We start from the raw sequence: 110,946 nt of genomic DNA on the forward strand, positions 1-110,946 counted from the left end.
GGCCCGGCCGAAGGGATGCAGGCGGGCCCCGAGCTGGAGGCGCTGCGCGTGCCCGGCGGGTTCAAGGGCGCCGAAAGTGAAGACGAAGCCGCCGGCCGCGGCCTCGCAGCGCTGGAAGCCCTGGCCGAGGAGTTCCGCGGCCAGCGGCTCCTGGTGGTCACGCATGGCACGCTGCTGCGCGTCAGCCTCAGCCGCGCCATCGGCCAGACCCTGGCGAGCGTGGACAATGCGGCCCTCAACCTGGCGCACCACCACGCGATCGATGGCTGGAAGCTGGAGTACTTCAACGGTGAGCCGGTCCTGGCCGCCACCGGGAGCTAAAGCCCGGAAAAGCCCCTGCGGCAATTGACGACGGCGGGACCCGGCTCAGGCGGCCAGCCCACCAGCGCTCAACCCAGCAGCAGCCAACCCACCAGCAGTCAGCGCACCTCAAGGATCAGCGCCAGCAGTCTCGCGGCAGCGGGCCGGGCGGCGTGTTCCTCATTCCACTGTGCCCGGGCCACCGCTTTGCTGACGGCCTGGGTGGTGATGCCCAGCTCCTGCGCCACCGCTTTCTGCTGGCCGCGGACCCCGGGGGTCAGCAGGTCCAGCACGCGCCATTCCGCGCCTGACCGGTCGCGCACGATATGGCCCAGCAGCCGCAGGATTGCTTCGGCGTCGTGGGCAACGTCGGCCAGTGGCCCCTCCACCGCAACCGGCACCCGCTCCTTGCTGGTGCGGAGCCGGTCCACGGCCCGGCGCGCATAGACCAGGCCGTGCCCGGACGCGTCCTTGACCTGGTTGGGCAGCGGCTCGTTCACGGGCCCCGCTCCGATACCCACGTACCAGTGCCCGCTCCGCAGCGCGATCAGCGCGGCGTCCACGGCCTGGTGCGGGCAGTCGACGATCCCCTGGACTTCGTCCTCGACCGACCTGTCAAAATCCAGGCGCGCGGGAATGTGCCGCAGCGCCTTGAGCAGCTGCGGCACTTGGTCGCCGTCGCGGCGGCTGTCCGTCTGGTTGATGGTCAGGGTGAACATTCTGGGTCCACACTACCCGGAAGTAGGAATTGCGAAACGGCCGGTTTCGCCTTGGGCGGCCCGCCGGTCCCCACCCCGGCAAACGGCTGGGAGTCCGCATCGCATGGACGCGGACCCCCAGCCACAGGCCGGCAGGCCAACAGGCCCGGGTCAGTTTCCCTGCTCCGCAGCGGCGCCCGCTGCCGGGAAACGGTCCCAGGCGCGGTGGGCGGCGATGAGCCCCGAAAGTTCGGTGGTTACCGAGGCAGCATCGTTCCCGCCAACCACCCCTGCGGCCCCCTGCGGGATGCCGGCTGCCTCCAGCACCGCAGACCCGGAGCCCCAGGCCCCAACGGCCTTGGCGTGGCGGTAAGCCTCGGACAGCATGAGAGCCACCCGCGGATCCAGTCCGTCAGCCGGCTCTCCCGCCTTAGCATCACGCCCCGCGGACGCATCGGGCGCGGGCTGCTTGCCCCCGGCCACGATGAGGGCGTCAAACTCGGTGGACCGTGCCGTGAGGAAGGTCCGCTGCACCGTCACCGACAACCCGTCAGAGGACAGCGTGCCCCCGGCCGGTGCGATGACCAGCGGGACCATGCCCTCGCCGTCGAGCGCCTTGCGGGCCGCCTCCACCTGGGACAGCTCGCTGGAGGGATCGGCGATGATGCCCACAATGCGCCCGGCAACCGGCCACGTTCCGCCCACCTGGGACACGGAAGGGCTGGGATCGCGGTCCGGGACCTGCTCCGTGGCCTTCGGCGCGGGCATGCCCAGGCCGGCGGCCACCGCGGCGCAGAGCACGGAGTCAATGTTGGCCAGGGCCTGCAGTTGGCGTTCGCGGACGGCGCTCTCGTAGCACTTGCCGAGCTCGAACGTGTAGGCCTGGATCACGTGGTCCTGCTCCACAGCGCTCAAACTGCGGAAGAACAGCCGGGCCTGGCTGTAATGGTCATCGAAGGATGCCGGGTTGCGCCGCTCCTTGATGGATTCCGCCACCGCTTCCGGTACGTCCACGAACGCCCCCATGTCCTGGCCGGCCAGGAACGGGCAGCCGCCATCCAGCGAATTGGGCCGGTAGGGGGCAACCCCGGAGTGGACCGCCGTCTGGTGCATGCCGTCGCGGAGCATGTCGTTGACCGGGGCCTGCGGCCGGTTGATGGGGATCTGCGCGAAGTTGGGGCCGCCCAGGCGTGAAATCTGGGTGTCCAGGTAGGAGAACAGGCGCACCTGCAGCAGGGGATCGTTGGTGACGTCGATGCCCGGAACCAGGTGCCCCGGGTGGAAGGCCACCTGCTCGGTTTCCGCGAAGTAGTTGGTGGGGTTTGCGTTAAGGGTCATGAGCCCGATGGGCTGCACCGGCGCCAGTTCCTCGGGGACGAACTTGGTGGGGTCCAGAAGGTCGATTCCCTGGAACATCTGGTCTTCCGTGTCCGGGAAGGTCTGGATTCCCAGTTCCCACTCCGGGTAGGCGCCGGCGTCGATGGCATCAGCCAGATCGCGCCGGTGGAAGTCCGGGTCCATGCCGTTGATGATCTGGGCTTCTTCCCAGACCAGCGAGTGCACGCCCTGCTTGGGCTTCCAGTGGAACTTCACCAGGGTGGTGTCGCCGGCGGCGTTGACGAGCCGGAAGGTGTGGACGCCGAAGCCCTCCATGGTCCGGTATGACCGGGGGATGCCGCGGTCCGACATGTTCCACAGGGTGTGGGCCTGCGCCTCGGTGTGGAGCGATACGAAGTCCCAGAACGTGTCGTGCGCGCTCTGGGCCTGCGGAATCTCGCGGTCCGGGTGGGGCTTGGCCGCGTGCACCACATCCGGGAACTTCATGCCGTCCTGGATGAAGAAGACGGGAATGTTGTTCCCTACGAGGTCGTAGGTGCCCTCATCGGTATAGAACTTCGTGGAGAACCCCCGGGTGTCCCGCACGGCGTCGGCTGACCCACGGGAGCCAAGCACCGTGGAAAACCGAACGAACACGGGCGTTTCGACGTCCGCGGCAAGGAAACCGGCGCGCGTTACCTTCGACGCCGTGCCGTATGACCGGAACACCCCGTGCGCGCCCGCGCCGCGTGCGTGGACAACGCGCTCCGGGATCCGTTCGTGGTCAAAGTGGGTGATCTTCTCGCGCAGGTGGTGGTCCTGCAGCAGGATGGGGCCGCGGGCGCCGGCCTTCAGGGAATGGTCCGTATCCTGCAGCCGCAGGCCCTGGACCGTGGTCAGGTACTGGCCGGACTGGGCGCGGGCGGTGGCCGGCGCGCCGGTAGGGCTGCCCGTGGGGGACACGGCCTCGGGGCCGCGCTGGTCCGGTTTGGGCGGCAACGGCTCCCGCGGGCTGGTGGGCTCCTCGAACGCCGGCGGCTCGCTGGACGGAACCCCGGGAATTACAACTTCGTCTTCGGCTGGCATGTCTCGATCTCCCCACGTTTTGATGTTCCCAGCCTCCGCCTCAGCGAAAGCTAAGCTTGCTTAGTACCCTACAGGTGCCCACGGTCCAAAAGGCAAGGTACAACGGCGGGGGTTGCCTCCGTACCCCTCCATCTGTTGCGATGGGGGAACTGCCGCCTGCAGCGGCACACCCGACGTAAGGATGGTTATGGCCAGCAGCGCAGGGCAGGACGAGATGCAGGGCGAGATGCAGCAGGACGGCATCGAGCAGGGGGAACTGGAACTCGTCGACCGCTGGTGGCGTGCCGCCAACTATCTCTCGGTGGGCCAGATCTACCTGCGGTCCAACCCGCTGCTGCGCGAACCACTGCAGGCTGAGGACACCAAGTCCCGCCTGCTGGGCCACTGGGGCACCACGCCCGGGCTCAACTTCGTGTACGCCCACCTGAACCGCGTCATCCGCCGCGACTCACTGGAGATGCTCTTCGTGGCAGGTCCCGGCCATGGCGGCCCCGCCGTCGTCGCCAATGCCTGGCTGGAGGGAACCTACTCCGAAATCTATGCCCACGTGGGCAATGACGAGGCCGGCCTGGCGGAACTGTTCCGGCAGTTCTCCTACCCGGGCGGCATCCCCAGCCACGCCGCACCGGAAAGCCCGGGCTCCATCAGCGAGGGCGGCGAACTGGGATACTGCCTGGCCCACGCCTACGGATCGGTCTTCGACAACCCGCAGCTGGTGACCGCCGTCGTGATCGGTGACGGCGAGGCGGAGACCGGACCGCTGGCCGCCAGCTGGCACTCCCACAACTTCCTGGACCCGGCCACTGACGGTGCCGTGCTGCCCATCCTGCACCTGAACGGCTACAAGATCGCCAACCCCACGGTCCTGGCCCGGATGCCGCAGGACCAGCTGGAGCAGCTGCTGCGCGGCTACGGCCATGAGCCGTATTTCGTGACGGTGGCGGATCCGGACAACACGGAGCAGGCGCACCGGGATTTCGCGGCCGTGCTGGACCGCTGCCTGGCCGATATCAAGGCCATCCAGGACGTCCACCGGCAGGATCCGGATGCAGAAGAGGCGGGGGAGGGCGGCCACCGCTGGCCCATGATCGTCCTGCGCTCGCCCAAGGGCTGGACCGGGCCGCGCACCGTGGACGGGCTGCAGGTGGAAGGCACGTGGCGGGCGCACCAGGTGCCGCTGTCCGAGGTCCGCACCAACGGGGAGCACCTGAAGCAGTTGGAGGAGTGGCTGCAGTCCTACCGCCCGGACGAACTGTTCGACGGCGACGGCAGGCTCCGGCCCGACGTCGCACGGGGTGCGCCCGCCGGTGACTTCCGCATGAGTGCCACACCGCACGCCAACGGCGGACTGCTCCGGCGCGCGCTGAAACTGCCCGCGTACCAGGACCACGCCGTGGAGGTGCCCAACCCGGGAACCGACCGGGTCAGCCCGATGATCACCCTCGGCTCCTGGATGCGGGACGTCATCGCACAGAACATGGACAACTTCCGGCTGTTCGGCCCGGACGAGACGGCGTCCAACAGGCTGCAGAACGTTTACGAGGTCACCGACAAGGTGTGGCAGTACCGGATTGACGACGTCGACGAGCACCTGGCACGGTCCGGTCGGGTGATGGAGGTACTGAGCGAGCACCTGTGCCAGGGCTGGCTGGAAGGCTACCTCCTCACCGGCCGCCACGGTGTGTTCAACTGCTACGAAGCCTTCGTCCACATCGTCGATTCGATGTTCAACCAGCAGGCAAAGTGGCTGAAGGTATCCCGCAAACTGCACTGGCGCCAGCCGGTCCCATCGCTGAACTACCTGCTGTCCTCCCACGTGTGGCAGCAGGACCACAACGGTTTCTCGCACCAGGACCCGGGCTTCATCGACCACGCGGTCAACAAAAAGGCCGAGGTCATCCGGGTGTACCTGCCGCCGGACGCCAACACCCTCCTGTCCGTCATGGAGCACTGCCTGGCGTCGACGGACTACGTGAACATCGTGGTCAGCGGCAAGCAGCCCTCGCCCACCTGGCTTGGCCCGGCCGATGCCGCCAACCACTGCCACCGCGGCCTGGGCATCTGGACGTTCGCCGGCTCCGAGGTGCCCGGCGAGGAGCCCGACGTCGTACTGGCCTGCGCGGGCGACGTCCCCACCGTGGAGACCGTTGCCGCCGCGGAACTGCTCCGCAACGGCGCCCCCGGCCTCAAGGTGCGGGTGGTCAACGTAGTGGACCTGATGCGGCTGCAGGACGAAAGCGAGCACCCGCACGGCCTCCCCGCCCATGACTTCGACGGCATCTTCACCGCTGACAAACCCGTCATCTTCGCGTACCACGGCTACCCGGCGCTGATCCACCGGCTGGCGTACCGGCGCACCAACCAGCAGGGGCTTCACGTGCACGGCTACAAGGAAGAGGGGACCACCACCACCCCGTTCGATATGGCCATGCTCAACGGCATCGACCGCTTCACCCTGGCCATCGACGCGATCGATCGCGTACCGGGCCTTGCCGAGAAGCACTCACTCCTGCGCCAGGACCTGCAGGACCGGCGCAACCGGGCGCGCGAACACACCCGCACGCACGGCGAGGACCCGGAAGAAATCCGGAACTGGAAACTGGGCGGCTGACGCACTAAAGCGGGAGGTCGTCCAGCGTGCAGGAGGGCAGGTGGATCCAGCCTTCGCTGCGGGCGGCTTCCACGTGGGCGGCATCGGGCAGGAGCGTCCGACGGCGGGCCACGGCCCGGGCGGTCAGCGAGGCGATGACGGCGTCGAACAGGTCGTCCGAAGCGGTTAGCCTGTCCCGGTGCCCGGCCAGGTCCAGCCAGGGCGCCTGCTCCTCGAGGGCCGCCAGCAGGAGGCCCAGGCGTTCGGCTTCGGGGATGCCACGGCCTTTGTAGCCGCGCCCGTTGAGGCCCCAGATCTTCAGCGACGCCGCCGGGTACACCTCGGCAAAACGGCCCGAGCCGTCCCGGAGCTGCGGGCCATGCAGTGCCGCGATCTTGGCCTGGATCACTGCGCAGCGCATGGCAGGGTGGGCCAGCCGGTCGGCGGAAACGCTCAGGGGGATCAGGCCGGTCCGGGCGGTGCAGAACCGGTCCGTGTCCCGGTACGCAAGCAACCGCCGGCCCGCGATGCCATCGTGCTCCAGGACCGGTGCCGCGTTGAAGGCCAGGTGGCCGGTGAGGAACGGGATCAGCGCGTCAGGCCAGCCCACCGGGCAGTCGACGCCGGTCATGCCACAGGTGCCGAACAGGTCCACGATCTCCTGGTCGTCAACGTCCAGGGCCAGGTGGGCCAGCCGGGCCCGGTCATCGCTCCACTCGATGACCGCCACGGCAGTCTTCTTGGCCGCCGCCGCCAGATCCACGCCAAGGGTCCTCATGGGCTGCCCATCAACACTGCTGTCAGACGGCATTGCGTCAGACCGCGCGGTAGCGCAGGACGCCGGGGATGCTCCCGGATCCGCCAAGGTCAGTGCCCCGCGCGAAGCCGGCCCACAGGGCGCGCATCCTGCGGCCCGCGGCGTCCACGTCCGCCCAGTCCGCGCCGGCAATGAGCCCAACGCCGTCCCAGGTCTTCCGGTTGCCGAGCAGCAGGGGCAAATCCACCGTGTGGGCGGCGCCGAAGATGTTGCCGGGCGCGTGCCAGTCCAGGATGTAGCGGTGCGCCCGCCCGCCCGCCTTGGCATGCCGGCGCGCGAACCTGCGGCTTGCCCGGCCGTACACGGTTTCGGTGACCACCCAGTCGATGGCCCGCACGGCGGCAGGACCCACCAGGGGGATGCCTGCCAGGCGCATCAGGCGGGGGCTGCGGGGGAGGAACAGGCGGGCCTCCTCGGAGGTATGGCCGATCAGCACCTCGATCGACGGCGCTGTCCTGTTCCAGGCAGCCTCGATCACGGACTCCTCCGGAAGCGGATCATGGCCGTACTGGGTGCCAAACGGCATGGCCGCCAGCATGCCGAACTTCCGGGCCACCTGCGTGACCTGGGCTTCGAGAGCCACCACGTCCATGGCGGGCGTCTGCTCGGAGACCCCGTCCGCAGCAATGCCCATGGCATGGTTCATTTTCGCCCGGCCGCGGGTAATGCCCAGCGGGGCGCTTTGGATGATGGCGCGCTGGAAAAGGGATGGTGCCTCGGGCGTGGCCATCAGGTGGGCGATCGCGTCGCCCCCGGCGGACTGGCCGAAGGCGGTGACCCTGCCGGGATCGCCCCCGAACGCGGCAATGTTCCGCTGCACCCACCGGAAAGCCTCGAGCTGGTCCAGGAGTCCCAGGTTGCCGGGCCGGCCTGCCGGTGTGGCGAGGAACCCGAACAGCCCGAGCCGGTACGTCACGGAGACCACGATCACCCGGTTTTCGGCCACCAGCCGTGCGGGGTCGAAGATGGCCAGGTCCCCGGAGCCGGTGGTGTAGGAGCCGCCGTGGATCCAGACCATGACGGGCAGCTTCTCGTCCGGCTTCAGGTCGCCGGGCAGTGTGATGGAAAGGTTCTGGCAGTCCTCGCTGCCCGGCAGCTCGCCGTATTTGGTGCCCAGGACGTCGTCCAGGAACGGCACCGGAGCCTGGGGGCAGGCGGGTGCGGGAGAGGTGGCGGCATATTCGGCGGTCCAGTCCGGAACCGGGGCCGGCACCTGGAACCGGTGGGCGGTGGCGTAGGGAATGCCGGTGGCACGAATGACGCCGCCGTCGCGCCGGCCGCTGACGCGCCCGCACGGGGGATGGAACAGAAGCTGGGACGTCACGGCTGGCTCGGAACTCACAGCCCCACCATGCCATAACTTCCTGAAACAAAGACGGCGGGTGCCCGGCTTCGAAAAGCCGGGCACCCGCCGTCGGACCGTAAAGCAGTTATTGGGGCAAGCCCAACCTGGAAATCAGTGTCCGGTGGGCACGTAGCGCTTGATGGAAGCTTCCAGCTCGGCTTCGGCGGCGGCGCGGTCGCCCCAGCCCTCGGCCTTGACCCACTTGCCCGGCTCCAGGTCCTTGTAGCGGGTGAAGAAGTGCTCGATTTCCTTGATCAGGTACTCGTTGACGTCGCTGACTTCCTGGATGTGGTCAAAGCGGGCGTCCACCGGCACGCACAGGATCTTGGCGTCTCCGCCGCCGTCGTCGGTCATGTTGAAGACGCCGATGGGGCGGGACTCGACGATGACGCCGGGGTGCAGGTCGAAGTCCTGCAGGAGCACCAGTGCGTCCAGCGGGTCGCCGTCCTCGCCGAGGGTGTTCTCGAAGTACCCGTAGTGCGTGGGGTACTGCATGGAGGTGAAGAGGACGCGGTCCAGGCGGACGCGGCCGGTCTCGTGGTCAACTTCGTACTTGACGCGTGATCCCTTGGGGATCTCGATGGTCACGTCGTGCTTCATGGGAATGCTCCTCGGCAATTGCAGGGGGTGCGCGGCACACTTGACGGGCCCACAAAAAAGCGTGTCGGTGCCGCCGACTACAATTGAGGATATAGCGAGAGGCCCTGGAATCAGGAACTTGTGGGGAAATTTCAGGACTTGAGGACCGGCACCAGCATGACCAAACCAACCGGCGGGGAACCGTTGCGCGCCCGGCGTTCCCGGCGCTCCGGCGGCATGGCACAGGAGGCGGGGAAGTCCTGGCACCTGGTCCTGGCCACCCTGGTCCTGCTCGCGCTGGCCATCCCGGCGGCGCTGCTCGTGGCTCCCGGATTCCGCGGACCGGAGGCCCCGGCGCCGGCCCCCGCTGCGCCCGCCTGGCAACAGGCCCCCGCCGCACTTTCCGCCCCGCAGGTGCTTGCGCCCCTCCAGCCTTCCGCCCCCGTGCCCGCGCCGTCGGCCGTGGCGGCGCAGGTGGAACCGGTATTGACGGCCGACGGCGGCGGTACTTTCACGGGCATGGTGCAGGACGCGCTCACGGGCCAGGTCCTCTTTGACCGGGGTGGCGCGGAAGGCCGGGTGCCGGCGTCGAACCTCAAGCTGCTGACCGCCGTGGCCGCGCTGCGCACCCTGGGGCCGGAGCACCGTTTCACCACGAAGGTGGTGCAGGGCCCTGCTCCCGGGCAGGTGGTCCTGGTGGGCGGCGGCGACGTCCTCCTGGGCGCGGGGGAGTCGCGGCCCGGACAGGCCATGGGCCATGCCGGCCTGGCCACGCTCGCAGCCCTCACCGTGCAGGCCCTGCAGGCCGCCGGTACCACCGGTGACATCAAGGTCCTGCTGGACGACTCCGTCTTCACCGGCCCTGCACTGAATCCCAACTGGCAGTCCGGCGACGTGGAAGCCGGCGAAATCGCTCCGCTGTACCCGCTGGCGCTCAACTCCGCACGCTTTGATCCCGCCGTCACCACCGGTCCCCGCCCCCAGGACGCGGCCACGGCTGCCGCGGAAGCGTTCGCGGCCCAGTTCCGTGCGGCAGGCGCCGGGGCGGGACTGACGGTGGCGGCCGGCGTCGACCGTTCACCCGGCGCGGCCAAGGCCGGCGCTGCAGCCCTGGCCGGTGTTGACTCGGCCACCGTGGCGGAGCAGGTTGACCTGATGCTGCAGGTCTCGGACAACTACCTTGCCGAAACCATGGGCCGGATGGCGGCCGTGGCCACGGGACGGCCCGGAAGCAATGACGGCGCCACTGCCGCGGTCACTGCCGAGCTTGCGGCCGCCGGGATCACAGTGGACGCCGTGAAGCTGGTGGATGTGTGCGGCCTGGCCATGGGCAACCAGGTCACGGCCCGCCAGTTCACGGACGTGGTGCGCGCCATGACCACGGGAACGGATGCCAGGCTTCGCGCCGCACTGGACGGATTCCCGGTTGGCGGATTGACGGGCACGTTGGACACTCGTTACGGGGATGCCACCACCTCGGGCGGCGCCGGGCTGGTCCGCGCAAAGACCGGGACCCTGAATACCGTGCTGGCGCTGAGCGGCTATGTGGTTGACGCCGACGGCCGGCTCCTGGTGTTCTCCTTCATCGGCAACGGCCTGACGCCCGGAGCCGCCGGCAACAAGGTGGCGCTGGACCGGGCAGCTACCGCGCTGGCGGGCTGCGGCTGCCGCTAATGCGGGCTTGCGGTAGTCCCCAGCAGCGCGGCCATCACGACGGCGGCCAGCACCGACTTCCAGCCCGTGCGCGGGCCGATGGTCAGGGGAGCGATGGGACGGTAGGGGATCATGGTGTCCTCCTTCGATGGTTATGGCCGTGGACCCATGGGCGGCCATGCCCCGCATAAACGGTGCGGGGCAGCAACGGTTGTGCGGGGGCGGGCCGCTCCTGGACAGGCAGGTTGCCCTGCGGTTTCCAGCCTGCCCGGCGGGTCTGGGACAGCGCTTTCGCCTCCCTGTGCAGGGGCTGTGGAAGTTTCGCCGGTCAGCGAACTTAAGGACGATCCCTGGCCCGCTGTGTTCTGATGGGAACCATGGAGTCCACTGCGCGCGAGTCCGCACCGACGTTGTCCCCGGAAGCCCAGTCCAACCAGGCAGCCCAGTCCAACCAGGCGCAGGCCCTGATCAACTGGGACCTCGCTGCCTCTGCCGCGGCGAGGCTGGCTCCGGCCGGACCCGTGCTCGACGGAAAAGCCATTGGGGAGGCGGTGGACAGCCTGCGCCGGCTGGCGGACGCATCCGTGCCGCACGTCCACGAGATCACCGGGCTGGAAGCGGCGCGAGACCTTCGCGATTCCTCCGTGCTGGTGGTGGACCGGGCGTCCTGGGCCAAGGCCAACACCCAAAGCTTCGCGGTGATGCTCAAGCCCGCCATGCAGAAGATGCTGGACACCCGGCGCGGAAACCTCAGCCCCGCGGCCGCCCAGGTCAGCGGCGCCATTACCGGCAGCCAGTTGGGCGCCGTCCTGGCCTTCCTGTCCAGCAAGGTCCTGGGCCAGTACGATCCCTTTGCGGCGCTGGCGGAGAACTCCACGGCCCCTGCTGCCGGCCGGCTCCTGCTGGTGGCACCGAACATCGTCTCGGTGGAGCGCGAACTGAACGTCGCCCCGGAGGACTTCCGGCTCTGGGTGTGCCTGCACGAGCAGACGCACCGGGTGCAGTTCGCGGCGGCACCATGGCTGCGCCACCACATGCTGGAGCAAATCGACGAACTCAGCGGGCATCTGCTGGGCAACGTCGATTCCCTGATGGAGCGTGCCTCAGCTGCCGCGCGTTCACTGAAGGACCGCTCTGCCAGCGGAGACACGCCGGGCCGCGGCGCCATCCTGGACCTGCTGCAGGATCCGGAGGAAAAGGCCGCCATCTCGCACCTCACCGCCGTGATGAGCCTGCTCGAAGGGCACGCCAACGTGGTGATGGACGCCGTCGACGCCAGCATTGTCCCGTCCGTGAAGACCATCCGGCAGCGGTTCAACGACCGCGGCAAGGACCGGGGCGTCATCGAGAAGTTCATCCGCAGCCTCCTGGGCCTGGACGCCAAAATGCGCCAGTACTCCGACGGTGCCCGCTTTGTCCGCGCCGTTGTGGACGTGGCCGGCATGGAGGGCTTCAACAAGGTATGGGACTCGGTGGACCACCTTCCCACCGAGCCCGAGATCCACGACGCCAAGCTGTGGCTCGACCGGATGGGCCTCTAGTTGCCTTCAGAGGTACCGGTGGGCGCCCCGGCGGCTGAAGGACAGGGCGCGCGGAGCGGCCGACGCCGGCCGGGCAGGTTGGCGCCCGTCGTCGGCACTGCGCGCAAACTGCTGCAAAACGCCCTGGCCGGGGCTGGCTATCCCCGCCACGTCCTCGTAGCCTGCAGCGGCGGCCCGGACTCCCTGGCGCTCGCCGCCGTCGCCGCGTACTTTGGCCGCCGCGGCCACGTGGACGGCCGCCCGCTGACCGTCGGCGCCGTGGTGGTGGACCACCAGCTGCAGGAGGGGTCGGCCGATATTGCCGCCCGCACCGTGGAAGCACTGCAGGACCTGGGCCTGCACCCGGTGGAAATCCGGACCGTTACGGTGGCCGGTGCCGGCATGGGCCCCGAAGCCGCCGCCCGTGAAGCCCGGCATGCCGCGCTTGAGGCCGCAGCCGCAGATCAGGACGCGGAGGCAATCCTGCTGGGTCACACCCTGGACGACCAGGCCGAACAAGTACTGCTGGGCCTGGCCCGCGGCTCCGGCACGCGGTCCCTCGCAGGGATGCGGCCGGCCCGTCCTGGAACCGGAAATGCCGTCCTCCTGCGCCCCTTCCTGGAACTCCGCCGGGCGGACACCGAGGAAATCTGTGCCGTGGAGGAGCTGGATCCCTGGCACGATCCCACCAACTCCGATCCCGCCTTCGCCCGGTCGCGGACCCGGGTGGAAGTCCTCCCGCACCTTGAGGAAAAACTTGGTCCCGGCGTCGCCGAATCCCTGGCCCGGACAGCCGCCATCCTGCAGCTGGACGCCGACTACCTGGAGGATGTGGCGGAAAGCACCTACGCCTCCTTGGTGGAACGGGACGGCAGCGGACTGGGCCTGCCGGAGGAGGCGCTGCGGGCGCTTGCACCGGCCATCAGGTTCCGTGTCATCGCCAAGGCAGCGGCCGACGCCGGCGGGCAGCAGCCCAGCTACCGGCGCCTTTTGGCGGCAGAAGCGCTGCTCCGGCGGCATGGCTCGGCCGGACCGGTTGAGCTTCCCGGCGGCGTGAGTGTGTACCGGTTGTCACTGGCGCAGCTGGAGGAATCGAAGGACGCGGCGGCTGCAGGGGCCCCGGGCGGCGCCCGTTCCGTTCCCCGCGAACCCGCGCGCTGTGGGAAGCTAGTATTCCGGCCTCAAAAACCGCCCGCAAAATAGTCGCACCCCGCATCTAAACAGGAGCCATTGGTGGATTCAAACGACGTCCAGGCAGATCTCAAGCACGTTCTCTACACCAAGGAACAGATCCAGCAGCGGATCACCGAACTCGCCGCGCAGATCGACAAAGACTACGAAGGACGCGAAATCCTCATCGTTGGCGTCCTCAAGGGCGCCGTCATGGTCATGGCTGACCTGGCCCGGGCACTGCACAGCCACATCTCCATGGACTGGATGGCCGTGTCCTCCTACGGCTCGGGTACGCAGTCCTCCGGCGTGGTGCGGATCCTCAAGGACCTGGACACCGACCTGATGGGCAAGGACGTGCTGATTGTCGAGGACATCATCGACTCCGGCCTGACCCTGTCCTGGCTCAAGACCAACCTGGAATCCCGCGGCACCGCGTCCGTGGAAATCTGCACCGCGTTCCGCAAGCCCACTGCAGCCAAGGTGGAGATCGACGTCAAGTACGTGGGCTACGACATCCCCAACGAATTCGTGGTGGGCTACGGCCTGGACTACGCGGAAAAGTACCGCAACCTGGACTTCGTGGGCACCCTGGCGCCGCACGTCTACGAGTAACCCCTTCCCTCGGCATGGCGGTTCACGGCAATGGTGCCGCCGCCCGGGACTGCCGGGACTGCCGTGACATCCCCTCCCGCACTGGCCTTGCTGAGTGGGGGAAGCGTGAGTAGCGGCAGCGTGGGCATCCGGGACGTGGCGCGGGAAGCCGGCGTCTCGGTCACCACGGTCTCGCACGTCCTCAACGACGTGCCTTTCGCCCGGGTCAGCCCGGAAACCCGCGAGAAAGTACGGACGACGGCGGCCCGGCTGGGCTACGGCCCCAACCGCCTGGCGCGCGCCCTCCGCAGCCGAAGGTCCGGTGTGGTGGGCCTGGCCATTGAGGATGTGGCCACCACTTCGCACGCTGGCTGCATCATCCTGGGCGCGGAGCAGGCGGCCCGTGCCCGCGGCTACGCCCTGATGGTCGTCAACATCCCGGGGCAGGCGCAAGCGGAAGCCGGCACGCAGCCCGGCTTGAAGTCCTGCCGGGAACCCAGCCAGCGTGCAACCGACCCCATACACGCTGGCGTGGAGTCCCTCCTGGCACGGCAGGTGGACGGAATCCTCTACGCGGCCGGCCACCGGCGCGTCCTGCAGCATTCCGCCACCCCGGGCAAGGTCCCCGCGGTCCTGCTGGATGCCGTCGCCGCGGACCGGAGCCTTCCCGCCGTCGTGGCCGACGAATACGGTGGGGCTGCAGCCGCGGTGGAAGCACTGCTCGCTGCCGGCCACACCCGGATCGGACTGCTCACCACCGCTGAAGAGAACCACTCCACCCGCCAGCGCATCCGGGGCTTCCGGGACGCACTTCAGCGTGCGGGACTGGACGGTGCCTCCGCCACTGGCGAGGCGGCGTCGCCCGATGCATCTGGCGGGTACGCGGCTGCCCGCAGAATCCTGGCAGCCGCCAACCCGCCGTCGGCCCTCTTTTGCTGCAGTGACTCCCTGGCCATGGGCGCCTACCGCGCCGCCGCGGAACTGGGCCTGTCCATCCCCGGCAACCTGTCCGTCGTCGGGTTCGGCGATGAGGAACTGCTGGCCGCCAACCTCCATCCGGGGCTGACGACGGTCGCCGTGCCGCACTCCGAAATGGGGGCCTGGGCCGCCAACCGGCTGATCGATGAACTCGAAAGCGCCGCAGCGGAGGCCGGCCCCACCCCACCCACAGGCGGACCGGACCCAGTGCTGCTCGGGTGCCGGCTGGTCACGCGTGGGTCCGTGGGGCTGCCGGATACCGGGAAGCGGCAGCCCTGACGCGGTATTCTGCGGACTGCCGCACCATCTACGCCCACAGGGAACTTTTGCTTTTCGCTATGCGTGATTTACTCCGGACGGTGTATAGCTAGAAGCTGACGCAGCACCATCACGCGCGCAGACTACTCGCCGTGAAGCACTACCGGAAGGGACGGGGCCAGCCCCGAACAGATGAAAGCTAAGAACTTCTTCAAAGGCCCGGGCATCTGGATCGTCGTTGTGGTCGGTCTGCTCCTTGTGGCTTTTGCAACGCTCGCCCCCGGCGGTGCGGCCCGGATCGACACGGACAAGGGCCTGGAACTGCTCTCCAGCAACAAGGTGGAGCAGGCCAAGATCTTCGACGGCGAGAACCGCGTTGACCTCACGCTGAAGGACAACCTGCAGGTGGACGGGCAGGACAAAGGCAAGAGCGTCCAGTTCTTCTTCGTGGATGCCCGCGCACAGGACGTGGTGAAGGCTGTCACCGACGCCAAGCCGGCCCAGGGGTTCACCGACCAGCCGATTGAAAGCAACTGGTTCTCCGGCCTGCTTTCCCTCCTGATCCCCGTGATCCTGCTGGGCGCACTCTTCTGGTTCCTGATGACCCGCATGCAGGGCGGCGGCTCCAAGATCATGCAGTTCGGCAAGTCCAAGGCCAAGATGGTCAGCAAGGACATGCCGCAGGTCACCTTCGCTGACGTTGCAGGTGCCGATGAGGCCGTGGAGGAACTCCAGGAGATCAAGGAATTCCTGCAGGAACCAGCCAAGTTCCAGGCCGTCGGCGCCAAGATCCCCAAGGGCGTGCTGCTCTACGGCCCGCCAGGTACCGGTAAGACCCTGCTGGCCCGCGCGGTTGCCGGTGAGGCCGGCGTACCCTTCTTCTCCATTTCCGGCTCTGACTTCGTGGAAATGTTCGTCGGCGTCGGTGCATCCCGTGTCCGCGACCTCTTCGAACAGGCCAAGGCCAACTCGCCCGCCATCATCTTCGTGGATGAGATCGACGCCGTCGGCCGGCACCGCGGCGCCGGCATCGGCGGCGGCAACGACGAACGCGAGCAGACCCTCAACCAGCTGCTGGTGGAGATGGACGGCTTCGACGTCAAGACCAACGTGATCCTCATTGCGGCCACCAACCGGCCAGACGTCCTGGACCCGGCCCTGCTGCGCCCCGGCCGCTTCGACCGCCAGGTGTCCGTGGAAGCGCCGGACCTGATCGGCCGCGACCAGATCCTGCAGGTGCACGCCAAGGGCAAGCCGATGGCTCCCGGGGTGGACCTGAAGGGTGTGGCGAAGAAGACGCCCGGGTACACCGGTGCCGACCTCGCCAACGTCCTCAACGAGGCCGCTCTGCTCACCGCGCGTTCCAACGCCAACCTGATTGACGACCGCGCCCTGGATGAGGCCATTGACCGTGTCATGGCCGGCCCGCAGAAGCGCAGCCGCGTCATGAAGGAACACGAGCGCAAGATCACCGCCTACCACGAAGGCGGCCACGCCCTGGTGGCGGCGGCCCTTCGGAACTCCGCTCCGGTCACCAAGATCACCATCCTTCCCCGCGGCCGCGCCCTTGGTTACACCATGGTGGTCCCGGAAAACGACAAGTACTCCGTGACCCGCAACGAACTCCTGGACCAGATGGCCTACGCCATGGGTGGACGCGTCGCCGAGGAGATCGTGTTCCATGATCCCTCCACCGGTGCTTCCAATGACATCGAAAAGGCCACCGGCACCGCACGCAAGATGGTCACTGAATACGGCATGAGCGAACGCGTCGGTGCCGTCCGCCTGGGCCAGGGCGGCGGTGAACCGTTCCTGGGCCGCGACGCAGGGCACGAGCGGAACTACTCTGACCAGATTGCCTATGTCGTGGACGAGGAAGTGCGCCGCCTGATCGAGCAGGCACATGACGAGGCCTACGAAATCCTCACCGAGAACCGCGACATCCTGGACTACCTCGCCTTGGAGCTGCTGGAGCGGGAGACCCTCAACCAGGCCGAGATTGCCGACATCTTCCGTGACGTCCGCAAGCGGGACTTCCGCGAGGTGTGGCTGTCCAAGGAAACCCGTCCCGTCCAGTTGACCGGACCGGTGGAGAGCCGCCAGGAGCGGGCTGAACGGGAAGCGCAGGAGGAAGCGAAGAAGGCGCGCCTTGACGAGCCGCTGGACGCCCAGCCCCCGCACCCGCAGGGCGTGTCGGAGGATGCTCCGTTTCACGGAGGCACACCCGACTCGGGGCCTGACACCCTTCGCGGCTAAGCTTTCCTTGTGACTTCCTTCGACGACGACGACGTTTCCGCCTCCGCCGCCTACCCGGCGGAGGACGGTTCCCACCACTCCAAGAGCGAAAAGGTGGACCGGCCACGGATTGAGGCGGCCGTCCGCGAGATCCTCCTTGCCATCGGCGAGGACCCGGACCGCGGCGGCCTCGTGGACACCCCGAAAAGGGTTGCGAAGGCGTACGCCGAGGTGTTCGCCGGACTGCACCATGATCCTGCGGACGTCCTGTCCACCACCTTCGACCTGGACCACGAGGAACTGGTCCTGGTCAAGGACATCCCCTTCTACTCCACGTGCGAGCACCACCTGGTGCCGTTCCACGGGGTGGCCCACGTTGGCTACATCCCCTCGCACGACGGCAAGGTGACCGGGCTGAGCAAGCTGGCCCGGCTGGTGGACATCTACGCCCGCCGCCCCCAGGTACAGGAGCGGCTGACTACCGAAATTGTCGAAGCGATGGTGCAGCACCTCAAACCCCGCGGTGCGATCGTCGTCGTCGAATGCGAGCACATGTGCATGTCCATGCGCGGCATCCGCAAGCCCGGAGCGAAGACCGTCACCAGTGCGGTCCGCGGGCAGCTTCATGACCCGGCCACCCGTGCCGAAGCCATGAGCCTCATCCTCGGAAGGTAACCACACACCATGGATTCACTCGCTGCAGCCCCTGGAACGGGGCCCGCTACGTCCCCGCTGCCCATCCTGCGCAAGCCCCGCCCGGCTGCCCGCTTTGAGGACCTCCCCACCGGCCGCACCCTGGTCATGGGCATCCTGAACGTCACCCCGGATTCATTCAGCGACGGCGGCAAGCACGCGACGGCGGACACCGCCATCGCGGCAGGCCTGCGGATGTTCTACGCGGGTGCGGACATCATCGACGTCGGGGGCGAGTCCACCCGGCCCGGAGCCGACGACGTCACGCCGGACGAAGAGCAGCGCCGCGTCCTGCCCGTGATCGAAGCACTGGTGAAGGCCGGCGCGCTGGTCAGCATCGACACCACGCACGCCTCCACCGCAGCCGCTGCCTTGAAGGCGGGCGCGGCCATCATCAATGACGTCTCCGGGCTGACCATCGAACCGGAGATGGTGGAGCTTGTGGCGGCCTCCAAGGCACCCTATGTCCTCACGCACCGCCGCGGCGACGCCCGGACCATGAACTCGCTCGCCGAATACACGGATGTGGCCGGGGAAGTGGTGGCGGAACTGGCAGGAGTACGGGACAAGCTCTACGCAGCCGGTGTCAGCAGGGAACAGATCATCATCGATCCGGGCCTGGGGTTCGCGAAGAACGACGCCCAGAACTGGGAACTGCTGCAGAACCTGGACCAGCTGGACAGCCTGGGCCATAGGGTCCTGGTGGCTGCTTCCCGCAAGCGCTTCCTCGGCACCCTGCTCACCGTGGCCGGGAAGTCCGCCGCTCCTGACGAGCGGGACAGTGCCACGGCCGCAATCACAGCGATCAGCGCCTACCGCGGGGCCTGGGCCGTCCGCGTACATGACGTCGGTTCCAGCCTTGACGCGGTCAAGGTGGCTGCGCGCATGGCGGCACCCACAACACAAGCCGTACACAAAACGCAATAGGGCCGGGGGACCCATGGACAGGATTACGCTGACCGGAGTGACCGCCGTCGGCCACCACGGTGTCTTCGATTTTGAACGCCGGGAGGGCCAGCCCTTTGTTGTGGACGCCGTGCTCTACCTGGACTTCACCGAAGCGGCGCAGTCCGACGACGTCCGGGACACCGCCCACTACGGTGAGGTGGCGCAGCGTATTACCGAGTGGATCACCGGGGAGCCCCTGAACCTCATTGAGGCACTCGCCGTGCGGATCGCCGACAGCCTCCTGGCCGAATTCGCGCTCCAGGCCGTGGACATCACCGTCCATAAGCCGCAGGCCCCCATCGAGGTCCCCTTCGGAGACGTGGCCGTCACGGTCCACCGCGAGCGGGTTCCCGCCGCCCCTGCGCTGTCCGGTGCGCAGGCATGAACGGGATCTACACCAAGGCCGTGCTGGCCCTGGGCAGCAACCTTGGTGAACGGAACGAGACCCTGACCGAGGCTGTGGCGGACCTGGTGGATCCGCCCGAAGTACGGCTGCTTGCCGTCTCGCCCATAGTCCAGACCAAAGCCGTGGGCGGCCCTGCCGGCCAGCCGGACTTCCTGAACATGGTCATCACGGTGGAAACCAGCCTCACCCCTGCCGAACTGCTGGAACATTGCCAGGCCGTGGAAAACAAGCACCTCCGCGTCCGTGAGGTCCGCTGGGGGCCGCGGACGCTCGACGTCGACATCATCACCTACGGCGAGCTCCGCAGTGACGACCCCGCCCTGACCATCCCCCACCCCCGGGCGGCCTCACGCGCTTTCGTCCTCTACCCGTGGTCGCTCATCGAACCCGCCGCCACGCTGAACGGCGAACGGATCAGCACCCTGGCAGTCCAGGCGGGAGATTTCAAGGATCTTGCCCCGTTCGACGGGTTCGGGGACTTTGACGGGATGCCGACGGCGGGAGCGGTGGAGGAGAGATGAAGCCCATCAACCCGCTGCGCCTGCTGCTGATCTGCGTCATCCTTGCCATCGCGGGCTGGTCGGCCACGGTTGTCACCAGCCGGTACAGCATGGCCACGCCTGTCCTGCCTGCCACCGCGCTGGCCACGATGGGCGTCATCGTCATCATCACCCTGATCCTGGGTATCCGGATCCTGAGGTGGCGGAACAGCCACCAGCCCAACAGCAAGGCGAAGAAGACGCAGCTGGATCCCCTCCTGGCCGCCCGGACCCTGATCCTGGCGCAGGCGTGCGCCTACGCCGGAACGGTGCTCTTGGGATGGCATGTGGGAATCTTCCTGGACCAGCTGCGCATCTGGAGCCTGCGCAGCGACCAAGGCATCACCTGGCTTGCCCTGGCCATGGCGGGCGGCGGCCTGGTGATGATCGTGGTGGGGCTCGTCGTGGAGCGGTTCTGCAGGATCCCGCCGGAAGACGGCGACACCAACAGCGTTGACGGGAAGAAGGGCCGGCCTGCCCGCGGGGAAGCCGCAGGGGAAGGCGAATATGCGTACCGAGGCGATTGACCCGCCGGGGATCGACTGGCAGCGGGTGTCACCGAAATACGTCACCGTCCGCCTGGTGGAATGGGCGCTGGCCAACATCGCCGCCATACTGGTCCTGTCCGCGCCGCTGGTGTTCGTCCTCCTGGGATGGTGGCGGTGGCCGCCGCTGTGGCTGGCCATCACCGTTCCGGCCGCCACCCTCCTGCTTGCCTTATGGCGGCTGGTCCTCATCCCGCGGCAGGTCCGGGCCATCGGCTACGCCGAGCGCGACGAGGACCTCCTGGTCAGGAGCGGCATCTTCTTCCAGCGCACCATGGCCGTCCCGTACGGACGCATGCAGTATGTGGACATCGCCGTGGGGCCTGTGGAGCGGGGCATGGGCCTGTGTACCGTCAAGCTCCACACAGCGTCCCCCGGCACCAATGCGCGCATCCCCGGCCTCCCGGCGGCTGAAGGCGCCCGGCTCCGTGAACAGCTGGCCGCCCGCGGCGAAGCCAGGCTGGCAGGACTGTGACCACTGACGGCCAGCTGCCCGGTCCGGCGCTGCCGCCTGCCGGCACCGGCCCGGAAGCCACGGGAACGCCCGACGGCGAATGGCTGCGTGTGCATCCCGCCTCACCTTTTGTCCGTGGCTGGGTTGCACTGGCCGCCATCACGTTCTTCTTCGGCCGCGACCTGTTTGAGCGGACACTCCAGGGCCAGCCCGTGTTCGAGGACGGGTTCGCCCGCCGTGCACCGTGGCTCCTGGGCGGCGGTGCCGCGGTGCTGGCCGTGGCAGTCCTGGGGTTCGTCCTGACCTGGTATTTCACCAAGTACCAGGTCTTCGGCGGCTATGTCCGGGTCAACACCGGCCTCCTCTTCCGCCAGCACCGGCAGGCACGCCTGGACCGGGTGCAGGCCATTGACATCGTGCAGCCACTGCTGGCCCGCATCTTTGGCCTGGCCGAACTCAAGTTCGAAGTTGCCGACGCCGGCGAATCCGCCGTGCGCCTGGCGTACCTCAGGATCGACGACGCCCGCCAACTGCGCGCCACCATCCTGGCCCGGGCCTCCGGGGCTGAGGCAGGTTTCGGTGCGGGCCCGGCGGCCGGCGCCGCGGCGCTTCCAGGTCCCGGCAGCCCGTCGGCGGCGTCCTTTGCCCCGCCCGCACCTGAGGCGCCCGAAATCCACGTACTCAGCGTGCCGCCGTCGCGCCTTGTCGGATCGCTCCTGTTGAGCGAGCAAAGTTTCTTCATTGTGGTGGGCGGTTTCGCTTCCGTGGTCCTGTCGGCGCTGACGGACAACCGCGCTTTCTACTTCTACCTGGTTCCCGCAGCGCTGGGCCTTGCCGCCAGCTACTGGAACTTCTTCAACAAGGGCTACAACTTCACCGCCGCCGTCTCACCGGACGGCATCCGGCTGCGGTACGGGCTGCTGGACACCCAGGCGCAGACACTTCCGCCGGGCCGGATCCAGGCCGTGAAGATTGCCCAGCCTCCGCTGTGGCGTCCGTTCGGCTGGTACCGGATGCAGGTGAACGTTGCGGGCTACGGGACGTCCGGCAACGCCGTCGAAGGCAACACCAGGACCATCCTCCTGCCGGTGGGCAAGTTCGCCGACGTCCTTGCCATGCTCTCGCTCGTCCTGCCGGACCCGGGAACGGATCGCCCTGCGGAGGTGTTCGCCGCGGGGCTTACCGGCAGGGATTCCGACGGCGGGTTCACCACCACGCCCCGGCGGGCCCGGCTGCTGGCGCCCCTGGGCTGGCGGCGGAACGGGTTTGCCGCCACGGACACGGCACTGCTGATCCGCTCCGGGCGCTGGTGGCGGGACCTTGTGCTGGTGCCCCATCAACGCACGCAGTCGCTGGCGATCCATCAGGGGCCCGTGGCGCGCCGGTTCCGGGTGGCCGACCTGGTCCTGCATACGACGGCCGGTCCCGTTGCCCCGCGGCTTACCCAGGCGGGGCTGGACGAGGCCAGGCAACTCTTCGACGAGCAGTCTGCGCGGGCCCGGCTGGCCAGGAAGCGGCAAACCACCGAACAATGGTTGCGGCAGGTTGTTCCGGCAGTGGAACCTGCGCCCGTGCCGGGCACACCGGTTCCCGGAGCGCCGTACCCTGGGGCTCCAGCCAGTGAAGCCCGCACCCATTACCAACAGGAAGGCCAGACGCATGGCTAAGCCCGGACGCCTCGGCGTCGGAATCATCGGCGCCGGCAAGGTGGGCGCCGTGCTCGGCGCGGCCCTGCGCGCAGCGGAGCACGCCGTCGTGGGAGTGTCAGCCGTCTCCGACGCCAGCCGGGACCGGGCCGAGGCGCTGCTTCCCGGGGTGCCCATCCTTGAGGTGCAGGACATCGTGGAGCGTGCGGAACTGGTGCTGCTGGCGGTGCCCGACGACGCGCTGCCGGATTTGGTGGAGGGGCTGGCGAAGCTCGGCGCCTGGCAGCCGGGGCAGCTCGTGGCACACACCTCGGGCCGGTTCGGCGTGGGCGTGCTGCATCCGGTCCGTGCCGCCGGCGCCGTGCCGCTGGCGCTGCACCCGGCCATGACGTTCACGGGCATGAGCCTGGACCTCACCCGGCTGCTGGACTGCACCTTCGGCGTGACGGCCGATGCCGCCATGCTCCCCATCGCGCAGGCGCTGGTGGTGGAGATGGGGGCGGAGCCTGTGGCCATTGCCGAGGCGGACCGGACGCTTTACCACGCGGCCCTGGCCCATGGTTCCAACCACCTGGTCACCTTGGTGGCACAGGCGTCGCAGCTCCTGCGCGAGGTGGGAGTGGAATCGCCCGAACGCATGCTGGGGCCGCTGCTGCGCGCCACCCTGGAAAACGCGCTGGCCTCGGGAGAGTCTGCGCTGACCGGGCCGGTGGCCCGCGGTGACGTGGGCACCGTGCGTGCGCACGCCGAGGCGTTGCGGGAGTTCGACGGCGGCGGGCATGGGGACGTGCTTGAGGCCTACCTTGCGATGGCACGCGCCACTGCCCTGCGCGCTGAAGGGCGCGGCCTGCTGAAACCCGACCAGCTGAAGGGGCTGCGCGAGGCCCTCGATCCGAAGGAAGACTGAATGCCCATTCAACTCGTCACCACAGTGGCCGGCCTGAAAGCCGAAAGCGCCCGTTTGCTCGGCGCGAAACAGGGTGTCTCCCAGGGGCTTGTGCCCACCATGGGCGCCCTGCACGAAGGCCATGCAACGCTGGCGCGCACCGCCGTCGAGCAGAACGATGTGGTGGTGGCCAGTATCTTCGTCAACCCCCTGCAGTTCGGCGATATCGTTGACCTGGACCGCTACCCGCGGACACTCGACGCGGACCTCGCCCTGCTCGAGGAGCAGGGCGTTGACCTCGCGTTCGCGCCCTCCGTGGACGAGATCTATCCCGGCGGCGAACCCCTGGTGCGGATCACTTCGGGCCGCCTGGGGGATAAGTGGGAGGGCGCCTCGCGGCCCGGCCACTTTGACGGGGCACTCACTGTGGTGGCCAAACTGCTGCACTACGGCATGCCCGCGGCCGGTCTTCCCGCCGGCCCCGCGGGTTCTGCCGGCGGCAGCCTGCCTGCGTACCGGGCCTACTTCGGGCAAAAGGACGCCCAGCAGCTGGCCCTGGTCCGGCGGATGGTTTCCGACCTGAACTTCCCGGTGGACATCGTGGGCGTGCCAACGGTGCGCGCAACGGACGGGCTGGCGCTGTCCAGCCGGAACCGCTTCCTGTCCGATGCCGAGCGGGACGCCGCGCTGGTCCTGTCCAGGGCCCTGCGGCTGCTGGAGGAAAGGGCGAACGCCCATGAGGCGCTGGACCTCGACTCCGCGCTGGCGATGGTGGAATCCCAGCCCCTCGTCTCGCTGGACTACTTTGACGTAGTGGACCCGGGCACCCTTGAACCGCTGGCCGAGAACTGCCGGGAAACACCCTTCCGCGGCGAGGCCCTGGCGCTCATCGCGGCCAAGGTGGGCCCGGTGCGCCTGATCGACAACATTCCGCTGAGTTCGTAGCTGCCGTTCACAGCTGCCACGCCGGCCCGGCGCATACCGTGCCCGTTACAGCCCTGAGTGGTCCCGGTTGATCATGAGCTGTTCGAGCAGCGCGCGTTCAGGCCGGCCCGGGTTCCTGGCGACGCAGCGGCGAAGGCGGGCCCGGACGAGTTCTTCACTGGGATCCTGGCCGCCAAGCAGTTCATCGATGATTTCCTGCGCCTGCCACCGGAGCGACTCGATGGCGAACTGCCTGACCTCTTCGGGCGTATCACTGGACATCCAGGGATCGGGATCCGACGGGACACTTTGGAACATCCGCTCTGCTGACATTGGGGCCTCCTTGCTCCAAACCGGCGGACCCTTGGGGGCGCCTTGCGGTGTTCTAAAGAACTGCGTAGGAGAAACACTACAGCGGGAAAGACCAGTCTGTCTCCCCTGCAGTAGACTCCAAGTCTCATGAGCACAGAGGCGAAGGTCCCGATATCCGATGCGTCTTCCCCGGCCCCGGCGGCGGAGGGCACCACCAATTCCGTGGAGCGGATCCTCACGGTGGCATACGAGCTGTTTTCGCGCAGGGGAATCCGGGACGTGGGTGTCAATGAGCTCATCGAGCGGTCAGGGGTGGCCAAGGCCACCTTCTACCGGCATTTCCCGTCAAAGGATTCGTTGGTCCTGGCCTTCCTGGAGCAGCGGGACAAACTGTGGACTGTTGAAGCAATAGTGGCCCAGGCCCGCGGCCGGGGACAGACACCGGAGGAGCGTCTGCTGGCGATCTTCGATGTCCTGGGGGAATGGTTCCGCCGCGATGACTTCGAAGGGAGCACCTTCACCCAGGTCCTGCTGGAGATGGGACCGTCCCACCCCTTGGGGCAGGCCAGCATCAACTACCTGGCAAAACTTCGGAGCCACGTGCAGGCACTGGCCGAAGAAGCCGGACTTGTGGACCCTGACGGGTTCGCGCGTTCCTGGCAGATCCTGATGAAGGGCTCCATCATCTCGGCCACCGGCGGTGACCTGGACGCCGGGAAGCGCGCCCAGCAGATGGCTGCCTGGCTGATCGAGCACCACAGGGCATAGCGGCGGGCGCTGCAGGACGGGCTTCAGAAGTGGCCTCGGAACTGTCCATGGCCGCCTACGGCCGGGCACCAATGGCCTCCGGGAAAAGGGCGAATGGCGTGGCGAGGAATTCGGCCCAGAGGGGATCGTCGGCCTGCAGGTCGTTGAGGTCCACGTATCTGTCGTCGTCTGGTTCCCACTGCGGAAGGTTTTCGAGGCTGGCCTCCAGGCAGTGGCATTCCCCGAGCACGGCCCCCTGCGGCCACTGCGACCCCTGCGGCCAGCTTTCCGGTGGCCAGTGAATTGGTTCGGCATCCTGGTGTTCTGGGTTGTAGTGCCTGCCCGTTGGTGAGGTCCAGCCGGGAGGTTCCTTGCTCGTGGCCGGGTCCGGTGTCCATTGGCTGTGATGTTTGAGCCGGTGGTGTTTGGGGCAGAGTTGGGCCAGGTTGCTGACGTTGGTGGTGCCGCCGTGTTGCCACGCTTGTAGGTGGTCGGTTTCGTTGTCGGGGGTGCGGTTGGTGCAGCCGGGGAAGGTGCATTTGGCATCGCGCAGCCTTATCCAGCGTTTGATGGCTTCGGTGAGCCGGTAGTTTTTCCGGCCGATCTCCAGTGGTGCCCCGTCGCGGGGGTCGATCAGGACCCGGTAGAACGAGTCCGCCCCGTCGGCGACGAGTTTGCGGGCCATGGACGCCGGGATCGGGCCGAAACCATCCAGTACGGCGGGTTCATCGGTGGCTCCGAGGAGGGCGAACACGGGCACGGTGACCAGGACGTCGGCCCGCGGGGTGGGGACCTTCCCGACCTTCGTGGATTTCCCGGTCTGTGTGGTGTTCCCAGCCCCCAGCAGCAGCGATGCGGCGATGTCGGGGCGGAGTTGGGTGAGGGTGCGGGGTTCGTCTGGTCCCTGGAGTCCGCGCGCGGTGGCCGTGGTGCGGTTCCAGATGGCGCAGGCGGTGTCCCCGGGGAGGTAGAGGGAGACCCAGGCCATGCCGTCCTTGTCGGGGGTGTATTCCATCCGCCGGTCAGCGGTACTTTTGGCGTGGCGCTTCTGGATCGATTCCGGATGGTGGCGTTCCCGCCACCCACGGACCTTGGCCCGGAACCGGGACGGAACGAGGTCACCCGGGGCCGCGCCGCGGGCGGGCTGGGGTGCGTCAGGGTCGAAGAAATGCGCAACCAACGCAACAGCACCAGCCCCATCGAGGCCTTCGGTTTCGTCCGCGACGATGCGGGCGTGCTGCCAGGGCATGTCCCCGGTGGCCAAGGCTTCGAACACCAGCGGCAGGGAGCAGATCCGGCGTGAGTGCTCCACCAACGCCCCTGCTGCCGCGGAGCTGATGGTCAGCACCCCGGCGATCTCCTCCACGGCCGACATCTCCGCATAGGTACGCTCATGCACTGGGGCGTCCGGGGCCAGCAGTGCGTGCTGGATCTCGACGGCGTCGGCAACGTCGCGGGCCTTGACCGCGGCGAGCTGGCCTTCCAGCCGCTTCACGACCTCCAGCCGTTTCAGGCGGAGTTCGTACCGCCGCTGCAGCACATCCACGTCAGTGCCAACGCAGGCACCGGATGCAAGGGCGGTGTCTTCCTGAATCAGCCTGCGGAAGGCAGCCATGGAGGATTCAAGTCCCTCCACAACCGCTGCCCCGCCTGTCCCGATTCCCATACCCATATCATCCAGCGACCCACTGACATTCTGACGTGGCATCGCCCATCACTGGCCACCGGTCGGGAGCCGCCGGAGGCCCAACCGTCACGTCCAAACGCCACCGGCCGTCCAACGTGCCTCGGCCGCGCAAGCTGCCTGCCGCCGTCGTACGCAATTCCAGGGCGCAAAATCCCCGGCGCACCCCAAATACCCGCCGCGTAAAGGAGCTTGCGCGGCGCACTCGTGAGAGCACGCAAGATGGATAGTCAGCTTGCTTATTACTTTTCTCTTTCCTAGGCTGGAATGCGTCAGGCAATCAACTCTCGAGCGGGACCCGGCGCGCCCAAAGGCCGGCCGGCCCGTTCCAGCGAGGAGGAACAATGTCAGAGCACAGCATCGCAGGCAAGAAGGTCGCATTCCTGCTGACTGACGGAGTGGAGCAGGTAGAGCTCACCAGTCCCTGGCAGGCAGTGAAGGACGCCGGCGGCGAGCCCACCCTGGTGGCGCCGAAGAGCGGCAAGCTGCAGGGCTACAACGGCACGGAGAAGGGCGATACCTTCGACGTCGACCTGACGGTTGCGGAGGCGAACGCCTCGGACTTCGACGCGCTGGTACTCCCGGGTGGCGTGGTGAACGCAGACCACCTCCGCGTCGACAAGGACGCCCAGAGCTTCACGCGGAACTTCTTCGAACAGCACAAGCCCGTGGCATCGATCTGCCATGGACCGTGGCTGCTCATCGAGGCCGGAGTCATCCGGGGCCGGAATGTCACGTCCTACTTCACGCTGGAAACCGACCTGAAGAACGCGGGCGCCAACTGGACGGACCAGGAAGTGGTGGTTGACCAGGGCCTGGTGACCAGCCGGAACCCTGATGACCTCCCGGCGTTCAACAACAAGCTGGTGGAAGAAATCTCCGAAGGCCAGCACGCAGGGCAGACCGCCTAAAGCAAAGCCCTAATGTTCCCTCAGGGGTAAAAAGTACCCATGCGGAGGAATTACTCCAGCGGGTAGAGTGTTGGAATCTGCAGCGGCGCCGACCGCGCATCACTCTTAAAACACCCCTGAGGGAACACCCATGTCTACCGAAGTCTCTCCGAACGCCAGCGGACAGCCCGCCCCTGACCAAGGACCCGGCGAAGGAATCCGCCAAGGAACCCTGCCCGCTGCCCCGGAGAAGATGTCCCGGGAGTCCGTGACCATCATCAGCACGCTGCTGGTGGCGACGTTCGTGGTGATCCTCAACGAGACCATCATGAATGTTGCCCTGCAGCGGCTCATGGTGGACCTCCGGGTGGACGCCCCCACTGTTCAATGGCTGTCCACCGGATTCATGCTCACCATGGCCGTGGTCATCCCCACCACCGGCTTCATCCTCCAGCGCCTCTCCACGCGTGCCGTCTTCATGCTGGCCATGGGCCTGTTCGCGGGCGGAACAGCACTGGCCGCGGTGGCCCCGGGGTTCGAGGTCCTGCTCCTGGCACGGATCGTCCAGGCCGGCGGCACCGCCATCATGCTGCCGCTGCTGATGACCACCATCCTCACCCTGGTCCCGCTGGCAAAGCGTGGCGCCGTCATGGGCAACGTGAGCATTGCCATCTCGGTGGCACCGGCCATGGGCCCCACCGTCTCCGGGCTGATCCTTGAGCATTTCACCTGGCGCTTCATGTTCGTCTTCGTCCTGCCCGTGGCCCTCGCAGCGCTGGCCATCGGCGCCAAATACCTCACCAACGTGGGCGAGGTGGAGAAGGGCAAGCTCGACGTCCTGTCCGTTGTCCTCACCGTTCCCGCTTTCGGCGGCCTGGTCTACGGGCTCAGCCAGATCGGCGGCGGCCACGGCGGCCAGTCAGGCCCGGGTGCCGGTGCCATCGCGGCCCTTGTCATCGGCGTCGCAGCGCTCACGGTATTCGTCCTGCGCCAGGTCCGGCTCCAGACGGCCGCCGCGCCGCTGCTGGATCTTCGCGCGTTCAACTTCCGGATGTTCACCGTCTCGGTCCTGCTGATGGTGGTGGCCATGATGGCGCTGTTCGGCGGCGTCATCCTGCTCCCGCTCTACCTGCAGGAAGTCCGCGGCCTGGGGTCGCTCGAGACCGGCCTGGCGCTGCTTCCCGGCGGCCTGGCCATGGGACTGCTGGGCCCTGTCATCGGCCGCGCGTTCGACAAGGTGGGCCCGCTGCCGCTTACCGTCACCGGCTCCATCCTGATGGTGGTGGCCCTTTGGCAATTTTCAATGCTCGACGCCGGCACAGCGGTGTGGTGGATCATCACCCTGCACGTGGCCCTGAGCTTCGGCCTGGCGCTGCTGTTCACCCCAGCCTTCACCACGGGCTTGAACCCGCTGCCGCCGCACCTCTACTCCCACGGCTCAGCGATCATGAGCACCACGCAGCAGGTGGCCGGTGCGGCGGGCACGGCCCTGCTGGTGTCCATCTTCGCTGTGGTGAGTGCGGCGTCGGGACTCGTAGCAGGGATGAGTGCCGCCTTCATGACGGCAACCGTCATAGCCTTTGCCGCCGTCGTACTGTCCGCGATGATGCGCAAGACCGAAGGTGCCGCCGCGGGCCACGGCGCAGGACACTAGCCGGCGAAGAAGTCGCTCAGTTCCTTGATCAGTTTGTCCGGGGCCTTGATGGCGCCGTCGTGGCCGAAGCCGGGCAGGATGGTGTAGCTGGAGCCGGAGAGTACGTCGTGGATCTGGCCGCAGGCGATGCCGAAGTACGCAGGGCTCTTCTCGCCCACCACGATCAGCGTCTCCAGGGGGAGTGCCTGGAACGGTTCGGCCGGCATGTCGGCGGCGATGATGGCTTTGATTTCCCGGACGCCGGTGCGCATCAGTTCGCGCTGCTGCTTGCCTTCGGTGGTGCCCGCGGTCAGCTTGTTGGCCAGGGTCAGCATGGACAGCGGCATGCGCGAAGAAAATGCCCCGCCGGCTTCCAGGCCGCGCTGGATCACGGCGAGGGCACGGTCGTCATCCTTGGCGGCGATGGCACGCTCATATTCCACGATCCAGTCGGCAGTGACGCTGCCGTTCACGGAGACTGCGGGATCGTAGACGGCGAGCCGTTCCACGGGCAGGGTTCGCGCGGCGTGCAGGGCAACTGCTCCGCCGAAGCTGTGTCCAAAGACGTCCGTGCTGGAGGTGTGCTTCATGACGGTGTCCAGGTCGCGGATGTCCACGTCCAGCGTGTAGTCCTCGGGCTGTGGCGACGACGAGCCGCGGCCACGCCGGTTGAACGTGTGGACCGGCCGGCCCAGGGCAGCGCTCAGCTTTTGGGCGAACTTGGTGTAGTCCGCGGCCGTCACCATGGAGGGCGGCACCACCACCACGCCGGACCCGGCCGACGCCAGTTCCGCGCCGGTGGAGAAGAGCTCAATCGTTCCGCCGTCGGGGGTCCTGATGTTCTCTCGCGTCATGCTCTGAGCCTAGCCGAGCAAGTGGTTGCGGGCATCCCGGAGATCGTCGGCTCAGGCCAGCCGGTCAATGAGGGACCGGCTCGCCGCGCGGATGGCCGGCAGCTCCCCGCCCAGCCCGCACAGGATCAGGCCGGCGTCGGCCGCCTGCAGGGGCGAGTCCGGCCCCACTGCCCCGTCCGCCCGGAGGTAGATCAGGGACTCCACCAGGCGGAAGGTGAAGTCGCCGCCGTCGGGTCCCGCCGCGGTGGCTGACAGGCCGCCGCCCAGCTCTCCGTACAGGTGCCGGAGCTCCTGCCGGTCGTTCAGGAACCGGGCAAAGCGCGTGCTCCGCACCTCCGGCAGGTGGTAGAGGACGCCAAGGTTCCACCGGGCATTGCACAGCTGGGTGCCGTCATAAAGTGCGACGGCGTGCAGCCGGCTCCCGGCCGGGCCTTCGGTTTCCGGGGTCCCGGCAGGGAGCGCCGCCACTGCGCGCGCGAACGTCAGGCCGCCGGACACCGTCCCCTCCAGCAGGTCCTCAAGGATGTCGTCCTTGGTTTTGAAGTGGTGGTAGAGGGACGACTGCCGGATTCCCACGGCGTCCGCAATGGACCGGGTGGAGGTGCTGGCGAAGCCTTGCGTGGTGAAGAGCTCTGCCGCGGCGTCGAGTATTTCCTCGCGGGCGGTGGCACCTGGCCGGGAGGGTTGCTGGTGGCGGGGGCGTCCCGGTCCGGCTGAAGTCACTGCTTCATTCTTGCACCACCGGGCGCTGCACCGGTCAGGGCTGAGATGCCAAATGGAGCCGGTGAGGGGACGGAAATCTGGCCGAAACAAGATGTCTATCCGCCTTTTACAGAGGCGAAACTGTTTGGGGACATCCCGCTGGAAAACTATCAAGTGACCGGTAATCAGCAGCCTTCGGCCGAGCGCTGCGGTGCCGGGAGGCTTTGCCCCCCCAGATTCCTTTCCAGCCCCGGAGATTCCCGATGACATCAACCGTCCTCCCCACCGTCCACCAGGACGATGCAGACCTGACGTCCCTTGGCTACCAGCCCACCCTCCACCGAAAGCTCGGCCGCTACGCTTCCTTTGCCGCCGGCTTTTCCTTCGTCTCCATCCTCACCACCATCTTCCAGCTCTTCGCCTTCGGCTACTCCTTTGCCGGCCCGGCGTTCTTCTGGACCTGGCCGGTCGTCCTGGTGGGCCAGTTGCTGGTGGCGCTGAATTTCGCCGAACTTGCCGCCCGCTACCCACTGTCCGGCGCCGTCTACCAGTGGGCGCGGCGCGTCGGGGGAGAAGGCGTTGGCTGGTTCGCCGGCTGGTTCATGTCCATCGCGCAGGTGGTCACCGCCGCCGCGGCCGCGATCGCCCTGCAGGTAGTGCTGCCCCAGCTGTGGGACGGCTTCCAGGTGGTGGGCGGGGACCCGGCACTCAACACCGTGACCGGGGCTTCGAACGCCGTGGTCCTGGGCGCGGTCCTCCTGGTGGCCACCACCATCATCAACTCCCTGGGCGTGAAGCTCATGGCCCATGTGAACTCCGTTGGCGTCACCTGCGAGATCGTCGGCGTCGCGGCCGTAATCCTGGCCCTCATCAGTGCCGCCCAGCGCGGACCGGACGTGGTTGCGGACACCAGCGTGCTGCAGGGATCCGACCTGGGCGCGGTGGGAGCCTTCCTGGTTTCAGGACTCATGGCCGCCTACGTCATGGTGGGCTTCAACTCCGCCGGCGAGCTCTCAGAAGAAACCAAGGACCCGCGCCGCACCGCCCCACGGACCATCCTCTCCGCCCTTCTCATCTCCGGCGTCGGGGGTGCACTGATGATCATCACCGCACTGATGGCAGCCCCCAGCCTGGACGATGGCCGCCTCGCCACCGAAGGCCTGCCCTACGTGCTCACCGCCGTCCTGGGCACCTTCTGGGGCAAGGTCCTGCTGGTGGATGTGGCCATCGCCATCTTCGTCTGCACCCTGGCGATCCAGACTGCGGGTTCCCGCCTGGTGTTCTCCATGGCCCGCGACGGCAAGCTCCCGGCGTCGCGACTCCTTTCCTCCGTGCACCCCACCCGCGGCACCCCCATGTGGCCCTCGATCGTGATCGGTGCCCTGGCCGTCGCGGTGCTGGCCATCAACGTAGGCAACGCGGCGCTGTTCACCACCCTCTGCAGCGTCTGCATCGTGATGGTCTACCTCGCTTACCTCCTGGTCACCGTCCCGCAGCTGGCCAACCGCCTCCGCGGCGACTGGGACCGGGTGGGACAGGCCATGCCCGCGGGCCTCTTCTCACTGGGCCGCTGGGGCCTGCCGGTCAACATCCTCGCAGTGCTCTACGGCGCAGTCATGGTGGTCAACCTCGCCTGGCCGCGGCCCGAGGTGTACGACCCCTCCGGCGAAAACGGGATCCTCCTCTGGTCCGCGCCGCTGATGGTCACGGCCGTCCTGCTCCTGGGCCTCTGGGTCCGGCGCCGGAATGCGGCAATCAAGGCCTGACGGGCCACCCCGCCCTTCCCAAAAACTTCCACGACATCAAGGACTGACATGACACAGACCATTGAAACGCCAACAACCGGTACCGCCACCACCGCCGGCGTCCGCACCCACGCGAGGGAACAGCACGGCAAGACCGTGGACACCATGCGCTTCGTCCCGGCAGCCTCCGCGCCGCAGCACCTGCTGGCAGGAATGCCCGACGGCGAGTCCCCCACGTGGGCAGAGTCCCTCGCCTTTGGCCGCTACACCACCATGGCGCTGGCCAGGGGTACCCGGATCCGGATCACGGACACCGCCGGCGACGCGTGCGTCCACACCCTGCTCTACCGGACCGGCGCCCTGCACGAACGCCTCAACCTTGCCGACACCGTCAAGGTCCCGTGGCAGGCCTACCCCGCCACCGGCCACCCGCTGCTGTCCGACGCAGGCCGCTTGATGGCCACCATCGTGGCGGACACCTCCAGCCGGCACGACGCATTGACCGGCGCCACCACCCTGGCAGGCAACACTGCCAGGTACGGTGCCGGGACTGTCCACAGCGCCTCACCGGCCGCCCGCGAACTGCTCACCCTGGGCGCCCTCAAGAACGGCCTGGGCACCCGCGACGTGGCGCCGTCGCTCTCGCTCTTCAAGGGCATCACCGTTGACCCGGCCGGAAGCATCACCTTCACCGGGAGCGCCGGCCCGGGCGCCGCCGTCGAGCTTCTCCTCCAGATGGACGCCGTGCTGGTCCTCGCCAACACCGCGCACCCGCTGGATCCCCGCAATGACTTCACCGGAACCGCCGTGGACATCACCGCCTGGCACGCCCCGCAGGACCTCGCGGAACTCGAAGCGGGACGCCTCGCCGGACCGCTCAGCCCGGAACACCTGCAGGCCCTCCGCAACACCGAACACGACCTCACCGCAAGGGACGCCCGATGAACACCGTTACAAGCACCCGCCCCGACGCCGCGGAAACCGCGCTCGCTGCCGGCACCGTGATCCTGGATGAATTCGTCGAAGCCCGCGGACCCTGGTCCGCCGTGGTGGCCGCCGGTGACGTCCTCACCATCGTGGACCTGGAAGGCAACCAGGCCGTGGACTGCCTCCTGTACGCCGCCGCCGACACCACCGTCCGCTACTCGGCTCCGGCAACCATCGCCGCGCAGCAGTCGATCGTCCTCACCACCGGTTCCGTCCTGAGGGCGGACACCGGTGCGCCCCTGATGACCGTCGTGGCGGACGAAGTGGGCGTGCACGACACCATCGGCGGTGCCTGCTCGCAGGAATCCAACACCCTCCGGTACGGCCAGCACACCCGCGAACAGCACGCCTGCGTGGAGAACTTCCTGATCGAGGGTTCCCGCTGGAGCCTCGGCAAACGCGACCTCGTCTCCAACATCAACTGGTTCATGAACGTCCCGGTGGACCCGGACGGCGCCCTGGGCATTGTGGACGGCCTGTCCGCCCCCGGCAAGCGCGTGGCGCTGCGGGCGGAAGTGGACACCCTGGTGCTGGTCTCCAACTGCCCGCAGGTCAACAACCCCTGCAACGGCTTCAACCCCACCCCTGTCCGCATGATCGTCACCCGGCCGGAGGCTGCACTGTGAACAACCACCTGAACACCTTCGACACCCTGCTGGTTGCCAACCGCGGCGAAATCGCCTGCCGCATCATCGAATCCGCGAAGAAGCTGGGACTGCGCACCGTGGCCGTCTTCTCCGAGGCGGACCGCGGCGCCAAGCACGTCCGGCTCGCCGACGAAGCCGTGCTCCTGGGGCCCGCCCCGGCCAAGGAGTCCTACCTCCGGGTCGATGCCATCCTGGACGCCGCCAAGGCCACCGGTGCCGGCGCCATCCACCCCGGCTACGGCTTCCTGTCTGAGGACGCAGCCTTCGCCGAAGCGGTGGAAGCCGCGGGCCTGGTCTTTGTTGGCCCCACCCCGGAGCAGCTGCGCATCTTCGGCACCAAGCACACCGCGCGCGACGCCGCCCGGGCGGCCGGGGTGCCGATGATCGCCGGTTCCGGGCTGCTGGAGGACGTGGATGCCGCCGTCGAAGCCGGCAGGACGATCGGGTTCCCGCTGATGCTCAAGGCCACCGGCGGTGGCGGCGGCATCGGCATGACGGTGTGCCGCTCCGAGGCGGAACTCGCCGAAAGCTTTCCCCGCGTGGCCCGCCTGGCCGGCGCCAGCTTCGGAACCGCCGGGGTCTTCGCCGAGCGGTACGTGGAGAACGCACGGCACATCGAGGTCCAGGTCTTTGGCGACGGCGAAGGCCGGGTGGTGAGCCTGGGCGACCGTGACTGCTCGCTGCAGCGCCGCCACCAGAAGGTCCTTGAGGAAGCTCCGGCCCCGGACCTGCCCGAAGACCTCCGCGCGGAACTGCACCGCACCTCACGGGCGCTCTGCGCCTCCCTTAAGTACCGCTCCGCGGGCACAGTCGAGTTCGTCTACGACTCCGCCCGCCGGGAAGCCTCCTTCCTGGAAGTCAACGCCCGCCTCCAGGTGGAGCACCCCGTGACCGAGGCCGTCACCGGCGTTGACCTGGTGGAGTGGATGCTCCGCCTGGCGCAGGGCGGGAGCGCAGGGCACGCGGTGCTGGAGAACGTGCCGGAGGCACTGCCCGTCACCGGCCACGCCGTGGAAGCCCGCCTCTACGCCGAGGACCCGGCCCGTGGGTTCCAGCCCAGCGCCGGAACCGTTACCAACGCCGCCTACCCCGCGGCGGGGGAAGCCCGGGTGGACGCCTGGGTGGAAACCGGCACGGAAGTCTCCACCAACTACGATCCCCTCCTGGGCAAGATCATCACCTCCGGTGCCAGCCGCACGGAGGCCTTTGACCGCCTGGCCGCAGCCCTGGAAAACACCCGGATCGACGGCATCGAGACCAATCTGGGCATGCTCCGTGCCGTGGGCGGCCTGGATGTGGTCCGCAGCGTGCAGCACTCCACCAGCACCCTGGACTCCGTGGGGGATCCGGAACCGCGCATCACCGTGAACCGCCCCGGCCTGCAGACCAGCGTGCAGGACTGGCCCGGCCGCACCGGCCTTTGGCAGATCGGTGTCCCGCCCAGCGGCCCCATGGATGACCTGTCCTTCCGCCTGGGCAACACCGCCCTGGGCAACCCGGAGGGCGCGCCGGGCCTGGAGTTCACCATGACCGGTCCCAGCCTGACCTTCACGCACTCCACCACCGTCTGCGTTACCGGGGCGGACGTCACGGTGACGGTTGACGGCGCGGAGGTGGCCGCCTGGACGCCCGTCGTCGTTCCGGCAGGTGGAACGCTCGACGCCGGCACGGCCACCGGGAACGGCCTGCGGGGCTACATCCTGTTCCAGGGCGGCCTGGATATCCCGCAGTACCTGGGCAGCGCCTCCACCTTTACGCTCGGGCAGTTCGGCGGCCACGCCGGGCGGGTCCTGCGCGCCGGCGACGTCCTCCGCGCGGTGAAGTCCGCCGTCGAACAAGCCCCCGGCAGTGCGGTGCCCCTGGACAGCCGCCCTGCCCTTACCTCCACCTGGGAACTGGCCGTGGCCGAAGGCCCGCACGGCGCCCCCGAGTTCTTCCAGCGCGAAGATATCGAAGAACTGTACGCCGCGGAGTACGAGGTGCACTTCAACTCCGCCCGCACCGGCGTGCGGCTCATTGGCCCCAAGCCCCGCTGGGCCCGGACCGATGGCGGCGAGGCAGGCCTGCACCCGTCCAACATCCACGACACCGCCTACTCCGTGGGGGCCCTGGACTTCACCGGCGACACCCCGATCCTGCTCGGCCCGGACGGCCCGAGCCTTGGCGGTTTCGTCTGCCCCGTGACCGTGGTGACGGCCGAACGCTGGAAGCTCGGCCAGCTCCGGCCCGGAGACAAGGTCCGGTTCGTGCCCATCACAGCCGGCCAGGCGCCGTCGGCCAAGGACCTGGGTCCGGGCCGCCAGCTGGTCCTCCCGGGGGATGCTGACTGGTCAGCGAACCCGTCCCCGGCAGCTCAGGCGGCTGGCCGCCCCGGCCGCCCCGTCCGCGGGGATGGCGACGACGGCGTGCTGGGCAGGGTGCCGGAAGGTTCCGGCCGGCCCGCGGTCACCTACCGCCGGTCAGGAGACGACAACCTGCTGGTCGAATACGGCGAGATGGTGCTGGACCTTGGCCTGCGCGCCCGGGTCCACGCCCTGCACCAGCACATTGAGGCGCTCCGCGTACCCGGCATCGTGGACCTAACCCCGGGCATCCGCTCCCTGCAGATCAAGGTGGACCCATCCGTCCTGTCCACCACGCGGCTGCTGGACCTGGTCCAGGACATCGAGGCCGCCCTGCCGGCGAGCTCCGAACTGGTGGTTCCCAGCCGTACGGTCCGGCTGCCGCTGTCCTGGGATGATCCCGCTACCCGCGAGGCTATAGAGCGGTATATGGCAGGCGTCCGGGACGACGCCCCGTGGTGCCCGTGGAACATCGAGTTCATTCGCCGCATCAACGGCCTGGATTCGGTCAACGACGTTTTCGACACCGTCTTCAACGCCGAGTACCTGGTCCTCGGCCTCGGAGACGTGTACCTGGGCGCGCCGGTGGCCACCCCGCTGGACCCGCGGCACCGCCTGGTCACCACCAAGTACAACCCGGCCCGGACCTGGACGCCGGAAAACGCCGTGGGCATCGGCGGGGCGTACATGTGCATTTACGGCATGGAAGGCCCCGGCGGTTACCAGTTCGTGGGGCGCACCACCCAGGTGTGGTCGCGCTACGCGGATTCCGCCCCGTTCGAGCCGGGATCCCCGTGGCTGCTCCGCTTCTTTGACCGGATCTCCTGGTACCCCGTCAGCCCGGAGGAACTCCTGGACCTGCGCGCCGACATGGCAGCCGGACGCGGCCGTGGCGTGGAGATCGAGGAGGGAACCTTCTCCCTGGCCGAGCATGAGGCGTTCCTGGCCGAAAACCGTGACTCGATCGGGCTGTTCCGGGAAGAGCAGGGTGCCGCCTTCGCGGTGGAACGCCAGGCGTGGGCCGACGCCGGCGAGTTCGACCGCGCGGAGGCTCTGGCCGCCGTCGTGGCCCCTTCAACGGATGACGTGGTGGTTCCCGACGACGGCGCACTGGTCTCCGCACCCTTCGCCGCCAGCGTCTGGAAGGTGGACGTTGCGGCCGGGGACCACGTGGTCAAAGGCCAGCCGCTGGTGTCCCTGGAGGCCATGAAGATGGAAACCGTCCTGGCGGTGCCCTGCGACGGTGTGGTGCTCCGCGTCCTGCCCGCCGCAGGTTCGCAGGTGGTGGCCGGCGAGGCAGTGGTGGTCCTGGGCGCCCCCGCTGAGCCTGCAGGGCTGGAAACTCTGGAACTGGAAGAGGCAGCAGTATGAGCACCACAGCCACCGGCAACACCACCCGGCGCGTCAAGGCAGCGCTCGCCGCCATCGAAGCAGCGGACCGGCCCGAAATCTGGATCACGATCCGCGGCGGGGACGATCTCCTGGCCGAGGCAGCATCCATCGACGCCGCAGTGGCCGGCGGCGCAGACCTCCCGTTGGCCGGGCTCCTGCTCGGCGTGAAGAACAACGTGGACGTGGCAGGCATCCCCACCACGGCAGCGTGCCCCGGCTTTGCGTACATCCCGGACAAGGACGCCGAAGCCGTGGCCCGCCTCCGCTCCGCGGGGGCGCTGGTCCTGGGGGCCACCAACCTGGACCAGTTCGCCACCGGGCTGGTCGGCACGCGGAGCCCTCACGGCGCCGTGCGCGATTCCCGCCGCACGGACCACATCTCCGGCGGGTCCAGTTCCGGGTCCGCGGTGGCCGTGGCACTGGGACTGGTGGACATCGCCATCGGTACTGACACCGCCGGCTCCGGCCGCGTCCCTGCCGGGCTGCAGGGCATTGTGGGGATCAAAGCCACCCTGGACGTCGTTTCCACGGCCGGCGTGGTTCCCGCCTGCCGGTCCTGGGACGCCGTCACCATCTTCGCCCGGGACCTGTCCACCGCTGAACTCGCCATGGGCGTCATGGCCGGCAACTCCCGCGCCTGGCCCACGGACGTCCGGCTGGCCGCGCCGTCACGGCCCCGCGTCGCGTATCCGGCCACCCTGCCGGCCCTTCCGCCGGCCTGGGCAGCCGAGTTTGGGCGGCACATCGACCGGCTCACGGCCTCCGGTGTGGAAACAGCACCCATCGAATTCGACGACTTCCTCCAGGCGGCACGGCTGCTGTACGACGGCGGCCTGGTTGCCGAACGCCACGCCGCCGTGGGCAGCTTCCTTGAGGAGCACGACGCCGGCGCGGAAAGCCATGCGGGGATCGATCCCACGGTGGGGCGCATCATCCGGGCGGCCGGCACAGTGCCCGCCCACCAGTACGTGGCCGACACCGCCCGGCTGCAGGAACTGAAATCCAGGGCCATGGCGCGGCTGAAGGGCTTCGACGCCCTGCTCATCCCGACGGCGCCGTTCCACCCGACGCTTGCCGAAGTGGCAGCGGATCCGGTGGGCGTGAACTCCCTGATGGGCACCTATACCAACTTCTGCAACCTGTTTGACCTGTGTGCAGTGGCAGTTCCTGCCGGAGAGGTGGACGGCGCCCAGTTCGGGCTCACCGTGGTGGGCCGGACCTTCGATGACGCCGTGGCCGCGGACATCGCCCGCCGCATCGAAGCCACCCCCGCCCCGCCTGCGCTCTTCGCCGCCGCGGCGGTGCTGGGCGGTGCACGACCGGAGGCAATCGCAGGAGCCAGCCAGCCGTCGTCGTCCGTTCCCTGGCCAATGGCTGCGGGGGCAACGGCGGTGCCGCTGGTGGTGGTCGGCGCGCACCGCAAGGGGCAGCCGCTGGCGCAGCAGCTGGAGGAGCGCGGCGCATTCTGGGACGGCCCGGTCCGGACGGCTGCACGATACCGGATGGTGGCGCTGGATACAGTGCCGCGCAAGCCGGGCGTCTACCGGTCCGACGACGGCGCCGAACTGGTGGGGGAGCGGTGGCTGCTGTCCCCGGCCGCCCTGGGGACGTTCCTGGCGGACCTCCCCGAACCCATGCTGCTCGGTTCCATTCAGCTCGCCGACGGGTCCACCGCAGTCGGGTTCGCCTGCGACGCCGTTGCCGCCGAACGCGGGGAGGACATCACCGCCTGGGGCGACTGGCTGGCCGACCGCAGCGTGGCGCCGGCGCCGCGGACGGTATGGCGGGACCTCGGCGAGGCTGCGCTCGCCGGGTTCAGCCGCGGCGAACGGGGATAGCGTCAGGAGTGTCCGGGCGGGGCTTCCCGTCCGGACCTTCGTCCTTGAAGTATGCCGAGATGTCCGTCACCAGTTCCTTCACGGCCGCTGGTATGGAGCCGTGGAAGCACTTGGGGGACAGCTGGTAGGTGCTCCCCGGCACAGCGGCGTGGAGCCGTTCCGCCGTCACCCTGTAATAGCTGGGACTCTTTCCGCCTGCCATGAAGTGGGTTCCGGCGGGCAGCACGCTGAAGTCCCTGGCGTGGTCCTTTTCGTCGTACGCGGCCCTGAGCTCTCCCACACCGCTGGGCATGACCTGCTGGAACATCCTGTTGACCTTGGTCCGCGACAACACCGCCATCAGGCCGGCCAGGACCGGTTCCGGAATCCTGGCCATGGCTGAACCCGGGCTGGTGGCCTTCTTCATGTGCGCCAGCGCGTGACCCACCCTGCCGTTGTTCACGGCGTCCTCGAATCCGTCCAGCCATGCGGTGTCGATGCTGCCGTCGATGTTCACCGCCGCGTCGTACACGGCGAGCTTGTCCGGGACGAACCCGGTCCCGGTGAACTCCTGGACGGCGTTCAGTGCCACCGAGCCACCCAGGCTGTGGCCCAGGATATTCCGGGCGCCGGTGGCTGTGAGCACAGTGCGGACATCCTCGATTTCGGTGGCCATGGAGTAGTCCGCGGGCTGTCCGGACGAGTTGCCCCGGCCCCGCCGGTCGTAGACGTCCACCGCCCAGCCGTCACCCAGGCCCTTGGCCAGCTCAATCGAGAACGGGCGGTAGATCAGCGCCGTGAGGAACGCGCCGCCGATCACCAGCACCCGCTTTTCGCCCGGGGCATCATCGGTGCCGTAGCTGTACAAAGCCAGCCTGCCGCCGTCGTGCGTTGGAAGTACCCGTTCTTTCACCCGCCCATCCTAGGGCGCAAGCCTGCGGGGAAGCTGAAAGTCCGGGCAGCCAATGCCCGGTAAACTTGATGATTGTGACTTCCCAAAACACCCCCGCGCCCAAGAATGCCCAAGAGCCCATCGACGCCAGCGAGCAGATGCGGATCCGCATGGAAAAGCGCGCCAAACTTCTTGAGCGCGGCACGGAGGCGTACCCCGTGGGAGTGGAACGCACGCACTCCCTGGCCGAGATCCGGGAAAAGTACGCCCACCTCGAGGCGGACGACACCACCGGCGACATCGTAGGCGTCACCGGCCGCGTGGTCTTTGTCCGCAACACCGGAAAGCTTTGCTTCGCCACCCTGCAGGAAGGCGGCACCGACGGTAAGGGAACGCGCCTGCAGGCCATGCTGAGCCTGGCCAACGTGGGCGAGGAAGCCCTCGCCGACTGGAAGGCCCTGGTTGACCTGGGTGACCACGTCTTCATCAAGGGCGAGGTCATCTCCTCCCGCCGCGGCGAACTGTCCATCATGGCCGAGTCCTGGTCCATGGCCTCCAAGGCACTGCGCCCGCTGCCCGTCCTGCACGCGGAACTCAACGAGGAAACCCGCGTCCGCCAGCGCTACGTTGACCTGATGGTCCGGGACGAGGCCCGCGAGATGGTCTACACCCGCGCGGCCATCACCCGGTCCATCCGCGAAACGCTGTTCCGGCACCGCTACGTGGAAGTGGAAACGCCCATCCTGAACCTGGTCCACGGCGGCGCCCTGGCGCGTCCGTTCGAGACCCACATGAACGCCTTCGACCAGAAGATGACCCTCCGCATCGCCACCGAGCTGTACCTCAAGCGCGCCGTGGTGGGCGGAATCGACCGCGTCTACGACATGGGCCGCGTGTTCCGCAACGAAGGCGTGGACTCCACCCACAGCCCCGAATTCACCACACTTGAGTGCTACGAGGCCTGGGCGGACCAGTTCGTCATGGCCGAGCGGATCAAGGAAATCATCCTCGACGCCGCGGACGCCGTGGGTGCCGGACGCGTCCTGCAGACCGAGGCGGGGGAGATCAACCTCGACGGCGAGTGGACCTGGCTGGCCGTCTACCCCGGACTTTCCGACGCCGTTGGGCAGGAAATCACCCCGGACACCTCCGCTGAGGTGCTTAGGGAGCTTGCAGCCAAGCATGACGTCAAGGTGGATCCCAAGTGGGACGCCGAGAAGCTGGCAGTGGAGCTCTTCGGTGAAATCGTGGAGCCCACCCTGCTGAACCCCACCTTCGTCTACGACTACCCGCCCTCCGCGCAGCCGCTGGCCCGCCCGCACCGCGAGGACGGCCGCCTCATCGAAGCCTGGGACCTCATCATCGGCGGCATGGAGCGCGGCACCGCCTTCTCCGAACTGATCGACCCCGTCATCCAGCGCGAACGGCTCACCGAACAGTCCCTGCACGCCGCTGCCGGCGACGTCGAGGCCATGCAGCTTGACGAGGACTTCCTGCGCGCCCTCGAATACGGCGCTCCTCCCATGGGCGGCATCGGCCTGGGCATCGACCGGCTGGTGATGCTCTTCACCGGAGCCGGCATCCGCGAAACCATCCTGTTCCCCCTGCTGAAGCCCGAAGGGCACTGACCATGGAATACGTAGCAGTCATTCTTCCCTCCCTCGTGGTGGGCCTGCTTTTCTGGTTCGCCATGAAAGCAATCTTCAACGCGGACAAGGCCGAGCGGCAGGCGGAAGCCCGCGCCCAGGCCGAAGCGGATTCCCTCCCGGTGCAGCCCACGGAGCAACCGGGTTCGGAATCCAAATAGATAAACCCCCTGCTTTCCGGTTTTATCCCCAAGGAACCATTAGGCGCTTTGACGCGTTGCCAAGATAAGAGTCATACTTTTTTATGGGAAACATCCTGCTTTTCTGAAAACCGAACTTTCCAGCAAGAGGAAGACCTAAATGGCACAGAAAGTAAACATCATCCTCGTTGATGATCTGGATGGGGGATCCGCAGACGAGAATGTTAAGTTTGGCCTCGACGGGGTCAACTATGAGATTGACCTGTCGGCAGCCAATGCCGCTGAACTCCGGTCTTCATTGGAGAGGTTCACCACTGCCGCGCGCAAGGCATCCGGAGGCCGCGTCCAGCGGGCCAAGGCAGCCACGGGAGGCCGCAGCCACGACTCGGCGCAAATCCGGCAATGGGCGCGGGATAACGGCTACACCGTTAACAGCCGCGGCCGAATTCAGGCCGAAATCCAGGAAGCCTACCAAAAGGCAAATTCCTAGGACTGCCTTTAGCTCCGCCGAAACCCCGCTACCGCCGCCAGGCGGGGCGGGGTTTTTCATTTTGAGTAATTACTGCTACGGAAGGCCTTCGCACAGGGTCCTTTGGCCCAATTGTGCCGTTGCGCATGAACGGGTGCTGCCGGCCATTATTCGCTTGGCCGTGAGCGCTCCGGCCAGCGCCTTGCCCGGGGCTGCCCCGTCTTTGCTGGCCCGGTCCACAGTGCCGCAGCTGGCCGCCGCCGTTATTCCCGCAAGGGGCGCGGTTTCCCCTGTGGCGAACACGCTCCACAACTCAGGGGCGGCCACGTAGCATCAAAGTACGTCGTAGCTAGGAGTGTGGCGAAATGTTTGAGCGATTTACGGACCGTGCCCGTCGCGTAGTTGTGCTTGCCCAAGAAGAGGCACGCATGCTGAACCACAATTACATCGGTACCGAACACATCCTCTTGGGTCTGATCCATGAGGGTGAGGGCGTTGCCGCCAAAGCTCTTGAGTCTTTGAGCATTTCGCTCGACGGCGTTCGCGAGCAGGTGCAGGAGATCATCGGACAGGGCCAGCAGGCTCCCTCCGGCCACATCCCCTTCACCCCCCGTGCCAAGAAGGTACTGGAGCTCTCGCTGCGCGAAGCCCTCCAGCTGGGCCACAACTACATCGGCACGGAGCACATCCTGCTCGGCCTCATCCGCGAGGGTGAAGGCGTTGCCGCACAGGTTCTGGTCAAGCTCGGCGCCGACCTCAACCGGGTCCGCCAGCAGGTCATCCAGCTCCTCTCCGGCTACCAGGGCAAGGAAACCACCGGCGCAGGCGTCGGCGGCGGACAGCCTGAAGGTGCCCCTGCCGGTTCCGTGGTCCTGGACCAGTTCGGCCGCAACCTGACCCAGGCTGCGCGCGAGAACAAGCTGGACCCGGTCATCGGCCGTGAGCAGGAAATGGAACGCGTCATGCAGGTCCTTTCCCGCCGCACCAAGAACAACCCGGTCCTCATTGGTGAGCCCGGCGTCGGCAAGACCGCCGTCGTCGAGGGCCTGGCCCAGGCGATCGTGCGCGGCGACGTCCCGGAGACCATCCGCGACAAGCAGCTGTACACCCTGGACCTCGGTTCCCTGGTGGCAGGCTCCCGCTACCGCGGTGACTTCGAAGAGCGCCTGAAGAAGGTCCTCAAGGAGATCCGCACCCGCGGCGACATCATCCTGTTCATCGATGAGATCCACACCCTGGTGGGTGCTGGTGCCGCCGAAGGCGCCATTGACGCAGCCTCGATCCTGAAGCCCATGCTGGCCCGCGGCGAGCTGCAGACCATTGGCGCCACCACCCTAGATGAGTACCGCAAGCACATCGAGAAGGACGCCGCGCTGGAGCGCCGCTTCCAGCCGATCCAGGTCAAGGAACCCTCCGTGGCCCACGCCATCGAGATCCTTAAGGGCCTGCGCGACCGGTACGAGGCACACCACCGCGTCACCATCACCGACGGCGCCCTGGCGTCCGCCGCCAGCCTGGCCGAGCGCTACATCTCTGACCGCTTCCTGCCGGACAAGGCCATCGACCTGATCGATGAAGCCGGTGCCCGACTGCGCATCCGCCGCATGACCGCTCCGCCGGAGCTCAAGGCCATGGACGAGCGCATCGCCAAGCTGAAGATGGAGAAGGAATCCGCCATCGACGCCCAGGACTTCGAAGGGGCAGCTTCGCTCCGCGACAAGGAGCAGAAGATGATCTCCGAGCGGGCGGAGAAGGAGCGCCACTGGAAGTCCGGCGGCATGGATGACATCTCCGAGGTGGATGAGGATCTCATCGCCGAGGTGCTGGCCAACTCCACCGGCATCCCCGTCTTCAAGCTGACCGAGGAAGAGTCCTCGCGCCTGCTCAAGATGGAAGAGGAACTGCACAAGCGCGTGGTGGGCCAGGATGAGGCCATCAAGGCACTGTCCCAGGCCATCCGCCGCACCCGTGCAGGGCTGAAGGACCCCAAGCGCCCCGGCGGCTCGTTCATCTTCGCCGGCCCCACCGGCGTCGGCAAGACCGAGCTCGCCAAGGCACTCGCGGAGTTCCTGTTCGGTGAAGAGGACGCCCTCATCACGCTGGACATGTCCGAGTACTCCGAGAAGCACACCGTTTCGCGGCTCTTCGGTGCCCCTCCGGGCTACGTGGGCTACGAAGAGGGTGGCCAGCTGACCGAGAAGGTCCGCCGCCGTCCGTTCTCCGTGGTGCTGTTCGACGAAGTGGAGAAGGCCCACGCGGACCTCTTCAACTCGCTGCTGCAGATCCTGGAAGACGGCCGCCTGACCGACTCCCAGGGCCGCGTGGTGGACTTCAAGAACACCGTGATCATCATGACCACCAACCTGGGTACCCGGGACATCTCCAAGAGCGTTGCCACCGGCTTCCAGTCCGGCACCGACACGCAGACCGGCTACAACCGCATGCGTGCCCGTGTCACGGAGGAACTGAAGCAGCACTTCCGCCCCGAGTTCCTGAACCGTGTTGACGACGTCGTGGTGTTCCCGCAGCTCACGCAGGACGAGATCATCGAGATCGTGGACCTGTTCGTGACCCGCCTGGAGAAGCGCCTCAAGGACAAGGACATGGGCATCGAGCTCACCAAGGCCGCCAAGGTGCTCCTCGCGACCCGCGGCTACGACCCCGCCATGGGTGCCCGGCCGCTGCGCCGCACCATCCAGCGCGAGATCGAGGACCAGCTCTCCGAGAAGATCCTCTTCGGCGAGATCCACACCGGCGACATCGTCGTGGTGGATGTCGAAGGCGAAGGCGACGACGCGAAGTTCACCTTCGCCGGCAACGCCAAGCCGCGCATCCCGGAAATCGCCCCGAGCGTCTAAGCGCCACAGCCAAAGCCCCGCCACTCCCACAAGGAGCGGCGGGGCTTTCGCTTTGCCGCCTCTCGCCCGGCACAGGCGGCCCGTACCCGCATAACCGGTGGTGTCCGGCAACGGTTATGCGGGCCAGGGCCGTCCATAGCGTTGGGCTGTCCGTGGAACTGAGAGTGGCGGCTGTGCTCCAGGCCACAAAGCGTGTTGAATCGGGGCATGGCTAATCAGAATCCGGCGATCCCGGACGAGCAACCACTGACCCCTTTCCACGACCTCGACCACTACCTGTCCATCCCGCGGGTAAGCGGCCTCGCCCTGAGCCCGGACGGCTCCCGCTTGGTGACCACCGTCGCCACCCTGAACGGAAAGGGCACCGAGTTTGCCACCGCCCTGTGGGAGCTGGACCCGGCCGGCCAGAAGCACGCCCGGCGCATCACCCGCAGCGCCAAGGGCGAAGCAGGCGCGGCTTTCGCCGCGAACGGCGACGTCTACTTCACGTCCGCGCGCCCCGACCCGGACAGCCCCGATGAAGAGGCGGTCAATGCACTGTGGCTCCTTCCAGCAGACGGTGGGGAAGCCCGCGTGGTCCTCAGCCGGCCCGGCGGCGTCAGCAAGGTGATGACCGCCAGGAACGCTGATGCGGCATTCGTGGCAGCCGAGGTACTGGCAGGGTCGGCCGATGAGGAGGACGACGCCGAACGGCGCAAATCCCGCAAGGACAGGAAGGTCTCCGCCATCCTGCACAGCGAATACCCGGTCCGCTACTGGGACGCCGACCTTGGCCCCGGCCAGCCGCGGATCTTCGCCGTGGAAGCCGGGGCAGACAAGGGGCCCGGCAAGCCCACAACCGTTGACGCCACAGCTCCCCTGGTCCTGCGCAACCTCACGCCCGACGCCGGCCCGCGGCTGAGGGGGGCCGAGACAGTGGTCAGCCCCGACGGGAAGACCGTCTACAGCAGCTTCACCAAACCCCTCGCCAAGGCGGACAGCCGCTCCGTCCTGGTGGCGGTGGATGTGGCATCGGGCAGCCTCAAAGTGCTCCTGGACCAGGAGGGCATGAGCTATTTCCCGGGTCCGGTCAGCCCGGACGGCAAGACCCTGGTGGTGATCAGTGAAAGCGACTCCACCCCGCAGCAGGCTCCAGAGGTCAGGATGCACCTCCTGGACGTCTCCGGGGGAGCAGGGGAGCCCGGCGGCCTCCAGCCACTGGCCCATGACTGGGACCGCTGGCCCAGGCCGGCAGCGTGGCTTCCGGACGGTTCCGCCCTCCTGGTCACGGCGGACGACGACGGCGCGTCGCCGGTCTTCCGGGTCAGCGTTCCGGCGGCTGCCGCCGAGGTGGGTGTTGCCCGGGTGACGCAGGACGCGGCGGCCTACTCCGACGTCGTTGTTTCGCCGGAGGGGCGCTATGCCTACGCGCTGCGCAGCTCCTACGAATTCCCGCCCGAAGCTGTGCGGATCGATGTGGCCACCGGGGAAACCACCCGGCTTCCAGCCCCTGCCGACCGGCCGTCCCGCCCGGGCCGGCTGGAACGGATCGCCGCCACGGCTCCGGACGGCTCCCGGGTTCCGGCCTACCTTGCCCTGCCCGAGGGCGCATCAGCAGAGGAGCCCGCGCCGATGCTGCTCTGGATCCACGGCGGCCCCCTGGGATCCTGGAACGCCTGGACCTGGCGGTGGAATCCCTGGCTCCTGACGGCGAAGGGCTACGCGGTGCTGCTCCCGGACCCGGCATTGTCCACGGGCTACGGCCAGGCCTTCATCCAGCGCGGCTGGGGTGCCTGGGGCAAGGCGCCGTTCACCGACCTCATGGCCGTCACGGACGCGGCGGTGGAGCGGTCGGACATTGATGAGGCCCGGACTGCTGCGATGGGCGGCTCCTTCGGCGGGTACATGGCCAACTGGGTGGCGGGCAACACGGACCGGTTCAAGGCCGTGGTCACCCACGCCAGCCTTTGGGCGCTGGACCAGTTCGGACCCACCACGGATGCCTCGCAGTACTGGCTGAAGGAAATGACCGAAGAGATGGCGCTGGAGAATTCACCGCACCTGCACGCCGGGAAGATCAGTTCGCCCATGCTGGTGATCCATGGCGACAAGGACTACAGGGTGCCCATCGGGGAGGGCCTGCGGCTCTGGTACGAGCTGCTGTCCAAGTCGCGGCTGGCGGCAGACCAGGACGGGCAGACCCCTCACAGGTTCCTCTACTTCCCGGACGAGAACCACTGGGTCCTCCAGCCGCAGCACGCCAAGGTCTGGTACCAGGTGGTGGAGTGGTTCCTGGCGAAGAACGTCCTGGGCAAGGAGACCGAGCTGCCGGCCGAGCTGGGGCTGTAATTTCCCGCCAACAGGCGCAAGGCGTCGATCGCCGGGGAAGATTGCGAGGCGAAGGGGGCTGGGGCATTTACGTAGCGTGCGTCTAAGCGAGGAACGAGCGAGCACGCGGTAAATGCCGCAGTCCCCGAGCCGGAAGCCTTCGCCTCGTAGGATTGCCTTGTGACCGACTCCTTCCGCATCCGCCCAGCACGCACCAGCGACGTCCCCGCCATCAAGAAGCTGGTGGCGCCCCTGGCCGAGGAACGCATCCTCATGGCGAAGGAGACGGTGGCCTACTACGAGAGCCTGCAGGAGTTCCGCATCGCCGAGTCGAGCGACGGAGAAATGATCGGCTGCGGGGCGCTGCACGTCATGTGGGAGGACCTGGCTGAAATCCGCACCCTCGCGGCCTCCGGGCAATGGCGTGGCAAGGGCGTGGGCCACGTCCTGGTGGAGAGCTTGCTGGAGGAGGCCCGCGCCCTCGGCGTGTCCCGGGTCTTCTGCCTTACCTTCGAGGTGGACTTCTTCAAACGCCACGGGTTCGAGGTGATGGCGGACCAGTCCGCAGTGGACCCGGAAGTGTATTCGGAGCTTCTGCGTTCGCACGACGAAGGTGTGGCTGAATTCCTGGACCTGGCGCGGGTCAAGCCGAACACCTTGGGCAACACCCGGATGATCCGCACCCTTTAGGCAGCCCTGGGGCCGCCCGAGGCATACCCCTCTTGGTTTTACTCGAATTGATGGATAAACTGCTGGAGGCCGATATGTGGGGGGCCTCAGGGAAGGGACAGTCATTGGGGGCTGTCCCTTTGCTGCGTCCGGGACCCGCCGCCGGCGGACGCGGCCGGAAAACCCGGGCCGGAGGAACCTACCGCCACCTGCGATCCCGGTAGTAGGGTCAAAAAACACATCCTTCAGGAGCACAGCCAGGAGCACCGCCATGAAGAAACTCATCAACGATCCAAAAGCCGTTGTCCAGGAAGCTGTCCAGGGCTTTGGCCTGGCACACGCCGGACTTGTCACCGTCAGCGAAGACCCCATCTACATCACGCGCAAGGACGCGCCAGTGGCAGGCAAGGTGGGGCTGGTTTCAGGCGGCGGCAGCGGGCATGAGCCGCTGCATGCCGGCTATGTAGGGCGGGGAATGCTCGACGCCGCGGTGCCCGGGGCGGTGTTCACCTCACCTACCCCGGACCAGATCCTTCCCGCCACCCTCGCAGTCAACTCCGGTGCCGGCGTCGTGCATATCGTCAAGAACTACACCGGGGACGTCCTGAACTTCGAGACCGCCGGCGAACTGGCCGAGGCTGAGGGCGTAAGCGTCCGGACCGTACTGGTCAACGACGACGTCGCGGTGGAGGACTCGCTGTACACCGCCGGCCGCCGGGGAGTGGGCGGCACCGTGCTCGTGGAGAAGATCGCCGGCGCCGCTGCCGAGCGTGGTGATGGCCTGGACGCCGTGGCCGCCATCGGCGAACGGGTCAACGCCAACGTCCGGACCATGGGCGTTGCGCTGTCAGCCTGCACTGTGCCGCATGCCGGCACGCCAAGCTTCGACCTCGCCGAGGATGAGATCGAGATCGGGATCGGCATCCACGGCGAACCCGGCAGGCACCGGATCCCCATGGAAAATGCGGACAGCATCACCAACCGCCTGCTGGAACCCGTCCTTGCCGACCTCAAGATCAGTTCCGGTGACAAAGTACTGCTGTTCGTCAACGGCATGGGCGGCACCCCGCTGAGCGAGCTCTACATCGTGTACCGGCGGGCGGTGCAGGTGTTGGCGGATGCCGGCGCCACGGTGGAACGTTCGCTGGTGGGCAACTACATCACGGCGCTGGAAATGCAGGGATGTTCCATCTCCGTCCTCCGGCTCGACGACGAGCTCACCGAACTCTGGGACGCCCCCGTGCACACCCCCGCCCTGCGCTGGGGCGTGTAGCCGTGATGCTGGATGCCAACTGGGCCGTCAAGTGGCTGACCTTGTGCGCGCAGGCCATGGCTGAACACCGCGTTGAACTTATCGAACTGGACCGTGCCATCGGGGATTCGGACCACGGCGAGAACATGGACCGCGGCTTCCAGGCGGTCCTTGCCAAGCTCGGTGAATCCGCGCCCGAAACGCCGGGGGCGGCGCTGAAGATGACAGCCATGACGCTGATGTCCAAGGTAGGCGGCGCGGCCGGCCCGCTCTACGGGACAGCGTTCCTTCGCGCCGCCACCGCTCTGGGTGATTCCGCCGAGATTGACCCCGCTGCCTGGGCCGGCGCCCTGGAGGCCGCCAGGGACGGCATCGTGGCGCGCGGCAAGGCGGAATCCGGGGACAAGACCATGGTGGATGCGTGGACGCCGGCAGTTGATGCCGCCCGCGCCGCAGCCGACGGCGGCAGCAACGATGTGCTGGGCGTCCTGGTGGCAGCCGCTGAGGCAGCGGAGGCTGGGGCGGTGGCCACCGATCCGATGGTGGCACGGAAAGGCCGCGCGAGCTATCTTGGCGAACGCAGTGCGGGCCACCGTGACCCGGGAGCAGTGTCCAGCGCGTTGATCCTGCGTGCTGCCGTTGGGGCGGCTGCGTGACTGTCAGCATCGTGGTGGTGTCGCACAGCGAAAAAATTGCCAACGGCGCCGTGGAGCTTGCCGCCCAAATGGCGCCGGATGTAGTCATCCTGCCAGCCGGGGGCACCGACGATGGCAGGATCGGCACCAGCCTGGAGAAGGTCCTCGCCGCCCTGGAAAAGGCCGGGGGACAGGCTGGCGGTGGAACGTCCGGGCAGGCCGGCGGGGATGGCGCCGGGGCAACTGGCACCGTGGTCCTGACAGACCTGGGATCAGCCGTGATGACCGCGGAATCGGCGCTCGAGTTTTTGGAGAATCCCGCCGGTGTCCTGCTTGCCGACGCGCCGCTGGTGGAAGGCCTGGTGGCCGCGGCCGTCGCCGCGCAAGGTGGTGCGGACGTCCATGCGGTCCTCAAAGCGGCCGAAGGCGTGCGCGGTCCGGCGCGCGAACCGGAGCGGGGCGGGGCGGGAGCCGAACACGAGCCTGTCAGCAGCGCCCCGCCGGACTTCACGGGCGACTTTGAGCTGGTGAACCAGGCCGGCATGCATGCCAGGCCTGCTGCGAAAGTGGCAGGGGGCCTGGCTTCGCTCGACGCCGAGGTCACCATCAACGGCGTGGACGGTGCGTCCATGACCGGATTGATGACCCTGGGCGCGGGCAAGGGCACCGTGCTGCACGTGGAAGCGTGGGGCGCGGATGCTGAACGGGCTGTGGAGTATGTCGGCGGCCTGGTGGAGGCCGGCTTCGGCGAGCCCTGAGCTCCCTGGCCGTTCCTGGGAATAAGCTCGATGGCATGGAACGGCCGCTTGCAGACAACACCCCGGAAATCGAAGTGCTGGACGGCCAAATCTCCATGGAGGAACTGCTCGCCGAACTGGGCTTCAACTGGAGCGCTGAACCGGTGGGCAGCGGCGCCGCGGCCGGAGCTTCCGACGACGGGACCTTCACCCAGCCGGCGCTTTTCTAGCCCCGCGGCTTTTGGGATGCCGGCTGCTGATGCAGCCCGTCGCCGTCCAGCGTAAGCGATGCCGACAGGAACTTCCCGCACTGCTCACCGAACGGGTACAGCGCCTGAGGGCGGAACTCCAAGGTGCGGACGGCCAGCGCTGTCCCGTCAGGAGCTGTGCCGGAAGCGGTCACCGTCATGGGTGATTCCGTCAGGGTCTCCAGCATCAGCGTGGCCACCTTGGTGCCGTCGGGAGAAGCCGTGGCCGAGCAGGCGCCCTCTTTCGTGCACCCCTGGTCCACGGAGGAGCTGCCGGGGCGGAGTTCGACGCCGGACTCTTTGCAGGTGCCGTCCTGGCACGCCCGCAGATGCAGCGTCTGCACCTGGGAGGAGTAGCCGGCGGTGACTGTCACGGCCACGGAGGTGGCCTGCGCAATCGCCGGGCAGGCGCTGCCGCCGGGCCCGCAGGCGGAAAGGCACACCGCAGCCATCCCCAATGCCACCAGCATTCCGGGCTTGTGCATGCCTTCAGGCTACCGCGCCGGCGGCACACTCAGCCCATTGGAAAAACGCCGATGAACCAGAACGAGGCGACGGCGAAGACCGCGAAAAATGCGATCAGGCAGCCCATGGCCGTGCGCGGCTCCGAGGACACCTGAAGTGATTCGTTGGGGTTCGCCGGGTTGTAGGCCACCTCGATCAGCGAACCGGGAACGGGCTGCTCCACCCCGGAGATTTCGGACTTGCCCATGAAGAGGGTGCCCTGAGGATCCGTGAACTGGTACGTGGGGAAGTAGCGGAGGTTCCGGTTGGAGCCGCCCACGCCGCTGGTCCACCCGGTTGCGCTGCCGGTGACGGTTGCCTGCGCCTTGGGCCAGGATGCCATCTGTTGTTCCTGCCGCTTGGTCCGGCGCGACGCATGGAGCAGCGAAAATATCGCCGCGGCAACAAACAGTGCCCAGACGATGTACAGAATGGTCTTCATGGCTTCCCCCGGTTCCGGTCACCAAGAAGTATGCCATCCCGGCCCCGCGCCGCCGGTGGGTCAGGCAGGAAGCCGGTAGCCGCCGTCGTGCATCTCTGCCAGCCCGTCCGCCAGCAGCCCCGCCAGCGCCCGCTCCAGCTGTTCAGGGGCGGAGTTGAGGCGGTGCAGCGCGGCCAGCGGCACGCCGATTCCTTCCGGGGCGAAACCAAGGTCGGCAGGTTCACGCTCGAACATGTCCGGCGGCACGGGCGAGTCCGCCAGCCGGAGCACGGCCAGCACGGCGCCGCGGACCTGGCGGTCGGTGCCGTGCCATGCCTGCCCCTTGGGAACGTACGACGGCGGGGGCTCACCCGCCGCCAGCCACGCGCAGGAGTCTTTGACCGGGCAGGCAGCGCACTTCGGCGCCCTTGCCGTGCACACCAAAGCCCCAAGCTCCATGACCGCAGCGTTCCAGCGCACGGAAGTTTCGTCGTCGTCCGGCAGCAGGGCGGCGGCCAGGCGCATCTCCGCCGCGGTCAGCGCCGGGGCGGGAATCGCGACGCCGGAGACCAGCCGGGCGTGCACCCTGCGGATGTTGGTGTCCACCACCGTTTCCCGGCGGCCGTACGCGAACGCTGCCACTGCGGCGGCGGTGTAGCTGCCCACCCCGGGAAGGGCCAGCAGCTCGGCGTGGGTGTCCGGGACCCTGCCGCCATGCTCCTGCACGATCGCCGTGGCTGCGGCGTGCAGCCGAAGCGCTCGGCGGGGGTAGCCCAGCCGGCCCCACGAGCGGACGGCTTCCCCTGCCGGTTCGCCCGCCAGCCCGGCCGGGGTGGGCCAGCGCTTAAGCCACTCATGCCAGACCGGAAGCACCCGGACCACGGGGGTTTGCTGCAGCATGATCTCGCTGACCAGGACGCCCCACGCGGAGCAGTCCGGTTCGCGCCAGGGCAGGTCACGGGCAATGCCGGCGAACCAGCCGTTGATCCGGTGGTGGAGCAGCTCCAGGTTTGCGGGGTCCGCCGGAGCGTGCTTTGCGGGGGAGGTTTGAGTGTCGATGCCAACACTGTAGTGGATGGGTTCCGGCAGCCCGCAAACCGGTTGTGACCAGCGCGATGGGCCTGCGGCGGCGTGGTGGCAGCGCAGATCCGGCGGGTTTCCCTAGCCTAGGAGGATGGGCAGGCAAGGCAATTCATCAGCGCGCGGCACGGCATCGGGTTCCAGCAGCGTCCGGAAGCCCAGCGCCGCTGTGTACCGCCGGCGACGGATGGTTGTCGGTGGTGCGCTCCTGCTGGTGATCGCGCTGGTGGCCGGCGGGTTCGCGCTCGCCGCAGCGTTCACGGGCGGATCCCAGAAAGCATCCTCCACCCAGCCTTCGTCCACCGAAACCGCTTCGAACCCGGCCGCATCCCCGTCTGCTGCCCCCACGCCCTCCGCGGCTCCGTCCGCCACGCCGTCGCCCACTGCCCCGGCGACCCCCACCTGCAACCAGAACCTGGTGACTGTCTCGGCCGCCACGGACAAACCCGCCTACGGCCCGGGGGAAAACCCGCTGCTCACCCTGAAGGTGACCAATGGCGGCACCGTGCCCTGTGAAGTCAACATCGGAACCTCCCAGATGGAGTTCCTGGTGACCAGTGGCTCTGACCGGATTTTTTCCTCGAAGGACTGCCAGGCCTCCAGCGAGGACCTGGTGAAGGTGATTGCGCCCGGTGCCAGCGAAACCGCCAACTTCCCGTGGAGCCGTAACCGCAGCGCCGATGGCTGCAAGGCCGTTGCTGCGGCCCCCGGCGGCGGCGGGGCGTACTACATCTTTACCGCGAAGCTGGGTTCCCGAGCCAGCCCCAAGGCCGTCTTCCAGCTGAACTGAGCTGCCTCTTCATCGATTGCTCCGTAATTGTCGTTTTCAGGCTTCATAACGACAACTACGGAGCAATCGATGGGTGTTATCCCGGGGCGTCTAGAGGAAGCGGTCCAGGAGGCTTGCCTCGGCCATGCGGCTGAGGCCTTCGCGGACGGTACGGGCGCGCTGGTCGCCGATCCCGTCAACGGTCATGAGGTCATCAATGGTGGCGGCCATGAGGTACTGCAGGCCCCCGAAATGGTCCACCAGGCGGTCTGCCACGGCCTTGGGGACTGCCTTGAGGCCGGACAGCAGCCGGTAGCCGCGGGGCTGGACCACCGCGTCGAGATTGGCTTCGCCGCCCGCAAACCCCACAATCGCGGAGATCTTGCCAAGGTCGATCAGTTCCGTGGGGCCCAGGCTGACAAGTTCATGGACGGCCTTGTCGATGTCGTCCGCGGAGGCATTGGGGCTGGCGTAGTCACGGATGATCACGTCGCTGCCGGGGCCCCTGCCCACGGTGAGTTCGTCGAGCTGCAGGGAGAGGAGCCTGCCGTCCTCGCCCAGTTCCAGCACATACTGCGAGATTTCCTCGGAGATGCGGCGGACCATTTCCTGCCGCTGGAGGGTCACGGCCACGTCCCGCACCGTCACCATCGCCTCGATTTCCAGCGCAGACAGCGAACTGGTGACCTGGTCCAGCCGGGCGCGGTAGCGCTCCAGGGTGGCCAGGGCCTGGTTGGCGCGGGCAAGAACGTTCTCCGAGCCCTCCAGGACGTGGCGGAGACCGTTGACGTAAAGGGCAATGATTTGCATGGATTGGCTGACGGAGATCACCGGGACCCCGGTCTGCTTGGCCACCCGTTCCGCGGTGCGGTGGCGGGTGCCTGACTCCTGGGTTTCGATGCTTGAGTCCGGGACCAGCTGGACCGCCGCGCGCAGGATGTTGCCCGCGTCCTTGTCGCAGATGATGGCACCGTCCATCTTGGCCAGTTCCCGCAGCCGGGTGGGCGAGAACTCGATGCCGATATCGAATCCGCCGGAACAGATGGAATCGATGGTGCGGTCGGAGCCCAGGACGATCAGTGCGCCGGTCCGCCCGCGGAGGATCCGTTCCAGGCCGTCCCGAAGCGGTGTTCCGGGTGCAACCCTGCCCAGAGTGGCCTTCAGCGACTCTTCGGGGCTCCGCGCCATAGGTGTTTCCCTTCAAAGGTGCGGACCGCCGCCCGCAGGAATGCCGGCATCTGCAGGTGGCCGGCAGGATCAAAAAAGTGCTCTGATTCCCGCAAGCTCAATGATAGGGGTAAGAAGCCCAAGTTCCGCACGGGCAAGCCCCAAAGTGCCCCATTAGGGGGTAGCCGGACAGGCCGTAAAAGTGCCCCCTGGATGTCATGCGGGGCAGGCACTTTCGCTCCGTTCAGCCGCGGTTCCTGCCGCCCGGCTCAGGCAGCCCCTGCCAGGAGCGTGACCGTTTTGGTGCTGCTGTCCCACAGCCGGGCTGCCGTACAGCGGCCCTCCACGCGAAGGTCCAGCAGGTCCATGGCCGTCCCGAGTTGATGGCCGGGAATGCGGCGGGAGATGGTGACGTGCGGTGTCCATGCCCCCGGCAGGGTGAGCGGCAATGCACCTGCAAGCCCTTGGTGGAGGTGGCGGTGCAGATCCAGCAGGGGAGCGGTCAGCAGGACAGACCGGGCCAGCACGTACCTGCCGGCTCCGGCGGGAAAGATGATGGCGCCGGAAAGGATCATGTCCAGGGGCAGCGCCTGCCAGGGCCCTTCCTGGCCGGCCTGCAGGTCCGCTCCTGCGGCAAGCGTGATGTGTGGACTGTTGCTGGGTGAGGTGTGCGCTGCCAGGCTGGGCAGGCCGGCGGCTTCGAGCCGCGCCCAGTCGGCCCTGATAAGGGCGTCCGTGCGGTCATCAAAGACCAGTTCGATGCTGCGCATAAGCACATCATGCCGTTACCCACTGCCCCTTTCCGCGACGTGGTGTGCGCGCCGGGAAAGCCGGGCCGCGGCCGCGGGGTGTTTCAGCGCCTGCGCTCCCTGAGCATCCGCTCCAGATCCCTGCTGACTTTCGAGAGGGACGCGGCTCGGAGCGCCTTGTGTTCCGCCGCCGTCTGGACGCCCCGTTGCCGCAGCGGGGCGGAGGGAATGGCTCCGCCGGGCCCCTGCGCCCCCGCACCAGCCGGGCCGGCGGCCAGGTTGGTGGCCAGCGGATCAAAGAAAAGGTTCCCGGAGAACGTGGCGCCATGCATCATGCGCCCACGCTAACCGTCCGGCATTTCGCGGCTTTGAACTGCCGGTTTCGCCTGCGTTAAGCGCAGCCCATGCCGGTTTGCCGCCCTGCGATAAACTTGTACTTTGGCCGTTTGCCAATCCTGATTCCCCGCCCTCGAGTCGCAGCGCAGAACCCGAATGGCCCCTGGGCAGCCACAACCGCAGCGAAAGTAGCACCGTGTCCCAAGATGTCCTGACCCCCGCCCGGATCTCCGAGATTCACAAGCAGGCGGGCCGCCGCAGGACCTTCGCCGTCATCTCCCACCCGGACGCCGGTAAGTCCACGCTCACCGAGGCGCTGGCCCTGCACGCAAAGGTGATCGGCACCGCGGGTGCCTCCAGCGGCAAGGCCAACCGGAAGGAAACGGTCTCGGACTGGATGCAGATGGAGAAGGACCGCGGCATCTCCATCAGCTCCGCAGCCCTGCAGTTCTCCTACCGGGACACTGTCATCAACCTCCTGGACACCCCCGGCCACGCCGACTTCTCCGAGGACACCTACCGCGTGCTCGCCGCCGTGGACTGTGCCGTGATGCTGGTGGACGCCGCCAAGGGCCTGGAAACCCAGACCATGAAGCTCTTCGAGGTCTGCAAGCAGCGCAACCTGCCCATCATCACGGTCATCAACAAGTGGGACCGGCCCGGCCTGGACGCACTGGCGCTGATGGACGAGATCACCGAACGCACCGGCCTGCAGCCCATGCCGCTGACCTGGGCCGTGGGCATCTCCGGCGACTTCCGGGGAGTGTGGGACCTGCGGAATGACCGCTTCGCCCGGTTCCAGCGCAACAACGCCGGCGCGCAGATCGCCATCACCGAATACTTCACGCCGGAGGAAGCCGCCGAGAGCCAGGGCAGCAATTGGTCCGACGCCGTGGACGAGGCAGGCCTGGTGATCGAGTCCAACCTCGAGTTCGACGTCGAAGCCTTCCACGCGGGAAAGGCCACCCCCATCCTGTTCAGCTCCGCCGCACTGAACTTCGGCGTCAAGGAGCTGCTGGACGCCCTGGTGGACTTCGCTCCGCCGGCGTCCCCGCGCCCCGACGTGGACGGTGCGGCCCGCCCGGTTGAGTCGCCGTTTTCCGGCTTCGTCTTCAAGGTGCAGGCCGGCATGAACAAGGCGCACCGCGACCACGTGGCCTTCATCCGGGTCTGCTCCGGCGTTTTCGAGCGCGGCATGGTGGTCACCCAGACCCGCACCGGCAAGTCCTTCGCCACCAAGTACGCACAGCAGGTGTTCGGCCGGGAACGCGAAGTGATCGACGAGGCGTATCCCGGCGACGTGGTGGGGCTGGTCAACGCGTCATCACTGCGCGTGGGGGACAGCCTGTTCCTTGAGGAACCGGTGGAATACCCGGCCATCCCGCTGTTCGCCCCCGAGCACTTCCAGGTGGCCCGGTCCAAGGACCCCAGCAAGTTCAAGCAGTTCCGCCGCGGCATCGAGCAGCTCGAGCACGAGGGCGTCATCCAGGTGCTCCGCTCCGACGTCCGCGGCGACCAGGCGCCGGTGCTTGCCGCCGTCGGGCCCATGCAGTTCGAGGTGGTGGAGGACCGCATGGCCCACGACTTCAGCGCCCCCATGCGCCTGGAACGCCTGCCCTACTCGCTGGCCAGGATTTCGACGGCGGACGCCATGCCCGCGCTGGCCAACGTACCGGGCGCGGAGGTGCTTTTGCGGTCCGACGGCGAATACCTCGCCTTGTTCAACGACGTCTGGGCGCTCCGGCGGATCGAGAAGAACCATCCGGACCTGACACTCGTGCCCATCGGCACGCACAACCCGGCGAAATAAGGCATCCGTGAACACTTCTGCACCCCGCGCCGTCGTCACCGGTGCCGGCACCATCAACCCGCTCGGCACCACGGTCAAGGAGACCTGGGAGGCCCTGCTTGAGGGGCGCTCCGGGATCACCGCCCTGCACCAGGACTGGGCGGAGCAGCTGCCGGTCAAAATTGCCGGGCAAATTACTGCCGACCTTTCGGAGTACCTCAGCACCCGCGAAATGAAGCGGATGGACCGTTGCGGCCAGCTCGCCCTGGTCGCAGCCCGTGAGGCGTGGACGCAGGCCGGGAGCCCCGAGGTTGACCCCGAGCGGTTCGCGGTGGTGATCGGTTCCGCATACGGCGGCCTGGGTTCCACCATCGAGCAGGACCGCACGCTGAACCAGTCCGGGCCGCGGAAGGTTTCCCCGCACACCCTTACCCGGCTGATGGCCAACGGTCCCGCCGCCTGGGTCTCAATCGACCTTGGCGCCCGCGGCGGCGCACGGACGCCGGTCAGCGCCTGCGCCTCCGGGGCTGAGGCGATTGTCCAGGCAGCCGAACTGATCCGCTCTGGTGCCGCCGACGTCGTCATTGCCGGCGGCGTCGATGCCTCCGTCAACGACCTGGTGATCAGCGGCTTCGCGCAGATCCGTGCACTGTCCACCCGTTCGGATGACCCGCAGCGGGCCGCGCGCCCGTTCGACGGCGGCCGGGACGGGTTTGTGCTCGCCGAGGGAGCCGCGGTGGTGGTGCTGGAGAGCGAAGAGCACGCCCGTGCCCGCGGCGCCGTCATCCTTGGTGCCGTCGCCGGGGGAGCGGTGACCTCCGATGCCAACGACATCGTGGCGGCAGATCCTGCGATGCAGCGCCGCGTCATGCAGAAGGCGCTGGACTCGGCCGGGATGGAACCGGCGGCGATTGGGTTTGTCCACGCCCACGCCACGTCCACCCCCGTGGGTGACCGGCTGGAAGGCCAGGCGATCAATGCCGTCTTCGGCGCCTCCGTACCGGTGACGTCCACGAAGGGGCACACCGGCCACCTGCTGGGCGGCGCCGGCGCGCTGGCCGCCGTCGTGGTCCTCGAAGCCCTCCGTACCGGCCGCCTTCCCGGGACGCTGAACGTGGAGGCACTGGACCCGGAAGTGGACCTTAACGTCGTCACCGAAAACACCCACCAGCTTCCGCCCGGGTATGCCCAGGCGGGCCTGGTGAATGCGTTCGGCTTCGGCGGCCACAGCGTGGCTCTGGTGCTCACCGGCGCGTAGCCAAACGCTGGAAACGCCGGAACGGTGCGGGGATCCCGACGCAGCAGCGCGTTAAGCGGGGGTCTAGCTGCCCGCCATGTCCTCAACCAGCGCATCGAGGATGGGCAGCTGGCCCTTGACGAGTTTGAGCCGGGCCTCCTGCTCAGGGAACCAGCGGGCGTCGTCGATCTCGGGGTAGTGCTGGATTTTGCCGGACCCCTTGGGCCATTCCAACGGAAAAGTGTTGCTGTTGATCGCCTCCGGGGCGAACTCAGCCTGTGCCGCGTAGGCGGTGATGAGCTTTCCCGAGGACTGCCGGAACTCGCCGAGCAGCCGGTATTCAGCCTCCGGGGCCGCAGTCCCCATCTCCTCTGCGAACTCCCGCAGTGCAGCAGCCAGCGGGTCCTCGCCGTCGGCGTACTCACCCTTGGGAATGGACCAGGCGTGCGTGTCCTTGCGTGCCCAAAACGGACCGCCCATGTGGGCTATCCATACCTGCAGCCCATCCGGGGCGCCGCCGGGGGTGGCCGGAGCCTGCCGGTACAGCAGGATGCCTGCGCTTCGAATGGGCATTGGGTCTCCGGATCGTCAGGAAGTGCAGTTGCAGTCCGCCGTTAACGTGGAGTTCACGGCGCTGCTCTAGGTTATTCCTTCAGGCACCCTGCCAGGCACTCCGCTCGAAAGGAGCACTCATGGCCAACATTGCTGAGGTTTTGGGACGGCTCACCCCGGAAGAAGTGGAAGAACTCCGCAGCCTTGGTCCCCAGGGCCACCTGCCGCGGCATCTGGTGGATGCCCTGGACCGCGCGGCCGGGGGAACGGGGTCGGGCCGCGGGTACTACGTTGCCAACGGCAATGTGAGCGCCACCGGCGGCCCGCTGCTGGTGCTGCGCAGCGACGTTTCCAGCTGGCTGGCCGGCGCCGCTTCCTGACTGCCCGGAGCTGTCAGCGTAACGGCAGGATGAATGTCGCAGTGGTGCCCACACCGGGCTCACTGTCCAGGCTGATGGATCCACCGTGGCCTTCAACGATGGTCTTGCTGACGGGCAACCCCAGGCCCGCGCCCGGGATGGCCGTTTCCCGCGACCGGGCCGAGCGGAAGAACTTGGTGAATGCCTGTTCCTGCTCTTCCTGCGTCATTCCCACGCCCGTATCGGTGACGGAACAGACCAGGCCCGCATCGGTCCTGACGGCCCCGGCAGTGATGAGGCCGCCGCTGGGGGAGTACTTGATGGCGTTCGAGAGCAGGTTCCTGACCACCTGGCCGATTCGCTCCGGATCCACCCTTGCCGGCAGCGGCTGCTCCACGTCAAGGACCAGCTGCAGCCCGTTGCCGGCGGCCTTGGGGAGTGCGGCATCCACTTCCAGGGCCAGCAGCCGGGCCAGGTCCGTTTCCTCCAGCGACAGGTCCATCCGCTCGGATGCCACAGCGATCAGGTCATTGACCAGGCTCAGCAAGTGTTCCGAGTTCCGGCGCACCACCAAAAGCTCCTCCCGGATGTCCTCATGCCCGGGTTCGTCCAGGACCAGTTCCAAGTAGCCCAGGATGGACGTGAGCGGTGTCCGCAGCTCGTGCGAGACAGTGGCAACGAAGTCGTCCTTGGCCGCCAGCGCACTGACCAGGGTGGTGACGTCCACAAAGGTGATGACGGCCCCACCTTCCTGGCCGCCGGCGGGAGGGAAGCCATGCGAGCTCACGGAGTAGGCACGCTGGCGGTCTGCGGGGCCGGCCCAATACAACTCGTCCGTGAAGGCATCGCCGGCTGCGGCCCGGGCTGCGGGAAGCAGGCCTGACGGTACCGGTGTACAGCGGTCCGCCAGCATCAGCGCGCCCGGCCCTTCGGCAGGGCCCATCACGCCGCCGAGGGCGGGGTCCGTGCGCATCGCCCTGTTGGCCAGCACGGTGTGGCCCCGGGTGTCCACCACCCAGACGCCCACCCCGACAGCCTTCAGCACTGCATCAAGCAGGGCCTGCCGGCGGACGCTTTCCGCCAGCGTGCGGGCCAGATCCTGTTCGTTTTCAACAAGCCTGACGCGATGGCGGCGGATGGTGTTGGCCACCACGTGGGCGGTCACCGCGATGACAGACATGACCAGGGGAAGGATGAGGGTGCGGATCATGGATCCGCCGGCCGGGGACGAGCCCTGCACGGCAGCGGGAACAACGATGCTGAGGACCGTCCCAGCAATGGCCAGGACCGGCATGTACGGCCGGACCTGCGCAGAGAGCCAGATGACGGGAAATACCAGCATTACGCTCAGCACGCTCAAGGTAGGTCCACCCGCCTGCCGGGTGAGCCCGATGGCGATGCAATCCATAAGCGGGATCACGGCAAACGTCGCCGCCGGGATCCGGGCCCAGGGCGTGGCCACGCACAAGGCGGCGATTGCCAGGTGGAACAGCAGGGCTGCCATAAAGAGCTTGCTGTTGAATGTCTCTGGGCTGAAGACGGCCGTGGCAACCACCACGAGGACCATGGCCAACGTGACCGGCGATTGACTGGCGGCCACCCGCATGCGGGGACTAAGGCCCGCCAACAGGCCATCGAGTCGGTCGGACACCACCGGCTGTACCTGCGCCCTGCGTTCATGGTTCACCGCACTGGCGGTCCCCTGCTTTTCCCCGATTACCACGCTGCCCCCAGCACAGAAATGTAAGCCTCCGTCTGCGAGAAGGTTCTGGACTTAGAGTACCCGCCGGGAACCAGTGCTCTGCCCGCTGCCCCCGCACCGGCCCCCGGAAGCAGGCTGCTAGCCAATCAGGAGGCTGAGCGCCTCCGTGAGGTGCTCTACTTCACGCACCGAGAATCCCGCCGGCACGGGACCGGGCCCGGTGTGGCTGGCCGGAACCACGGCGTGGGTGAATCCCAGCCGGTGGGCTTCCTGGATGCGCTGGTTGATGCCCGGTACGGGCCGGACCTCGCCTGCCAGCCCCACCTCGCCGAAGGCAATAAGCCGGATGGGCAAAGGCTTGCGGGCCTTGGCCGACGCCACGGCAAGGGCCACCGCCAGGTCCGTGGCCGGTTCACTGAGCTTCACCCCGCCCACGGTGGCAACGTAGGAATCATCCTTGTGCAGCATGGTCCCTGCGCGCTGCTGCAGTACGGCCAACAGCATGGACACGCGTGAACTGTCCAGGCCGCTGGTGGCGCGGCGGGGCTGCGAGTTGGGGCTTTCGGCGAGCAGCGACTGCACTTCCGCAAGCAACGGGCGGCGCCCCTCCATGGTGACGGTGATGCAGGTCCCGGAAACCGGGTCCTTGGTGCGGCTGACGAACAGCCCGCTGGGATCCGCCAGTCCCTCGATGCCGTTCTCATTGAGGTCGAAGCAGCCAACGTCGTCGGTGGGCCCGTACCGGTTCTTCACGGCGCGCAGCAACCGCAGCCGGGAGTGCCGCTCGCCCTCGAACTGGCACACCACATCCACCAGATGCTCCAGCAGGCGGGGCCCGGCAATGGAACCATCCTTGGTAACGTGCCCCACCAGCAGGGTGGTCATGTTCCGCCGCTTGGCGGCCGCGATGATGGAGGCGGCCACCTCGCGGACCTGCGACACGCCGCCCGCGCTGCCGTCAACATCGGCGCTGCTGAGCGTCTGCACCGAGTCCACGATCAGCAGCCGCGGCTCGATCTTCTCCACCTGGCCCAAGGCCTGGCCGAGGTCCGTCTCCGCGGACAGGTACAGGGATTCGGCGACGGCGTCGATCCGTTCGGCCCGCAGTTTGACCTGGGCGGCCGATTCCTCGCCAGTGACATAGAGGACGTCCTGGGCGGTGCGGGCGAACTTGGCAGCGACGTCCAGCAGCAGCGTGGATTTGCCGACGCCGGGTTCGCCGGCCAGCAGGATAACGGCGCCCGGAACCAGGCCGCCGCCCAGCACCCGGTCCAGTTCGTCCACGCCGGTGGGCAGGAAAGCCGCCGTGGTGGCATCGACGTCGGCAATCCGGCGCGCGGGCTCCGCGACTGTTGTGGCCGCCGTCGTCCGTGCCACGGCAGTACCCGTTTCCTCCACCGTGCCCCACGCCTGGCACTCGCCGCAGCGGCCCACCCACTTGGCCGTGGTCCAGCCGCACTCGGCGCATTTGTACGCGGGCGCCTTGGACGCCCGGGAAGTCTTTGTTGCCATGCGTCCAACCCTAGCGGCGGGCACCGACACGCCCCACCCGGAACTGCCGCTGTGGGCCCGCCCCCCCGCCGGTCCGCAGCTACAGTGCGGGCAGCACGTCCCTGGCCTCGGCCGCATCCATGCCGGTGGCTTCGAGCAGGTCCACCATCAGCGGCCGGAACAGCATGACCACGGTTTCGCCCTCCAGCCGCGTCACCTCCAGCAGCTTGGGATGCAGGCGAAGGGCGATCTCGCTCAGGTCCCGCCTGGCAGTGCGCAAGTGGGCGCGGCGGACGCCTTCGTGCGTCTCCGCAAGGCCCAGGGAAAGCTCGTCAATGGCGGCAGCTGTCTCCTGGAGCACCCCCGCGATGCTGTCCGTCGCCTCGTCAGAGAGCGCCGTGTGGTTGATGGCGCTGGTCAACCGCCGCGCAAACACGCGGCTGTTCCTCAGGGCGAGGTCGATGAAATCCAGCGACTGCTTCAGCCGGTCCAGTTCATCGCGGTGCCGCCGGTAGGCGGGCGCCAGCGTGGCCACCTCGCCGGATGCCCGGAGGGACTGGCGCATGGCATCCACCAGCGGCTGGCAGTTCCGGCCGCGGATCAGCGCATGCCAGGCCTGGGTGGAATCACTGTTGGCCAGCGCCCCGGCACATTCCCGCAGCACCTCCGCCAGTTCATGCAGCAGTTTCTGCACATCCCGGCGCGGCTCCTGGCGGGGGTCCTTGGGCACCAGGATGGTCACCAGCAGGGCGCACATGCCGCCCACCACGGCATCGATGCTCCGGGTGAACGGGCCCCCGGACGGTGCCGGCAGCAAGACCACCAGCAGCGATTGAAGCGCCAGCTGGGTGGTGAAGATATTCCCGCTGTCCAGGAAACGGGCCAGCAGGATCGAGAAGAGGAGCACGACGGCGGCCACCCAGATGTCGCCGCCCAGCCAGTGCAGGAGCAGGTCGCCGACAGCGATGCCGATGGTGCAGCCCAGGCCAACTTCCATCACGCGCCGCAGCCGCGGCTCCCGGGAAAACCCAAGGGCGATCAGCGACGAGGTGGCAGCGAACAGGGGGCCGGAGTGGCCCAGGACGTACTCGGCGAACGCATAGGCGCCCACCGCGCACACGGTCATCTGGATGGCGGGCACAAAGGAGTTGCGGCTTCGGATCAACCCGGTCCGGATCCGGCTGCGCAGGAACCGCCTGGTCGCTGAGAGTCCTGCTGGGATGGCCATGGGTCCAAGTCTATTCAGTGCCGATCCACTGCCCGGCGCAGGTGCACTACGACTGCGCATGTGATCTGCGCAATGGTGACCCGGCATTTGTCAGCCAATATCCCGCCGTCGTTAATCCTCCGTTCACTTTGGACAGCCCATCCCGTTACCTGCGGCCCTTAACTTTCTTGAAGGTACAAAACGTACGCATCGCGCAGCAGGGTTCTCCGTCCCTGTCCCGCACCTGAATAACCCTGGAAGGGGTACATCTAGTGAAGGCACTCCGCTTCGGCCGCCACGCGGCTATCGCTGTTATCGCAGCCGGCGCACTCGCGCTCTCCGCCTGCGGTTCAGACAACGCCACGGGCACCGCCCCTGCCGGCTCCCAGTCCGCCGGCGGCACCAAGGTGACCGGTACGCTGACCGGCATCGGTTCCTCCGCCCAGGGCGCCGCCATGGACGCCTGGAAGACGAACTTCGCCTCCGCCAACTCCGGCGCCAGCGTGCAGTACTCCCCGGACGGCTCCGGCGCAGGCCGCAAGGCCATCCTGGACGGCTCGGCACAGTTCGCCGGCTCGGACGCCTACCTGAAGGATGAGGAATACGCCTCGTCCAAGTCCGTCTGCGGCCCCGAGGGCGCCATCAACGTCCCCGTCTACATCTCCCCGATCGCCGTGGCCTTCAACGTTCCCGGCGTCACCGACCTGAAGCTGGACGCCACCACCGTGGCCAAGATCTTCCGTGGCCAGATCGCCAAGTGGAACGACCCCGCCATCGCCGCCCTGAACGCCGGCGTCTCGCTGCCCGACCTGAAGGTCACCCCGGTGAACCGCTCCGACGACTCGGGCACCACGCAGAACTTCACTGACTACCTGGCTGCCGCCGCTTCCGACGTCTGGACCGACAAGGCCGCCGGTGTGTGGCCCGCCAGCCTGCAGGGCGAAAACGCCAAGGGCACCTCCGGCGTGGTCAAGACCGTCACGGACACCCCCGGTGCCGTGACCTACGCCGACGACTCCGCCGTCAGCGGCAAGCTGGGCGTTGCCCAGATCAAGGTGGGCGACTCCTTCACCAAGATCTCCGCCGATGCTGCTGCCAAGGCAGTGGACGCCGGCAAGCCCGTTGAAGGCCGCGCCGCCAACGATCTCTCCATCAAGCTGGACCGCAAGACCACCATCGCGGGCGCCTACCCGATCGTCCTGGTGTCCTTCCACGTCCTGTGCACCACCTACGACAAGCAGGAGACCGTTGACCTGGTCAAGGCCTTCGAGCACTACGTAGTTTCCGCAGAGGGCCAGAAGGCGGCAGCAGAGTCGGCCAAGTCCGCCCCGCTGTCCTCGGACCTCGCAGCCAAGGCCGCCAAGGCCATCGACTCGATCAAGGTCAAGTCCTAGCCAACGCTGTAAAACCGGGTTCCCCGCCTGCCGGACGGCAGTGCGGGGAACTTGGCTTTGCGCCGCATCCTTAATCCAGCTACGAATCGAAGGGCCGTCGAATGACCGCCACCTCCCTGACCAGTACCCAGGGCGCCGGGCGCGCCGGGGACAAAGTCTTCTCCGGCGCCACGCTGGCAGCCGGGTGCCTGATCCTCGCCGTCCTTTTCGGCGTCGCGCTTTTCCTGGTAGTCCAGGCAATCCCCGCGCTGACCGCGCCCGCAGACAAGATCCAGGGCGGCCAGGGCTTCTTCGCCTACATCTGGCCCATCGTGATCGGCACGCTCATCGCCGCCGCCATTGCGCTGGTGATCGCCACACCCGTCGCCATCGGCGTGGCGCTGTTCATCTCCCACTTCGCACCCCGCCGCCTGGCCTCCGGCCTCGGCTACGTGGTGGACCTGCTCGCCGCCATCCCCTCCGTTGTCTACGGCGCCTGGGGTGCCGCTTTCCTTGCCAAGGAGATCGCGCCGGCATACGGCTGGCTCGCAACCAACATGGGCTGGCTCCCCATCTTCCAGGGCCCGGCCTCCACCACCGGCAAGACCATCCTCACCGCCGGCATCGTCCTGGCGGTCATGGTCCTGCCCATCATCACCTCGCTGTCCCGCGAGATCTTCCTGCAGACCCCCAAGCTGCATGAGGAAGCTGCGCTGGCACTCGGTGCCACCCGCTGGGAAATGATCAAGATGGCCGTGCTGCCCTTCGCCCGCCCCGGCATCATCAGCGCCATCATGCTGGGCCTGGGCCGCGCCCTGGGTGAGACCATGGCCGTTGCCCTGGTGCTCTCCTCCGGTGCCCTGACCGCCAGCCTGATCCAGTCCGGCAACCAGACCATCGCCGCCGAGATCGCCCTGAACTTCCCCGAAGCCAGCGGCCTCAAGGTCAGCACGCTGATCGCCGCCGGCCTGGTGCTGTTCGTCATCACCCTGGCCGTGAACATGATCGCGCGCTGGGTTATCACCCGGCACAAAGAATTCTCGGGAGCCAACTAAATGACCTCCACGCTTACCCCCGTCCGCAGCAAGCGGTCGGCGCTCACCAAGGGCCAGCTGCCCAAGTACGCACCCTACGCGGTGCTCGGTGGAGCCCTGATCGTCGGCGCTGCCATCCTTGCCCTGATCGGCTTCAACCCGTTCGGCTGGGGCCTGGTCTCCGCGATCCTGTTCGCCGTGGGCCTGGTGTCCTGGAGCGCCGCGGTGGAAGGCTCCCGCAAGGCCAAGGACAAGCTGGCCACTTGCCTGGTGGTCGGCTCGTTCCTGGTGGCGCTGCTGCCCCTGGTTTCGGTGATCTGGACCGTGCTGATCAACGGCATCCCCGGCCTCATCGACCCCGGGTTCCTCACCACCTCCATGAACGGCGTTACGGGCGCGTTCGACAACAAGGCCGTGGAAAGCGGCGGCCCGGTGATGGGCGGCATCTACCACGCCCTCCTGGGCACCGTGCAGATCACGCTGCTGGCCACCGTAATCTCCGTCCCCGTGGGGCTGCTCACGGCCATCTACCTGGTGGAGTATGGCAACGACGGCCGCCTGGCCAAGGCCATCACGTTCTTTGTGGACGTCATGACCGGCATCCCCTCCATCGTGGCCGGCCTGTTCGCTGCCGCGTTCTTCTTCGTGGTGGTGGGCCCGGGCACCAAGACCGGTGCGGTGGCCGCCGTCGCGCTTTCCGTGTTGATGATCCCCGTGGTGGTCCGCTCCAGCGAGGAAATGCTCAAGATCGTCCCCAACGAGCTCCGCGAGGCCGCCTACGCCCTGGGCGTCCGCAAGTGGCGGACCATCCTCAAGGTGGTTATCCCGACGGCGATCTCCGGCATCGCGTCCGGCGTCACCCTGGCGATCGCCAGGGTCATCGGCGAGACGGCACCCATTTTGGTCACCGCCGGCTTTGCCACCAGCATCAACTCCAACGTGTTCGGCGGCTGGATGGCCTCGCTGCCCACGTTCATCTACACCCAGATCCTCAATCCCACCTCGCCGTCCAACCCGGACCCGTCCTCCCAGCGGGCCTGGGGTGCGGCCCTGGTCCTGATCATCCTGGTGATGGTCCTGAACCTGGTGGCACGCCTGATCGCCAGGATCTTCGCCCCCAAAACCGGTCGGTAACCAGGCCCTCCTTCCGCCATACCGCGGCGGATCCTAGACTTCAATCCATACCCAGTAAGTGAAGGAACACCATGTCTAAGCGCATCGACGTCAAGGACCTGAACGTGTACTACGGCGACTTCCTCGCCGTTGAGGACGTCAGCATCAACATCGAGGCCAAGTCCGTCACCGCGTTCATCGGCCCCTCCGGCTGCGGAAAGTCCACCTTCCTCCGCACCCTGAACCGCATGCACGAGGTCATCCCCGGCGCGCGCGTCGAGGGCGAGGTCCTGCTGGACGGCGACAACCTTTACGGCCCCGGCGTGGACCCCGTAACCGTGCGCTCGCAGATCGGCATGGTCTTCCAGCGGCCCAACCCGTTCCCCACGATGTCCATCAGGGACAACGTTCTGGCGGGCGTGAAGCTGAACAACAAGAAGATCTCCAAGGGCGAGGCAGATGTCCTGGTGGAACGCTCCCTCAAGGGCGCCAACCTCTGGAACGAGGTCAAGGACCGGCTGGAGAAGCCCGGTTCCGGCCTTTCGGGCGGCCAGCAGCAGCGCCTCTGCATCGCCCGCGCCATTGCCGTGGAGCCGCAGGTGATCCTCATGGATGAGCCCTGTTCCGCCCTGGACCCGATTTCCACCCTGGCTATTGAGGACCTCATCAACGAGCTCAAGGACCAGTACACCGTGGTGATCGTTACCCACAACATGCAGCAGGCCGCGCGCGTGTCCGATAAGACCGCCTTCTTCAACATTGCGGGCACCGGCAAGCCGGGCAAGCTGATCGAATACGGCGACACCCACACCATCTTCAGCAACCCCGTACAGAAGGCCACGGAAGACTACGTCTCCGGACGCTTCGGGTAAGCCGCTGTTCCCGTTGGCGATCTACTGACGCGTTTAGTACGCTAATCGAGATACTTTCGGAACTAGTAGTAAGCCCGCTTAAGGAGTTTTGCCATGACGCAGACGGCCAGTGAACCCCTGGGCCCCCAGCTTACTGTTTCCGTACCCGGGGTGGACGCAGTCCAGGACGCAGTTGAACCGGCGCAGGCTTTCGCGGCTGCGGCGGGACTGGCGGGACCCCTGGCTGCCGGTCCGCTGGCGCCGGAGCTCGAACCGCACCTCGCCCTGGCCGCGGCCGGCGTTGAGGAAGCCATCGAGGAAGAGGACGTCCTGGCCGAGGTGTGGCGCACCAGCTCACGCCTCGAAAGCATGCAGTGGGAACTGGACACGGCCCAGGAGTCCCTGCGGCAGGCTGTCCGCAAGGCCTCCGCTGCCGGAGTGGCGGACGGCGAACTGTGCGCCGCCGCCAACCTCACCCCGGAGGAGCTCTCCACCGTCCTGATGGCCGCCGCCGTCGTCAGCCCTGTGGCCCTGGAGCTCTAGCAAAACCGCAAAGCACCCCGTGCCCAACAATGGCCCGGTTCGATGCGCAGGGACGGCTCCCGCACATCGAGCCGGGCCATCATTGCGCCTGCCCGTCACAGTGCAGCGCGCGGTAAGGGTGCGCGGTGCCTATTCCGGGACCTCCAGCTGGAACCCGCAGTGGCAGCGCAGGACCCGGGTGGGCAGGGATACGGCGTTGAGCCCGCTGCCTGATCTGTTGCTGCGGTAGCAGAGCCGCTCAACTTCGAACTCCGCCTCCTCCATGGGGAAGCCGCAGTGGATGTAGTCGTCCCCGAAGAGGACCACCTGGGCCATCCAGCGGACCTGGTTCAGTGCGGCCGCGACGTCGGTGGCGTAGGCCGTGTGTTCCTGGAACAGGTCGCAGTCGTTGCAGGTGTAGGACACTGTGACCAGGTCCCCGCCGGCAGCGCCGATGGCAGTGATGGCGTGGATGGTCAGCTGGTGCTCGGTTCCGCAGGCCTCGCACTGGGGTTGCCGGGGCTGTGGAAGGTGGCGCCGGGAATAGGAGTGGGACATGGCGCCTGCTCTTTTCCGCGTTGTGCATCCAAGCCGCCGGGTGGCTGCAGCGGCACCTGGTCCGCAGCCCTGCACACGGCGCGGACGCCGGTCCCCGGCACCGTTGACCGGGGGCGCACTTTCGAATCTACGTCACGGCGGATTCCCTGTACAGGGCAGCGCCGCCCCCGGGTGGGCCTGCCTAGACGGAAATGGGGGAGAGGGCCAGCGCAAGCACGAAGCCCAGGGCGCACGTCGCCAGCGGGGTCAGCCCCCAGAGCCACAGGATCCGGATGACCAGTTTCCGGTTGGTGACCGAAAAGTGCTGGTTTTCCCCGGCGCCGAGGGCTCCTGCGGTGACGGTGTGGGTGGTGGAAAGCGGCCAGTGCAGCCCGATGGCCCCCACGAAGAGCATCAGCGCGCTGAAGGTCTGGGCCACGGAACCACGCAGGGGATCGATCCTGGTGATCTTGTATCCGATGGTGTGGGAGATCCGCCATCCCCCGAAGAGCGTCCCGGCGGTCATCATCACCGCGGACAGCGCCGCAACCCAGGTGGGGATCCCGCCGTCGGAATAGCCTGCTGCCAGCAGGGCCAGCAGCAGTACCGCGCTGACGCGCTGCCCGTCCTGCAGGCCGTGGCCAAAGGCCACGGCGCCGGCGGCAACGGCCTGGCCCCGGCGGAAGCGCTGGTTCACCACGTTGGGCTGGGTGTAGCGGGCCACCCATGTGGCCGGATACACCAGGAGGAAGGAGCCGCTGTAGGCCACGAGCGGGGACAGCACCAGCGGCAGGACCACCTGGAACAGGAGCGACTGGTCCACGCCTGCCACTCCCGGGCCTCCGATCGCCAGGCTGGCGAGGCCTGCGCCGGCGAGGCCACCCACCAGGGCGTGGGTGGAGGAGGCGGGGATGCCGCGCCACCACATCAGCACGCCCCAGGCGCAGGCGCTGGCCAGGCCCGCCACCAGGATGGCCAGGCCGTCGGTGCCGCCCGGGAGGTTGATCCAGGTCCGGCTGACGGCGACGGCGAGCAGGGCGCTCAGGAGGGCGCCGACAAAGTTGAAGAACGCGGCCAGGAGGATGCCGACGCTGGGGGTGAGGGCCCGGTTGCGCACGGCCAGGGCCACCGAGGTGGATGCGTCGCGGAAACCGTTCAGGAAGGCAAACGCCGCGGCCAGCAGGACCACCGCGCCGAAGATGACTGCGGTCACGTCAGGATTCCTTGACGATGATGCTGCCTACCTGGGTGGCCACCCGCCGCATGTCCTTGGTGACCTCCACCAGCTGGTTGGCGATGTCCCGGTTGCGGGAGTACTGGGCCCACTTCATGTCCGCGATCATGTCCGCCACCCAGACGCGGTGGGTCCGTTCTGCCCGTTTGGCGAGGCGCAGGATCTCGATCCAGTAGTCCTCGAGGTCATCCAGGTCATTGAGCCTGCGCATGGCGTCAACGGTCAGTTCGGCCTGCCTGCTGATGATCTCCAGCTGGTCTGCGGCGCGCTTCGGGAGGCGGTCCAGCCGGTAGAGGGCCACCAGCTCTGCCGCGGCGTCCATCTTTTCCATGGCTTCGTTGAGGTACCGGGAGAGGGCGTACATGTCCTCGCGGGGCAGGGGATTCACAAAGCTGGTGCGCATGTGCGTCAGCAGCGCGAAATGCAGTTCGGCGGACTTGGCCTCGATGTTGTGCATGTCCTCAACGAGCTTGCCGTGCTCGTCCGCGGGTACGCCAAGGATCTCGGCCAGGGTGGCGGTGGCCAGCACGATCTGTTGTGCCATCTGTGAGAGCAGGTTCAGCCCTGCGGGCTCCTGTGGAAAAAGGCGCAGCTTCACGTGTTTACCGGTCTCCAGGACGTATCAAGGCGGGGGTTGCTGCCGCGTGACTTGACGGCGGCGCGCAACTGACGCTTACTCTACCGGCCCGTAACTGCACCCTCTGAATCGGCCACCTGGAAGAGGGCAGAAAAATGGTGCCGAACCGGATACGCCTCTCGGCGGTAGGCCGCTCTAGGCGGCTAATTGTTGAAGCCCGGGGGTTTCGCGGCTCGGCACCGGTTTCAGTCTTCTACTTCACCCGGCCCAAGTCAATCTTGACAGCGGGGGCTTGGTTCGTCCCGGAAATCCGGTCCGCCGGGGGAAAAGACGCCTCAGTCCAGTTCGCCCAGGCGCCACGCGTTGGCCGCGTGTTCAAGGTCCTCGGCGGTCTTGACCAGCTGGTGGGAGTTGCGGGTCAGTTTGCTGGCGTGGGCCTCGTTGGCATGCTCGGCGCCGTCGGCGAGGGTGGCCTGGCCGAGCGCCACCACGCGGCAGAAGGCGGCGGAACGTTCCAGCGCGACGTCGAAATCGCCGTCGAACGCGCCGGAAAGGATGGCGTCCGCCATGGTGCGCATTTCGTCGGCGCCGGGCGGCTCAGCCGCGCCGGCCACCACGTTGGATACCTGGGCGGTGTCCCTGCCCGCGCGGAAGTAGACGCTGATGCGTTCGGGGTCCTGGACGGTGGCGGCACGCAGTGCGTAGAGCCGCCAGAGGGCGCCGGGAAGGGAGCGGGCAGGGCTCTCCGCCCACATCTCGGCGATGGCGTCCAGGCCCTGTTCGTCCGCGAGCTTCACCAGGCGTTCGGTGATCACCGGATCGTCGCTGTCGCGGCCATGGCGGACCAGGGCCTGCGCGGCAAGGTGGGCAGCCTCTGATACCCGGGCGGGATCGGCACCGCCTGCGAAGGGCTCGAAATCCATCGGAGCGAATGGCTTGGGCTTATGGTGCCGGTTGCTGCCGCCGTATGGAGTTGTTCCTGCTTGCTCGCTCATGCCCCCCACGCTACTCCTGTGCCACAGCGGAAATCGAGCGTCCGCGGGGCTTGTCCGGTGACGGCGGCAGGGGCCCGGACCGCGGGGTGAAAACGTACGACGGCGGCGCCCGGGGCGTGTGCGAAGTGTCCGGAACCATGGGTTAGAGTATTAACGTCCAGAAATGGATTGGGCCGTACGGGCAAAACACAGCGTGTTTGACCGGCCGGCAGGGGCCTTTAGCTCAGTTGGTAGAGCATCGGACTTTTAATCCGTGGGTCGTGGGTTCGAGCCCCACAGGGCCCACCCATCAAGACCGCGAGGGTCCGCCGCGAACGTGCAGGCGGGCCCCATGCTTTTAAGCAGCCACGGTCAGGCAGCCACAACAGCCCCGTTCCGCGGCAGTCCGCCCGCGAAAGAGACGGGAACCGCGGAAGCCTGTCCAGGGTCTGCCGAGTCCATGGCCTGCACGTGCACGTGCGGTTCCGTGCTGTTGCCCGAGTTGCCGCACAGTCCCACCGGCTCCCCGCAACCCACCATCTGGCCCGGCTGGACGCAGACGCTCCCGCGTTTGAGATGGCACAGCGCGATGAACACCCCGCCGGACTCGATGATCACGTGGTTGCCGGCCAAGCCCAGCCACCCCTCCCGCACGCGCCGGGCCTGGGTTGCGGCATAACCGATCGAAGGAAAACCGCGGAAAGCTGCGTGGTCAGGTTCCCCGTCATGGGCGGCGCACACCACGCCGGACGCCGGCGCCGTCACAGTCCTGCCGAACCCTGCGAAGCGTTCCGGCGGCTCGGGCCGGAACAGTGAGGCCAGGGTGAGCGGCGCCGACTGCCCGTTGGCATCCACCGGCGTGAAATCGATGGCGAAGCTCGTGGCAAAGAGCCGCGTCCCGTGGCTGGGAACCCGGTCCGCCGGTGAGTTCTGCACCAGCCAGGTGCCCATGAAGGGATAGGCCAGGTCAACCGGGCCTGCCGGATTCACGGTTCAGCCGGCGGGATCGTACTGGAAGGCGCGCAGCTCCTGCGGGCAGCGGCAGGCCACCGCGATCTTCGCAGCCCACTGCACCGCGGCGTAGTATGCGGGCAGTTCCAGCACCGTGTAGCCGCCCTCGATCTGCGCGGTCTGGGGGTAGGTGCCCGCACGTACCGTTCCGTCACCGCTGACGGTGACGGGCGGGACACGCTCGTCAATGCCGCCCCCGAAAACCCAGACTCCGGCGTCTTTGGCCTCCTGGACCACGGCATGGGCGGCGTCTGCTACCTCCTGCAGGCCGCCGTCGGGGATGTCCATGGCGCCGCTGGGAAACGAGATCAGGTACTTGGTCATTCCGCCGGCTCCTTCTTCGCAAACGGTGGATCACCCTCATCCTTCCCATTGGTCAGCTGCCGCGCAAGGATTCAGCCGCACTCTTCACGGGCGCCCAAGCCGGCGGCACCAGCGGGCGCAACACGGGGAGCTGCGGAGGCGGCAGCAGGCACAATAGGCACATGGTAAAAACCAGCAAGGGCCGGATGCCGCGCCTGGAAGACGTGGCCAAGGTGGCCGGCGTCTCCCACCAGACCGTCTCCCGCGTGGTGAACAACCACCCCAACGTGAGCAAGGCGACCCGGGAAAAGGTGGAGGCAGCCATTGCCGAGCTGGGGTACCGCCGCAACACCGCGGCCCGGAGCCTGGTCACGCGGCGCTCGCAGACCATCGGCGTGCTGGCCAGTGAACTCTCCCAGTACGGGCCCGCCAACACCCTGCTGGGGGTGGAACATGCGGCCCGCAACGCCGGCTACTTTGTCAGCATCGCGGCGTTGCGGGAAGTGAGCAGGTACGCCATCGCCGACGCGGTGGGCCACTTCATGGACCAGGCCGTGGACGGGATTGCGGTACTGGTCCCGCACGCGGACACCCTGGCCGTGCTGGAGCAGCTGAACCTTCCGGTGCCCGTGGTGGCCGTGGGCTCCGCCGGCAGCGCCTCCGTCAGCGGGGCCATGGTGGACCAGCGCGCGGGCGCCAGGCTCGCCGTCGAACATCTGGTCAAGGAGGGCCACCTGCGGATCGGGCATATCGCCGGCCCTCCCGACTGGACGGACGGTGCCGAGCGCGCGGAGGGCTGGCGCGCGGTGCTTCGGGAGGCAGGGCTGGACGAATCACTCCTGGTGGAAGGGGACTGGAGTGCGGGGAGCGGCTATGCAATCGGCCGCCGGCTGGCGTCCGGACTCACGGCCACGGCCATCTTTGTGGGGAACGACCAGATGGCCCTGGGCCTCCTGCGCGCGTTCACCGAGGCGGGCGTCAGGGTGCCCGACGACGTCTCCGTGGTCGGCTTCGACGACCAGCCCGAAGCGGGCTACTTCACGCCGCCGCTGACAACCGTACGCCAGGACTTCGAGGAACTGGGGCGCCGCTGCATGGACATCATGCTCGCTGAAATTGAGTCAGGTGCCGCGGTGAGCTCCACGGTGGTGCCGCCGCAGCTTGTCCTCCGCGGCAGCACCGCCGCCCCGGCGTCCGGTTAGAGGCTCACGGGGTGCCTGGAGGGGCGGCCTAAACCCCGACGGAAGAAAAGTTAAAAAATCTCCATGAATCTGCATCCAAATCCGGGCCAGCGCCGGTAGTAGGGGTGTCAGCAAAAACGCCCGGCAGCCGGGCCGTTCAAGGAGATGGACATGCGCAACACAATCTTTACCGCAGGTGCCGGGGCGGCAGTCATTGCAGCCGCAATCGCCCTGGCCGGCCCCGCCAACGCAGCAGAGGGAGACGCCCAGCTCTCAGTGCTGCACGGCGTTCCCGGACTCACCGTGGACGTCTGGGTCAACGGCGACCGGACGCTGGACGATTTCACCCCGGGAACCCTCGCCGGTCCGCTGGCCCTTCCCGCGGGCACCTACGAAATTGCCATCACGGCAGCCGACGCAGCAGACGCGTCCGCCCCCGCCATCGGTCCCGTCAGCGTCAACCTGGCCGCCAACGGAAACTACACAGCAGCCGCCCACCTCGGCGCAGACGGCAAGCCAACGGCAAGCCTGTTCACCAATGACGTGTCCCGGATCGAGGCCGGCAAAGGCAAACTGACCGTCCGGCATGCCGCCGCCGCACCCGCCGTCGATGTCCTGGCCGGCGGCACCGCCGTCGTCACCAACCTGGCCAACCCGAACGAACAAACCCTGACCCTCGATCCCGGCACGGTCCCGGCCGCAGTCGCTGCCGCCGGCACCACCACCCCCGTGATCGGCCCGGCGGACGTCACGGTGGCCGAAGGGACGCACACCATTGTCTACGCCTGGGGCAGCCTGGCGGACCAGAACCTGAAGCTGGCCGTTCAGACCATCGAGGGCCTGCACACCGCTCCGGCCTCGGTGCCCGGCGCCCTTGACGGTTCCGCAAAGACCGGCGGGGCGGGTCCCGCAGTTGCCACCGCCGGGTTCGGCCTGGCAGCGCTGGCCCTGCTGGCCGGGGCGGTGGGCGTAGGCCGCGCCGTCCGCGCCCGGCGGACCGAGCTGTAGCCGCCCGGCTGCAGGACCATCAGTGCAGGGGCCCGTCCGCACACCCGCGGTCGGGCCCCTGCGCGGGCCCCCTTTGTTCCCCAACCGATGTCTTCTTTGGAAGGAGGCCAGTCATGAACGCACTTACGACGCCGGAAGGCCGGTCCCGCAGTCGGCCTGCCTCAAGGGGTGCGGCAGCAGCGCTGGTGGCTGGAGTGCTGGTTCTCTCCGGCTGCGGTTCCGCCGGCCCGTCCAATTCCGGGCAGGCACCGCCGGCTTCCCTGCTGCCGCAGGCGACCGCCCCTTCCAGCGCCGCCGCCTCCACCCCAAACCCTTCCAGTCCTGGCAGCACGCGGCCGGGGGACATCCCGCTCCGGCCAGCCACCCTGCCGGTGAACGCTCCAGCCCCGGTACCCACGTCGCTCACCGTGGCCGGCACGGCCATTGATATGCCGGTGGTGCCCGGGGGAGTGTCCACCGCAGCAGCGATGGAGATCCCGGACGTGTTCGACCGTGCCGCCTGGTACAGGTTCGGCCCCGCCCCCGGGGCGGCCGAAGGCGCCGCCGTCATCGCCGGACATATCGACACCACCTCGGACCGCGCGCCCTTCTCCGCCCTGAAGTCGCTCCCGGCGGGAACCATTATCCGCGTGGGAAGGGACGGCGCCCCCTCCCTCAGCTACCGGGTGGTGGGCGTGGAGCTGATGGCCAAGGACAGGTTCGACGGCGCGTCCCTTTTCAGGCGGTCAGGGCCCCATGAACTCAAGCTGGTCACCTGCGGCGGCAAATGGCTGGACGAGCGGATGGACTACAGCGACAATGTGATTGTCACCGCAGTCCCTGCCTGAACCGGTCCCCGCATGAACCAGTTCCTGCACAGCCGGTGGCCAGCCATGTATCTCGTCGCCGAAGCCGGGAGGGAGCCGCCCGTGACCCTCCCCGGCCGCGCGTCCCCTGGATGGGATGACGGGCTCACCGACTCTTTCCTGTCCGGCGATGAGCACGCACTGGCGGCGGCCTACCGCGAGTTCGCGCCGCTGGTGCATACGCTGGCCCTCCGCTCCCTCGCGGACCGCGCGGCGGCGGACGACGTGACCCAGGAGGTCTTCATTCGGGTGTGGCGCTCCCGGAGCACCTTCAACCCGCAGGTTGCCCGGCTCCCGGCGTGGATTGTTGGCATTACGCGCAATGCCATCGCGGATGCGCAGCAGTCGTCGGCCCGCGAAGCGCGCAAAGCCTACGCTGCCGCCGGCGCCGGCCTGGCCGGGGACGCGGGGGCAGGAACGGAGGCCGCGGAAACGCTGGCGGACCGGCTGCTCCTGGACGGTGAACTGGAAAGGCTGGGTGAGCCCCAGGGGTCCATCATGAAGCTTGCCTTCTACGAGGACCTGACGCACGAACAGATTTCGCGGAAACTGGACCTTCCCCTTGGTACCGTCAAGAGCCACATCCGCCGCAGCCTGACGCACCTGAGAAGCAGATTGGAGGTAGACCATGCCGCATCTTGATCCGGAACAGTTGAGCCTCCTGGCGCTGTACGACGAATGGGACGACCCGGGCGGCCGGGAGCACCTCCTGGCCTGCCCGCAGTGCGCCGCCGACTACGCCGCCCTGCGGCGGGCGGTGGACGCGGTGAAGACGACGCCGGACACCAGCCTGCTCTCCGTGCCCGGGCCCCAGGTCTGGGCCGGAATCCACCGCGAACTTGGCTTGGGCGATTACACCCGGGAGGACCCGCTTGCGGCCGGGGTGCCGGCGGAACCCGGGCCTGTGGAAGACGTTTCAGGGGAACGCGGGGCTGAGCGTCGCGGGACTGACGGAGGTGCCGCACCACCCGCCGGCACGCCCGCACCCGGGGACATTCCGACGTCGAACGTTGTCCCTCTCGGTGACAAAACAAGCGGCAGCCGGACAAGGCGAACCCCGACAGGGGGTGCCGGAACGGACCGTGCCCGGACGAGGGGCGCGTGGCAGCGCCCCGGAACGTGGCTGGCAACGGCGGCAGCTGCTGTCCTGGTGGTTTTCGGCGCCGTCTGGGCCTTCAACCGCCCGCCCCAGCCCCAGGAGCTGGCGGCAACCCAGCTGACCCCGCTGCCGCAGCACTCCGCGGCGGGATCGGCCAAAGTGGTGGAGGCCAAGGATGGTTCCCGCAGCCTGGAGGTCAGCCTGGACAAGGATGAAGCCAAGGGTTACCAGGAGGTGTGGCTGATCGCGCCGGACCTTTCCAAGCTGGTCAGCCTGGGCGTCATGAACTCCACATCAGGAACGTTCCCGGTGCCTGCCGGACTTGACCTGTCCCAGTACCCGGTGGTGGATGTATCGGACGAGCCCATGGACGGCAACCCGGCCCACTCCACCATAAGCATTGCCCGGGGCACCCTCACATCCTGATTCGGGCCCGCGGGCGCACCCGCCAACCAGGCTGGACCGGCAGCGGGTCAGCGGCCGAAGTGTGAGTGCGGAGCACCTTCCGGAAGCCGCTCCAGGATGTCCTCGGCCACCTTGCGCACCTTGATGTTGCGGTGGCTTGACGCCTTGGCGAGGATGGCGAACGCCTCCTGGTAGGAGCACCTGTTCTGGGCCATGATCACGCCGCAGGCCACATTGATGGACGTGCGGCTGTCCAGGGCCGAGCGGAGGTCCGTGGCCAGCGACCGCGCAGTGTGCAGGTTGATAGCCATCTGCAGGCTTTTGGTTGCCAGCATCGCGAAGGTACGTGCCTCCGCGATGACCTGGAGCGGGAAGGCCTTCGAGTCCTGGGCGAAGAAGGCGAGGGCGGCCCTTGACTGGCCGAGTTCGCTGTTGCCGGGGATCCCGTCGTCGGCGGGAAGTTCTGCGTCCAGGCGGAGCCTGACCGCGAGGGCGCTGCCGAAGCCGGCCGCCTGCAGTTGGCTGGAATAGTGGCGCCAGCGGAAGTCCCCGTTCCTTTGGAGGACGGCCACGGGGTGGCCGCCTGCCATGACGTCGGTCACCGGTCCTTCGGCCGTTTCCCGTTCCCACTCCAGCAGGGTGACTACCTCGTCGGTGGTGCCGGTGACGGCGGGACCGCGTTTGGGCTGGTGAAGCACCAGGCCGCAGCCGACGTCGATGCCGGCGGTCCTGACCACGTGCGCGGCCGATGCCGCCACCAGCAGGTCCAGGGAGTCTGCCAGGGTCCGGGCGCCATTGACCAGGTCCAGCAGGAGAGCCGTGTTCTGTGGGTTTGCGTGCTCATGGCTGCCCTCCCCGGGCAGCGGTGCGTGGCCCCTCCGGGAGAGCGGAGGGGTAAGAGGGCCGGCGACGGCTGGGGGAGAGTCCTTGGTCTCGAAGGACTCCTCGTCGCCGGCCCCGCCTATCACCCCGGTCCGATGGACCGGGAAGCCTGCGCGGCCTATGTGTGGTGAACGATGCATTGCCGGTCTCACACCCCCCTAGTGAGCCAAGTACCGAGAGCCTGAAGGTCTTGTCTCTGTGAAAAAACCTAATGGGCCTCCGGTCCCCGGTGAATGCGTAGCTGGTACCTGTTTTTTCGATTAGGTAGTACTTGGAGGTTCCGGGTCCTGCGCTGGTTGGAGCGTCGCCGCAGGTGGGCGCGCCGCGGGGTCCTCCGGTCCCGGCTGGAACCTCCCGGCGGCGCCGCAGGCCAAACCCTTGACTCCCGGAGCGGGGCAACAAACAATATCTTCTATAACGTTGTAAAAACTACCCGAGGATGTCCCTGTGACCCAGCCACAACCAGCCGCAGCCAAAATCACCATCGATCCGTCGTTCACCGTGGGCCCCGTCCGCCGTCGAACGTTTGGCGCGTTCGTTGAGCACCTGGGCCGGTGCGTCTACACCGGGATCTTCGAACCCGGACACCCGGACGCCGATGAGGACGGCTTCCGCAAGGACGTCCTGGAACTGACCCGTGAACTTGGCGTTTCCACCGTGCGGTACCCGGGCGGCAACTTCGTCTCCGGCTACCGCTGGGAGGACGGCGTGGGCCCGGTGGACCAGCGTCCCGCCCGCCTGGACCTGGCCTGGCACTCAACCGACCCCAATACCGTGGGCGTGGACGAGTTCGCTAAGTGGTCGGTCAAGGCCGGCGTGGAACCCATGATGGCCGTCAACCTGGGCACCCGCGGCGTGCAGGAGGCACTGGACCTCGTGGAGTACTGCAACATCGACGGCGGGACGGCCCTGTCCGAGCAACGCCGCAGCAACGGGGCAGGCAACGGCTACGGCATCAAGATGTGGTGCCTGGGCAACGAAATGGACGGCCCCTGGCAGATCGGCCACAAGAACGCCCTGGAGTACGGCCGGCTCGCGGCGGACACAGCCCGCGGGATGCGCATGATCGACCCGGACCTGGAACTCGTGGCCTGCGGCAGCTCCGGGCCCAGCATGCCCACCTTTGGGGAGTGGGAGCGGGTGGTCCTGACGGAAACCTACGACCTGGTGGACCTGATCTCGGCGCACCAGTACTTCGAGGACTTCGGCGACCTGCAGGAACACCTGGCTGCCGGGCACAAGATGGAAGCCTTTATCCGCGACATCGTGAGCCACATCGATCACGTGAAGTCAGTCAAGAAGTCCAGCAGGCAGGTGAACATCTCCTTCGACGAATGGAACGTCTGGCACATGAGCCGCGACGAGTCCAAGGTGCCCACAGGCAAGGACTGGCCGGTGGCCCCCGTCCTGCTGGAGGACACCTACACAGTGGCGGACGCCGTAGTGGTGGGGGACCTCCTGGTCACGCTGCTCCGGAACACCAACCGCGTCCACTCGGCAAGCCTGGCGCAGCTGGTGAACGTCATCGCACCCATCATGACCGAACCCGGAGGCCGGTCCTGGAAGCAGACCACCTTCCACCCCTTCGCCCTGACCTCCCGGCACGCCTCCGGCACGGTGCTGCAGCTCGCCGTCGAATCCCCCTTGGTCAACGGCGGCACCACGACCGGCTTCGCGGCACTGTCCGCCGTCGCCACCTACGACCCGGACAAGGGTGAGGCCACAGTGTTCGCAGTGAACCGATCGGCCGCCGGTGCCCTCGCACTGGATGCTGCCGTGGCAGGCCTGGGCGATGTCCGGGTGGTGGAGGCCGTCACCTACGCCAACAAGGACCCCTACTGGCAGGCCAGCGCCGACGATTCCACCTCCGTCCTGCCCTCGGAAAACGGCACGGTGAAGGTGGAAGGCGGCCGGCTCACCGCTGAGCTTCCGGCCGTGTCCTGGTCCATGATCCGGCTGGCCGTGGAGTCCTGACCCGGCGAAATTTCCCTGGGGGCGTGCTTATGACGACGGCGGTCCGCAGGTGGGAGGATGGACGGCATGGAACTGCACATCACGGGTGATCCCGTCGCGGACAAGTTGTTGAGTGAGGACGATTTTGCCCTCCTGACCGGCATGCTGCTGGACCAGCAGGTAACGATGGAATCCGCGTTCGCCGGGCCGGAAAAGATCCGGACCCGGATCGGGTCGCTCAAGCCCGGGGCCATTGCGGCGCATGATCCTGCGGCGTTCGTGGAGATGTTCAAGGAACGGCCCGCCGTCCACCGTTTTCCGGGCTCCATGGCTGCGCGCGTGCAGGCGCTCGCCGAGGCGGTCCAGAACGAGTGGGACGGTGACGCCGCCGCCATCTGGACCAAAGGCTCGCCGGACGGTGCCGAGGTGCTGCGGCGGCTCAAAGCGCTGCCCGGTTTCGGGGAGCAAAAGGCGAAGATCTTCCTTGCCTTGCTGGGCAAGCAGCGGGGCCTGGAGGCTCCGGGCTGGCGCGAAGCGGCAGGACACTACGGTGAGGATGGCGCCTACCTGTCGGTGGCCGACATCGTGGACCCGGAATCCCTGGTCAAGGTGCGGGCCAGCAAGCAGGCTGCCAAGGCGGCGGCAAAGGCAGGAAAAGAACGTTAATGGCAGTCACCATGAACGACGTCGCGAGGGCGGCAGGCGTCTCCCTCAAAACCGTTTCGAACGTCCTGAACGACTATGAATTCATCCGTCCCGCCACCAAGCAACGGGTGCAGGATGCCATCGCGGAGCTGGGCTACGAGGCCAACCTCACCGCCCGCAGCCTGCGGTCCGGCAAGACGTCCATGCTGGGCCTGGTCCTGTCCGACCTTTCCGCCCCCTACTATGCCGAGCTGGCGTCCAGGCTGATGAAGGCTGCCGCCCGGCACGGGTACCGGGTGATGGTGGAGCAGTCCGACGCCGAAGCCTCCGCTGAACTTGGCGCCCTCCAGGGGACCTTCCGGCAGCTCACCGACGGCCTCCTGTTCACGCCGCTGGTGGTGGACGCGGATGCTATTGCCGCGCGGGCGGGCAAAAAACCGCTGGTGATGCTCGGCGAGCACATCGTGGATCCCCGGTTCGATCTGGTGACCATGAAGAATGAGGAAGCTGCGGCTGCGCTGACCAGGCACCTGCTGGCCGGCGGCCGCCGTCGTATCGCCGTGGTGGGAGCGAACGCGGGGGAGTCCGCCGGGACTGCGGGCCTGCGCCTGAACGGGTACCGGAGTGCGCTGGCGGAAGCAGGCATCCCCTTCGACGCCGCGCTCGTGGCACCGGCTGAATGGCGGCGCGATACGGGTGCTGGCGCCGTCGCCGGCCTGCTGGATAAGGGCGTGGAGTTCGACGCCGTCTTCGGGCTGAATGACGTACTGGCGCTGGGGGCCATGCACGAGCTGCTGATCCGCGGCGTCAAGGTGCCGCAGGACGTGGCGGTGGCCGGTTTTGACGACATCGACGAGGCGCGGTTCGCGTCCCCCTCCCTGACCACCGTCTCGCCGGGCATGGATGAGATCGCGGAGCGGTCCATCCATCTGCTGCTGGAGCGGATCGCCGGCAGGGAGCCCTCGGAACAGGGCGTGCACGTGGAAGCCGGGTTCGAACTGAAGGTCAGGGAATCCGCACCCTAGGGTTTCGCCGCGCTCCACGCGGGTAACTTTTCCTCACCACCCGGCCCACCGGTTCAACGAGGAAAGGTGCCCACATGATTGCCCTCTTGGTCATCGACATGCAGAACGCATTCTTCGAAACGCCCGAACTGGCGGCCCAGCAGGACCGGGTGGTCAGTGAGTGCAACCGGCTGCTGGAAGGGTTCAAGGCCGCCGGGCACGCCGCGCTCCTGGTCGGCACCGAACACGAGCGGGACAAGTCCACCTGGACCCTCAGCATGCTGGACGACGACCAGGGCTTCATCTTCCGCGGGAGCGGACAGGCCCAATCGGTGCCCGGCCTCACCAAGGAGGACCTGCCCCAGTTGAACAAGACCAGGGACAGTGCCTTCGTGGGAACCAACCTGCTGGCCCGGCTGCGGAACTGGGACGCCGGCGAGGTGGTGCTCGCCGGAGTCTCCACGCACAACTGCATCGCCCAGACCGCAGCCGACGCATTCGCGCACAACATCCGGGTCACCTACGCCAAGGACGCGATGGCCTCCGAAGCCGACCAGGACGCTGCCGACATGCTCCGCATCCTCTCCGCCACTTACCGGCAGCCCATCCAGTCCAGCGACGAGATCCTTGCCCGGCTCAGCGGGGCAAACTAGCCTTCCCACCGTTGGGGCATATCCCCAGCTTTTGTTGATACTCCTGAAACCTGGCGGAAACGTGACCCGCTTACGCTGGCAGCACGCCGCAGGCCGTCGAAGGGAACCCCATGCATCTTATGCCGCGTGAGCAGGAGAAACTCCTGATCGTGGTGGCCGCCGACCTGGCCCGCCGAAGGCAGTCCCGCGGCCTCAAGCTCAACTACCCCGAGGCCGTAGCCATCATCAGCTATGAACTGATCGAAGGCGCCCGCGACGGCAGGAGCGTGGCCGACCTCATGAGCTACGGCACCACCCTGCTCACCCGGGCGGACGTGATGGAAGGCGTGCCGGAGATGATCCACGACGTCCAGATCGAGGCCACCTTCCCGGACGGCACCAAGCTTGTCACCGTCCATAACCCCATCCGTTAAGGAGCGCGGCAATGATTCCAGGCGAGTACGTCCTCCGGCCGGAGCCCGTGACCGCGAATGCGGGCCGTAAGGCCATCGAGGTGGCCGTGACCAACACGGGCGACCGGCCCGTCCAGGTGGGGTCGCATTTCCATTTTGCCGAGGCCAACGCGGCCCTGGCCTTCGACCGCGAAGCAGCTTACGGCCGGCGCCTGGACATCCCAGCGGGAACGGCAGCCAGGTTCGAGCCGGGGGATTCGCGGAGCGTGAGGCTTATTGAACTGGCCGGGACCCGGGAGGTCTACGGGCTCAGCAACGCGGTCAATGGAAGGCTCGACGGCGGCACGCGCCAAAGCGGGCCTGTTACGGAAGGGGACGGCGAATGAGCTTCGACATTCCGCGCCGCCAGTACGCGGACCTCTACGGCCCCACCACCGGGGACAGGATCCGCCTGGCGGACACCGGACTCTTCCTCGAAATCGAAGAGGACCTCACCGTGTACGGCGAGGAAGTGGTGTTCGGCGGCGGCAAGGTGATCCGCGACGGCATGGGGCAGAACGGCCAGGCAACCCGTGATGAGGACATTCCGGACACCGTCATCACCAACGCCGTGATCCTGGACCACACGGGCATCTACAAGGCGGACGTGGCGCTGAAGGACGGCCACATCTTCCGGATCGGCAAGGCCGGCAACCCGCAGATCACCGACGGCGTGGACATCGTGATCGGCTCAAGCACCGAAATCATCGCGGGCGAGCGGAAAATCCTCACCGCCGGCGGCATCGACACCCACATCCACTTCATCTCCCCGGACCAGATCCCCACCGCCCTGGCCAGCGGCGTGACCACGATGATCGGCGGCGGTACCGGCCCCGCCGAAGGCACCAAAGCCACCACCGTGACGCCCGGAAAGTGGCACATCCAGCGGATGCTGCAGGCCGCCGAGGCGTTCCCCATGAACATCGGCCTGTTCGGCAAAGGCCACGCATCCGCCGTCGAACCCCTCGCCGAGCAGATCCGTGCCGGTGCCATCGGCCTCAAGGTCCATGAAGACTGGGGAGCCACCACCTCCTCCATCGACACATCGCTCCAGGTCGCGGACGAGTACGACGTCCAGGTGGCCATCCACACCGACACCCTGAACGAGTGCGGGTTCGTGGAGGACACCATCCGCGCCATCGCCGGCCGGGTCATCCACACCTTCCACACCGAAGGCGCCGGCGGCGGCCACGCTCCGGACATCATCAAGATTGCAGGCATGCCCAACGTCCTGCCGGCCTCCACCAACCCCACACTGCCGTACACGCGCAACACCATCGAAGAGCACCTGGACATGCTGATGGTCTGCCACCACCTCAACCCGGACATCCCCGAGGACGTGGCCTTCGCTGACTCCCGCATCCGCGCCGAAACCATCGCCGCGGAAGACGTCCTGCAGGACCTGGGCATCTTCTCCATCACCTCCTCCGACTCCCAGGCCATGGGCCGGGTAGGCGAGGTGATCACCCGCACCTGGCAGGTGGCGGACAAAATGAAGAAGCAGCGCGGGGTGTTGGAAGATGCCGACGGCGGGGCGCACGGCAGTGCGGACAGCGACAACTTCCGGCTCAAGCGCTACGTCGCCAAGTACACCGTCAACCCCGCCATCGCGCAGGGCATCGCCGATTCCGTAGGGTCAGTGGAAGTGGGCAAGTTCGCGGACCTGGTGCTGTGGGACCCGGCGTTCTTCGGCGTCAAACCGGAACTGGTGCTCAAAGGCGGCCAGATCGCCTACGCACTCATGGGCGACTCCAACGGGTCCATCCCCACCCCGCAGCCGCGCACCATGCGTCCCATGTTCGCCACCTTCGGCAAGGCTGTGCAGCAGTCCTCCATCACCTTCCTGTCCAAGGCGGCGATCGACGCCGGCGTGCCCCAGGAACTGGGCCTGGAAAAGGTCATCCGGCCCGTCTCCGGAATCCGGAACCTCACCAAAGCCGACCTCAAATACAACGACGCCACGCCCGACATCCAGGTGGACCCGGAAACCTACCAGGTGACGGTAGACGGCGAGGACGTCACCTGCGAACCGTCCGACGTGCTGCCCATGGCCCAGCGGTACTTCCTCTTCTAGAACCGCGAATTCCAAACCCCCGAAAGCAACCACATGATCATCGACAAAGTCCTGGGCAACCTGCACGACCTGCCGGACTCCGACCTCGCAGCCTACGCCGGCCTGCACCGCGAAAAAGTCGTCCTGCCCAGCGCCCAGCTGGTCAAACGCATCCAGCGCGCCACCACCGACCACGGCAAGGAAATCGGCATCCGCCTCCCCGCCGGCTCCGGCGACCTCCGCGACGGCGACATCCTCCACGTCGAAGAAGCCAACATGATCGTGGTGTCCGTGCTGCCCACCGACGTCCTGGTCATCGCGCCCCGCACCATCCACGAAATGGGCGTCACTGCGCACTCCCTCGGCAACCGCCACCTCCAGGCACAGTTCTTCGACGCGGACAGCGAGTATGGGGCGGCCGTCATGGTGTGCGCCTACGACCACACCGTCGAGGACTACCTCACCCATGCCGGTGTGCCCTACTCCCGCCAGGAACGCGTCATTCCTGTGCCTTTCCGCCATGCTGAACACTCGCACTAGTAACCCTGTCGCAGCGCTGCGCGCTCCACGGGTGGTGTCACTTGGGTGCGCCGGCCCGGATTGGGGGCCGTGCCCGCTTCGCGGTGGCCGCCACGCCGCGGCCCCCAATCCGGGCCGTCGCGATGCTCCGTCCCGTTGGGCGGCAGGGCGGTGAGCGGGTATCAGCTGGCGTTGCAGCAGTTGGTTGATTCTGCTTTGCCTACTGGGGCTTTTGCTCACTCTTTTGGGTTTGAGACGTACATCGATCGGGAGCTCGTTTTTGATGAAGGGTCTTTCGGGTTCTGGCTCGGTGCCTTCGTCGGCCAGCAGCTGACCTATTCCGATGGGCTTGCTGTTCGGCTGCTCTATGAGGGGGCTGATCTTGGGGAGCTGGACTCGCTTTTGTCCGCTTCCCTTTTGCCGCGGCAGGTCCGGGAGGCCAGTGTGAAGATGGGCGGCCGGCTGCTCGAGATTGGGGCTGAGGTGTTTCCCTCGCCCGCGCTGGAACTGTACCGGGACCTGGTGGCCACGGGCCGCGCCGCCGGGCACCAGCCGCTGGCGTTCGCCGTCGTCGCACGCTCCCTGGGCGTACCGCTGCAGGAGGCGCTCGCCGCCTACCTCTTCGCCACCGTCACGTCCCTCACCCAGAACGCCGTCCGCGCCATCCCGCTCGGCCAGAACGCCGGGCAGCGCGTGCTGCGGAAAGCGCACGACGACGTCGCTGCCGCCATCGACGCGGTCGCGCACCTCACGGCGGACGACCTCGGCGCCGTCAGCCCCGGACTGGAAATTTCGCAAATGCGGCACGAACGCCAGCGTGCCCGGATGTTCATGAGCTGACAGGGCTCGTGACCTAGGAGGAAACCATGACTGAACCCATCAAAATCGGCATCGGCGGGCCCGTCGGCGCCGGTAAAACCCAGCTCGTGGAACGCCTCACCCGGCACATGAGCGGCGACATCTCCATGGCCGCCATCACCAACGACATCTACACCATCGAGGACGCCAAAATCCTCGCCGCCAACGGCATCCTGCCCGTGGACCGCATCATCGGCGTCGAAACCGGGGGCTGCCCGCACACCGCCATCCGCGAAGACACCTCCATGAACACCGCCGCCATCGAGGAACTCAAAACCCGGCACCCGGACCTGCAGGTCATCTTCGTCGAATCCGGCGGCGACAACCTCTCTGCCACCTTCAGCCCCGAACTGGTGGACTTCTCCATCTACATCATCGACGTGGCCCAAGGCGAAAAGATCCCCCGCAAAGCCGGCCAGGGCATGATCAAATCCGACCTCTTCATCATCAACAAAACCGACCTCGCACCCCACGTCGGCGCCGACCTGTCAATCATGGAAAAGGATTCGAAGGAATTTAGAGGGGATAAGCCCTTCTGCTTCACTAACCTCAAAACCGACGAAGGCCTCGAGAAGGTCATCGAATGGATAAGGCACGACGTCCTGATGCTCGACCTGGCATGAGCACGACGGCGGTTGGGTCACCTCAAGCAGGCACCTCGCCGGGGCCTGCGCCCGCGGGTGAGTCTGCTTCCGGCGCTTCGTCGGGGATAGGGGGCCGTGCCCGCTTCGCGGTGCCCGCCACGCCGCGGCCCCCTATCCCCGACTCCGCTCACGCTGAGAAGTCACCGATGGGACGGCTTGAGTTGGGCGTCAGTTTGCGGCACGGCAGGTCGGTTGCCTCGCACCAGTTTCATCAAGGGGCGCTTCGGGTGATGCGACCTCACTATCTCGATGACTCCGGGCAGGTTTGCTACGTCATCGTGAATCCTGGCGGGGCCTATTTAGGGGCGGACCTGTTCCTGCTCGATATTGAAGTCCAGGACGGGGCTGACCTGCTGCTGACCACCCAGTCCGCCACCAAGATTTACCGGACTCCGGGCTCTTTTGCCGAGCAGCGGATGGTTTTGCGGCTCGGGGAGGAGGCGCGGCTGGAACTCATGCCGGACCAGCTCATCGCCTACCGGGAAGCCAGCTACCGGCAGCGGACGTCCGTGACCCTGCGGCCCTCGTCGTCGCTGGTCATGGCCGAGGTCGTGACGCCCGGCTGGTCGCCCGACGGCGCCGCCTTCCGGTACGAGGAAGTGCGCCTGAGGAACCACATCTGTGTGGAAACCGGGGCGGGCGTCGAACTGCTGGCGCTGGACAACCTGCTGATCCGGCCGCCGCTCCACGACGTCACCGGTCTGGGGTTCATGGAAGGCTACAGCCACCTCGGATCGCTGGTGGTGGTGGATCCCAGGGTGGACCAGGCGCTTGCCGACGAACTGCACCTGCTGACCGCTGACCACGAGGCCCTGACCGGCATCTCGCTGACCCGCACTGTTGCGGGGACCACCGGGCTGGTGCTGCGGAGCCTCTCCAACAGCACGGACGAACTGAACCGCCTGCTTCGATCCTGCACGGACCTGCTGCGGGGACGCTGGTACGGCCAGGGACCGCTGGACCTGAGGAAGCACTGATGGCCGGCATCGCCGCGCTCTACCGGGACCGGGACTCGCTGCCGCTCCGGACCCGGGCGCTCTTCACCTTTGGTGCCGTGGCCGCGCTGCACGCTGCCGCCGTCGTCCTTTTGCTTGCCGGAACCCGGACCGGGGGCGGCGGGGCGCTCTCCTGGGGACTTGTCCTCACCGCCTACCTGGCCGGGGTGAAGCACAGCTACGACTGGGACCACCTGGCCGCCATCGACAACTCCACCCGGAAGTTCGTGGCACAGCGGCAGCATCCGGTGAGCGTGGGCTTCGCGTTCAGCCTGGGGCACAGCTCGGTGGTGACCCTGGCGGGGGTGCTGGTGATCGCCGGTGCGTCCTTGGTTGGCGGCCTAATGGAGGACGGTACGGCCGGGAACCTGGTGCTGGGGCTGATCGGCAGCGGTGTATCCGGGCTGTTCCTGCTGGCCATGGGGCTGTTCAACGGCTCGGCCTTCACCCGCTCGGCCGCTGCCTTCCGGCGTTCCCGGGCCGGAGCAGCCATTGATCCCCGCGACCTGGAACCGCAGGGCCTGGTGGCGCGGCTGCTGGCCAAACCCCTCGCCAGGGTGCGCCGGCCGCGGAACATCTACGTGATTGGCTTCCTCTTTGGGCTGGGTTTCGATACCGCCACCACCATCGGGCTGCTGATGATGACGACGGCGGCGTCCCTAGCCGGGGTGCCCCCGTTCGCCCTGCTCGCCCTCCCGCTCGCCTTCGCAGCCGCGATGACGCTGTGTGATTCGGTGAACGGCCTGGTGATGATGCGGATGTACCGCTCGGCACTGGCGGACCCGGGGCGGAAGCTTGGCTTCAATGCTGTGGTGACGGGCATCTCGGCGGTCTCGGCCCTGTTCATTGCCGTGATCACTTTGGCCGGCTTCTTTCACGCCGCATTCGGTTTGCATGATCCGGTGACGGCGTGGCTTTCATCGATCAACCTGGGCGACGCAGGACTGCTGCTGGTGGCGCTGCTGCTGGCCGTCTGGGGCGGGGCCGCGCTGGCGTGGAGGCAGGCCCGGAACGGATAGGGGCGCGGAGCCGGCATCCACTGCCGGCGCCGCGCCCCCCGTTGTGGTGGGCGGCTCCTAGCCGAAATCGGCCACGTAGCTGGGAACTCCGACGGCGTCCGTGGACACCGGCGCTCCGGTGTCATTGACCACGTGGTCCAATGTCCCGGCGCCAAGATTCACGGTCAGCAGGCTGTGCAGCTTCACGCCGGGCGTCACCGGCACCTCGAAGCCGCGGGTGGCGTGGATGGTGGGGTCCACGTTGTTGTACACATAGCTGCCGCCGCCCCAGAGTTCATGGGTTTTGACGGAGTCCGAGACCTTGTAGCCGGCCCAGCCGAGAATCCCGTCATGCTGCCACGCTGCCTGGTTGGGGGCGTCGTAGGGCAGTTCGTTCTGGAAGAAGACCGTTTTGCCGTTTTCGCCGTTCCAGATGACGTTGTACTCCTGGTAGTGCTCCACGAACAGCCCGGTGGCGGTGACGTTGTTGCCGTTGACGATCACGCCGTTCCTGCCGGTGTTGGTGGTCCAACCGACACCGTTCCCGTGGTCTGCGCGCCAGGCCCAGATGTGGTCCAGGAGTACGTTGTCGCTGTTGACTTCCAGGCTGACCGAGGCCTTGCCCACATGGGGCCCGCCGATGCGGAAGAACACATCGTGGAGGGTGGTGGGATTGGCCGGATCGCTGCGGACGGCAGAGTTGGCCGCTCCGCCCCCGGCGCCCGGGATTGCCTTGCCGATGCGCATCAGGGCGGGTGAGTTGACCTCACCGGCATCCACGGTGACGGCAGCAATGTCCACGCCGGGGACATCCGCGACTGTCAGGGGAACCGATCCGTTGACGGCGGAAAGTGTTGCCATTCCAAGTCCAAGCACCACTGTTCCTGCGCGCTTGACCTCGATGCTGCGGTCAATGTCGTAGACCCCGGGGGTAAGGAGCAGGTTCTTTCCACGGGCCAGTTGCGTGTTGATGGTCTGCACTGAATCGCCGGGCGATGCGACGTAGAAGTCGGCCAGCGGGATGCTGCGGCCTTCCGTAGGGCCGTTTTCCCACGTGGTCCCCGCTGAGTCCTGGTGCACGGAGGGCACGAACACGCTGTACTGCCCGGCGGGGTCCACCGTCAGGTAGGGCTTCTCGCGGCTGATGGGAGTCGTGTCCAGGGTGGTGTACGGCGGGTCCGGGAAGGAATCTGCAGGTGCCCCGTTGACGCCCGAGAACACCTGGTTCCAGACTCCGTTGGACCAGCTTCCAATGCTGCTGTTGCGCACCAGGTACTGCTGCTGGGAGCCGTTGATGACGGCGCCCGTCGTGGAATCAGCGATGAAGCCGCCGCTGGCGTACTGCGGGCCGGCGGTGCAGTAGTCCATCAGGGAGAGGTTGCCGCCGGTGATGTTGACCCGGCGCATCGGCGAAGCCTGGGAGGCTGCCCAGAAGTTTGCCGAGCTGCGGCAGCCTTCGAGGCCGGTGACATTGATGGTGAGGTTGGACAGGGAGCGCCAGAAGTTGTTGAGGGCGATGCAGTTGTCCGCGGTGAGGCAGCGGTTGTAGACGTCGACGTGTCCATTGATGGTGACGTCGGTGGGTGCAGCACCCAGTCCGGCGACTTCCGTGGAATAGCCCACCTGGACAATCAGCGGCTCCTCGGGGGTGCCGTAGGTGCCGGGCTTGAACAGCAGGGAGTAGCGCTTGGTCCCCATTTCGTCATCCACCTGCTGCGCCGCAATGGCGTCCACCGTGGCCTGGATCTGCGCCACGGGCATGCCGGGATCGAAGACGTAGGTGTTGGGCCCGAACGGGTTTTGCGGCGCCGGCGGTGGCGACGCCGGAGCCTGGACTGCGGGCTGCGCGGCTGAGGGTGCGGCCTGTGCCGGAACGGTCGCGCCGGCGGCGAACAGCCCGATGAGGAGGGCGGTGCTTGCGGCAACGATGCCATGGTGGTGCCGGCGCTGCGGCGGAAGGGGTCTGGGTGCATCAGGGCGTGAGGATAGCGGCATTGCTGGTCCTGTCAGTGGTGGGGCTGGACGACCATAACGGCTGCGAGGGGCAGCCGGGGTCGAGTGGTGGGAGCGCTCCCGTCGGGGAAGCGTAGCATCGGGTTTTGGCCGGAGCAAGGGTTTCGCGGGAGCGCTCCCACTGAGCGGCGGTGTCGTATTGTCGGTGTAATGAACGAAAAGACCAGCCGGGCCGCTCCGGCCGGCCCCGCGCGGCCCAGCCCCACGCTGGAGGACCTGGCATCGGCCGCTGGGGTGTCCCGCTCTACTGCATCCCGCGCCATCAACGGCGGCTCCAAGGTGAGTGCGCAGGCCCAGGCTGCGGTTGATGCCGCGATCGTGGCACTCGGCTACACCCCAAACCGTGCCGCGCGAAGCCTGGTCACCCGGCGCACGGGTTCGGTGGCACTGGTCATCCCCGAACCCGACGCCCGGGTCATGATGGACCCGTACTTCGCCGCAGTCATTACGGGAGTCAATGAAGCACTGCGTGAGACGGACCTGCAGCTGGTACTGCTGATGTCCCGGGCCGGCGACGACTCGGCGCGGACCATCCGCTACCTGCGCGGGGGCCACGTTGACGGTGCGATCGTGGTATCCCACCACCGTGCTGACGACTGGGTGGAGACCCTGGGCGCTACCGGGTTGCCCACCGTCTTCATCGGAAGGCCGTGGGACACGGAATCCGGGATTCCCTACGTGGACCTGGACAACGTCGAGGGCGGGCGGCTGGCGGCACGGCACCTGGCGGGAACCGGCCGCACCCGGCTCGCCACTGTCGCCGGCCCCACTGACATGACGGCCGCCGTCGACCGCCTGGAAGGATGGCTGCAGGGGCTCAGGGAAGCCGGCCTTGAGCCCGGACCGGTGATGCACGGGGACTTCACGACGGCGGGAGGTGCCGCCGCTGCCAAGAGCCTGCTGGCCGGGACGCCCGGCGTGGACGGGATATTCGCAGCCTCCGACCTCATGGCCCTGGGCGTCGTGGACAGTCTGCGCAGCGCGGGGCTGAGCGTGCCGGACGATGTGGCGGTGGTGGGCTTCGACAACCACCCCATCCAGGCGGCAAACGGCCTGGGACTCACCACCGTGGCCCATCCCGTGGCGGACATCGCGGCTGCGGCCGGAAAGCTGCTGGTCAGCGCCATCGGCAACCCCGGAGAGGCCTGGGAGCCCGTCATTTATCCGGCGGAACTGGTGGTGCGCGGAAGCACTGTTTTGTAGCCGGCGGCACCGGTCTTCCGCCCGGGACTTAGGCGGCCAGGCCGCCCTTCGCCTTGCGGTGTGTCCGGTGCCTGGCCGGTGCCAGGCGTGAATGGGCGCCCGCGAGAACCTCGCTGCCGTCCGGCACGGTGCTGTCCGAATCCAGGTGTACGCCGTGCTCGATCAGGACGCTGGAGCCAATGCGCGAGTGGCTGCCAATGTGGACGCGGTTGCCGATCACGGTGCCCCGGCCGATGCGCACGCCGTCGCCGATGACCGTCCGGTCACCGATGGTCGCGCCGCGGTCGATCCAGCTGCCGTGTCCAATCCGGCAGCCTGAACCCACCTGCGCGCCGTGCTCAACGTAGGTCATGGGGCCGATCCGGGCGCTCTCCGCCACGCTGGCTCCCGGAGCGATGAGGCCGCCGCCGTTGTCATGGCGGCTGTACCGGGTGACCTTTCCGGCGTCGTCCTCGACTGACACAAACTTTGCGGTCATACCATCCCTCGTTACCACCGCGGTTATTTACCGCGCAGTAGGTTAACGGCCGGGAGGCCGCGAGGATTCCCTGGACTGGGCCGCGGAGGGGCTACGCCACCAGGTTGGCGGCGGCGGTATCCATGTGTTCCAGGATGGTCTTCCGGGCCAGGGTGGCATCCCCGGTGTCGATGGCGCCCACGATGTCCTTGTGGCGGTCAACGCTCATGTTGCTGACGCCCTTTTCCAGGCCCGCGAACATGATGGACATCCGGATGGACCCTTCCAATGACTCCCAGGAGTGGAGCAGGGTTTCATTGCCCGTGAGCCGGCAGAGGGTTCGGTGGAATTCGAGATCGGACTCGATCCGCTCCTCCAGGCTTCCGTTCGTGGCCTCCGTCATGGCGTCGATGGCTTTGTGGAGGGATTCGGTGACGTGCTGCCGGTCCGGGAGCTCGCAGAGTGTCCGGGCGGCGAGGGATTCCAGGGCGGCGCGGACGGCGTAGATGTCCCGGATTTCCTTTTCGTCCAGGTGGCGGACGGAGAGGCGGCCACGGGGTCCGGCGGACAGCAGGCCCTCCTGTTCCAGCTGGCGGAGGGCTTCGCGGAGCGTGCCGCGGCTGATCTGCAGCATCTCGGACAGTTCGGTTTCCACCAGGTGCCGGCCCGGTTCCAGCTCGCCGCTGGTGATGGCGGTCCTCAGTGCCGAGAGCGCCTGCTCGCGCAGGCTTTTCTTTTCCAGTCCCAGCAGCGGGGCGGTCAGTCCGGCCATGGCTTCTGTCCTCAATGTCATAAGTCGACTGTTTACAGTCGGTAGTGGTTTCGATATTACGGCAGAAAGCACGGCACCGGAGGGGACCGGTGCCGTGCTTTCTGCATTGGTTTCGTGCCCTAGCCGAGCTCGGCGAGGACTTTGGCCACGATGCGGTCCACGGCAAGGCCGTACCGGTCGTGCAGGGTGGGCAGGGCGCCGGCGTCCAGGAACTGGTCCGGCAGCGCCACGGGCACCACGCGCTTGCCCACACCGGCGGTGACGACGGCGGAGGCCACGGTTTCGAACAGCCCACCCACCACGGAGTGGTTCTCCAGGGTGACGGCGAGGCGGTCCGTGTTGATTTCCTTGAGGACGGTTTCGGCGTCGAACGGCTTGATCGTGGGGGTATGCACGACGGCGACGTCCACGTTGTGTGCCGCCAGGGCCTTGGCTGCCTGCAGGGCGCGCATGGTCATCAGGCCGGAGGAAATGAACACCACGTCGTTGCCGCCGCGCAGCACCTTGGCCTTGCCGAGCTCGAACGTGTAGTCGTACTCATCCAGGACGGTGGGCACGTTGCCGCGCAGCAGGCGCAGGTAGGTGGGGCCCTCCGAGACGGCGAGCTGCGGCACGGCCTGTTCGATGTCGATCGAGTCGCAGGGGTCAACGATGGTCAGGTTGGGCATGCCGCGGAAGATCGCCATGTCCTCCGTGGCCTGGTGGCTGGGGCCGTACCCGGTGGTCAGGCCGGGCAGGCCGCCCACGATGTTGACGTTCAGGTTCGGTTCGGCCGCGTCCAGGCAGAGGAAGTCGTAGGCGCGGCGCGCGGCGAACACCGAGTAGGTGGACGCGAAGGGCACCAGCCCCGTCTCGGCGAGCCCGGCGGCTGCGCCGAAGAGCAGCTGCTCGGCCATGCCCATCTGGAAGAACCGCTCCGGGAAGGCCTGGGCGAAGATGTGCATGTCCGTGTACTTGCCCAGGTCCGCGGTCAGGCCCACGATCTTGTCGTTCTCCTGTGCGGCCTTGACCAGGGCGTGCCCGAACGGTGCGTTGGAGGTCTTCTGGCCCGGGTCGGCGAACGATGCGATCATCGCCGAGGTCTTCAGCTTCGGCTTGGCCGCTGCTGCGGTGTCGGGGGCCTCGGTGGTGGTGCTCATGCGGAAGCCTTTCCTTCGTAGCCGGCAGTGAGCTGCCCGCGGCAGATCTGCCATTCGTTCTCTTCGATGCGCATGAAGTGCGCCTTTTCGCGGTTCTCCAGCAGCGGAACACCCCGGCCCACCTTCGTGTCGCACAGGATCACGGAAGGACGTCCGACGGTGGCGGCCTGGGCAGCTGCGTTGTCGAACGCCGCCAGCAGCGCCCCGACGTCGTTCCCGTCCACCCGCTGGGTGTACCAGCCGAAGGATTCCCACTTTTCGGTGACCGGTTCGGTGCGCAGCACCGTGTCCGTCTTGCCGTCGGCCTGCAGGGCGTTGATGTCCACCATGGCGGTGAGGTTGCCCAGCTGGTGGTGGTGCGCGCCCATGGCGGCCTCCCAGGTGGAGCCCTCGTCCAGTTCCCCGTCGGAGAGGAAGTTGAACACCCGGGCGGACGAGCCCTGGTAGCGCAGGCCCAGGGCCATGCCGACGGCGATGGTCAGGCCGTGCCCCAGCGAGCCGCCGGAAATTTCCATGCCGGGCGTATAGGTGGACATCCCGGACATCGGCAGGCGGGAATCGTCCGAGCCATAGGTCTCCAGTTCCTCCACCGGGACGATCCCGGCTTCGGCGAGAGCGGCATAGTGGCCGATGGCGTAGTGGCCGGTGGAGAGCAGGAACCGGTCGCGGGCTTCCCAGTGCGGGTCCCCGGCGCGGAAGCGGAGCTGGTCACCGTAGACGGTGGCGAGCATGTCCGCGGCACCCAGGGCCTGGCCCACGTACCCCTGGCCCTGGACCTCGCCCATGTTCAGGGCGTGGTGCCGGATCCGGTAGGCGGCGGCACTGATCTTCTCCAGCCGTTCCGGAGTCACCGCAGTCTGCAGTGTTTGTTCCTGCAGTGTTTGTTCCTGCAGTGTTTGTCCCTGCGGGGCGTCTTGGACGGTATCTGTAGGCATTACTGGCTCCGTGGTCGTGTGCGTGGTGGTCATTCAGGCGTTGACGGTGTTCGGGGTGCTTTTGGTGGCCTCGTCAGCCAGCTCACGTTCCCGCTTGCCCCAGGTTTCCCGGGTGGCTACGGCGGCCCAGAGGCCGATCAGGGCGTACGCGCCGAAGAGCAGGGCAGGGCCCATCCAGCCGAAGCTGACGAACAGCAGCGTGGTGATGAACGGGGTGAAGCCGGACACCATGGCCGAGATCTGGTACGCCAGGCTGGCGCCGGAGGCGCGCGTCTTGGCCTGGAAGAGCTCCGGGAACCAGGCGCCCTGGGCGCCGGCCAGGGAGTTCTGGCATACCGCGTAGGAGATCACGATGGTCAGGATGATGGCGATGAACAGGCCGGTGTTGACCAGCAGGAACATCGGGATGGCGAACAGTGCGGCGAAAGCGGTGGACCAGATGTAGAGCGGGCGGCGGCCGATGCGGTCCGTCATTGCTGCCCAGGCCTGGGTGGCAAAGATGCCGATGGCCGAAGCGATGCAGAGGGCGATCAGGGTCTGGCTCTTGTCCGCCAGGTGCTGGCTGTTGATGTAGGAAATCATGTAGGTGATGGAGACGGCGTAGCCGGCGGTCTCGGCGATGCGGAGGCCGATGCCCTTGACGATGTTGCGCCAGTCCGTCTTGATGACCTCCACGATGGGGGCCTTCACGATGGCGCCGCTGTCCTTGACCTCATCGAACACCGGGGACTCGGGGACCTTGGAACGGATGACCAGGCCCACGATGACCAGCAGGATGCTGGCAAGGAACGGGATGCGCCAGGCGAGCTCGCCACCCAGCTGGACGCTGAACAGGAAGGTCAGGTTGGCCAGCAGCAGGCCCACGGGGAAGCCGGCCTGGACAATGCCGGTGTACTTGCCCTTGGCCTTCCAAGGTGCGTGCTCGTAGCTCATCAGGATCGCGCCGCCCCACTCAGCGCCGAAGGCCAGGCCCTGGACGATGCGGACGAAGACCAGAAGTGCCGGGGCCAGCAGTCCGACCGCCGCGTAGGTGGGGAGCAGACCGATGGCGAAGGTGGCCAGGCCCATCAGGATGAGGGAGGCGACCAGGACCGGCTTGCGGCCCACCTTGTCGCCGAGGTGGCCGCCGATAATGCCGCCAAGGGGGCGGGCTGCGAATCCGACGCCGAGGGTGGCGAAGGAGGCCAGGGTGCCGGTCACGGGATCGCTTCCGGGGAAGAATGCGGTGCCGAAGTACAGTGCGGCAGCGGTGCCGAAGCCGATGAAGTCATACGTCTCAATCACGGCCCCCACGCCGGATCCGATGGCAACTCGCCGGGCGTCCTTGGTGCCGTGGACCGGGCCGCGCATGGTCAGAGCATCTTTGCTCATGGTGGTTCCCTTTCGAAAAGCGGCTGAAGGAGGTCCGCCGCTGTCGACTGTTAACAATTGATGGGATCCAGTGTGACCCAGATCATTCCGACTGTCAACAGTCGACTTTTTGGAGTTGACTGTTGACAGTTAACGTCCGTATTGTGGTCCCCATCACTACAGCCCGGCACGAACCAAAGGATCAATGATGTTCCATTCCAGACTTGGGTGCTCGTCCATCAGCTTCAGGCACCAGGACCTGGGAACCGCCCTGCGCACCATGAAGGGGCTGGGCTTCGAGGAAATCGACCTGGGCGCGCTGCCCGGCGTCTGTGACCACGTACCGTACGGGCTCGACGCCGGCGCCGTCGCCGCAGTCTCCGCCGAGGTCAACGCCTCGGGCCTGCGCGTCCGTTCCGTGAACGGCGACATCGGGGACCTGAACAAAGTGCTCGACGACGAGGGCCGGGCCGGGCGGGAGCGCCACCTTGACGCCCTGCTGACCCTGACGTCCAACATCGGTGCGAAGGCACTGGTCCTGCCGTGCGGCGCCCTCGTCAACGCCCCGGTCCGGAGCGTTGACGAGGACCTGGACCTCGTTGCCGCCCAGCTCATAGGTGCCGGGCGGCGGGCGGCGGAGTTCGGCGTCGAACTCTGGACCGAATCCCTGCACTTCCTGCGGTTCTGCTGGAACCTGGAGCGCGCGGGACTCCTGGCCGACCGCCTAGCCGGTTCCGGCGTCGGAATCGTCATGGACTTCAGCCACATTGTGGCCTCCGGCGAGGACATCCAGGCTTACCTGGACCGGCACCAGGGCCGCATCAGCCACGTCCACCTGCGCGACGCCGTGCCGGGGAACATCAACCTCAGCATCGGCAACGGGGACGCCGACTTCGCCGGCGGCCTGAAGCGGCTCGCCGCCGACGGCTACACCGGCCACTTCTCGCTCGAACTGGAAACCCGGGACGTCACCAATGACGAACGCCCGGCCGCCGCCGCCAAGGCAGCAAGCTTCATCACCGACCTCATCTGAACCCACCCCCTCCATCGACTGCTGAGTAGGTGTCGTTTTGAACGTCCAAAACGACACTTACGGAGCAATCGATCCAATAAAACAATTCAAGGAGCACCACCATGACCACCATCCAGCGCACCGCCGTCCTCACCGGAGCAACCTCGGACCGCGGCATCGGCATCACCACCGCCCGCCGCTACGCCCGTGACGGCTGGGGCATCGTCATCCTTGACCTCGACGGCGAGAAATCCGCCAAGGTCGCCGCCGAAATCGGCAACGAATTCAACGTCCCCGCCTTCGGCCACGAGATCGACGTCGCCAACGAAGCATCCGTGATTGCCGCCCAGGCCGCCGTCGCCGCCGAAGTGGCCGCCGGCAACCTCCCGCCCGTCGGCGCCTTGGCCAACATCGCCGGCATCACCTCGCCCATCCCGTTCCTGGAGACCACCCTTGAGCTGTGGCACAAGGTCATGGACGTCAACGCCACCGGCACCTACCTGGTGACCAAGGCCTTCCTGCCGGACATGATCAACAACGGCTGGGGCCGGATCGTCAACATGTCCTCCGTGTCAGCCCAGCGCGGCGGCGGCGTCTTCGGCAAGGTCCCCTACTCCGCCGCCAAGGCAGCCATCCTGGGCTTCACCAAGGCCCTGGCCCGCGAACTCGGCACCACCGGCGTCACCGTCAACGCCATCACCCCCGGCGCCGTGGACACCAACATCCGCGTGGGCAGCACCGAGGAGCAGGAAGCGGCCATCAACGCCGGCATCCCGCTGGGCCGCAACGCCACCACCGAGGAAGTGGCCGCCGTGATCGCCTTCCTCTCCTCCGAGGACTCGGCCTACCTCACCGGCACCACCGTCGACATCAACGGCGGCAGCCACATCCACTAGCAGCCCCTGACAGCCCCCAGCACTGACAGCCCCCGGACGCCGGAGAACCCACCATGACCAAAATCTTCAACGACCCCTCAGAGTTCGCCGAGGAGGCCCTGGCAGGCTTCTGCGACGTCCACTCGGACCTGGTCCGCCAGGTCCCCGGCGGCGCCGTCCGCCGCTACCGGCCCGCGCAGCCCAAGGTTGCCGTCCTGGCCGGCGGTGGATCCGGGCACTACCCGGCGTTCGCCGGCGTGATCGGTACCGGCTTCGCCGACGGCGCCGTGGTGGGCAACATCTTCACCTCGCCGTCCGCCCAGCAGGCCTACTCGGTGGCCAAGGCCGCAGAGTCCGGCGCCGGCGTCGTCTTCACCTACGGCAACTACGCCGGCGACGTGATGAACTTCGGCATGGCCAGCGAGCGCCTGGCCGCCGAGGGCATCGCCGTGGAGAACGTCCTGGTGACGGACGACATCGCCAGCGCCCCGCCGTCGGAATCCGGAAAGCGCCGGGGGATCGCCGGTGACTTCACCGTCTTCAAGGTGATGGGGGCCGCCGCCGAGAACGGCGCGGACCTGGCCGAGGTGGTCCGCCTGGGCCGCAAGGCCAATGACCTGACCCGCACCATCGGCAGCGCGTTCGCCGGCTGCACGTTCCCCGGCGCCGACGCCCCGCTGTTCACCCTTCCGGAGGGGCAGATGGGCCTGGGCCTTGGCATCCACGGCGAGCCGGGCCTGCACGATACCGACCTGCCGTCGGCGAAGGAACTGGGCCGGGAACTGGTGGCCCGGGTACTCTCCGAAACCCCTCCGGATGCCGGCAGCAGGCTTGCCGTCATCCTCAACGGGCTCGGCTCCACCAAGCACGAGGAGCTGTTCGTCCTCTGGGGAACCATTGCGCCGCTGCTGCGCGACGCCGGCTACACGCTGGTGATGCCTGAGGTCGGCGAGCTGGTCACCAGCCTGGACATGGCCGGCGTCTCGCTGACCATCACCTGGCTGGATGAGGAGCTGGAACCGCTGTGGGTTGCCCCTGCCGAGACTCCGGCCTACCGCCGGGGTGCCGTGATCACCCCGGCGGGAACTTCCGCCGGGGAAGAAGCGGCCGACGCCGGCGCCTCCGCGGAGGCATTCGTCGCCACGGACGCCTCCCGTGGGTATGCCGCGGCCTGCGTCGAGGCCATCGGTGCCGCGCGCACCCTGCTGCACGGGGCCGAGGAACGGCTGGGCCGGATGGACGCCATCGCCGGCGACGGCGACCACGGCCGCGGGATGGTCCGCGGGGTGGACGCCGCCGCTGCCGCAGCATCCGCCGCCCTCACCGCCGGTGCAGGTGCCGGCGACGTGCTGGCTGCCGCTGGCGACGCCTGGGCGGACAAGGCCGGCGGAACCTCCGGTGTCCTGTGGGGAGCGGGCCTGCGCGCCTTCGGTGAGACGGTGGGAAACGCCGCCGCACCCGGGGCTGGCGTCCTCGCGGCCGGCGTGACCGCATTCGCGGACCGCATCGTCCAGCTGGGCAAGGCCGAAATCGGTGACAAGACCATGGTGGACGCGCTGCTGCCGTTCGCTTCAACATTCAGCCGCGTGGTGGCTGACGGTGCCGAGCCAGGCCTGGCCTGGCAGGACGCCGCCCGCGAAGCGGCAGCCGCGGCGGAGGCAACCGCCGATTTGCTGCCACTCAAGGGCCGCGCCCGCCCGCTGGCCGAGAAAAGCCTGGGCACCGCCGACCCCGGCGCCACGTCCCTTGCCATGGTATTCGCCGTGATGGGGCCCCATTTCACCACCACTACAGCTGGCGCTGCGCCGGCGGGAGCCAAGTAATGACGACGGAAGGACACACCATGGGGCTGCGGCTCATTGTCGGCGCGGACGAAGCCGGCGTTGATTACAAGGACAAGGTCCTGGCGGATCTCCGCAACGACCCCCGCGTCAGCGAGGTGATCGACATCGGCGTCAACCGGACCGACGCCGCGGACGACTTCACCAGGCCCTACCCCTACGTGGGCATCGCGGCCGGCGAGATGATCCGCGACGGGCGGGCCGACCGGGCCATCCTCTTCTGCGGCACGGGCATCGGGGTGGCCATCGCCGCGAACAAGGTGGAAGGCATCCGCGCCACCGCGGCGCACGACTCGTTCTCGGTTGAGCGTTCCATCCTGTCCAACGACTGCCAGGTCCTCACCATGGGCCAGCGCGTGGTGGGCGTCGAACTCGCCCGCCGCCTGGCAAAGGAATGGATCGGGTACACGTTCGATCCGTCGTCGGCCTCGGCGGGCAAGGTCAAGGTCCTCACCGACTTCGAGGGCTGCTAAGGAGCGTCCCGGCGCGGGACGGCGGCTGTTCGGCAACACAGCCGCCGCCCCGTTGCGCGGTGCTCCTAGACTGGGGTGATGATCACAGTCACCGGAAGTGTGGAAACCAACCTGTCCGCCGAGAAGGCCTTTGCCTTCATGCGTGAGTTCGAAAACACCACCAAGTGGGACCCCAACACCCCCGTCATGGACAAAATCACGCCGGGACCCGTAGCTGTGGGGCACAAGTACCACGCCGAGTCCGAGTTCCGCGGGAAACGCCAGACCCTGGTCTATGAGGTCATCGAACTGACGGACAACCACATCAAGCTGCGCGGCGAGAACAAGACCGTCACCTCGTTCGATTCCATCGATGTCATCCCCAACGGGACAGGCTCGGTGGTGAAGTACACGGCCGAGTTCAGCATCCACGGGCCGGCCAAGATCATCCAGCCGCTCCTGAAGCCTGCCTTCAATTCCCTGCGCGATCCCGCGCTGAACGGGATCCGGGACACGCTTAACGCGCTGGCAGCGGCCTGACGGCTTCGAAGAACTCCCGGAGCTCCCGGCGCGGATCGTCCTCCAGCCGGATTTCGTCGCCCAGCACCAGGGTGCTGCGCGCCTCCCCATACTCGGGCCACTCCAGCCCCGCAGTTGCCGGGTTTCCGGTGCCGGCGAAGGCCGCCCAGGCCCCGCTCATGGCGTCGCCGAGGGCTTCCGGTGCCTTGCCCCTGGTGAGGAACGCAGCCTCCGGTGCGTCCAGGTGCCGGAAGACGAAGGGGATGTCCAGTGCGTGGCAGGCACCAAGTTTTCCGCCCATCGCCGGGCTCCGCCACGTGAACAGGTAGGCAAAGGTCTTCCCGGCGCCGCCTTGTGCTGTTGAATTGTCCTCTGCAGCCAGTTGGCGCGCTGCCAGGAGCCGGTTGCTGGGTTGGCGGTAGACGGTATCGGCGATGGCGGCCTCCAGCAGTTCCTTGCCGGCGGGCTCGCGGAACAGCACCCGGGCGAGCGCCTGCGGGTAGCCCGAGGCCTGCGCGGACGGCACCCCCGCACCCGCCAGGACGGCGGCGGCGCGGCCAGGGTAGTCCGGATCGCCGGCGGCAGGCGGGCGCATCTCGACCGCAAAGGAGCCCTCGTTGAGGTTGGTCCCGATCAGCAGGTCCACACCGCTGTTGAGCCCGGCCCGGACGCTGTCCAGCGGCGGCACGGGCAGGGACGGCGTCCCCACCGTGGGCTGGAAGGGCAGCGGCACGGCGAAGGTTTCGGCTGCGAGCCGCCGTTCCAGGGCGGCCTGGGCCTCCAGCAGCCGCTCCACAGGGAGGGTGAGCAGCTCCTTCGCGGTCGATTCGTCCAGGCCGCACAGCCCCAGGAACCCGGCGCTGATGCGGGCCGAGTCCTCCGGCCGGCGGTACCGTTCCGCCGTGCCGCTCTGCATGATGGCCCGGCGGAAGAGCCCGTCCGACGCCGGCATGCCCAGCAGGGTGCCGATCGCTGCCGCGCCTGCGGACTCGCCGAACACGGTGACGTTGTCCGGGTCGCCGCCGAACGCGCCGATGTTCCGGCGCACCCAGCGGAGGGCCTCCAGCTGGTCCAGCAGGGCGAGGTTTCCGGAGTCTTCATACCCGGCACCCAAAAGATCAGCCAGGTGCAGGAAGCCCAGCGCGCCCAGGCGGTAGTTGATGGACACCAGCACCACGCCCGCCGCGGCGGCGAGCCGGGCGCCGTCGTACATGCCGTCACTGTTGGCGCCCAGAAGGTACGCGCCGCCATGGACCCAAACCATGACCGGCCTGGCGGGACCGTCCGTCCCCGGTGTCCAGATGTTCAGGTTGAGGCAGCCTTCCTCGCTCCAGGTGCGCGGCCTGGCGCCCGGGGGCGCGGGGGATTCGGGGTTCTGCGGCGCAGCGGGTCCCGGTGCCGTGCAGTCCAGCGCTTCGGTCCACGGCGGCACCGGGACCGGGGGCCGGAAGCGGTGGGCGCCCGACGGCGGCGCGGCGTAGGGGATGCCAAGGAACCGGTGGACGGTGGTCCCGTCAGCTTCCAGGGAGCTGCCATGGACGGGTCCGCTGGGCGTGGAGAGGCGCGTCATGGTTGACAGGTTACGGGGTCCGCACAGGTAGGCTGTCATCACCGTTCGGCAGTGGGCGGCCACGATGCTGTGGCGTTTAACCATTGTCCGGAGGTAAGACCCGTGCTGAACGCCGGCGTCCCTGAATACAGGGACTTCGCAGACGTTGCCCTGCATCTCCAGGAGTCGTTCCTGCAGAACCAGGAGGTGGAGGCATTCCTCCATGACCTGGCGGAATATGCTGCCGCGCGGCTCGGCTCTCCGGATCATGAGTGTTCGTGTGAAATTACGGTGCTGCGTCCCAAGAAGCCCGCGGCGACCGCCAGCAGCCAGCCGGATGGAGCGCTCATAACCCCGCTGGAGTCCAAGTATGGCGACGGTCCGGGACTGACTGCCATGGGCAGCGGAGGCACGGTCCTGGTGGGAGACCTGCGGCGGGAGCAGCGGTGGCCGGAGTACGTCAAGGCGCTCCGGCGGCAGGGCATCCTTTCTGTCCTGAGCATCCCGGCCGCGCTGGAAGGGGACACCCGGGGTGTCCTGACGTTCTACTGCTCACAGCCCGTTGCCTCCGGCAGCGACGGCGTCCGCGCCGCCGAGGCGTTCGTGCGGCAGGCGTCCAAGGGCCTGAAGCTTGCCCTGCGGATGCTGAAGCTGGAGGAGACGCGGGAGGGCATGAGCGCCGCCATGCAGACCCGCACGGTGATCGACCTGGCCACCGGGGCCATCATGGCGCAGAACCGCTGCAGCCAGGCCGCCGCCTTCAAGTTGCTGCGGGACGCGTCCAACAGCAGGAACATGAAGCTTCGCGAGGTCGCCGCCGCCGTGGTCGCATCCGTGGCCGGCGCCGCGGACACCTTCAGCTACTTCGACGAGTAGGGGTCTTTCCGCTCCGGGTCATGCCACTCCGGCCGGAAGAGGAACAAATCGGAGTTGCTGAGGGGAGCCCGCAGCAGCAGGCCTTCGGCGGCGCAGTGTTCATTGACGGCCTGGGCCAGCGCGTCCCGCTCCTTGGGCGGGAGGGTCCCCTGGCCATCGCAGTAGTCACGGATGAGCTGTTCGGAGGCATCGCCACCCAGCCCAACGAACTCCAGCCACAACTGCGCCAGGTCCAGCCGGTGTTCCTTGATGACAGCCCCGGTCAGGGCCTGCTGGTCCACGGCATCCATCGTCCCGTCCTCGTGATTGGCTACACTCCTACACTTTGTCTTCGGAACGGCTGGCCGGGTGGATGGGAAAGATTTTTAAAATTCTTTTGCCTGCAAGAATGGGGCCATGCCTCTGCGCACTTACCCCGTCCGGCGGCTGGCAGAGGATCCGGGGAACGTTCTGGACCGGGCACTCTGGCCGGCGGTGCTGCCACCGGTGTCCCAGGTCCTTGACCAGGGACTCGACCTGGGGCCCGCCACCATCCTGGTCGGCGAGAACGGGTCGGGGAAATCAACCCTGGTTGAAGCCCTCGCGCTCGCCTACGGGCTGTCTCCAGAGGGCGGCTCCACAGGCGCACGGCATGCCACCCGCCGCACCGAATCAGTCCTGGGCGACCACCTGCAGCTCATCCGGAACGCCGGTGCCAACCGGCGGGGGTACTTCCTGAGGGCTGAGACGATGCACGGGTTCTACACGTACCTGGAGCAGAACCCCAGCACAGCCCTCCCGGACATTCCGTTCCACGACATGTCCCACGGAGAGTCCTTCCTGCAGCTGGCAGCCGACCGCTTCAACGGTCCTGGGCTGTGGGTCCTTGACGAACCGGAATCCGCCCTGTCCTTCTCGGGCTGCCTGAGCCTGCTGTCCGTCCTGAAGGAACTGCTGGCCGGCGGAGGATCCCAAGTGGTGATGTCCACGCATTCCCCGTTGCTGGCGGCCCTTCCCGGAGCCTCGATCCTCGAAGTGGGGCCCTGGGGATTACGGCCCCGCGCCTGGGAGGAACTGGAACTCGTCGCGAACTGGCGGCGGTTCATGGACTCGCCGGAACGCTATCTCCGCCACATCTAGACCGCTAGCCCCGGGGGACCTTCGCCCCTAGGCAGCGGACCCGCCCCGGCAGTCAACTTGAGTGTCTGGAGCAGGCAAGCACAACAGGAGGCAAGGACCATGGGCGCATGTGACGTCTGCGGCAGCAGCGAGGGCCGCATGTTCACCGTCAGTATGGGGAACCAGACCGGAACATTCGACAGCTTCGAATGCGCCATCCACATGATGGCGCCGGCCTGCGAGCACTGCGGCTGCCGGATCCTGGGCCATGCCGTTGAAAGCGAGGCCGGCATCTACTGCTGCCTGCACTGCGCAAAGGAAGCGGGGAATCCGCACCAGGCCGCCAAAGCGGAGCACTCGACGGTGGCCGTGCCGGCACAGGGGACCGCAGCGGGCCAGGCCTAGTCCCGCCGGAAGAACTTCACAACAGGAAGAGGGGAACTGTGGCCGGCAGCGGAAGTTTCAGGATCGTGGTGGGCGCGGACGGGTCAGACCAGTCCAAGGCGGCAATGGACTGGGCCATCGAGGAGTCCAGGCTGCGCGGCGGCGAGGTGCAGGCCCTGACAGCCTGGAACTTCCCCTACGTCAGCGATGCCCTCGGCACAGCCTGGGACTACGACATCTTCCAGAAGGACGCCCAGGCCATCCTCGAGGCAGAACTCGAACGCGTCAAGGACCGGGGCGTGCCCATCACGGGGCGCATCGTGGAAGGGAATCCGGCGTCGGCACTTATCGACGCCTCCCGGGACGCGGACCTGGTGGCGGTCGGTTCGCGCGGCCACGGCGGATTCACCGGGATGCTGCTCGGCTCCGTGTCCCACCAGACCATCCACCACGCGCACTGCCCGGTGCTGGTGATCCGCGAACCCGGTTCCGCCTAGGGCGTGCGGGGGGCTCCAGGGAACGTGGGGACCCAGCAGCGCACCGCCTCGCGGTAGTGCTGGAACCCGGCGCCGAACCGCTCCGCGAGGTCTGCTTCTTCCAAAGGCCGGACGGCATAGTTCCACACCAGCGAGCCCAGGACTGCGTAGGCCACCACGAGCCACGACTGCAGCAGCAGGCCCACCGCGGCTCCCTGCACTATGCCTGCCACCGCCATCGGGTTCCGGATCCACCGGTGGGGCCCGGCAATCACCAGGCGGTTGGGCATGGCCGACGGCAATGGCGTTCCATCCCCCAAGGTGGACATCACCACGGCCGACCAAATCCCCAGGGCGCTCGCCAGGACCAGGAAGGCGGCACCGGCCGGAACTGCCAACCAGGGAAAGGGCAGGGAGAGGCCCCAGCGCTGTTCAAGGAAACCCAGGATGGGCGGAACAAGGCCCAGGAAGAAACCCCAGAACACCACGATCTGCGCGAGCGTTCCGGCCATGTGGAGTCCCGGTCGTGGCCGGCTGCGGGCCTGCCGGAAAGCGAAGGGACCGCGCACAATCCACTCGGTAGGTATCCGCCCCAGCAGGACAAGGCAGAGCGCAGCGGCTGAACCTGAGGTGGCAGCTCCCATAACCAGCACACCCAGGCCCGCCTGGGCCGTGGCGGTGGCATAGACGGCCAGGGCGGCGGTGACAAGGACGGTCCACGAGGTACTGACGCCGGCGGCTGTCCGTACTCCGGCAGCCGCGCCAGCGGAGGCAACAACAAACAGGGGAACGTCGAGGGTGGCGGTGAGGACGGGGTCGAGTCCGCCGAGGGTGGCCCGGCGGATCCCGGGCGAGAGGAAAACAGCGACCCACCAGAGGCCACCAGCCACTGCCTGCAGGGCAAAGTACGCCCGGCCCCACCAAGCCAAATCCCCTTGGGCCAAGCGTGGCACGGATCCCCCCGAATCGTTCCAGTGAATGAAAGCCGCCACCCCCCCGACGTGTCGGGCAGCAAGACTTGTTCCTGAGACTACCTGTTGAGCCGGGACTGCCTGCCGGTCCGGGCGCGGGATCACTCCCGGCCGGCTGCCCCCGGACCTGTGAAAGGACCAGCATGGACATGATTCGGGTCGAGCCCCGGTGCCGCGTGATAATCGACAACGACTGGGCAGGGGACCCGGACGGGCTGGTGGCCCTGGCCCACCATGCGTTGTCGGCCGCCAACAGGATCGTCGGCGTCACCAGTTCACTGACCAACCCGATGTTTGGACCGCCCGGGGGCATGGCGCAAAGGGGCGCAGACCTCGCGGCCGGTTTGCTGCGGGTCCTGAAGCGGCCGGAAGTGTCAGGCGTGCAGGCCGGCTCCGATGCCCCCTTCACCGGGCAAGCCCGGGACAATGCGGCTGCCCGTGCCATTGTGGACGCCGCGGCGGCCGGCGGAGAGCTGCCCCTGATCCTTGTCTGTGCCGGCCCGCTCACCAACGTGGCCGATGCGCTCCTGCTGGATCCCGCCGTCGCCCATTCCCTCACCCTGGCGTGGGTGGGCGGGGCGGCGGCGAATGAGGAGGAATACAACTACTTCACGGATCCTGCCGCCGCGGATTTTGTGCTGGGAAACCAAAGGTTGGCCGTCTGGCAGTTCCCGGCAGAGACGTACAGGCAGGTGGTTGCCCCGGTGGCCGAACTCGATCATGCCTTCAGGAACTCAGGGCCGGCCGGCGCATGGCTGTGGGAGCTCTACAACAGCCTGGAGGTGCCGGATTTCGTGAAGTTCGGGCCGTTGTGGTGCCTGGGCGACAGCGCACCCCTGGTGGTCACCGGGCTCGACGACGTCACGTCCACCTTCACGGAAACGGGCACCCAGCCATCCCGCCGGACCTACACCTCGGTGGATACGCGGCTGATCATGGCGGACTTCCTCGCGAAGCTGCGCCTGCATCAGTAGCAGGCTAAAACAATGGCCCGGACCGCCAAAGGCGGTCCGGGCCATTGTTTGCCACTATGCGGGCTGCGTGACCGTGGATGCAGTGTGCTGCCGGGCGAAGGTGCCCAGCCAGCGTGCACTGTCCTTCGGGGTCCGTTCCTGGGTGGAGCGGTCGACGGCGATCAGGCCGAACATGGGCCGGTAGCCGAAAATCCACTCGAAGTTATCGAACGCGGTCCAGGCGATGTAGCCCCGCACGTCGATGCCGTCGGCAAGGCAGGAGGCAACGCCGTCGACCGCCGCCTCCAGGAAGGCCACGCGCTGCGTGTCATCCTCCGTGGCCAGCCCGTTCTCGGTGACCATCACCGGGGTTCCGGCAACGCGCCAGGCCTCCCGGATGGTTGCTTCCAGGCCCTGGGGGTAGATCTCCTCGCCCATCTGGTTCAACGCCGCTCCCTCCGGAGCGGGAGCGTGGCCGTCCGGGCCGTACACGGTGCGGCCGTAGGTCTGGATGCCCACGAAGTCGTCGCCGCGGGATGCTTCCAGGAACCGCTCGTTGACGTCCCGGCGCACCCGGTCCGCGGTTTCCTCGCCGCCGGGGATGGACTGGATGTCCGAGTTGGCCAGGGTCCAGCCCACCTGCAGCTCCGGTCGGTGCGCCTTGATCGCTGCGGTGGCCGCCTTGTGCGCCGCAAGTTTGACGTTGAAGCCGGCCTCCGTGGAGCAGAACTGGAACGGGGCCACCGTGCCGGCGTCCACGCCAAGGCGTTCCGCCGCGGCTGCCCACATGGGAACCCTCCCGCGGTTCTCCGGTGCTTCCCCGCCGATGCCGAACGATTCCAGCAGCCACGGAAGATTGGGTTCGTTCAGGGTGCAGGCGACGCCGATCAGGTCGCCCAGGTGCGCCATCACACGGTCGCAGTAGCGCGCGAAGAGCTCCGGCGTACGCCCGCCCTCCCAGCCGCCGGACCGCAACAGCCAGAGCGGCGACGCGAAGTGGTGGAACGTGACCACCGGGGTGAGCCCGTGCTCGTGGCAGGCCTCCAGCACCCGCTTGTAGTGCTCCAGCTCGGCCACCGAGAAGTGGCCCTCTTCCGGTTCGATCCGGGCCCACTCCAGGGAAAAGCGGTAGCTGGTGAAGCCCAGGCCGGCGATCAGCGCGATGTCCTCCCGGTACCGGTTGTAGTGGTCCACGGCGTCCCCCGAGGGCTCGGCGAAGA

At 67.6% G+C, this 110,946-nt stretch carries 109 protein-coding genes and 1 tRNA gene (2 of these 110 only partly in view); 73 read left to right on the forward strand and 37 right to left on the reverse strand.

Annotated elements, in window-relative coordinates; translation table 11 throughout:
• Nucleotides 1-321 carry the 3' portion of a histidine phosphatase family protein gene (locus tag MRBLMD1_RS07655; RefSeq protein WP_364398608.1) on the forward strand. It extends 264 nt beyond the left edge of the window, so the window shows 321 of its 585 coding nt (coding positions 265-585); its start codon lies off the left edge, out of view; its stop codon occupies nucleotides 319-321.
• A gap of 98 nt (nucleotides 322-419) precedes the next feature.
• Here MRBLMD1_RS07655 and MRBLMD1_RS07660 read toward each other — a convergent pair whose 3' ends face one another.
• The gene (locus MRBLMD1_RS07660; RefSeq protein WP_364398610.1) at nucleotides 420-1,019 is read right to left on the reverse strand and encodes a hypothetical protein; all 600 of its coding nucleotides are present in this window, start codon (nucleotides 1,017-1,019) and stop codon (nucleotides 420-422) included.
• A gap of 150 nt (nucleotides 1,020-1,169) precedes the next feature.
• Complete coding sequence (locus MRBLMD1_RS07665; RefSeq protein WP_364398612.1) at nucleotides 1,170-3,401, reverse strand: catalase; 2,232 nt, start codon at nucleotides 3,399-3,401, stop codon at nucleotides 1,170-1,172.
• A gap of 187 nt (nucleotides 3,402-3,588) precedes the next feature.
• On the opposite strand from MRBLMD1_RS07665, the gene MRBLMD1_RS07670 reads away from it, so the two are divergent.
• Entirely contained in the window at nucleotides 3,589-6,012 is a 2,424-nt protein-coding gene (locus tag MRBLMD1_RS07670; protein ID WP_414703672.1) for a phosphoketolase family protein, read from the forward strand.
• 4 nt (nucleotides 6,013-6,016) lie between these two features.
• Here MRBLMD1_RS07670 and MRBLMD1_RS07675 read toward each other — a convergent pair whose 3' ends face one another.
• The 3 genes from MRBLMD1_RS07675 to MRBLMD1_RS07685 form a co-directional block, all read right to left on the reverse strand.
• Nucleotides 6,017-6,769 carry a DUF429 domain-containing protein gene (locus tag MRBLMD1_RS07675; RefSeq protein WP_364398614.1) on the reverse strand — a complete coding sequence of 251 codons (753 nt, stop codon included), beginning with the start codon at nucleotides 6,767-6,769 and terminating at the stop codon, nucleotides 6,017-6,019.
• A 37-nt stretch (nucleotides 6,770-6,806) separates the two neighbouring features.
• Nucleotides 6,807-8,150 (reverse strand): carboxylesterase family protein, encoded by a 1,344-nt coding sequence (locus MRBLMD1_RS07680; protein ID WP_364398616.1) that lies wholly within the window; start codon nucleotides 8,148-8,150, stop codon nucleotides 6,807-6,809.
• Nucleotides 8,151-8,264: 114 nt separating this feature from the next.
• Entirely contained in the window at nucleotides 8,265-8,753 is a 489-nt protein-coding gene (locus tag MRBLMD1_RS07685) for an inorganic diphosphatase (RefSeq protein ID WP_043450105.1), read from the reverse strand.
• A gap of 156 nt (nucleotides 8,754-8,909) precedes the next feature.
• On the opposite strand from MRBLMD1_RS07685, the gene dacB reads away from it, so the two are divergent.
• The 15 genes from dacB (at nucleotide 8,910) to MRBLMD1_RS07760 (ending at nucleotide 24,202) form a co-directional block, all read left to right on the forward strand.
• Entirely contained in the window at nucleotides 8,910-10,406 is a 1,497-nt protein-coding gene (gene dacB / locus MRBLMD1_RS07690; RefSeq protein WP_364398619.1) for a D-alanyl-D-alanine carboxypeptidase/D-alanyl-D-alanine endopeptidase, read from the forward strand.
• Between the two features lie 356 nt (nucleotides 10,407-10,762).
• Complete coding sequence (locus tag MRBLMD1_RS07695) at nucleotides 10,763-11,926, forward strand: zinc-dependent metalloprotease (protein ID WP_224024222.1); 1,164 nt, start codon at nucleotides 10,763-10,765, stop codon at nucleotides 11,924-11,926.
• A 108-nt stretch (nucleotides 11,927-12,034) separates the two neighbouring features.
• Entirely contained in the window at nucleotides 12,035-13,108 is a 1,074-nt protein-coding gene (gene tilS, locus MRBLMD1_RS07700) for a tRNA lysidine(34) synthetase TilS (protein WP_201302539.1), read from the forward strand.
• Between the two features lie 30 nt (nucleotides 13,109-13,138).
• Complete coding sequence (hpt, locus tag MRBLMD1_RS07705) at nucleotides 13,139-13,690, forward strand: hypoxanthine phosphoribosyltransferase (RefSeq protein ID WP_041651844.1); 552 nt, start codon at nucleotides 13,139-13,141, stop codon at nucleotides 13,688-13,690.
• Nucleotides 13,691-13,795: 105 nt separating this feature from the next.
• Nucleotides 13,796-14,926 carry a LacI family DNA-binding transcriptional regulator gene (locus MRBLMD1_RS07710; RefSeq protein ID WP_364398621.1) on the forward strand — a complete coding sequence of 377 codons (1,131 nt, stop codon included), beginning with the start codon at nucleotides 13,796-13,798 and terminating at the stop codon, nucleotides 14,924-14,926.
• Nucleotides 14,927-15,097: 171 nt separating this feature from the next.
• Entirely contained in the window at nucleotides 15,098-17,161 is a 2,064-nt protein-coding gene (gene ftsH, locus MRBLMD1_RS07715) for an ATP-dependent zinc metalloprotease FtsH (protein WP_159634414.1), read from the forward strand.
• Between the two features lie 9 nt (nucleotides 17,162-17,170).
• Nucleotides 17,171-17,815 carry a GTP cyclohydrolase I FolE gene (folE, locus tag MRBLMD1_RS07720; protein WP_159634411.1) on the forward strand — a complete coding sequence of 215 codons (645 nt, stop codon included), beginning with the start codon at nucleotides 17,171-17,173 and terminating at the stop codon, nucleotides 17,813-17,815.
• 9 nt (nucleotides 17,816-17,824) lie between these two features.
• Nucleotides 17,825-18,760 carry a dihydropteroate synthase gene (gene folP / locus MRBLMD1_RS07725; RefSeq protein ID WP_275181955.1) on the forward strand — a complete coding sequence of 312 codons (936 nt, stop codon included), beginning with the start codon at nucleotides 17,825-17,827 and terminating at the stop codon, nucleotides 18,758-18,760.
• A gap of 13 nt (nucleotides 18,761-18,773) precedes the next feature.
• Entirely contained in the window at nucleotides 18,774-19,166 is a 393-nt protein-coding gene (gene folB, locus MRBLMD1_RS07730) for a dihydroneopterin aldolase (protein ID WP_159634405.1), read from the forward strand.
• The gene (gene folK / locus MRBLMD1_RS07735; protein WP_364398625.1) at nucleotides 19,163-19,708 is read left to right on the forward strand and encodes a 2-amino-4-hydroxy-6-hydroxymethyldihydropteridine diphosphokinase; all 546 of its coding nucleotides are present in this window, start codon (nucleotides 19,163-19,165) and stop codon (nucleotides 19,706-19,708) included. The genes folB and folK overlap by 4 nt, the downstream gene beginning before the upstream one ends.
• Entirely contained in the window at nucleotides 19,705-20,253 is a 549-nt protein-coding gene (locus tag MRBLMD1_RS07740; protein ID WP_224024230.1) for a DUF3180 domain-containing protein, read from the forward strand. The genes folK and MRBLMD1_RS07740 overlap by 4 nt, the downstream gene beginning before the upstream one ends.
• Nucleotides 20,234-20,746 (forward strand): PH domain-containing protein, encoded by a 513-nt coding sequence (locus MRBLMD1_RS07745; RefSeq protein WP_275181952.1) that lies wholly within the window; start codon nucleotides 20,234-20,236, stop codon nucleotides 20,744-20,746. The genes MRBLMD1_RS07740 and MRBLMD1_RS07745 overlap by 20 nt, the downstream gene beginning before the upstream one ends.
• Entirely contained in the window at nucleotides 20,743-22,392 is a 1,650-nt protein-coding gene (locus MRBLMD1_RS07750; protein ID WP_364398628.1) for a PH domain-containing protein, read from the forward strand. Before MRBLMD1_RS07745 ends, MRBLMD1_RS07750 begins: the two co-directional genes overlap by 4 nt.
• Nucleotides 22,385-23,278, forward strand: coding sequence for a Rossmann-like and DUF2520 domain-containing protein (locus tag MRBLMD1_RS07755; protein ID WP_159634357.1), 894 nt, complete (start codon nucleotides 22,385-22,387; stop codon nucleotides 23,276-23,278). Before MRBLMD1_RS07750 ends, MRBLMD1_RS07755 begins: the two co-directional genes overlap by 8 nt.
• Nucleotides 23,279-24,202 carry a 4-phosphopantoate--beta-alanine ligase gene (locus tag MRBLMD1_RS07760; RefSeq protein ID WP_364398630.1) on the forward strand — a complete coding sequence of 308 codons (924 nt, stop codon included), beginning with the start codon at nucleotides 23,279-23,281 and terminating at the stop codon, nucleotides 24,200-24,202. It abuts the gene before it with no gap.
• Between the two features lie 45 nt (nucleotides 24,203-24,247).
• Here the strand turns inward: MRBLMD1_RS07760 and MRBLMD1_RS07765 are convergent, their stop codons facing one another.
• Nucleotides 24,248-24,514 (reverse strand): hypothetical protein, encoded by a 267-nt coding sequence (locus MRBLMD1_RS07765; protein ID WP_159634351.1) that lies wholly within the window; start codon nucleotides 24,512-24,514, stop codon nucleotides 24,248-24,250.
• Between the two features lie 126 nt (nucleotides 24,515-24,640).
• Here MRBLMD1_RS07765 and MRBLMD1_RS07770 point away from each other — a divergent pair, with 126 nt between their 5' ends.
• Entirely contained in the window at nucleotides 24,641-25,261 is a 621-nt protein-coding gene (locus MRBLMD1_RS07770) for a TetR/AcrR family transcriptional regulator (protein ID WP_159634348.1), read from the forward strand.
• A 55-nt stretch (nucleotides 25,262-25,316) separates the two neighbouring features.
• Here MRBLMD1_RS07770 and MRBLMD1_RS07775 read toward each other — a convergent pair whose 3' ends face one another.
• Complete coding sequence (locus MRBLMD1_RS07775; protein WP_364398633.1) at nucleotides 25,317-26,906, reverse strand: HNH endonuclease signature motif containing protein; 1,590 nt, start codon at nucleotides 26,904-26,906, stop codon at nucleotides 25,317-25,319.
• Between the two features lie 362 nt (nucleotides 26,907-27,268).
• Between MRBLMD1_RS07775 and MRBLMD1_RS07780 the strand changes: the two genes are divergently transcribed.
• Together MRBLMD1_RS07780 and MRBLMD1_RS07785 are read left to right on the forward strand one after the other, a co-directional pair.
• Nucleotides 27,269-27,835, forward strand: a complete 567-nt coding sequence (locus MRBLMD1_RS07780) for a type 1 glutamine amidotransferase domain-containing protein (protein ID WP_159634341.1) — start codon at nucleotides 27,269-27,271, stop codon at nucleotides 27,833-27,835.
• A gap of 130 nt (nucleotides 27,836-27,965) precedes the next feature.
• Entirely contained in the window at nucleotides 27,966-29,468 is a 1,503-nt protein-coding gene (locus tag MRBLMD1_RS07785) for a DHA2 family efflux MFS transporter permease subunit (RefSeq protein ID WP_364398635.1), read from the forward strand.
• On the opposite strand, the gene MRBLMD1_RS07790 is transcribed toward MRBLMD1_RS07785, so the two are convergent.
• Nucleotides 29,465-30,301 (reverse strand): alpha/beta fold hydrolase, encoded by an 837-nt coding sequence (locus tag MRBLMD1_RS07790; RefSeq protein WP_159634334.1) that lies wholly within the window; start codon nucleotides 30,299-30,301, stop codon nucleotides 29,465-29,467. The genes MRBLMD1_RS07785 and MRBLMD1_RS07790 overlap by 4 nt on opposite strands.
• A gap of 51 nt (nucleotides 30,302-30,352) precedes the next feature.
• On the reverse strand, nucleotides 30,353-31,024 hold the full coding sequence (locus tag MRBLMD1_RS07795) for a TetR/AcrR family transcriptional regulator (protein WP_364398638.1): 672 nt from the start codon (nucleotides 31,022-31,024) through the stop codon (nucleotides 30,353-30,355).
• Between the two features lie 242 nt (nucleotides 31,025-31,266).
• On the opposite strand from MRBLMD1_RS07795, the gene MRBLMD1_RS07800 reads away from it, so the two are divergent.
• The 5 genes from MRBLMD1_RS07800 to atzF are packed head-to-tail and all read left to right on the forward strand — an operon-like array spanning nucleotide 31,267 to nucleotide 39,954.
• A complete protein-coding gene (locus MRBLMD1_RS07800) occupies nucleotides 31,267-32,769 on the forward strand; it encodes an amino acid permease (RefSeq protein ID WP_364398640.1) in 1,503 nt (500 codons plus the stop codon).
• 48 nt (nucleotides 32,770-32,817) lie between these two features.
• Nucleotides 32,818-33,693, forward strand: coding sequence for an urea amidolyase associated protein UAAP1 (locus MRBLMD1_RS07805; RefSeq protein ID WP_159634325.1), 876 nt, complete (start codon nucleotides 32,818-32,820; stop codon nucleotides 33,691-33,693).
• A complete protein-coding gene (locus MRBLMD1_RS07810; protein ID WP_159634321.1) occupies nucleotides 33,690-34,361 on the forward strand; it encodes an urea amidolyase associated protein UAAP2 in 672 nt (223 codons plus the stop codon). The genes MRBLMD1_RS07805 and MRBLMD1_RS07810 overlap by 4 nt, the downstream gene beginning before the upstream one ends.
• Before the next feature lie 8 nt (nucleotides 34,362-34,369).
• A complete protein-coding gene (uca, locus tag MRBLMD1_RS07815; protein ID WP_364399320.1) occupies nucleotides 34,370-38,095 on the forward strand; it encodes an urea carboxylase in 3,726 nt (1,241 codons plus the stop codon).
• The gene (atzF, locus tag MRBLMD1_RS07820) at nucleotides 38,092-39,954 is read left to right on the forward strand and encodes an allophanate hydrolase (RefSeq protein ID WP_364398643.1); all 1,863 of its coding nucleotides are present in this window, start codon (nucleotides 38,092-38,094) and stop codon (nucleotides 39,952-39,954) included. The genes uca and atzF overlap by 4 nt, the downstream gene beginning before the upstream one ends.
• Here atzF and MRBLMD1_RS07825 read toward each other — a convergent pair.
• A complete protein-coding gene (locus MRBLMD1_RS07825; protein ID WP_159634315.1) occupies nucleotides 39,932-40,846 on the reverse strand; it encodes an alpha/beta fold hydrolase in 915 nt (304 codons plus the stop codon). The genes atzF and MRBLMD1_RS07825 overlap by 23 nt on opposite strands.
• 68 nt (nucleotides 40,847-40,914) lie before the next feature.
• Between MRBLMD1_RS07825 and lysS the strand changes: the two genes are divergently transcribed.
• The 10 genes from lysS (at nucleotide 40,915) to MRBLMD1_RS07875 (ending at nucleotide 51,768) form a co-directional block, all read left to right on the forward strand.
• Nucleotides 40,915-42,453, forward strand: a complete 1,539-nt coding sequence (lysS, locus tag MRBLMD1_RS07830) for a lysine--tRNA ligase (protein WP_364398645.1) — start codon at nucleotides 40,915-40,917, stop codon at nucleotides 42,451-42,453.
• A 2-nt stretch (nucleotides 42,454-42,455) separates the two neighbouring features.
• Nucleotides 42,456-42,632: a hypothetical protein gene (locus tag MRBLMD1_RS07835; protein ID WP_307492758.1), complete on the forward strand. Its 177-nt coding sequence runs from the start codon at nucleotides 42,456-42,458 to the stop codon at nucleotides 42,630-42,632.
• Nucleotides 42,633-42,771: 139 nt separating this feature from the next.
• On the forward strand, nucleotides 42,772-43,101 hold the full coding sequence (locus tag MRBLMD1_RS07840; RefSeq protein ID WP_159634309.1) for a histone-like nucleoid-structuring protein Lsr2: 330 nt from the start codon (nucleotides 42,772-42,774) through the stop codon (nucleotides 43,099-43,101).
• A 344-nt stretch (nucleotides 43,102-43,445) separates the two neighbouring features.
• The gene (locus tag MRBLMD1_RS07845; protein ID WP_159634306.1) at nucleotides 43,446-45,938 is read left to right on the forward strand and encodes an ATP-dependent Clp protease ATP-binding subunit; all 2,493 of its coding nucleotides are present in this window, start codon (nucleotides 43,446-43,448) and stop codon (nucleotides 45,936-45,938) included.
• Nucleotides 45,939-46,145: 207 nt separating this feature from the next.
• On the forward strand, nucleotides 46,146-48,266 hold the full coding sequence (locus MRBLMD1_RS07850; RefSeq protein WP_364398648.1) for a S9 family peptidase: 2,121 nt from the start codon (nucleotides 46,146-46,148) through the stop codon (nucleotides 48,264-48,266).
• Between the two features lie 159 nt (nucleotides 48,267-48,425).
• Complete coding sequence (locus MRBLMD1_RS07855) at nucleotides 48,426-48,935, forward strand: amino-acid N-acetyltransferase (protein WP_159634302.1); 510 nt, start codon at nucleotides 48,426-48,428, stop codon at nucleotides 48,933-48,935.
• A 250-nt stretch (nucleotides 48,936-49,185) separates the two neighbouring features.
• A complete protein-coding gene (gene dhaK / locus MRBLMD1_RS07860; protein ID WP_159634300.1) occupies nucleotides 49,186-50,187 on the forward strand; it encodes a dihydroxyacetone kinase subunit DhaK in 1,002 nt (333 codons plus the stop codon).
• A gap of 2 nt (nucleotides 50,188-50,189) precedes the next feature.
• The gene (gene dhaL, locus MRBLMD1_RS07865; RefSeq protein WP_364398651.1) at nucleotides 50,190-50,822 is read left to right on the forward strand and encodes a dihydroxyacetone kinase subunit DhaL; all 633 of its coding nucleotides are present in this window, start codon (nucleotides 50,190-50,192) and stop codon (nucleotides 50,820-50,822) included.
• Complete coding sequence (locus tag MRBLMD1_RS07870; RefSeq protein WP_364398653.1) at nucleotides 50,819-51,559, forward strand: HPr family phosphocarrier protein; 741 nt, start codon at nucleotides 50,819-50,821, stop codon at nucleotides 51,557-51,559. The genes dhaL and MRBLMD1_RS07870 overlap by 4 nt, the downstream gene beginning before the upstream one ends.
• A 35-nt stretch (nucleotides 51,560-51,594) precedes the next feature.
• Nucleotides 51,595-51,768, forward strand: coding sequence for a hypothetical protein (locus MRBLMD1_RS07875; RefSeq protein ID WP_364398655.1), 174 nt, complete (start codon nucleotides 51,595-51,597; stop codon nucleotides 51,766-51,768).
• Here the strand turns inward: MRBLMD1_RS07875 and MRBLMD1_RS07880 are convergent.
• The 3 genes from MRBLMD1_RS07880 to MRBLMD1_RS07890 are packed head-to-tail and all read right to left on the reverse strand — an operon-like array spanning nucleotide 51,765 to nucleotide 53,611.
• Complete coding sequence (locus tag MRBLMD1_RS07880; protein WP_159634294.1) at nucleotides 51,765-52,271, reverse strand: hypothetical protein; 507 nt, start codon at nucleotides 52,269-52,271, stop codon at nucleotides 51,765-51,767. The genes MRBLMD1_RS07875 and MRBLMD1_RS07880 overlap by 4 nt on opposite strands.
• A gap of 29 nt (nucleotides 52,272-52,300) precedes the next feature.
• A complete protein-coding gene (locus MRBLMD1_RS07885; protein ID WP_159634291.1) occupies nucleotides 52,301-52,732 on the reverse strand; it encodes a DUF3592 domain-containing protein in 432 nt (143 codons plus the stop codon).
• 60 nt (nucleotides 52,733-52,792) lie between these two features.
• Complete coding sequence (locus tag MRBLMD1_RS07890; protein ID WP_364398658.1) at nucleotides 52,793-53,611, reverse strand: A/G-specific adenine glycosylase; 819 nt, start codon at nucleotides 53,609-53,611, stop codon at nucleotides 52,793-52,795.
• A gap of 274 nt (nucleotides 53,612-53,885) precedes the next feature.
• Between MRBLMD1_RS07890 and MRBLMD1_RS07895 the strand changes: the two genes are divergently transcribed.
• On the forward strand, nucleotides 53,886-54,581 hold the full coding sequence (locus tag MRBLMD1_RS07895) for a hypothetical protein (RefSeq protein ID WP_364398660.1): 696 nt from the start codon (nucleotides 53,886-53,888) through the stop codon (nucleotides 54,579-54,581).
• Nucleotides 54,582-54,671: 90 nt separating this feature from the next.
• On the opposite strand, the gene disA is transcribed toward MRBLMD1_RS07895, so the two are convergent.
• From disA to MRBLMD1_RS07910, 3 genes are all read right to left on the reverse strand, one after another.
• Nucleotides 54,672-55,748, reverse strand: a complete 1,077-nt coding sequence (disA, locus tag MRBLMD1_RS07900) for a DNA integrity scanning diadenylate cyclase DisA (protein WP_159634285.1) — start codon at nucleotides 55,746-55,748, stop codon at nucleotides 54,672-54,674.
• Nucleotides 55,749-55,996: 248 nt separating this feature from the next.
• The gene (locus tag MRBLMD1_RS07905; protein WP_159634282.1) at nucleotides 55,997-56,497 is read right to left on the reverse strand and encodes a 2'-5' RNA ligase family protein; all 501 of its coding nucleotides are present in this window, start codon (nucleotides 56,495-56,497) and stop codon (nucleotides 55,997-55,999) included.
• An 83-nt stretch (nucleotides 56,498-56,580) separates the two neighbouring features.
• On the reverse strand, nucleotides 56,581-56,811 hold the full coding sequence (locus MRBLMD1_RS07910) for a hypothetical protein (protein WP_159634277.1): 231 nt from the start codon (nucleotides 56,809-56,811) through the stop codon (nucleotides 56,581-56,583).
• A gap of 197 nt (nucleotides 56,812-57,008) precedes the next feature.
• Here MRBLMD1_RS07910 and MRBLMD1_RS07915 point away from each other — a divergent pair, with 197 nt between their 5' ends.
• Entirely contained in the window at nucleotides 57,009-58,622 is a 1,614-nt protein-coding gene (locus MRBLMD1_RS07915; protein ID WP_275181936.1) for a peptide chain release factor 3, read from the forward strand.
• 7 nt (nucleotides 58,623-58,629) lie between these two features.
• Nucleotides 58,630-59,859, forward strand: coding sequence for a beta-ketoacyl-[acyl-carrier-protein] synthase family protein (locus MRBLMD1_RS07920; protein ID WP_364398663.1), 1,230 nt, complete (start codon nucleotides 58,630-58,632; stop codon nucleotides 59,857-59,859).
• Between the two features lie 63 nt (nucleotides 59,860-59,922).
• On the opposite strand, the gene MRBLMD1_RS07925 is transcribed toward MRBLMD1_RS07920, so the two are convergent.
• A complete protein-coding gene (locus MRBLMD1_RS07925) occupies nucleotides 59,923-60,411 on the reverse strand; it encodes an NUDIX domain-containing protein (RefSeq protein ID WP_224024274.1) in 489 nt (162 codons plus the stop codon).
• A 119-nt stretch (nucleotides 60,412-60,530) separates the two neighbouring features.
• Here MRBLMD1_RS07925 and MRBLMD1_RS07930 point away from each other — a divergent pair, with 119 nt between their 5' ends.
• Nucleotides 60,531-60,770, forward strand: a complete 240-nt coding sequence (locus MRBLMD1_RS07930) for a hypothetical protein (protein WP_224024276.1) — start codon at nucleotides 60,531-60,533, stop codon at nucleotides 60,768-60,770.
• Between the two features lie 13 nt (nucleotides 60,771-60,783).
• Here the strand turns inward: MRBLMD1_RS07930 and MRBLMD1_RS07935 are convergent, their stop codons facing one another.
• The 3 genes from MRBLMD1_RS07935 to MRBLMD1_RS07945 all read right to left on the reverse strand — a co-directional run bounded on the left by MRBLMD1_RS07935 (nucleotide 60,784) and on the right by MRBLMD1_RS07945 (nucleotide 65,170).
• The gene (locus tag MRBLMD1_RS07935) at nucleotides 60,784-62,472 is read right to left on the reverse strand and encodes a HAMP domain-containing sensor histidine kinase (RefSeq protein ID WP_364398666.1); all 1,689 of its coding nucleotides are present in this window, start codon (nucleotides 62,470-62,472) and stop codon (nucleotides 60,784-60,786) included.
• A gap of 117 nt (nucleotides 62,473-62,589) precedes the next feature.
• The gene (radA, locus tag MRBLMD1_RS07940; protein WP_159634258.1) at nucleotides 62,590-63,963 is read right to left on the reverse strand and encodes a DNA repair protein RadA; all 1,374 of its coding nucleotides are present in this window, start codon (nucleotides 63,961-63,963) and stop codon (nucleotides 62,590-62,592) included.
• A gap of 79 nt (nucleotides 63,964-64,042) precedes the next feature.
• Nucleotides 64,043-65,170 (reverse strand): FUSC family protein, encoded by a 1,128-nt coding sequence (locus MRBLMD1_RS07945; protein ID WP_224024280.1) that lies wholly within the window; start codon nucleotides 65,168-65,170, stop codon nucleotides 64,043-64,045.
• A 251-nt stretch (nucleotides 65,171-65,421) separates the two neighbouring features.
• Here MRBLMD1_RS07945 and pstS point away from each other — a divergent pair, with 251 nt between their 5' ends.
• From pstS to MRBLMD1_RS07970, 5 genes are all read left to right on the forward strand, one after another.
• Entirely contained in the window at nucleotides 65,422-66,543 is a 1,122-nt protein-coding gene (gene pstS, locus MRBLMD1_RS07950) for a phosphate ABC transporter substrate-binding protein PstS (RefSeq protein WP_159634252.1), read from the forward strand.
• A 101-nt stretch (nucleotides 66,544-66,644) separates the two neighbouring features.
• The gene (gene pstC, locus MRBLMD1_RS07955) at nucleotides 66,645-67,577 is read left to right on the forward strand and encodes a phosphate ABC transporter permease subunit PstC (protein WP_224024282.1); all 933 of its coding nucleotides are present in this window, start codon (nucleotides 66,645-66,647) and stop codon (nucleotides 67,575-67,577) included.
• Complete coding sequence (gene pstA, locus MRBLMD1_RS07960; RefSeq protein WP_159634246.1) at nucleotides 67,578-68,690, forward strand: phosphate ABC transporter permease PstA; 1,113 nt, start codon at nucleotides 67,578-67,580, stop codon at nucleotides 68,688-68,690.
• Between the two features lie 71 nt (nucleotides 68,691-68,761).
• Nucleotides 68,762-69,541, forward strand: coding sequence for a phosphate ABC transporter ATP-binding protein PstB (gene pstB / locus MRBLMD1_RS07965; RefSeq protein WP_018763202.1), 780 nt, complete (start codon nucleotides 68,762-68,764; stop codon nucleotides 69,539-69,541).
• A 93-nt stretch (nucleotides 69,542-69,634) separates the two neighbouring features.
• A complete protein-coding gene (locus MRBLMD1_RS07970; RefSeq protein WP_364398670.1) occupies nucleotides 69,635-70,063 on the forward strand; it encodes a hypothetical protein in 429 nt (142 codons plus the stop codon).
• Nucleotides 70,064-70,192: 129 nt separating this feature from the next.
• Here the strand turns inward: MRBLMD1_RS07970 and MRBLMD1_RS07975 are convergent, their stop codons facing one another.
• From MRBLMD1_RS07975 to MRBLMD1_RS07990, 4 genes are all read right to left on the reverse strand, one after another.
• Entirely contained in the window at nucleotides 70,193-70,600 is a 408-nt protein-coding gene (locus MRBLMD1_RS07975) for a hypothetical protein (RefSeq protein ID WP_224024287.1), read from the reverse strand.
• A 181-nt stretch (nucleotides 70,601-70,781) separates the two neighbouring features.
• A complete protein-coding gene (locus MRBLMD1_RS07980) occupies nucleotides 70,782-71,792 on the reverse strand; it encodes an inorganic phosphate transporter (protein WP_364398673.1) in 1,011 nt (336 codons plus the stop codon).
• A 1-nt stretch (nucleotide 71,793) separates the two neighbouring features.
• The gene (locus MRBLMD1_RS07985) at nucleotides 71,794-72,411 is read right to left on the reverse strand and encodes a DUF47 domain-containing protein (protein ID WP_159634237.1); all 618 of its coding nucleotides are present in this window, start codon (nucleotides 72,409-72,411) and stop codon (nucleotides 71,794-71,796) included.
• A gap of 314 nt (nucleotides 72,412-72,725) precedes the next feature.
• Nucleotides 72,726-73,385 carry a hypothetical protein gene (locus MRBLMD1_RS07990; RefSeq protein WP_159634234.1) on the reverse strand — a complete coding sequence of 220 codons (660 nt, stop codon included), beginning with the start codon at nucleotides 73,383-73,385 and terminating at the stop codon, nucleotides 72,726-72,728.
• A gap of 212 nt (nucleotides 73,386-73,597) precedes the next feature.
• Between MRBLMD1_RS07990 and MRBLMD1_RS07995 the strand changes: the two genes are divergently transcribed.
• A tRNA-Lys gene (locus MRBLMD1_RS07995) sits at nucleotides 73,598-73,670 on the forward strand.
• Nucleotides 73,671-73,736: 66 nt separating this feature from the next.
• On the opposite strand, the gene MRBLMD1_RS08000 is transcribed toward MRBLMD1_RS07995, so the two are convergent.
• On the reverse strand, nucleotides 73,737-74,354 hold the full coding sequence (locus MRBLMD1_RS08000; RefSeq protein WP_364398676.1) for a M23 family metallopeptidase: 618 nt from the start codon (nucleotides 74,352-74,354) through the stop codon (nucleotides 73,737-73,739).
• 3 nt (nucleotides 74,355-74,357) lie between these two features.
• Nucleotides 74,358-74,699: a YciI family protein gene (locus MRBLMD1_RS08005; RefSeq protein WP_364398678.1), complete on the reverse strand. Its 342-nt coding sequence runs from the start codon at nucleotides 74,697-74,699 to the stop codon at nucleotides 74,358-74,360.
• Between the two features lie 161 nt (nucleotides 74,700-74,860).
• On the opposite strand from MRBLMD1_RS08005, the gene MRBLMD1_RS08010 reads away from it, so the two are divergent.
• The 5 genes from MRBLMD1_RS08010 to MRBLMD1_RS08030 all read left to right on the forward strand — a co-directional run bounded on the left by MRBLMD1_RS08010 (nucleotide 74,861) and on the right by MRBLMD1_RS08030 (nucleotide 79,237).
• Entirely contained in the window at nucleotides 74,861-75,880 is a 1,020-nt protein-coding gene (locus MRBLMD1_RS08010; RefSeq protein WP_364398680.1) for a LacI family DNA-binding transcriptional regulator, read from the forward strand.
• Between the two features lie 150 nt (nucleotides 75,881-76,030).
• Nucleotides 76,031-76,867, forward strand: coding sequence for a DUF4397 domain-containing protein (locus tag MRBLMD1_RS08015; protein ID WP_364398682.1), 837 nt, complete (start codon nucleotides 76,031-76,033; stop codon nucleotides 76,865-76,867).
• A gap of 113 nt (nucleotides 76,868-76,980) precedes the next feature.
• Nucleotides 76,981-77,694, forward strand: a complete 714-nt coding sequence (locus MRBLMD1_RS08020) for a class F sortase (RefSeq protein WP_364398684.1) — start codon at nucleotides 76,981-76,983, stop codon at nucleotides 77,692-77,694.
• A 45-nt stretch (nucleotides 77,695-77,739) separates the two neighbouring features.
• Nucleotides 77,740-78,354: an RNA polymerase sigma factor gene (locus tag MRBLMD1_RS08025; RefSeq protein WP_277999656.1), complete on the forward strand. Its 615-nt coding sequence runs from the start codon at nucleotides 77,740-77,742 to the stop codon at nucleotides 78,352-78,354.
• Nucleotides 78,341-79,237 (forward strand): anti-sigma factor, encoded by an 897-nt coding sequence (locus MRBLMD1_RS08030; protein WP_364398686.1) that lies wholly within the window; start codon nucleotides 78,341-78,343, stop codon nucleotides 79,235-79,237. The genes MRBLMD1_RS08025 and MRBLMD1_RS08030 overlap by 14 nt, the downstream gene beginning before the upstream one ends.
• Before the next feature lie 47 nt (nucleotides 79,238-79,284).
• Here MRBLMD1_RS08030 and MRBLMD1_RS08035 read toward each other — a convergent pair whose 3' ends face one another.
• The gene (locus tag MRBLMD1_RS08035; RefSeq protein ID WP_364398688.1) at nucleotides 79,285-80,238 is read right to left on the reverse strand and encodes an ANTAR domain-containing response regulator; all 954 of its coding nucleotides are present in this window, start codon (nucleotides 80,236-80,238) and stop codon (nucleotides 79,285-79,287) included.
• 307 nt (nucleotides 80,239-80,545) lie between these two features.
• On the opposite strand from MRBLMD1_RS08035, the gene MRBLMD1_RS08040 reads away from it, so the two are divergent.
• From MRBLMD1_RS08040 to MRBLMD1_RS08095, 12 genes are all read left to right on the forward strand, one after another.
• Nucleotides 80,546-82,072 carry an alpha-N-arabinofuranosidase gene (locus MRBLMD1_RS08040; protein ID WP_364398690.1) on the forward strand — a complete coding sequence of 509 codons (1,527 nt, stop codon included), beginning with the start codon at nucleotides 80,546-80,548 and terminating at the stop codon, nucleotides 82,070-82,072.
• Nucleotides 82,073-82,129: 57 nt separating this feature from the next.
• Nucleotides 82,130-82,717, forward strand: coding sequence for an HhH-GPD-type base excision DNA repair protein (locus tag MRBLMD1_RS08045; protein WP_224024306.1), 588 nt, complete (start codon nucleotides 82,130-82,132; stop codon nucleotides 82,715-82,717).
• Nucleotides 82,717-83,721, forward strand: a complete 1,005-nt coding sequence (locus MRBLMD1_RS08050) for a LacI family DNA-binding transcriptional regulator (RefSeq protein WP_364398692.1) — start codon at nucleotides 82,717-82,719, stop codon at nucleotides 83,719-83,721. The genes MRBLMD1_RS08045 and MRBLMD1_RS08050 overlap by 1 nt, the downstream gene beginning before the upstream one ends.
• 74 nt (nucleotides 83,722-83,795) lie before the next feature.
• Nucleotides 83,796-84,353 (forward strand): cysteine hydrolase family protein, encoded by a 558-nt coding sequence (locus MRBLMD1_RS08055; protein ID WP_364398694.1) that lies wholly within the window; start codon nucleotides 83,796-83,798, stop codon nucleotides 84,351-84,353.
• 110 nt (nucleotides 84,354-84,463) lie between these two features.
• Complete coding sequence (locus MRBLMD1_RS08060) at nucleotides 84,464-84,766, forward strand: urease subunit gamma (RefSeq protein ID WP_224024310.1); 303 nt, start codon at nucleotides 84,464-84,466, stop codon at nucleotides 84,764-84,766.
• An 11-nt stretch (nucleotides 84,767-84,777) separates the two neighbouring features.
• The gene (locus tag MRBLMD1_RS08065; protein ID WP_364398697.1) at nucleotides 84,778-85,131 is read left to right on the forward strand and encodes an urease subunit beta; all 354 of its coding nucleotides are present in this window, start codon (nucleotides 84,778-84,780) and stop codon (nucleotides 85,129-85,131) included.
• The gene (ureC, locus tag MRBLMD1_RS08070) at nucleotides 85,128-86,858 is read left to right on the forward strand and encodes an urease subunit alpha (RefSeq protein WP_364398699.1); all 1,731 of its coding nucleotides are present in this window, start codon (nucleotides 85,128-85,130) and stop codon (nucleotides 86,856-86,858) included. The genes MRBLMD1_RS08065 and ureC overlap by 4 nt, the downstream gene beginning before the upstream one ends.
• Before the next feature lie 33 nt (nucleotides 86,859-86,891).
• Entirely contained in the window at nucleotides 86,892-87,377 is a 486-nt protein-coding gene (gene ureE, locus MRBLMD1_RS08075; RefSeq protein ID WP_364398701.1) for an urease accessory protein UreE, read from the forward strand.
• 150 nt (nucleotides 87,378-87,527) lie between these two features.
• Entirely contained in the window at nucleotides 87,528-88,196 is a 669-nt protein-coding gene (locus tag MRBLMD1_RS08080; protein ID WP_364398703.1) for an urease accessory protein UreF, read from the forward strand.
• Between the two features lie 26 nt (nucleotides 88,197-88,222).
• Nucleotides 88,223-88,837: an urease accessory protein UreG gene (gene ureG, locus MRBLMD1_RS08085; RefSeq protein WP_275181922.1), complete on the forward strand. Its 615-nt coding sequence runs from the start codon at nucleotides 88,223-88,225 to the stop codon at nucleotides 88,835-88,837.
• Nucleotides 88,838-89,004: 167 nt separating this feature from the next.
• Nucleotides 89,005-89,835 (forward strand): urease accessory protein UreD, encoded by an 831-nt coding sequence (locus MRBLMD1_RS08090; RefSeq protein ID WP_364398705.1) that lies wholly within the window; start codon nucleotides 89,005-89,007, stop codon nucleotides 89,833-89,835.
• Nucleotides 89,835-90,872, forward strand: coding sequence for a HoxN/HupN/NixA family nickel/cobalt transporter (locus MRBLMD1_RS08095; protein WP_364398707.1), 1,038 nt, complete (start codon nucleotides 89,835-89,837; stop codon nucleotides 90,870-90,872). Before MRBLMD1_RS08090 ends, MRBLMD1_RS08095 begins: the two co-directional genes overlap by 1 nt.
• Nucleotides 90,873-90,929: 57 nt before the next feature.
• On the opposite strand, the gene MRBLMD1_RS08100 is transcribed toward MRBLMD1_RS08095, so the two are convergent.
• Nucleotides 90,930-92,846 carry an adenylyl cyclase gene (locus tag MRBLMD1_RS08100; protein WP_364398709.1) on the reverse strand — a complete coding sequence of 639 codons (1,917 nt, stop codon included), beginning with the start codon at nucleotides 92,844-92,846 and terminating at the stop codon, nucleotides 90,930-90,932.
• A gap of 168 nt (nucleotides 92,847-93,014) precedes the next feature.
• Here MRBLMD1_RS08100 and MRBLMD1_RS08105 point away from each other — a divergent pair, with 168 nt between their 5' ends.
• The gene (locus MRBLMD1_RS08105) at nucleotides 93,015-94,067 is read left to right on the forward strand and encodes a LacI family DNA-binding transcriptional regulator (RefSeq protein ID WP_364398711.1); all 1,053 of its coding nucleotides are present in this window, start codon (nucleotides 93,015-93,017) and stop codon (nucleotides 94,065-94,067) included.
• A 28-nt stretch (nucleotides 94,068-94,095) separates the two neighbouring features.
• Here MRBLMD1_RS08105 and MRBLMD1_RS08110 read toward each other — a convergent pair whose 3' ends face one another.
• From MRBLMD1_RS08110 to MRBLMD1_RS08130, 5 genes are all read right to left on the reverse strand, one after another.
• Nucleotides 94,096-94,545, reverse strand: a complete 450-nt coding sequence (locus MRBLMD1_RS08110) for a DapH/DapD/GlmU-related protein (RefSeq protein ID WP_224024327.1) — start codon at nucleotides 94,543-94,545, stop codon at nucleotides 94,096-94,098.
• Between the two features lie 91 nt (nucleotides 94,546-94,636).
• Nucleotides 94,637-95,296, reverse strand: a complete 660-nt coding sequence (locus MRBLMD1_RS08115; RefSeq protein WP_159635915.1) for a GntR family transcriptional regulator — start codon at nucleotides 95,294-95,296, stop codon at nucleotides 94,637-94,639.
• Nucleotides 95,297-95,415: 119 nt separating this feature from the next.
• A complete protein-coding gene (locus MRBLMD1_RS08120) occupies nucleotides 95,416-96,435 on the reverse strand; it encodes a transketolase family protein (RefSeq protein WP_159634162.1) in 1,020 nt (339 codons plus the stop codon).
• The gene (locus tag MRBLMD1_RS08125; RefSeq protein ID WP_364398714.1) at nucleotides 96,432-97,370 is read right to left on the reverse strand and encodes a transketolase; all 939 of its coding nucleotides are present in this window, start codon (nucleotides 97,368-97,370) and stop codon (nucleotides 96,432-96,434) included. The genes MRBLMD1_RS08120 and MRBLMD1_RS08125 overlap by 4 nt, the downstream gene beginning before the upstream one ends.
• 33 nt (nucleotides 97,371-97,403) lie before the next feature.
• Nucleotides 97,404-98,741 carry an MFS transporter gene (locus MRBLMD1_RS08130; RefSeq protein WP_159634156.1) on the reverse strand — a complete coding sequence of 446 codons (1,338 nt, stop codon included), beginning with the start codon at nucleotides 98,739-98,741 and terminating at the stop codon, nucleotides 97,404-97,406.
• Nucleotides 98,742-98,928: 187 nt separating this feature from the next.
• Between MRBLMD1_RS08130 and MRBLMD1_RS08135 the strand changes: the two genes are divergently transcribed.
• From MRBLMD1_RS08135 to MRBLMD1_RS08155, 5 genes are all read left to right on the forward strand, one after another.
• Nucleotides 98,929-99,753 carry a sugar phosphate isomerase/epimerase family protein gene (locus MRBLMD1_RS08135; RefSeq protein WP_364398716.1) on the forward strand — a complete coding sequence of 275 codons (825 nt, stop codon included), beginning with the start codon at nucleotides 98,929-98,931 and terminating at the stop codon, nucleotides 99,751-99,753.
• Between the two features lie 101 nt (nucleotides 99,754-99,854).
• Nucleotides 99,855-100,628, forward strand: coding sequence for an SDR family NAD(P)-dependent oxidoreductase (locus MRBLMD1_RS08140; RefSeq protein ID WP_159634150.1), 774 nt, complete (start codon nucleotides 99,855-99,857; stop codon nucleotides 100,626-100,628).
• A 53-nt stretch (nucleotides 100,629-100,681) separates the two neighbouring features.
• Nucleotides 100,682-102,430 carry a dihydroxyacetone kinase family protein gene (locus tag MRBLMD1_RS08145; RefSeq protein WP_364398719.1) on the forward strand — a complete coding sequence of 583 codons (1,749 nt, stop codon included), beginning with the start codon at nucleotides 100,682-100,684 and terminating at the stop codon, nucleotides 102,428-102,430.
• The gene (locus MRBLMD1_RS08150; protein WP_275181914.1) at nucleotides 102,430-102,921 is read left to right on the forward strand and encodes an RpiB/LacA/LacB family sugar-phosphate isomerase; all 492 of its coding nucleotides are present in this window, start codon (nucleotides 102,430-102,432) and stop codon (nucleotides 102,919-102,921) included. The genes MRBLMD1_RS08145 and MRBLMD1_RS08150 overlap by 1 nt, the downstream gene beginning before the upstream one ends.
• Nucleotides 102,922-102,999: 78 nt before the next feature.
• Complete coding sequence (locus MRBLMD1_RS08155) at nucleotides 103,000-103,440, forward strand: SRPBCC family protein (protein ID WP_159634141.1); 441 nt, start codon at nucleotides 103,000-103,002, stop codon at nucleotides 103,438-103,440.
• On the opposite strand, the gene MRBLMD1_RS08160 is transcribed toward MRBLMD1_RS08155, so the two are convergent.
• Nucleotides 103,418-104,989: a carboxylesterase/lipase family protein gene (locus MRBLMD1_RS08160; RefSeq protein ID WP_364398722.1), complete on the reverse strand. Its 1,572-nt coding sequence runs from the start codon at nucleotides 104,987-104,989 to the stop codon at nucleotides 103,418-103,420. The genes MRBLMD1_RS08155 and MRBLMD1_RS08160 overlap by 23 nt on opposite strands.
• Nucleotides 104,990-105,091: 102 nt before the next feature.
• Between MRBLMD1_RS08160 and MRBLMD1_RS08165 the strand changes: the two genes are divergently transcribed.
• Nucleotides 105,092-105,844, forward strand: a complete 753-nt coding sequence (locus MRBLMD1_RS08165) for a GAF and ANTAR domain-containing protein (RefSeq protein ID WP_364398724.1) — start codon at nucleotides 105,092-105,094, stop codon at nucleotides 105,842-105,844.
• Here MRBLMD1_RS08165 and MRBLMD1_RS08170 read toward each other — a convergent pair.
• Nucleotides 105,829-106,134 (reverse strand): hypothetical protein, encoded by a 306-nt coding sequence (locus MRBLMD1_RS08170; protein WP_159634131.1) that lies wholly within the window; start codon nucleotides 106,132-106,134, stop codon nucleotides 105,829-105,831. The genes MRBLMD1_RS08165 and MRBLMD1_RS08170 overlap by 16 nt on opposite strands.
• A 106-nt stretch (nucleotides 106,135-106,240) precedes the next feature.
• On the opposite strand from MRBLMD1_RS08170, the gene MRBLMD1_RS08175 reads away from it, so the two are divergent.
• The 3 genes from MRBLMD1_RS08175 (at nucleotide 106,241) to MRBLMD1_RS08185 (ending at nucleotide 107,823) form a co-directional block, all read left to right on the forward strand.
• Nucleotides 106,241-106,963 (forward strand): AAA family ATPase, encoded by a 723-nt coding sequence (locus MRBLMD1_RS08175; RefSeq protein WP_364398726.1) that lies wholly within the window; start codon nucleotides 106,241-106,243, stop codon nucleotides 106,961-106,963.
• A gap of 99 nt (nucleotides 106,964-107,062) precedes the next feature.
• A complete protein-coding gene (locus MRBLMD1_RS08180) occupies nucleotides 107,063-107,347 on the forward strand; it encodes a hypothetical protein (protein WP_159634125.1) in 285 nt (94 codons plus the stop codon).
• 38 nt (nucleotides 107,348-107,385) lie between these two features.
• Nucleotides 107,386-107,823: a universal stress protein gene (locus tag MRBLMD1_RS08185; protein ID WP_275181909.1), complete on the forward strand. Its 438-nt coding sequence runs from the start codon at nucleotides 107,386-107,388 to the stop codon at nucleotides 107,821-107,823.
• Here the strand turns inward: MRBLMD1_RS08185 and MRBLMD1_RS08190 are convergent.
• The gene (locus MRBLMD1_RS08190; RefSeq protein WP_364398729.1) at nucleotides 107,820-108,731 is read right to left on the reverse strand and encodes a methyltransferase family protein; all 912 of its coding nucleotides are present in this window, start codon (nucleotides 108,729-108,731) and stop codon (nucleotides 107,820-107,822) included. The genes MRBLMD1_RS08185 and MRBLMD1_RS08190 overlap by 4 nt on opposite strands.
• A 185-nt stretch (nucleotides 108,732-108,916) precedes the next feature.
• Here MRBLMD1_RS08190 and MRBLMD1_RS08195 point away from each other — a divergent pair, with 185 nt between their 5' ends.
• Nucleotides 108,917-109,747 carry a nucleoside hydrolase gene (locus MRBLMD1_RS08195; protein ID WP_364398731.1) on the forward strand — a complete coding sequence of 277 codons (831 nt, stop codon included), beginning with the start codon at nucleotides 108,917-108,919 and terminating at the stop codon, nucleotides 109,745-109,747.
• A 54-nt stretch (nucleotides 109,748-109,801) separates the two neighbouring features.
• On the opposite strand, the gene MRBLMD1_RS08200 is transcribed toward MRBLMD1_RS08195, so the two are convergent.
• On the reverse strand, nucleotides 109,802-110,946 hold the 3' portion of the coding sequence (locus MRBLMD1_RS08200; RefSeq protein WP_364398733.1) for a glycoside hydrolase family 1 protein. 115 nt of this gene lie beyond the right edge of the window; 1,145 of the gene's 1,260 nt are visible here — the last part of the coding sequence; its start codon lies beyond the right edge, outside the window — the gene reads right to left on this strand; it ends in the stop codon at nucleotides 109,802-109,804.

It is taken from the genome of Pseudarthrobacter sp. LMD1-1-1.1 (assembly GCF_040676255.1).
Classification (GTDB): domain Bacteria; phylum Actinomycetota; class Actinomycetes; order Actinomycetales; family Micrococcaceae; genus Arthrobacter.

Excerpts from the sequence above, each read along its gene's own strand:
- MRBLMD1_RS07660 (WP_364398610.1), bottom strand. The coding sequence starts at position 1,019 with ATGTTCACCCTGACCATCAACCAGACGGACAGCCGCCGCGACGGCGAC.
- MRBLMD1_RS07665 (WP_364398612.1), bottom strand. The coding sequence starts at position 3,401 with ATGCCAGCCGAAGACGAAGTTGTAATTCCCGGGGTTCCGTCCAGCGAG.
- MRBLMD1_RS07670 (WP_414703672.1), top strand. The coding sequence starts at position 3,589 with ATGGCCAGCAGCGCAGGGCAGGACGAGATGCAGGGCGAGATGCAGCAG.
- MRBLMD1_RS07675 (WP_364398614.1), bottom strand. The coding sequence starts at position 6,769 with ATGAGGACCCTTGGCGTGGATCTGGCGGCGGCGGCCAAGAAGACTGCC.
- MRBLMD1_RS07685 (WP_043450105.1), bottom strand. The coding sequence starts at position 8,753 with ATGAAGCACGACGTGACCATCGAGATCCCCAAGGGATCACGCGTCAAG.
- dacB (WP_364398619.1), top strand. The coding sequence starts at position 8,910 with ATGACCAAACCAACCGGCGGGGAACCGTTGCGCGCCCGGCGTTCCCGG.
- MRBLMD1_RS07695 (WP_224024222.1), top strand. The coding sequence starts at position 10,763 with ATGGAGTCCACTGCGCGCGAGTCCGCACCGACGTTGTCCCCGGAAGCC.
- ftsH (WP_159634414.1), top strand. The coding sequence starts at position 15,098 with ATGAAAGCTAAGAACTTCTTCAAAGGCCCGGGCATCTGGATCGTCGTT.
- folP (WP_275181955.1), top strand. The coding sequence starts at position 17,825 with ATGGATTCACTCGCTGCAGCCCCTGGAACGGGGCCCGCTACGTCCCCG.
- folB (WP_159634405.1), top strand. The coding sequence starts at position 18,774 with ATGGACAGGATTACGCTGACCGGAGTGACCGCCGTCGGCCACCACGGT.
- folK (WP_364398625.1), top strand. The coding sequence starts at position 19,163 with ATGAACGGGATCTACACCAAGGCCGTGCTGGCCCTGGGCAGCAACCTT.
- MRBLMD1_RS07740 (WP_224024230.1), top strand. The coding sequence starts at position 19,705 with ATGAAGCCCATCAACCCGCTGCGCCTGCTGCTGATCTGCGTCATCCTT.
- MRBLMD1_RS07745 (WP_275181952.1), top strand. The coding sequence starts at position 20,234 with ATGCGTACCGAGGCGATTGACCCGCCGGGGATCGACTGGCAGCGGGTG.
- MRBLMD1_RS07755 (WP_159634357.1), top strand. The coding sequence starts at position 22,385 with ATGGCTAAGCCCGGACGCCTCGGCGTCGGAATCATCGGCGCCGGCAAG.
- MRBLMD1_RS07760 (WP_364398630.1), top strand. The coding sequence starts at position 23,279 with ATGCCCATTCAACTCGTCACCACAGTGGCCGGCCTGAAAGCCGAAAGC.
- MRBLMD1_RS07765 (WP_159634351.1), bottom strand. The coding sequence starts at position 24,514 with ATGTCAGCAGAGCGGATGTTCCAAAGTGTCCCGTCGGATCCCGATCCC.
- MRBLMD1_RS07770 (WP_159634348.1), top strand. The coding sequence starts at position 24,641 with ATGAGCACAGAGGCGAAGGTCCCGATATCCGATGCGTCTTCCCCGGCC.
- MRBLMD1_RS07775 (WP_364398633.1), bottom strand. The coding sequence starts at position 26,906 with ATGGGAATCGGGACAGGCGGGGCAGCGGTTGTGGAGGGACTTGAATCC.
- MRBLMD1_RS07780 (WP_159634341.1), top strand. The coding sequence starts at position 27,269 with ATGTCAGAGCACAGCATCGCAGGCAAGAAGGTCGCATTCCTGCTGACT.
- MRBLMD1_RS07785 (WP_364398635.1), top strand. The coding sequence starts at position 27,966 with ATGTCTACCGAAGTCTCTCCGAACGCCAGCGGACAGCCCGCCCCTGAC.
- MRBLMD1_RS07790 (WP_159634334.1), bottom strand. The coding sequence starts at position 30,301 with ATGACGCGAGAGAACATCAGGACCCCCGACGGCGGAACGATTGAGCTC.
- MRBLMD1_RS07800 (WP_364398640.1), top strand. The coding sequence starts at position 31,267 with ATGACATCAACCGTCCTCCCCACCGTCCACCAGGACGATGCAGACCTG.
- MRBLMD1_RS07805 (WP_159634325.1), top strand. The coding sequence starts at position 32,818 with ATGACACAGACCATTGAAACGCCAACAACCGGTACCGCCACCACCGCC.
- MRBLMD1_RS07810 (WP_159634321.1), top strand. The coding sequence starts at position 33,690 with ATGAACACCGTTACAAGCACCCGCCCCGACGCCGCGGAAACCGCGCTC.
- atzF (WP_364398643.1), top strand. The coding sequence starts at position 38,092 with ATGAGCACCACAGCCACCGGCAACACCACCCGGCGCGTCAAGGCAGCG.
- lysS (WP_364398645.1), top strand. The coding sequence starts at position 40,915 with ATGATTGTGACTTCCCAAAACACCCCCGCGCCCAAGAATGCCCAAGAG.
- MRBLMD1_RS07835 (WP_307492758.1), top strand. The coding sequence starts at position 42,456 with ATGGAATACGTAGCAGTCATTCTTCCCTCCCTCGTGGTGGGCCTGCTT.
- MRBLMD1_RS07840 (WP_159634309.1), top strand. The coding sequence starts at position 42,772 with ATGGCACAGAAAGTAAACATCATCCTCGTTGATGATCTGGATGGGGGA.
- MRBLMD1_RS07845 (WP_159634306.1), top strand. The coding sequence starts at position 43,446 with ATGTTTGAGCGATTTACGGACCGTGCCCGTCGCGTAGTTGTGCTTGCC.
- MRBLMD1_RS07850 (WP_364398648.1), top strand. The coding sequence starts at position 46,146 with ATGGCTAATCAGAATCCGGCGATCCCGGACGAGCAACCACTGACCCCT.
- dhaK (WP_159634300.1), top strand. The coding sequence starts at position 49,186 with ATGAAGAAACTCATCAACGATCCAAAAGCCGTTGTCCAGGAAGCTGTC.
- MRBLMD1_RS07875 (WP_364398655.1), top strand. The coding sequence starts at position 51,595 with ATGGAACGGCCGCTTGCAGACAACACCCCGGAAATCGAAGTGCTGGAC.
- MRBLMD1_RS07880 (WP_159634294.1), bottom strand. The coding sequence starts at position 52,271 with ATGCACAAGCCCGGAATGCTGGTGGCATTGGGGATGGCTGCGGTGTGC.
- MRBLMD1_RS07885 (WP_159634291.1), bottom strand. The coding sequence starts at position 52,732 with ATGAAGACCATTCTGTACATCGTCTGGGCACTGTTTGTTGCCGCGGCG.
- MRBLMD1_RS07890 (WP_364398658.1), bottom strand. The coding sequence starts at position 53,611 with ATGCTGCAGCAAACCCCCGTGGTCCGGGTGCTTCCGGTCTGGCATGAG.
- MRBLMD1_RS07895 (WP_364398660.1), top strand. The coding sequence starts at position 53,886 with ATGGGCAGGCAAGGCAATTCATCAGCGCGCGGCACGGCATCGGGTTCC.
- disA (WP_159634285.1), bottom strand. The coding sequence starts at position 55,748 with ATGGCGCGGAGCCCCGAAGAGTCGCTGAAGGCCACTCTGGGCAGGGTT.
- MRBLMD1_RS07905 (WP_159634282.1), bottom strand. The coding sequence starts at position 56,497 with ATGCGCAGCATCGAACTGGTCTTTGATGACCGCACGGACGCCCTTATC.
- MRBLMD1_RS07910 (WP_159634277.1), bottom strand. The coding sequence starts at position 56,811 with ATGATGCATGGCGCCACGTTCTCCGGGAACCTTTTCTTTGATCCGCTG.
- MRBLMD1_RS07925 (WP_224024274.1), bottom strand. The coding sequence starts at position 60,411 with ATGCCCATTCGAAGCGCAGGCATCCTGCTGTACCGGCAGGCTCCGGCC.
- MRBLMD1_RS07930 (WP_224024276.1), top strand. The coding sequence starts at position 60,531 with ATGGCCAACATTGCTGAGGTTTTGGGACGGCTCACCCCGGAAGAAGTG.
- radA (WP_159634258.1), bottom strand. The coding sequence starts at position 63,963 with ATGGCAACAAAGACTTCCCGGGCGTCCAAGGCGCCCGCGTACAAATGC.
- MRBLMD1_RS07945 (WP_224024280.1), bottom strand. The coding sequence starts at position 65,170 with ATGGCCATCCCAGCAGGACTCTCAGCGACCAGGCGGTTCCTGCGCAGC.
- pstC (WP_224024282.1), top strand. The coding sequence starts at position 66,645 with ATGACCGCCACCTCCCTGACCAGTACCCAGGGCGCCGGGCGCGCCGGG.
- pstA (WP_159634246.1), top strand. The coding sequence starts at position 67,578 with ATGACCTCCACGCTTACCCCCGTCCGCAGCAAGCGGTCGGCGCTCACC.
- pstB (WP_018763202.1), top strand. The coding sequence starts at position 68,762 with ATGTCTAAGCGCATCGACGTCAAGGACCTGAACGTGTACTACGGCGAC.
- MRBLMD1_RS07970 (WP_364398670.1), top strand. The coding sequence starts at position 69,635 with ATGACGCAGACGGCCAGTGAACCCCTGGGCCCCCAGCTTACTGTTTCC.
- MRBLMD1_RS07975 (WP_224024287.1), bottom strand. The coding sequence starts at position 70,600 with ATGTCCCACTCCTATTCCCGGCGCCACCTTCCACAGCCCCGGCAACCC.
- MRBLMD1_RS07990 (WP_159634234.1), bottom strand. The coding sequence starts at position 73,385 with ATGAGCGAGCAAGCAGGAACAACTCCATACGGCGGCAGCAACCGGCAC.
- MRBLMD1_RS08005 (WP_364398678.1), bottom strand. The coding sequence starts at position 74,699 with ATGACCAAGTACCTGATCTCGTTTCCCAGCGGCGCCATGGACATCCCC.
- MRBLMD1_RS08010 (WP_364398680.1), top strand. The coding sequence starts at position 74,861 with ATGGTAAAAACCAGCAAGGGCCGGATGCCGCGCCTGGAAGACGTGGCC.
- MRBLMD1_RS08015 (WP_364398682.1), top strand. The coding sequence starts at position 76,031 with ATGCGCAACACAATCTTTACCGCAGGTGCCGGGGCGGCAGTCATTGCA.
- MRBLMD1_RS08020 (WP_364398684.1), top strand. The coding sequence starts at position 76,981 with ATGAACGCACTTACGACGCCGGAAGGCCGGTCCCGCAGTCGGCCTGCC.
- MRBLMD1_RS08025 (WP_277999656.1), top strand. The coding sequence starts at position 77,740 with ATGTATCTCGTCGCCGAAGCCGGGAGGGAGCCGCCCGTGACCCTCCCC.
- MRBLMD1_RS08030 (WP_364398686.1), top strand. The coding sequence starts at position 78,341 with ATGCCGCATCTTGATCCGGAACAGTTGAGCCTCCTGGCGCTGTACGAC.
- MRBLMD1_RS08035 (WP_364398688.1), bottom strand. The coding sequence starts at position 80,238 with ATGCATCGTTCACCACACATAGGCCGCGCAGGCTTCCCGGTCCATCGG.
- MRBLMD1_RS08045 (WP_224024306.1), top strand. The coding sequence starts at position 82,130 with ATGGACGGCATGGAACTGCACATCACGGGTGATCCCGTCGCGGACAAG.
- MRBLMD1_RS08050 (WP_364398692.1), top strand. The coding sequence starts at position 82,717 with ATGGCAGTCACCATGAACGACGTCGCGAGGGCGGCAGGCGTCTCCCTC.
- MRBLMD1_RS08055 (WP_364398694.1), top strand. The coding sequence starts at position 83,796 with ATGATTGCCCTCTTGGTCATCGACATGCAGAACGCATTCTTCGAAACG.
- MRBLMD1_RS08060 (WP_224024310.1), top strand. The coding sequence starts at position 84,464 with ATGCATCTTATGCCGCGTGAGCAGGAGAAACTCCTGATCGTGGTGGCC.
- MRBLMD1_RS08065 (WP_364398697.1), top strand. The coding sequence starts at position 84,778 with ATGATTCCAGGCGAGTACGTCCTCCGGCCGGAGCCCGTGACCGCGAAT.
- ureC (WP_364398699.1), top strand. The coding sequence starts at position 85,128 with ATGAGCTTCGACATTCCGCGCCGCCAGTACGCGGACCTCTACGGCCCC.
- ureE (WP_364398701.1), top strand. The coding sequence starts at position 86,892 with ATGATCATCGACAAAGTCCTGGGCAACCTGCACGACCTGCCGGACTCC.
- ureG (WP_275181922.1), top strand. The coding sequence starts at position 88,223 with ATGACTGAACCCATCAAAATCGGCATCGGCGGGCCCGTCGGCGCCGGT.
- MRBLMD1_RS08090 (WP_364398705.1), top strand. The coding sequence starts at position 89,005 with ATGGGACGGCTTGAGTTGGGCGTCAGTTTGCGGCACGGCAGGTCGGTT.
- MRBLMD1_RS08095 (WP_364398707.1), top strand. The coding sequence starts at position 89,835 with ATGGCCGGCATCGCCGCGCTCTACCGGGACCGGGACTCGCTGCCGCTC.
- MRBLMD1_RS08100 (WP_364398709.1), bottom strand. The coding sequence starts at position 92,846 with ATGCCGCTATCCTCACGCCCTGATGCACCCAGACCCCTTCCGCCGCAG.
- MRBLMD1_RS08105 (WP_364398711.1), top strand. The coding sequence starts at position 93,015 with ATGAACGAAAAGACCAGCCGGGCCGCTCCGGCCGGCCCCGCGCGGCCC.
- MRBLMD1_RS08110 (WP_224024327.1), bottom strand. The coding sequence starts at position 94,545 with ATGACCGCAAAGTTTGTGTCAGTCGAGGACGACGCCGGAAAGGTCACC.
- MRBLMD1_RS08115 (WP_159635915.1), bottom strand. The coding sequence starts at position 95,296 with ATGGCCGGACTGACCGCCCCGCTGCTGGGACTGGAAAAGAAAAGCCTG.
- MRBLMD1_RS08120 (WP_159634162.1), bottom strand. The coding sequence starts at position 96,435 with ATGAGCACCACCACCGAGGCCCCCGACACCGCAGCAGCGGCCAAGCCG.
- MRBLMD1_RS08125 (WP_364398714.1), bottom strand. The coding sequence starts at position 97,370 with ATGCCTACAGATACCGTCCAAGACGCCCCGCAGGGACAAACACTGCAG.
- MRBLMD1_RS08130 (WP_159634156.1), bottom strand. The coding sequence starts at position 98,741 with ATGAGCAAAGATGCTCTGACCATGCGCGGCCCGGTCCACGGCACCAAG.
- MRBLMD1_RS08135 (WP_364398716.1), top strand. The coding sequence starts at position 98,929 with ATGTTCCATTCCAGACTTGGGTGCTCGTCCATCAGCTTCAGGCACCAG.
- MRBLMD1_RS08140 (WP_159634150.1), top strand. The coding sequence starts at position 99,855 with ATGACCACCATCCAGCGCACCGCCGTCCTCACCGGAGCAACCTCGGAC.
- MRBLMD1_RS08145 (WP_364398719.1), top strand. The coding sequence starts at position 100,682 with ATGACCAAAATCTTCAACGACCCCTCAGAGTTCGCCGAGGAGGCCCTG.
- MRBLMD1_RS08150 (WP_275181914.1), top strand. The coding sequence starts at position 102,430 with ATGACGACGGAAGGACACACCATGGGGCTGCGGCTCATTGTCGGCGCG.
- MRBLMD1_RS08155 (WP_159634141.1), top strand. The coding sequence starts at position 103,000 with ATGATCACAGTCACCGGAAGTGTGGAAACCAACCTGTCCGCCGAGAAG.
- MRBLMD1_RS08160 (WP_364398722.1), bottom strand. The coding sequence starts at position 104,989 with ATGACGCGCCTCTCCACGCCCAGCGGACCCGTCCATGGCAGCTCCCTG.
- MRBLMD1_RS08170 (WP_159634131.1), bottom strand. The coding sequence starts at position 106,134 with ATGGATGCCGTGGACCAGCAGGCCCTGACCGGGGCTGTCATCAAGGAA.
- MRBLMD1_RS08175 (WP_364398726.1), top strand. The coding sequence starts at position 106,241 with ATGCCTCTGCGCACTTACCCCGTCCGGCGGCTGGCAGAGGATCCGGGG.
- MRBLMD1_RS08180 (WP_159634125.1), top strand. The coding sequence starts at position 107,063 with ATGGGCGCATGTGACGTCTGCGGCAGCAGCGAGGGCCGCATGTTCACC.
- MRBLMD1_RS08195 (WP_364398731.1), top strand. The coding sequence starts at position 108,917 with ATGGACATGATTCGGGTCGAGCCCCGGTGCCGCGTGATAATCGACAAC.